Raw genomic sequence first — 111,002 nt, forward strand, 5'->3', positions numbered from 1 at the left:
CGCGGGCAACGACTTCGTCGTGCTCGACGGCTATTCGCGCGCGTTGCCGCCGCTCACCGAAGCGCAGGTGCGTGCGCTCGCCAACCGCCACTTCGGCATCGGCGCCGACCAGCTGCTGCTCGTCGAAAAACCGACCGTCGACGGCGTGGATTTCAAGTACCGGATCTTCAATTGCGACGGCGGCGAGGTCGAACACTGCGGCAACGGCGCGCGCTGCTTCGTGAAATTCGTCAGCGACCGCGGCCTGACCGACAAGCGCAGCGTGCGCGTGCAGGTGATGAAGGGCCTGATCACGCTGACGATGCAGGACAACGGCGAAGTCGTCGTCGACATGGGCGCGCCCGTGTTCGTGCCGGCGCAGGTGCCGTTCGACGCAGCGGGCCTCGACGGCCGCACCGAGGGCCGCGACACGCTGTGGCCGCTCGACGTCGGCGGTGCGACGCGCTGGATCTCGACGGTGACGATGGGCAACCCGCACGCGGTGCAGGTCGTCGACGACGCCGAAGCGTATCCCGTGCTCGAAGAAGGCCCGCTGATCGAGCGCCACGCGCGCTTCCCGGAGCGCGTGAACGCCGGCTTCATGCAGATCGTGTCGCGCAGCGAAGTGAAGCTGCGCGTGTACGAACGCGCGGCGGGCGAGACGCTCGCGTGCGGCACCGGCGCATGCGCGGCGGTCGCGGCCGGGATCCGGCGCGGCCTGCTCGATTCGCCCGTGACCGTGCACACGCACGGCGGCACGCTGACGATCAGCTGGGACGGCGCGCGCGACGAAACCGCCGCGCTGATGATGGCCGGGCCCGCCACGACCGTGTTCGAAGGCGAGATCGACCTGCCAGCCTGACCCTGCAACGTCCTTGATAACTGAACGCGCCAGCCACATGAACGATCGCGAAGTCGCCGACTACCTGCTCGCCAATCCCGAATTCTTCGCGCAGCACGCCGAACTGCTCGCGACGATCCGCCTCGCGAACCCGCACGGCAAGGCCGCGATCTCGCTGCAGGAGCGGCAGATGGAGATGCTGCGCGACAAGAACAAGCATCTCGAGCGGCGGCTCGCCGAACTCGTGCGCTATGGCCACGAGAACGACAGCCTGTCCGCGAAGTTCAGCCGCTGGACCGCGCGCGTGATCGCGGAACGCGATCCGTACGCGCTGCCGCGCACGATCGCCGACGGCATCGCCGAAGTATTCGACGTGCCGCAGACGGCGCTGCGCGTATGGGACGTCGCCGACACCTACTCGCAGGCCGATTTCGCGCGCCAGGTCGGCGAGGAAGTGCGCCTGTTCACGAGCGGGCTGTCGACGCCGTACTGCGGTGCGAACACGGGGTTCGAAGCCGCGCAGTGGCTGGCGCCCGCGGTCGCCGCCGCGGCCGCGAATGCGGCGGAAGGCACGGAAGCCGCACCGCCGGCCGGCGACGGTTCGGCCGCTTCGATCGCGCTGCTCGCACTGCGCGCGCCGCTCGCCGGCGCCGATGCGCCCGCGTTCGGCCTGCTCGTACTCGGCTCGCCCGACCCGCGCCGCTTCCACGACGGGATGGCCACCGACTTCCTCGCGCAGATCGCGACGCTCGCGAGCGCCGCGCTCACGCGCCTGCTGCCGCACTGATCCTTCCGCACGCGATGACAGACGATCCGATCGCCGCCTACCTGTCGAACCTGAAGCACGTCAGGCAGTTGTCGGAACACACGCTGCGCGCATACACGCACGAACTCGACGAGCTGAAGAAGCTCGCGAACGGCCGGCCGCTCGAAGCGCTGACGGCCGCCGACATGCGCGGCGCGGTTGCGCGCGCGCATGCGGGCGGGCTGTCCGCGCGGTCGATCTCGCACCGGCTGTCCGCATGGCGCGCGTTCTACCGCTGGCTCGCGCAGCGCATCGAGATGCCCGCGAACCCGGTCGCCGCGGTGCGCGCGCCGAAACGCGCGAAGACCTTGCCGAAAGCGCTGTCGGTCGACGATGCATCGGCGCTGATGGATGCGCCGCTCGCCAACACGACCGAAGGCATCCGCGATCACGCGATCCTCGAGCTGTTCTATTCGTCGGGGCTGCGCCTCGCCGAGCTGATCGGGCTCGACGTGATGTACACGCAGGCCGACGGCTACCGCTCGGCCGGCTGGCTCGACCTCGCGGAAGCCGAAGTCACCGTGCGCGGCAAGGGCAACAAGGAGCGCAAGGTGCCGGTCGGCCGCAAGGCGATCGATGCGCTGAACGCGTGGCTCGCGGTGCGCGGCGAATTCGTGAAGCACGATCCGCATCCGCTGTTCCTGTCCGTGCGCGGCAACCGGATGTCGCCGGGCGTCGTGCGCGAGCGCGTGAAGCGCGCGGCGCTCACCGCGGGCATCCCCGCCAACGTCCATCCGCACGTGCTGCGCCACTCGTTCGCGACGCACGTGCTGCAGTCGAGCGGCGACCTGCGCGCCGTGCAGGAACTGCTTGGCCACGCGAGCGTCTCCGCGACGCAGGTCTATACGTCGCTCGACTTCCAGCATCTCGCGAAGATTTACGACAGCGCGCATCCGCGCGCGAAGAAGCGCGACTGACGCACTTCCCGTGTTACCCGCCGCGCGCGGCGACCGGCCACGGCCGGCTTCGCGCACGGCCCATTTCGATCTCATCATGCAAACCGTCACCCTCAAGCCGTCCAAGGAAAAATCGCTGTTGCGCCGCCATCCGTGGATCTACGCCACTGCGATCGACCGCGTCGACGGCAAGCCCGCGCCCGGCGCGACCGTCATCGTGCGCGCACACGACGGCCGCTTCCTCGCGCGCGGCGCGTACAGCCCGCAATCGCAGATCCGCGTGCGCGTGTGGAGCTTCGACGAGAACGAGCCGATCGACCACGCGTTCTTCAAGCGCCGCGTGCAGCGCGCGGTCGCGCACCGCACGACGATGGTGTCGGGCACGGGCGCGGTGCGGCTCGTGTTCGGCGAAGCCGACGGGCTGCCGGGGCTGATCGTCGACTACTACGTCGCGGACACCGCCGAAGCCGGTGCCGCACCGCGCGGCCAGCTCGTCTGCCAGTTCATGGCCGCGGGCGTCGACGCATGGAAGGACGCGATCGTGAAGGCGCTCGTCGGCGCCACGGGCTGCCCGAACGTCTACGAGCGCTCGGACGTCTCGATCCGCGACAAGGAAGGGCTCGAACAGACGACCGGCGTGCTGGCCGGCGACGCGCCGCCCGCGACGCTGATCGCGAACGAAAACGGCGTGCGCTATCACGTCGACGTGCCGAACGGCCACAAGACGGGCTTCTACGTCGACCAGCGCGACAACCGCGCGCTGGTTGCGCAGTACGCGACCGATCGCGACGTGCTGAACTGCTTCTGCTACACGGGCGGCTTCTCGCTCGCGGCGCTCAAGGGCGGCGCGAAACGCGTCGTGTCGATCGACTCGTCGGGAGACGCGCTCGCGCTCGCGCAGCAGAACGTCGTCGCCAACGGCTTCGACGCCGAACGCGCGACCTGGCTCGACGCCGACGCATTCAAGACGCTGCGCCGCCTCGTCGACGAAGGCGAGCGATTCGACCTGATCGTGCTCGATCCGCCGAAGTTCGCGCCGACGCGCGACAGCGTCGATCGCGCGGCGCGCGCGTACAAGGACATCAACCTGAGCGGCTTCAAGCTGCTGCGTCCGGGCGGCTTGCTGTTCACGTACTCGTGCTCGGGCGCGATCGACATGGACCTGTTCCAGAAGATCGTCGCGGGTGCGGCCGCCGACGCGAAGGTCGACGCGCGCATCCTGAAGCGCCTCGGCGCGGGTGTCGATCACCCGCTGCTCGCGGCCTTCCCGGAAGGCGAATATCTGAAGGGCCTGCTGTTGCAAATCGTCTGATCGCCCCGATCTACGCGCGCAACCGTCCGTCGGCCGCGGCCCCGCGCCCGGCGGATCCGCGCTCCCGCCTGTCGTTCGGACGACGGGCGAGGGCTTGACAGGTATGTTTCAATGGATGGTTGTGCGCCCCGGCTGGCAACGCCCCGGGGCGCGACGCACATCCAGGTTTTGACCCCGATTCACGAACCACAGGCGATTGACATGGCCACTCCCGTCACCATCCTCACCGGCTTCCTCGGCAGCGGCAAGACGACGCTGCTCAAGCGCATCCTGAACGAACAGCACGGCATGAAGATCGCCGTGATCGAGAACGAGTTCGGCGAAGAGAACATCGACAACGAAATCCTGGTGCAGGATTCGAACGAGCAGATCATCCAGATGAGCAACGGCTGCATCTGCTGCACGATCCGCGGCGACCTCGCACGCGCGCTCGGCGATCTCGCCGCGAAGAAGCGCGAAGGCAAGCTCGACTTCGACCGCATCGTGATCGAAACGACCGGCCTCGCGAACCCGGGCCCGGTCGCGCAAACCTTCTTCATCGACAGCGAAATCGCCGACGACTTCCTGCTCGACGCAGTCATCACGCTGGTCGACGCGAAGCACGCGAACGCGCAACTCGACGAGCACGAAGTCGTGCAGCGCCAGGTCGGCTTCGCCGATCGCCTGTTCATCACGAAGTCGGACCTGGTCGACGACCAGACGGTGGCCGGCCTCAAGCATCGCCTGATGCACATGAACCCGAAGGCCGCGATCAAGGTCGTGAACTTCGGCGAAGCGGACATCAAGGAAATCTTCGACCTGCGCGGCTTCAACCTGAACGCGAAGCTCGAGATCGACCCCGACTTCCTCGCCGAGGACGATCACGCGCACCACCACCACGATCACGGCCATGATCACGATCACGCCAATTGCGACCACGATCACGGTCAATGCGCGCACGATCACGACCACGGCCACCACCACCATCACCATGCGCACCACGACGACAAGATCAAGTCGTTCGTGTACCGCAACGACCGCCCGTTCGACCCGAACAAGCTGGAAGACTTCCTCGGCGGCATCCTGCAGATCTACGGCGAGCGGATGCTGCGCTACAAGGGCGTGCTGTACATGAAGGGCGTCGACCGCAAGGTCGTGTTCCAGGGCGTGCACCAGATGATGGGCAGCGACCTCGCCGCGAAGTGGCTGCCGGTCGAGAAGAAGACCAACAAAATGGTGTTCATCGGCGTCGATCTGCCGCAGGACCTGATCACCGACGGCCTCGACGCCTGCCTCGCCTGACGCGCGCGGGCAACCGCCGCACACGCCGCCGCGCGACCGCCTCGCAGGCGGCTGCGGCGGCAGCGGAGCGCCCTTTTCGGGCAGGGTTTCGCCGTCATCGCTTTTTCGCGATTTGCGCGTTATATTTTCTAGATATTGGCGCAGCCGACGGGGATCGACCCGATACGGCGCCCGCTTGCGATTCAGTTACAATACGTGCCCGCTGGAGTACGGCAACAAACAGGCCCGGTTCTTGCTGAACCAGTTTTCCGGGCATCGCAACCGCGCCGGATCGCCAATCCGCCTCCCGGCCGCGGCCGATGCGATGTGCCGCGCAGCACACCGGTTCGCAGCGCGCACAACTCCGCGCCAGGCCTATCCTGGTATTTGAGAACCGGTTTTCCAGAGGCTTTCGGCCCCGCGGCGGCAAATCGCAAATGAATGCAAACGCGGTTGCGGGTAATCCCAAAGTGCAGGCAATATCTCTTGATTTGCCGCACATTGAAGAAGCAAGCAGATGACGAAGAAACTCTTGACCGAAGCCGAAATCCTGAAGATGAGCGACAAGGATTACATGAATGAGGATCAGCTCGCCTTCTTCAAAAATCGGCTCGAACAGTTGCAGGCGGACATCCTCAAGAATGCAGGCCAGACGACCGAGAACCTGCGCGAGACGGTGATCGTGCCCGACCCCGCCGATCGCGCGACGATCGAGGAAGAGCACGCGCTCGAGCTGCGCACGCGCGATCGCGAACGCAAGCTCCTCAAGAAGGTTCAACAGTCGCTCGCCCGCATCGATTCCGGCGATTACGGCTGGTGCGAGGAAACCGGCGAGCCGATCGGCATTCCGCGCCTGCTCGCGCGTCCGACCGCCACGCTGTCGCTCGAGGCGCAAGAGCGCCGCGAGCTGCGCCAGAAGCTGTTCGGCGACTGATCGAGCGGGCGTTCCGCTCAGACACGCTGCTTCCCGAAAGCGCGCGGCCTGCCGCGCGCTTTTTGTTTTTCCGGCACCGGTTCCCGGCCCGCCGATTTGCCCCCCGCCTCTTGATATACCGGCGCCCGCCCTAAAATGAACCGGACGCGCGCCGGGCCGCTTCCCGGCGCACTGCGAGTTACGCAGCGGCGCCTCGCGCCGCCTGACTCTTCCCCGTTTTTCTCAAGGAACGCAGATGGAGCAATTTCACGGCACGACCATCGTTTCGGTCCGGCGCGGCGACAAGGTCGCGCTCGGCGGCGACGGCCAGGTAACCCTCGGCAACATCGTCATGAAGGGTGGCGCGCGGAAAGTGCGGCGGATCTACAACAACCAGGTGCTGGTCGGATTCGCGGGCGGCACCGCCGATGCGTTCTCGCTGCTCGACCGCTTCGAGGCGAAGCTCGAGAAGCACCAGGGCAACCTGACCCGCGCGGCCGTCGAGCTCGCGAAGGACTGGCGCACCGACCGGATGCTGCGCCGCCTCGAGGCGATGCTGATTACGGCCGATGCCACCACCACGCTCGTGATCACCGGCAACGGCGACGTGCTCGACCCCGAGGGCGGCATCTGCGCGATCGGCTCGGGCGGCGCCTATGCGCAGGCCGCGGCCCGCGCACTCGCGGAGAACACCGAGCTGTCGCCGCGCGAGATCGTCGAGAAGTCGCTCGAGATTGCCGGCGACATGTGCATCTATACGAACCACAACCGCATCATCGAAACGATCGAGTAAGGACCGCACCATGAGCACCATGACCCCTGCCGAGATCGTCTCGGAACTCGACAAGCACATCATCGGCCAGGCGAAGGCGAAGAAAGCCGTCGCGGTGGCGCTGCGCAACCGCTGGCGCCGCCAGCAGGTCGCCGACCCGCTGCGCCAGGAAATCACGCCGAAGAACATCCTGATGATCGGGCCGACGGGTGTCGGCAAGACCGAAATCGCGCGCCGCCTCGCGAAGCTCGCCGACGCGCCGTTCATCAAGATCGAAGCGACCAAGTTCACCGAAGTCGGCTACGTCGGCCGCGACGTCGACAGCATCGTGCGCGACCTGATCGAGATCTCGGTCAAGCAGACGCGCGAATCCGAGATGCGCAAGGTGCGCAGCAAGGCGACCGACCAGGCGGAAGACCGCATCCTCGACATCCTGCTGCCGCAGCCGCGCGCGGTGGGCTTCGGCGGCAACGCCGAACACGCGAACGACGACAACAACGCGACGCGCCAGACGTTCCGCAAGCGCCTGCGCGAAGGCCAGCTCGACGACAAGGAAGTGGAACTCGACCTCGAGCAGCCGTCGGCCGGCATGGACATCATGGCGCCGCCGGGCATGGAAGAGATGACCGAGCAGATCCGCTCGATGTTCTCGAACCTCGGCAGCGGCAAGAAGCAGCGCCGCAAGGTGAAGATCAAGGAAGCGCTGAAGCTGCTGACCGACGAGGAAGCGGCGAAAATGCTCAACGACGAGGAAGTGAAGACGAAGGCCGTGCAGAACGTCGAGCAGAACGGCATCGTGTTCCTCGACGAGATCGACAAGATCACGTCGCGCAACAACGAAGGCAGCGGCGGCGAAGTGTCGCGCCAGGGCGTGCAGCGCGACCTGCTGCCGCTCGTCGAAGGCACGACGGTCAACACGAAGTACGGGATGGTGAAGACCGATCACATCCTGTTCATCGCAAGCGGCGCGTTCCACCTCGCGAAGCCGAGCGACCTGATTCCCGAACTGCAGGGGCGCTTTCCGATCCGCGTCGAGCTCGACTCGCTGTCGGTGGAAGACTTCGAGGCGATCCTCGACGCGACCGACGCAAGCCTCGTCAAGCAGTACCAGGCGCTGCTCGCGACCGAGGACGTACAGCTCGAATTCGCCCAGGACGGCATCCGCCGTCTCGCGGAGATCGCGTATGCGGTCAACGAGAAGACCGAGAACATCGGTGCACGCCGGTTGTACACGGTGATCGAGAAACTGCTCGAGGAAGTGTCGTTCTCGGCCGGCAATCACGCCGGCGAGCGCGTGACGATCGACGCGAAGTATGTCGACCGGGCGCTCGGCGAAGTGTCGCAAGACGAAGACCTGTCGCGCTACGTGCTGTAACGCGCGCGGCGGCGAATGCGAAACGGGCGACCCGGCGGGTCGCCCGTTTTCGTTGGTGCGGCCGGCGGACAGCCGGGCACGGCCTGCCCGCATACCGATCCCCCTCGCCACCCGCAACGCCCGTCGTGCCGCATCGACACCCGCCGCGACGGTCGCGGCGCGCCGCTTACTGCCGCACCGGCTTCTTCGCGAGCTTGCGCTGCAGCGTGCGGCGGTGCATGTTCAGCGCGCGCGCCGTCGCCGAAATGTTGTTGTTGTTCTCGGCCAGCACGCGCTGGATGTGCTCCCATTCGAGCCGGTCGACCGACAGCACGACCGGATTCTCCAGCGCTTCGTCGGCCTGCACTTCGGTCGCGTTGGTCTGCAGCGCGGCCAGGATCGACTCGACGTTCGCGGGCTTCGCGAGATAGTTGTCGGCGCCTTCCTTCACCGCCTGCACGGCCGTCGCGATGCTCGCGTAGCCGGTCAGCACCAGGATCCGCGCGTCGGGCTGCAGGTCGCACAGCGGCGCGATCAGGCTCAGGCCCGAGTCCTCGCCGAGATGCAGGTCGACGGTGATGAACTGGAACTTGCCGCCTGCGGCGAGCCGGAGCGCCGCCTCCTTGTCGTGCGCCTGCTGGACCGCATAACCGCGGCGCTCGAGGCCGCGCGCGAGCGTGCCCGCGAACACCTCGTTGTCGTCGATCACCAGGAAATTGTTCTCGCTCATGTGGTTTCTCCGTCTACGTGTTGATTGAGGCGGCCGACGCCGCGACGCGCACGGCCGGCAGCCGCAGCACGGCCCGCGTGCCGCGCGCGGCGGTCGTGCCGGCCGGGCGGCTGTCCGGCGCGCCGGTTGTCCGTTCGGCCAGGCGCTGGCCCGCGCGCTGCGCCGATCCTGCCGCGGCGTGGCCATTCGCCGCACCGCCGGCCCGCCCGTTGCCGCCCGCCGCGCGCGGCACGACATCGGACAGCTCGATCTCGCCGCCGAGCCGCGCGGCCGCGCTGAACGCGAGATACAGGCCGACCCCGTGCCCGCCCTGCGTGCTGTCGACCGGCATCGCGCCGAGCGATTCACGCAACGAGGCCGGAATGCCGGGCCCGTCGTCGCATACCTCGAATTCGATCTCGTCGGCCGCGCCGGCGTGCGCGACCTTCGCGGCCAGTGTCACGCGCTGCGGGCTCGCGCGCGCGGCGTTGTCGAGCAGGATCGTCAGGATCTGGCCGGCCGCGACCGTGTCGTCGAGCGCGACGCCGGCCGGGCGCGCGCCGAGCAGCTCGAACTGCACGTGCGGATGCCGCAGGCGCCAGTGCTCGACGAACGTGTCGAGCCAGTCGTCCACCGGCTGGCGGCTCGCGGGCGCGCTCGCACGGCTGCGCAGGCGCGCGAGCGCCGATGTGCAGAGCGTCATCTGTTCCTCGAGCACCTTCAGGTCGGCTTCATAGCGGGCCAGCCCCGGGTCGGCGCGTGCAGCGTCGCGCAGCTCCTCGGCGAGCATCGCGATCGTCGACAGCGGCGTGCCCATCTCGTGCGCGACGGTGGCGGCCTGCACGCCGAGCGCGACCGCCCGCTCGTCGCGCAGCAGGTGCTGCTGCGCTTCGCCGAGCGCCGCATCGCGCTGGCGCAGCGCATTCGACATGCGCGCGACGAACCACGCGATCAGCCCGACGCTGACCATGAAGTTCGCCCACATCCCGGTACGGTAGTAGTCGAACAGGTTCGCGGGATTGTCCATATTGAGCGGCACCGAGTCGAAACCGAGCGCCGCGTAGCACGCGACCGCGAACGCCGCGAGCCAGACCATCAGGTGCCACGGCAGCACGGCCGCCGCGATCGCGAGCGAAGGCAGGTACAGCGACACGAACGGATTGGTCGTGCCGCCCGACAGGAACAGCAGCGCGGACAGCGCACCGAGGTCGACCCACAGCTGGCCGAGCAGCTCGAAATTGGTCTCGGGCCGCGCACGCAGCACGCGCACCCAGGTCAACGCGTTGAAAACGATTTCGAGCGCGATAACCATCAGCATCGCCGGCAACGGCAGATGCACGCCGAAATAAGTCTGCACGACGCCGATCGTCACCAGCTGGCCGATGATCGCGAGATTGCGGAGCCAGAACAGGTGACTGAGGTTGACGCGCCCGGTGGTGGTGATTCGTTGCATCCAAGCAGTTTACCCGTTTAGCGGGCGGCGCCTCTAGCGGGGCCGGATCGGCGTGCGGCGAACGGGACGCCCCGCGTGTACGGCCGATGCCGTCAGCCGGCCGCGCCGGCCATCCGCTGCGCGATTTCGTCGGCCAGGCACTCGGGGCACCGGCAACGCGCACCGACGGCGGGCGGTGTGCCGCCGGGCAAGACCGGCATCGACGCGCACCAGCATTCGAACGGCTGCGTGCGGGCGCCGCAGTCGAAGCTGCGCCCGCAGTGCGGGCACCGCGCGCGGCGCGGGGCGGAACAGGCGTCGGCGGCAGAATCGGTCATGGCGAAAGCGCTCGAGCGGGCGGGAAGCCGCCCTACGCGACTAGCATAGCGCGGCAAACGGATTTTGCACGCCGGCCGTTCGGCCGATGGCCATCGCGAATGTTCGCGAACCACCCCGCCGCCACTGCCGTCGCACCGCTGCCAGCACCGCTGCCCGTACCGCGGCGCACATCGCGCCGCGCCATAGCCGGCGGGCCGCCGCGTGCGGCGCCCGGGCCGCGCCGCCAGTGTTCCGGCCCGCCCAAAAACCCGATGCTGCGCTGCGCCACTCCTGTACAATTCGCCGTGTTTCAACCGTTCCCAGCCTGAGCCGCCGCCATGTCCGAGCCCATCGACCTCTCGCAGATCGCCCCCACGCTGAAAGCAGAAATCCTCGCCGAGGCGCTGCCGTACATCCGCCGTTACCACGGCAAGACCGTGGTCATCAAATACGGCGGCAACGCGATGACGGAAGAGCGGCTCAAGCAAGGCTTCGCGCGCGACGTGATCCTGCTGAAACTGGTCGGCATCAACCCGGTGATCGTCCACGGCGGTGGTCCGCAGATCGATCAGGCGCTGAAGAAGATCGGCAAGGCCGGCACCTTCATCCAGGGCATGCGCGTCACCGACGAAGAGACGATGGAAGTCGTCGAATGGGTGCTGGGCGGGGAAGTGCAGCAGGACATCGTGACGCTGATCAACCACTTCGGCGGCCACGCGGTGGGCCTGACGGGCAAGGACGGCGGCCTGATCCACGCACGCAAGCTGCTGATGCCGGACCGCGACAACCCGGGCCAGACCATCGACATCGGCCAGGTCGGCGAAGTCGAGGCGATCAACCCGGCGGTCGTGAAGGCGCTGCAGGACGATGCGTTCATCCCGGTGATCTCGCCGATCGGCTTCGGCGAAGACGGCCTGTCGTACAACATCAACGCCGACCTCGTCGCGGGCAAGCTCGCCACCGTGCTGAACGCCGAGAAGCTGCTGATGATGACCAACATCCCGGGCGTGATGGACAAGGACGGCAACCTGCTGACCGATTTGTCCGCGCGCGAGATCGACGCGCTGTTCGAGGACGGCACGATCTCCGGCGGCATGCTGCCGAAGATCTCGTCGGCGCTCGACGCGGCGAAGAGCGGCGTGAAGTCGGTGCACATCGTCGACGGCCGGATCGAGCACTCGGTGCTGCTGGAAATCCTGACCGAGCAGCCGTTCGGCACGATGATCCGCTCGCATTGAGCGCGCGCCGCAAGACCGCCAGCCCCGACCTGCCGGCCCCGCTGCGGCGCCGGCGCATCTCGCGCAGCCGGCCGCGAGCCGGCGCGCCCGTCTGGCTGTTCGATCTCGACAACACGCTCCACCACGCGTCGCACGCGATCTTTCCCGAGATCAACCGTGCGATGACGCAGTACATCATCGATGCGCTCAAGGTCGAGCGCGCCGAAGCCGACCGCCTGCGCAACGGCTATACCGAGCGCTACGGCGCCGCGCTCCTCGGCCTCACGCGCCATCATCCGATCGACCCGCACGACTTCCTGCGCGCGGTCCATACGTTCGCCGATCTCCCCGCGATGGTACGCGCCGAGCGCGGCCTCGCGCACATCATCGCCGCGCTGCCGGGCCGCAAGTTCGTGCTGACCAACGCGCCGGAGAACTATGCGCGCGCGGTGCTGCGCGAGTTGCGCATCGAGCGGCTGTTCGAGCGCGTGATCGCGATCGAGCACATGCGCGACCGCCGCACGTGGCGCGCGAAACCTGACCACATGATGCTGCGCCGAACGCTGCGCGCCGTACATGCGCGGATGACCGACGCGATCCTCGTCGAGGACACGCGCGGCCACCTGAAGCGCTACAAGCGCCTCGGCATCGGCACGGTCTGGATTACCGGCCATCTTCCCGGCCACCTGCCGGGTACCGGCCGCCCGCATTATGTCGACCAGCGGATTCGTTCGTTAAAATCGCTGCGACTGGGCACTCGATCGGGGCGACAGAAATGCAGCCGACTCACCCGCAGGACCACGCCGTAACGGAAGACCAGGCCACGCCGTCCCGCCCGCGCCCGAAGCCGGGCGAGCGCCGCGTGATGATCCTGCAGACGCTCGCATCGATGCTCGAGGCGCCGAAGCGCGAGAAGATCACGACGGCCGCGCTCGCGGCCCGGCTCGACGTGTCGGAAGCGGCGCTGTACCGCCATTTCCCGAGCAAGGCGAAGATGTACGAAGGGCTGATCGAGTTCATCGAGCAGTCGCTGTTCGGGCTCGTCAACCAGATCGTCGAGAAGGAGCCGAACGGCGTGCTGCAAGCACGCACGATCGCGCTGACGATGCTCAATTTCGCCGCGAAGAACCCGGGAATGACGCGCGTGCTGACCGGCGAGGCGCTGGTCGGCGAGGACGAACGGCTCACCGAGCGCGTGAACCAGTTGCTCGATCGCATCGAGGCAACGGTCAAGCAATGCCTGCGGGTCGCGCGCACGGAGGCGAACGCGCCTGACGGCGCAGCGCCGCTCGCACTACCGGCCGATTACGATCCGGCCGCCCGCGCGAGCCTGCTCGTCAGCTACGTGATCGGCCGATGGCACCGCTTCGCAAAGGGCGGGTTCCAGAAATCGCCCGGCGAGCAGGCCGACGCGCATTTGCGGCTGATCCTGCAGTAGCGCCGCGCCGGCCGCATCCGGCCACGCCTGCCGGTCGCGCGCATTCGACGACGGATGGTGCGGTCGCCCCGTCAAGGGGCGGCGTCGATTCGCACCTTGCCGCCCCCTTCTGCCGGCGCTCAATACCTCGCGCCAATTCGAACTCGTCCAATTTCATGCCGCCGCCTCACACGTTAAATTTGTCTCGTTATAGACAAATTCAGGTGAGATGGTGAAACGCAGATTCCGACCTTCCCGGATGAGGGCAGCCCGACGCCTCGCCCATTCGGCATTGCTGGCGGGGGCGGCAGTGCCCTGGCCGTCGGCCGCGCAGGTGACCAACGGCGAGCCGCAACAGGCGGACGGTGTCGTGCTTGAAATCGCACCGGGCGAATATTCGACGACGCGATTGGGCGAGGCCGTGCTTTCCGCCGTCAATGGCGGCACGCTGGTGACGACCGGCAAGACACGCGTGTTCACCACCGCCCCTCTCGCGGCGGGCGCGACTGCGCTAGGCGCGGGCTCGAGCGTCAGGCTGAGCGATACGGAAATCCGCACGCGCGGCGGCTCCAGTGCCGGCATCGACCTCCGATACGGCGGCAGTGCGACCGCGGAACGCATCTCGATCGATACCGACGGCGACTACGCACACGGCGCGGCCGTCGACAGCGCCGGCGGCCGGCTCCGCATCGCCGACAGCGTCATCGTCACGCGCGGCAAGGAAGCGTATGGCATTTCGGTGAACTACGTGCCGGGCGGCGTCATCGACGTCACCGACACGCTGATTCGCACCAGCGGCCTGTTTGCCTATGGCATGGCCATCAGCTACGAGGGCGTCCGTGCGACGTTGAACCGCTCGGATATCCGGACGGACGGCGGCTACGCATCGGCGCTGTACCTGCCCGGCGCATCGGCTGTCTCGTTCGCCGACAGCCGCCTCGAAACCAGCGGCGATTACGCGCTCGGCGTGGACACCCGCGAAGGGCGCGTCGAGCTCGCGCGCACGCAAGTCGCCACGCACGGCCGCAGCGCACACGGGCTGTATGCGTCGAAGGAATACACCGACACACCGACCATCGACGCGATCGATACTGAAGTGACCACCACCGGCGCTCGTTCGATCGGCGTACTGTCCCGGCTCGGCGGCCGGGTCACGATGACACGCGGCGGCATCGTGACGACCGGCGAGCGCGCGCGCGGTGCGATGTCCGCCGGTGCGGGGTCGGTTGCGTCGCTCGTCGACGCAACCGTCGAGACGCGCGGCAACGAGGCCGCAGCGCTGTATGCAAGCGCCGGCGGCAGCATCGACCTGCTGCGCACCGATGCCCGCGCGACCGGTGACGCCGCGTCTGCGGCGAGCGTCCACGGCGGCAAGCTGACGGCCGACGGCGGCTCGCTCTTCAGCGAACGGCATGCGGCCATCGACGCGTCCGACGCCGACATCACGCTGCAGAACGGCGCCCGCGCCGCCAGCGGCACCGGCACGCTGCTGTCGGTCCTCGCCCAGTCGGGCGCGCCCGTGCGCCTGACGCTCGACACCGGCGCTCAAGCGGCAGGCGATATCGTGAACCAGCCGGCCGACGACGGCAGCCCGACTTCCGCCGTGACCGACGTCGCCCTGTCCAACGCGTCGACATGGCGCGGAGCAACGGACGCTGTCCGCACGCTGTCGCTCGATACCGACAGCCGCTGGATCGTCACCGCCGATTCGTCGGTCGGATCCGTCGCGCTGAACGACTCGACGATCGCATTCGCCGCGCCGGAGGCCGGCGCGCCGCCCACGCCACGCACGCTGGTCGTCAACGGCGACTACGCGGCCCGCAACGGCAGGCTGGTCGTCCATACCGCGCTGCGCGACGACGCGTCGCCCACCGACCGGCTCGTGATCGACAGCGGCCACGCATCCGGCCATACCGGGATCGTCGTGAAACGCACGAGCGGCGAAGGCGCGCAAACGACGGTCGGCATCCCGATCGTCGAAACCCGCAACGGCGGCACCACGGATGCCGCGGCCTTCGCGCTCGACGCCGCATCGGATGGCTACCGGCAAGGCTTCGGCACGCTGTCGGCGGGCGGCTACGACTACATGCTCAAGCGCGGCGGCCAAGGCGGCCAGAAGGACGACTGGTATCTCGTTTCCGCGGCAAAACCCGTTCCGCCGCAACCACCCGGCCCGGTGGACCCGGATCCGCCGATCGAACCCGAAACCAAGCCGCCTGCGCGCACTGCTGCCCCGGAGCCCGACGCATATCTGGCGAACGCCGATGCAGCGTCGACGATGGCGATCCACACGCTGCATCAGCGCGATGATCGCTCGCTTCGCACCGAAGCAAGCGGTCCGCTCGACGGTGCGGTCTGGCTGCGCGCGGAGGGCCAGATGACGTTGATGTCGGGCGGCAACCGCAGCGTATCGGGCAACGGCCGCCTGATTCACGCGGGCGCCGACCTGTTCCGCTTCGGCGACGGTCGCGGCGGCAGCGTACGGGTCGGCGCGATGGGCATGTACGGCAGCCAGACGAACTGGTCGACCCGGCCGCTGTGGAACGCGACCGAACAGCGCATCGCGAACGCCACCGCGCGCGGCAGCGTGTCGGGCTACAACGTCGGGGTTTACGGCACGTGGTACGGCAGCCGCGACATCCTGTCCGGCCCGTACGTCGATGCATGGTTCATGTATGGCGCTTATGCGAACAGCGTCGGCGGCAGTCTGGTTGCTGATTCGTACCGGTCGCGCACCCTCACGGGCTCGATCGAAACGGGCTATTCATTGCCGTTCTACGAGCGAGGCGACTCGCGCTTCTTCGTCGAACCCGAAGTGCAACTCGTCGTATCGGACTACCGCGCAAACGCGCACGCCGCGCCGGGCGGCCGGATCGACGGTCAAGGCGCGACCGACGTGCTGACCCGCGTCGGCGTGCGTGTGCACGGGGTCACCGCGATGCCGCGTGGACGCGAACTTCGACCGTTCATCGAAGCGAACTGGTGGCATGGCCCGGGTTCGCGCGCGCTAACGCTCGACGGCAACGCGTTCTCGTTCAGCCTGCCGCGCGACCGGGCTGCCGTCCGGATCGGCGCAACCGGCCAGTTGAGCCGTCGCTTCTCGGTATCGGCGAACGTCGGCGTGGAAGGCAATCTGTCCGACTACTCGGTAGTCCGGGGGCAGCTCTCGGCAAAATACCGCTGGTAAGCCAAGCAGACCGACGGCGGGTCGCGAAATCCGCGCCCGCCGAATTCCGCTATACTTTGCCGACTTGCCGTCTCGTTGGCGGCAGGTCGGAAGCGCGCCGATTTGCTGACTCGATTGCGGGCGCGCGAACCGGCCGGGGTGTGGAGGTTGTGTCCTTGTCCCGGCGGTTCACTACAAATGCGGCTAAAGAGGTCGTCAGCCGCGCATCTCCGACTCCGCGCCTCGCCGACACCATTTAGCTGCCCAGTCATAAGGCGGAACGAATGGAATCGATCGGCATCGTCGCTCCACAGACCATGCACTTCGCCGAACCGCTGCGCTTGCAAAGCGGCAGCGCGCTCGGCAACTATCAGCTCGTCGTCGAGACGTACGGCGAACTCAACGCCGCGCGCTCGAACGCGGTGCTCGTCTGCCACGCGCTCAACGCGTCGCATCACGTCGCCGGCGTCTACGCGGACGATCCGCGCAGCACCGGCTGGTGGGACAACATGGTCGGGCCGGGCAAGCCGCTCGACACCAACCGCTTCTTCGTGATCGGCGTGAACAACCTCGGCTCATGCTTCGGCTCGACCGGCCCGATGAGCATCGACCCGTCGACCGGCAAGCCGTACGGCGCGAGCTTCCCGGTCGTCACCGTCGAGGACTGGGTGCACGCGCAGGCGCGCGTCGCCGACGCATTCGGCATCGAACGCTTCGCCGCGGTGATGGGCGGCAGCCTCGGCGGGATGCAGGCGCTCGCGTGGAGCCTCATGTATCCGGAGCGCGTCGCGCACTGCATCGACATCGCGTCGACCCCGAAGCTGTCCGCACAGAACATCGCGTTCAACGAGGTCGCGCGCTCGGCGATCCTGTCCGATCCCGATTTCCACGGCGGCGACTACTACGCGCACGGCGTGAAGCCGAAGCGCGGCTTGCGCGTCGCGCGGATGATCGGCCACATCACGTACCTGTCCGACGACGACATGGCCGAGAAATTCGGCCGTGCGCTGCGCCGCGCCGACGGCGCGCTCGACGCGTACAACTTCAGCTTCGACGTCGAATTCGAGGTCGAGTCGTACCTGCGCTACCAGGGCGACAAGTTCGCCGACTACTTCGACGCGAACACCTATCTGCTGATCACGCGCGCGCTCGACTACTTCGACCCGGCGAAGGCGTTCGACGGCAACCTGACGGCCGCGCTCGCGCACACGCAGGCGAAATACCTGATCGCGAGCTTCTCGACCGACTGGCGTTTCGCGCCGGCCCGCTCGCGCGAGATCGTGAAGGCGCTGCTCGACAACAAGCGCACGGTCAGCTACGCGGAAATCGATGCGCCGCACGGTCACGACGCGTTCCTGCTCGACGACGCGCGCTATCACAACCTGATCCGCGCGTATTACGAACGAATCGCCAACGAGGTGGGTGCATGAACCAGCAAGCGCTGAATTCCCTGTCCGCACGCGCGGACTTCCGCACGATCGCGCGCTGGGTCGAGCCGCGCTCGACGGTGCTCGACCTCGGCTGCGGCGACGGCTCGCTGCTCGCGCTGCTGATGGAAGAACTGGACGTCACCGGCTACGGGATCGAGCTGAACGACGCGGGCGTGCTCGCGAGCGCGAAGAACGGCATCAACGTGATCCAGCAGAACCTGGAGGACGGCCTGCGCCTGTTCGAGGACCACAGCTTCGACATCGCGATCCTGTCGCAGACTTTGCAGACGATCCACCAGACGGCCGCGATCCTGCGCGAAACCGCGCGGGTCGGGCGCGAATGCATCGTGTCGTTCCCGAATTTCGGCTACTGGCCGCACCGGCTGTCGGTGCTGAACGGCCGGATGCCGGTGTCGAAGTCGCTGCCTTACCAGTGGCACAACACGCCGAACGTCCGGGTGCTGACGATCGAGGATTTCGAGGCGCTCGCGCCCGAAGTCGGCGTGACGATCCTCGACCGCGTGGTGCTGCACGAAGGCCAGCCGATTCGATGGGGTGCGAACTGGCGTGGTAGTCTTGCTGTCTACCGCGTCAAGCGCAGCTGAGCCGGGAAGCCGTTGACGAACGCCGACGGCCCGCACGCATGTGCGGCCGCACCGCTGCGCTACCCGCGCCGCCGCCTGCGCTGTCGCCGCAATCAGTCAACGCTATCCAGTTCCAGTCCATGTCGAAAACGCCACACGAGGCGCCCGCACTCACCGCTCACGAGGATCACCCCGGCTGGCGAGCCTACCTGAACACGCACATGCTGATCTGCGTGTTCCTGGGCTTCACGTCGGGTCTGCCCCTCTTCACGCTCGTCTACCTCGTGCAGGCATGGCTGCGCTCCGAAGGCGTGAACCTGAAGGAAATCGGCCTGTTTGCGCTGATCCAGTTCCCGTATACGTGGAAGTTCCTGTGGGCGCCGCTGATGGACCGCTACATCCCGCGCCTGCCGGGCTGGCGGCCGGGGCGCCGACGCGGCTGGCTGCTGCTCACGCAGGTGCTGGTCGCGGGTGCGATCGCCGCGCTCGGCTTCGTGTCGCCGCGCGACTCGATCTGGACGGTCGCCGCGCTCACCACGCTCGTCGCGTTCTTCGGCGCGAGCGCCGACATCGTGATCGACGCTTACCGGCGCGAGCTGCTGCGCGACACCGAGCAGGGCCTCGGCAACGCCATCCACGTGAACGCGTACAAGCTCGCCGCGCTGATCCCCGGCTCGCTGGCACTGATCCTGTCCGACCACCTGCCGTGGGACGTCGTGTTCGCGATCACCGGCGCGTTCATGCTGCCGGGCATCCTGATGACGCTCGTGGTGCGCGAGCCCGAAGTGGTCGGCGCGCCGCCGCGCAACCTGCGCGACGCGATCGTGCTGCCGTTCCGCGAATTCATCCAGCGCGACGGCTGGGCCGGCGCGCTGCTCGTCATCGCGTTCATCTTCCTGTTCAAGATCGGCGACACGATGGCCACCACGCTGTCGACGTCGTTCTTCCTCGACATCGGCTTCTCGCGCACCGAGATCGGCATCGTCGCGAAAACCACCGCGCTCGTCGCGAGCGTCGCCGGCGGCATCATCGGCGGCGTCTGGCTCGTGAAGATCGGCATCGGCCGCGGGCTGTGGATCTTCGGCGCGCTGCAGATGGTGTCGACGCTCGGCTTCGCGTGGCTCGCGCAGCTCGGCCCCGGTTCGCCCGTGCTCGCGATGCTCTACGACTTCACCGTGTCGACGAGCCATGCGATCGCCGCGGCGCTGTCGGTGTTCGGCATTGCGGTCGCACCGCAATTCAGCCCGATGACCGTCGCGCTCGCAATCGTCTACGGCGCCGAAACGTTCACCACCGGCCTGACGATGGCCGCGTTCGTCGCGTATATCGCCAGCACGACCGACCCGCGCTATACGGCTACGCAGTTCGCGCTGTTCACGAGCCTCGCGTCGGTGCCGCGCACGCTCGCGTCGGCCGCGAGCGGTTTCATCGTCGCGAAGATCGGCTGGTTCGACTACTTCATCGTGTGCACCGCGCTCGCGATTCCCGGCATGCTGCTGCTGTTCAAGATCGCGCCGTGGAACGGCACCGCACGCAACGGCGAGGCCAGCCGTGCGCAGTAACGGCCTGCACCGCCTCGCGCGCGTTGCGGCTTCGTTGAGCGTCGGCGCCGCGGCGCTCGCCGCGGGGTTCGCCCATGCGGCCGACGCCGGCGCGCCCGCTGCCACCGCCGCCGGTTCCGCGCCGGCCGCTGCGCCGGCCTCGCCGCCGGCGACTTCGGCTCCCGCCGCCCCCGCCCAGCCGGCAGCCGCCGCCGAACCCGCGCAACCGACCGGCGCCGCCGCGTCGACGAAGGCTTATGCGCAGACGCCGCAGCAGGTCCGTTACGGCGACGCCATTGCCTTCCGCACGCTGATTCCGTCGCCGCTGCTCGAGCAGCTCACCGCGAACGAATACGCGCAGATCGTACAGGCGGCCGCCGACAGCAACCGCCTGCTGCCGGCGAACCAGCCGCGCGTGAAGCGCCTGCGCGCGATCGTCGCGAAGCTCGCGCCGTATTCGGTGAAATGGAACGACCGCGTGAAGAGTTGGGCGTGGGACGTCAACGCGATCCGCTCGCGCGACATTCGCCTGACCTGCCTGCCGGGCGGCAAGGTGCTCGTGTACGGCGGCCTGCTCGATCGCGTCCGCCTGAACGACGACGAACTCGGCGTGCTGCTCGCCCACTGCATCGCGCATGCGCTGCGCGAACACGCGCGCAGCAACTTCAGCGCGACCTCGCAAACGTCGCTGCGCGCGGCCGCGCTGCCGCCGCTGTTCGGCGTCGGTGACCCGCTGCCGCAGGCACTGAACCTCGGCGAACGCCTGCAGGCGCTCCACTACAACGCGACCGACGAGACCGAAGCCGACGTGATCGGCGGCGACATCGCCGCACGCGCGGGCTTCGATCCGCGCGCGGCGATCACGCTGTGGGACAAGCTCGCGGTCGCGACACGCGGGAACAAGGCAACCGGCTTCATCTATACGCACCCGTACAGCAACGCCCGCCGCCAGGATCTGCTGAACCGCCTGCCGGATCTCATGCCGCTGTACGCGAAGGCAGTGGGCAAGCGCGTCGACACGCTGCCCGACTACGCGGGCATCAGCGCGCAGCGTCGCAAGGTCGTGCGGCGCTGAGCACTCAGACAGTACCGGTCATATAAAGCCTGCCATTCGTATAGCAATGCATACGTCGCGCGTGGGGGAGTTTACGCTCCTCAAATTGTCTTCCACCGAGCCATTGACTACACGGCTGGGACTGCAACGTCGCGCGTCCGGGCAGAGCCAGTTATCATTTCGCTTGGATTAGCGGCGATACAGGAACATGGACGATTATCGGAGCGCAGCGTTGCGCCACCTGAAGGATGCTGAGAGCTTGCGTACTGTAGACAGACTGGATAACGCAGGCCATCTTGTCGGATTTGCTGCCGAATGCGCGATAAAGTATCGAATCACTACCTTACAGGTGACGTCCGATCCTCACGGACACTTCCCTGAGTTCCTGACGATCGCCCGCAAGCACCTTGGGCAACGTAGCAACTACACGTCCATGTACGAAATTATCAGAAATCCAGTGTTTCAATCATGGACCGTTCATCGTCGCTACTGGAAAACCGGCGGCACAACACTGAATGAGATCGACCAGTGGTTTGCCCAGACAGAGGTGGCCTCACTCGTTCGGACAGTTTTCTGAGATTTTTAAGTGGAGCGGCCGAGGCAATCATGCTGCCGATTTGATCGCAGGCAGCGTCGCGAAGTATGCCTCATCCGGCGTCTGATCCGCCAGGCTCGAATGGGGCCTTTTCCGGTTGTACAGCTCGATGTAGTCGCCGATGGAGCGCCGGGCATGGCTGACCGACTCGTAGGCCCGCAGGTAAATCTCTTCGTACTTGATGCTGCGCCATACGCGCTCGACGAACACGTTGTCACGCCAAGCCCCTTTGCCGTCCATCGACAGCCGCACGCCTCGACACAGTACGGCCTCGGTGAACGCGCCCGCCGTGAACTGGCTGCCTTGATCGGTGTTCACGATGTCGGGCAGCCCGTAGCGGGCGAACGCTTCTTCCAGTGCCTCGACGGCATGCGTGGCTTCCAGCGTGATGGCAACCCGGTGCGCGAGAATCTTGCGGCTCGCCCAGTCCACCACGGCCGTCAGGTACACGAAGCCTCGCGCCATCGGAATGTAGGTCGTGTCGAGGGCGAACACCTGGTTGGCCCGCGCGATCTTCATGCCGCGCAGCAAGTACGGCCATATCTTGTGCTGCGCGTTGCGGCGGCTTGTGTTCGGCTTGCAGTACAGCGCCTCCACGCCCATGCGCTTCATCAACGTGCGTACGCGACGGCGGCCGACTTCATGGCCCTCCCGACGCAACAGGCGCGCCAGCATCCGTGCCCCGGCAAACGGGAACTCCATGTGCAGTTCGTCGATTCGCCGCATCAACAACAAATCGGTTTCGCTGACCGGCTGCGGCCGGTAATACGCACTCGATCTCGCGATGCCAACCAGTCGCGTCTGTTGCGAAACCGGCAGCGCATGCGTACGGTCGATCATCGTTTTGCGCTCAGCAATCCCGCCTTGGTGAGCGCACCTTCTAAAAAATCATTCTCCAGTGTCAGCTGGCCGATCTTGGCGTGCAACGCCTTCAGGTCCACCGGCGGCTCGCTCGACGGCATGCCTGCCGCGCCAAACACGTCCGCCGCACGCTCCTGCAATTGCCGCTTCCATTCGGTAATCTGGTTCGGGTGCACATCAAACTGCTGCGCCAGCTCGACCAGCGTGCGCTCGCCCTTGACCGCTGCGAGCGCCACCTTCGCTTTGAACGCCGCTGAGTGCGTGCGTCGGGTTTTCTTCGTCATTTCCTCGGTTCCTTTGCCGGCATTATCGCTGGCTCAGGCCCCGGCCGTTCCACTTATCTGGCTGTCCGATTTTGCGAGGCCACCTCTGACGAAGCGCCTTATGGCAGCGGCGCAAATTCGTGGCGAGGAGTAAAAAGCATGATGACCTTTGACCTTGCACTGCCGACCTTCGCGCAACTTGTTGTTGACACGCTGGGCGGACAGGCGCTCTTAGACTACTTTTTCCTTCGCGACGTTTCGGGAAGGCTTACTCTAATCGTCCCGAATGGCGCGCTTGACCCTGCAGCAAAGGACGCACTGGCACGTCGCGCCTATGAGCTTGTTCACCCCTATGTAGATGGCGATGGTCTCGCGGTAGCAACGCCGTCGGAACTGTTTGACGATCGCCTGCTTGCGCCCGACAACGTAGTGTCCGTTCGTGTAGTTGTGAATGAACGCCCTCTGCGAGTACGAGTTGTTGATCGCCGAATGGTGGGCAGTGATTGGCTGCGCGACCCGACCGCCTCTAAGCCCGACCGTAATCGCCTTGCGTTCGTAAGCCTTAAGGGAGGAGTCGGGCGTACAACCGCCTTATGCGTGTTGGCTGCCGACCTAGTTGCACAAGGAAGACGCATCCTTGTGGTAGATCTAGATCTGGAAGCGCCGGGTCTAGGTAACATGTTACTTCGACCCGATACGCTCCCGCGTTTCGGAATGCTGGACTACCTCGTTGAGCACGGGTTGGCCCCAGTCGACGATCAGTTTGTTAGCGACATGATTGGCGCGTCGTGGTTAGGTGCCGGAAGAGGGCGACTAGACGTTATTCCTGCTATCGGACAACTCGCGAATGAAAACCCAGAAAACGTACTCGGAAAGATTGCGCGAGCATACCTTGCCAATACGGACGAAAATGGCAACGCGACGACTTTTGCTGACCATATTGCGTTCGCGCTGGATCGAGTTTCGAGAGGTCGGGCATATGACGCAATTCTAATTGATGCCCGAGCAGGCTTGCATGAAACCACGGCAGCATCGATTGTTGGACTCGGAGCAAATATCCTTCTCTTTGGAGTAGACCAGCCACAAACGTATGCTGATTACCGCCTTCTGTTCGCACACCTTGAAACTCTTGGCCATAGCACCTCAGCACAAAGCAATTTGACTACGCCACTGGACACTGACGCTCCGACTCATGTTGCAGCAGATAACTCCGCTGAATTGACATCGCATCCAAGCGGAGGCAATGGTTCGCCATTCAATTGGCAGGATACCTTGCTACTGGTGCACGCAAAGGCTTCTACTGACGCCCAATCCCAAGACCAGTTCATAGATCGGATGACCGAGCTTGTTCGCCAAACCTTGATAAAGGTCTCGGATCCGCTCGCAAAGCAGGTCGACGTCGGACCACTGGCTAACGAATTCGATGTTGAATGGGATGATACTGATATCGATCAAGTACCGGTGCCTGCAGAAAACGGATTGAACACTTGTCGTATCCTTAACGACGACCACTATGCATCGTTCGATCCTCTGGGGCGCCCCGACTTGCTAGATGCACTAGTGTATAAAACCACTTATCAGCCCTTTATTGATGCATGTCGGAGCATGCTTGGACTTGAAAATGCGGAAAGCTGAATGAACAACATTGACTACATCGGCATCCAAGCCGCAATGGCTCGGCTCCCCTCCGATCACGATGCGTCCGGCGCCCATCGGCCTACTGTTAGCGAAATCTTTACGCCGCGTCAGCATGCATTCGCGCTAGATCCTGATACTCCGGTTGTCGTGGGGGCGAGAGGCTCGGGCAAAAGCTTTTGGGCAGGCGTACTCCAGCATGACGACACAAGAAATTTTGCTGCGCTGGCTTATCCACAAGTTGACCTGGAGTCGGTAGTCGTTGAGGCTGGCTATACCGGCATCGCATCTGAAGGCGGGGTCACATCGCGCAACATTGATGCTCGTGTTCCGACTGGTCAAGAGGCGCAGCAAGGCTTTGAATTCTGGCAAGCCGTCATTATGCGAGCAGCAAAGCGAGCGACTGCCCCCGATACAGAGCAGCCGACTATACGTGACCTCATGGCTCAATACGCCGACCCGGAGGACGCTGATCGCGAACTCTCGCGTTTGGATCGCTATTTTGCGTCGTCGCGAAAGACATTGATTGTCACTTTTGACGCACTCGACACTATCTCAACTGAATGGAAGCGCAGTCGAAAGCTACTTGACGCACTGTTCGAGGTTATCTGGTCATTGCGTGCGCGACGGGCAATTCGAGGGAAGGTGTTTATTCGTCCGGAGCAATTCAACGACGAAACACTCCGCTTTGTTGAATTACCCAAGCTTCGCAGTATGCGCATCGAACTCGTTTGGTCAAAGGAAGACTTGTACGGGATGATGTTTTCCTGTTGATGTCCGCACAGAACTGACCCACTAGAGCTGAAAATTTTCATCGAATTTTGACCCACGTGATTGAATGCCCTGCTCAATCTTTGAGCAGGGGATACAAAGGTGATCACGGTGGGCATATTGGCCAAGATCAGGCGGATGTATTTCCGCGAGAAGGTCCCACTGCGCGAGATTGCGCGGCGTACGGGCCTGTCCCGAAACACGGTGCGCCGCTGGCTGCGGCAGACTGATGCTGTCGAGCCGAAGTATCCGAAGCGCGTCAGCCCGAGCGTCATCGACGACTGGGCCGCACAGCTGACAGGTTGGCTGCGTGCCGACAGTCATCGCCCGAAGCGTGACCGGCGCACCGCCCGGTTCATGTTCGAGGCGATCCGCGCCGAGGGTTACGCCGGCAGCTACGGCCGCGTAAGCGCGTTCGTGAGGCGTTGGCACGAGGAGCAGGCTGAGGCGCCTCGCAGGAAGGCCTTCGTGCCGCTCGCCTTCGAACCCGGCGAAGCCTTCCAGTTTGACTGGAGCTGCGAATACGCGTTTGTTGGCGGGCTACGGCGACGCCTGGAGGTCGCCCACGTCAAACTTAACTCCAGCCGCGCGTTCTGGCTCGTCGCCTATCCCACACAGAGTCACGAGATGCTGTTCGATGCGCACGCCCGCGCATTCGCCGCGTTCGGCGGCGTGCCGCGGCGCGGCATCTACGACAACATGAAGACCGCCGTGGACAAGGTTGGCCGCGGCAAGGAGCGTGCGGTCAACGCGCGCTTCGAAGCGATGTGCAGTCACTACCTGTTCGAGCCGGAGTTCTGCAACCGGGCTGCAGGCTGGGAGAAAGGCATCGTCGAGAAGAACGTTCAGGACCGGCGACGTCAGATCTGGCACGAAGCAGCGCTACGGCGCTGGGAAACGCTGGAGATCCTGAACGAATGGGTCGCTGGTCAGTGTCGTGAGGCGTGGCACATGCGGCACCCGCAGTGGCCTGAGCTGACAGTCGAGGATGTGCTGCAGGACGAGCGTACCCGGCTGATGCCCAATCCACGGCCGTTCGACGGCTACATCGAGCAGACCCTGCGAGTCTCGTCGACCAGCCTGATTCACTTCCAACGCAACCGCTACAGCGTGCCCACCGAGTACACGAACCAGTTGGTGAGCGTGCGCTGCTATCCGGCATATCTCAGCGTCGTCGCCAACGCCCAGGAGATCGCACGCCACGAACGCAGCTTCGAGCGGCACATGACCTTCTACGATTGGCGCCACTACGTCACGCTGGTCGAGCGCAAACCCGGCGCACTGCGCAACGGCGCACCGTTCATCACGATGCCGCAGCCGCTGCAACTGCTGCAGCGGCATCTGCTGAAACACCCGGGCGGCGATCGCGTCATGACGCAGGTGCTCGCTGCGGTGCGCGAACACGGGCTCGATGCGGTGCTGCTCGCCGTACAGGCTGCGCTGGATTCAGGACGCCCCAGCGCAGAGCACGTCCTGAACGTGCTGAGCCGGCTGAAGGCGCCCGTCACGAATGGCAGCCTCGCCACGACGAAACTCCAGCTCAAGGAAGAGCCCGCGGCCGACGTGAACCGTTACGAGACGCTGCGTGCCAACCCACCGGAGGATCGTCATGTCTAACGATATCGCGGCCCAGCTCAAGGGTCTTAAACTGCACGGCATGGCGAGCACGTGGCCGGAGCTGCTCGCGCAGTCGCGCCACACTGACTTCGAGCCGGAGCGCTTCATGAAGCAGCTGTTGATGGCTGAAACCGCCGAACGGCAGGTGCGCTCGATCGCCTATCAAATGACCGCTGCGCGCTTCCCGGCCCACCGCGACCTGAAGGGCTTCGACTTCGCGCAGGCACACGTCGACGAAGCGCTGGTGCGCGAACTGAGCGAGCTGTCGTTCCTCGAAAGCGCGCACAACGTCGTGTTCATCGGTGGTCCGGGCACTGGCAAGACGCACCTCGCCTCAGCGATCGGAATCGAAGCCGTACAGCGCCACGGCAAGCGTGTGCGCTACTTCTCGACCGTCGAGCTGACCAACGCCCTGGAGCAGGAGAAGTCCATCGGCAAACAAGGCCAGATCGCCCACAAGCTGATGTACGTCGATCTGGTGATTCTCGATGAGCTGGGCTATCTGCCGTTCAGCCAGACCGGCGGTGCATTGCTGTTCCATCTGCTCTCAAAGCTTTACGAGCACACGAGCGTCGCGATCACGACCAATCTCAGCTTCGGCGAGTGGGCGAGCGTGTTCGGGGATGCAAAGATGACGACAGCGCTGCTGGACCGCGTCACCCATCACTGCCACATCGTCGAAACGGGCAATGAATCGTGGCGCTTCAGGACCAGTTCTGCCAAGGCAAAGACAACAAGAAAAAGAGCAGCAAAACCAGCGGGTAACGAAGAGTTATCCACACCGGAATAGATGTACTACGCTGTCTCAGGGTGGGTCAGATTTAGATGAAATCGGTGGGTTAAGACTCGGTGGAAATCAACAGTTTTCCCAGCTTTTGCAACTCGCAGAGCTGAAAGCACGTCGATCGCTTATTGCCCTAGCATCGGAAGCCGACGCCGACTATCCCGCTGATATGCGGACTTGGTTTCGAAAGCGCAGTCTTTACGCGGACGGTGCTGCCCAGCAACGCATGATGGTATGCCTCGCTGGCCTATATATGGGGCGAGGGGCAAAAAAAGGGGGGACGTACGACTGGCCCTACAATCATCTTGGCGATGCTCACGGTCGCGTTACCCCGCGCAGCTTCATGAAGTTGTTTTCCGAGGCCGGAAAGTACCCGCACACCTTGTCGTTACAGGCGATTTCAGCCGATGGAATTCGACATGGATTGCGCGAAGCTTCTAGAGTCCGCGTAGATCAGCTTGTGCTCGAGTACCCATGGATTAAGCGAGCCATTGCTCCGCTCGCGGGGGTTACAGTGCCATGCGATCCGACGCGTATCTATGAGTTGTGGGAAGAGACAAAGACTGTTGATACGATTCTAAAAGCGGCGAAGAGTCAGACGACAGGCTTCCTGCCACCGTTTGAATTTGCCAAGGCCTCGAATCCCGTTGAAGCTCTCGCGCTCGCTATGGAAAATATTGGCGTCCTGTCGTTTAGAAGTGATGGTCGAATTGATATGCCGGATCTCTTCCGGGTTGCTGCGCTGATGCTCAAACGAGGCGCAACTCCACCGCTCAAGAACCTCTCTCGATAAGTTGTCGCGTAGTCGAAAGTGATGGACCCAACCCATGCACACTCGGCGCCACGGCATACTTAGTGGAAGTACCGAGTGTGAGTTGGCTGACGCTCAGCCCCCCCCTGTGATGAGACCAACGATGCTCGTCGCAACTGATGCTTACGATTTACAGAGAGTCGAACCTAAGCATCTTCCGCGGACATTAATCCCCCTCGACGACCATAAACGTCGTACTCGCGCATCCAGCGCACCTCGTCACCCGGGCTGCGGCCGAACAGCCGCTTGAACTCGCGGCTGAACTGCGACGCGCTCGCATAGCCGACGCGCGCGGCCGCCGCACCGGCGCCGACCCCGTCCTGCACCATCATCAGCCGCGCCTGGTGCAGCCGCGCGGCCTTCACGTACTGCATCGGCGACGTCGCCGTCACGTGCTTGAACTGCGCATGGAACACAGCCAGGCTCATCCCGGCCTCGCGCGCGAGCGTCTCGACGTCGAGATCGGCCTTCAGGTCCGCATGGATGCGCCGCAGCGCCTTCGCGATGCGGCCGAAGTGATGTCGCTGCACGAGCGCCGCGCGGATCGCGTCGCCCCGCTCGCCCGTCAGTACCCGATACGCGATCTCGCGCATGATCGCGGGGCCCAGCACGCGCGTGTCGTGTGGCGACGCGAGCGCTTCGAGCAGCCGCACGACCGCGTCGGCCAGCGGCGCGTCGAGCGGCGTCGAATCCACGCCGACCGGTTCGCTGACGGCCGCGCCGAGCGTCTCGTCGAGCAGGATCGCGAGCTCGGCGATCACGGCGAGATCGACGCGGATCGAGATCGCGAGAAACGGTTCGTCCCGGCTCGCGAAGGTCTCGCATTCGAACGGCAGCGGCACCGACAGCACGAGATACTGCCGCGCGTCGTACACGAACGAGCGCTCGCCGAGATAGCCGAGCTTGCGCCCCTGGCACACGACGACGATGCTCGGTTCGTACAGCACCGGCATGCGCGGCCCCGGGCGGCTCACGCGGATGAAGCGCACGCCGTCGAGCGCCGCGAACGTTTCGCCCTCGTTCGGCGCGAGGCGCGCATGCAACTCGACCATGCGGCGCTGCACGCGGTCGCCCATGTCGGCGAAAAGGGGCTCGAAGCTCATCGGCGTGGTCCTGTCCGGCAAGAGAATCCGGCTCGCAATGTAGCACCTTGCAGCCGTTTTGACGGCTGTTGGCACGCAGTTAGAGAGGAATAGGCAAATCTTCCAGACCTTCGTGTATTTCGCCGCGGCGCCGCGCTCCTTACGATGACGTCCTGCCTCGCCGCATCGCCACATGATGCGACGGCAGTTCGTTTCGCCGGATGTTATTCCCGGACAAGGAGCCCCCTGCATGAGCACCACCTACGCTTACGCGGCAACCGATTCGCAGTCGCCGCTCGCCCCGTTCGAATTCCAGCGTCGCGCGCTGCGCGACCTCGACGTCCAGATCGACGTCCTCTACTGCGGCGTCTGCCACTCGGACCTGCACCAGGCGCGCAACGAATGGCGCAACACGATCTATCCGGTCGTGCCGGGCCATGAAATCGTCGGCCGCGTGACCGCGACCGGCCCGCAGGTCTCGCGCTTCAAGGTCGGCGAACTGGTCGGCGTCGGCTGTCTCGTCGATTCGTGCCGTACCTGCCCGAGCTGCGCCGACGGCCTCGAGCAATACTGCGAGAACGGCTTCGTCGGCACCTACAACGGCCAGGATCGCGTGACGGGCGACATCACGTTCGGCGGCTATTCGACGCAGCTCGTCGTCGACGAGGCGTTCGTGCTGCGCGTGCCCGAGACGCTCGACCCGGCCGGCGCCGCGCCGCTGCTGTGCGCGGGAATCACGACCTACTCGCCGCTGCGGCAGTGGAACGTCGGCCCCGGCAAGAAGGTCGGCATCGTCGGGCTCGGCGGCCTCGGCCACATGGGCGTGAAGCTGGCGCGCGCGATGGGGGCGCACGTCGTGCTGTTCACCACGTCGCCGTCGAAGATCGAGGACGGCAAGCGTGTCGGCGCGCACGAAGTCGTGATCTCGAAGGACGAAGCGCAGATGAACGCGCACCTGAACAGCTTCGACTTCATCCTGAACACGGTCGCCGCGCAGCACGACCTGAACCCGTTCCTGAACCTGCTGAAGCGCGACGGCACGATGACGCTGGTCGGCGCGCCGGAGCACGACCATCCGTCGCCGCAGGTGTTCAACCTGATCTTCAAGCGCCGCCGCCTCGCGGGCTCGCTGATCGGCGGGATCGCGGAAACGCAGGAAATGCTCGACTTCTGCGCGGAGCACGGCATCACGTCGGATATCGAAACGATTCCGATGCAGCAGATCAACGCGGCCTACGAGCGGATGCTGAAGAGCGACGTGAAGTACCGGTTCGTGATCGACATGGCGTCGATCAAGCATTGAGCGCGGCCGGGCGGCACGCCCGATCGCCGCCCCAAACGAAACGGGCCGCATGCTCGACATGCGGCCCGTTTCTGCATCCGGCGGCCGGATGACCCGACGGCTACACGCGCGGCGCAGCGCGGGACGTCACTTGTAGTCGTAGTCCACCGTCAGCGGCGCATGGTCGCTGAACTTGATGTCCTTGAAGATCGACGTGCTTTTCGCGGTGCCGGCCACGCCCGGCGTCGCGATCTGGTAATCGATCCGCCACCCGACGTTCTTCGCATACGCCTGGCCGCGGTTGCTCCACCACGTGTACTGCTCGGCGCGCGGGTCGAGCGTGCGGAACACGTCGACATAGCCGACATCGTCGAACAGCTTCGTGAGCCACTCGCGTTCTTCCGGCAGGCAGCCCGAGTTCTTCTGGTTGCTCTTCCAGTTCTTGATGTCGATTTCCTTGTGGACGATGTTCACGTCGCCGCACAGGATCACTTCGCGCTTCTTCTTCAGCGCGGCGAGGTGCGGCATGAACTCGTCCATGAAGCGGTACTTCGCCTGCTGGCGTTCTTCACCGCTCGAGCCGGACGGCACGTACACCGACACGACCGACAGCTTGCCGTAGCGCGCCTCGACGTAGCGACCTTCGGCATCGAATTCGCTGCTGCCGAAGCCGATGATCACGTCGTCGGGCTCGCGGCGGCTGTACACGCCCGCGCCGCTGTAGCCCTTCTTCTCGGCGTGGTGGAAATAACTCTTGAAGCCGTGCGGCTCGACGAATTCTGCCGGCAGGTCGTCGGCCGAGACCTTGATTTCCTGCACGCACACGCAATCGGCGTTCTGTTCGCCGAGCCATTCGAAGAAGCCCTTCTTCGCGGCGGAGCGGATGCCGTTCAGGTTGGCGGTAATCACTCGCATCATGTCGGATTCCGTTCAGTTCGATGTTTTTCAGGGGGCAGCTTAGCGGATCTTCACGCCTTCGAGCTCGGGCTTCGGCGGCGGGAATTCCAGCTTCATGTCGGTCATCGTGCGCAGCAGCAGCTCGGCGATCATCACGTTGCGGTGCGTCTTCGAGTTCGCCGGGATCACGTACCACGGCGCATGCTCGGCGGATGTCGCGGCGAGCGCGTCGCGGTAGGCGCTCTGGTACGCATCCCAGTGCTTGCGCGCGTCGAGATCGGAGATGTCGAACTTCCAGTGCTTGGTCGGATCGTCGATGCGCGCCTGCAGCCGCTCGCGCTGCTCGTCCTTCGAGATGTGCAGGAAGCACTTGACGATCGTCGTGCCGTTCTCGACCAGCATCGTCTCGAAATCGCGGATCTGCCGGTAGCGGCGCTCGCACTCCTTCGCGTCGATCAGGTCGAGCACGCGCGGCACCAGCACGTCTTCATAGTGGCTGCGGTTGAAGATCGCGAGCTCGCCCGCGGCCGGCACCTGCGCATGCACGCGCCACAGGAAGTCGTGCGCGGCCTCGATCGGCGTGGGCGCCTTGAACGACACGACGCGCAGGCCGAGCGGATCGACCTCGCGGAACACCGCGCGCACGGTGCCGTCCTTGCCGCTGGTGTCCATCCCCTGCAGCACCAGCAGCACGCGCTTCTTCTGCTGCGTGTGCAGGCGCTCCTGCTGTACGTCGAGCTCGGTCGACACGGCCGACAGCCGTGCGCGGTCGTCGTCCTTCGAACCGGACGAGAACGGCTTCGCGGCCGGGTCGAACGCATCGAGCTTGAATGCTGCGGCTTCCTTCTCGCGCGTGCTGTACGGCACGCGGAAATCGTCGAGCGACGGTTGTTTCGCCATTCGTTCCTCCGTTGGACGCTAGGGTGCATACGATAACGCATCCACCAAACGCAACGGGCCGCCCCGAACTGGTTCGGAGCGGCCCGTCGTCAAGCGCGGTTCAGGCGCGCGGTCATGCTCAGCCGAGCTTCTTCTTCAGCAGTTCGTTGACCTGCTGCGGATTGGCCTTGCCCTTGGTCGCCTTCATCGCCTGGCCGATCAGCGCGTTGAACGCCTTCTCCTTGCCCGCGCGGAATTCCTCGACCGACTTCGCGTTCGCCGCGAGCACCTCGTCGATGATCGCTTCCAGCGCGCCGGTGTCGGAGATCTGCTTCAGCCCCTTCGCGTCGATGATGCGGTCGGCCGCGCCTTCGTCGGTCGCCTTCTCGTCCCAGATCGTCGCGAAGATTTCCTTCGCGATCTTGTTCGAGATCGTGCCGTCGGCGATGCGCTGCAGCACGAGCGCGAGCTGCGCGGCCGAAACCGGAATCGCGTCGATCTCGATGCCGTCGCGGTTCAGCTGCGACGACACGTCGCCCATCAGCCAGTTCGCGGCGATCTTCGCATTCGCGGCGCCCGCCTTCGCGACCACGGCTTCGAAATACGCGGCCATCGCCTTGCTCGACGTCAGCACGCCCGCGTCGTACGCGGACACGCCGTACTGCTCGACGAAGCGCTGCTGCATCGCGGCCGGCAGTTCGGGCATCCCGGACTGCACGCGCTCGATCCAGTCCTGGCCGATCACGAGCGGCATCAGGTCCGGGTCGGGGAAGTAGCGGTAGTCGTGCGCGTCTTCCTTGCTGCGCATCGACTCAGTCTTGCGCTTGTCCGGATCGTAAAGACGCGTTTCCTGCACGACTTCGCCGCCATCCTCGATCAGTTCGATCTGACGCTGCACTTCGTAGTTGATCGCCTCTTCGAGGAACCGGAACGAGTTCAGGTTCTTGATTTCCGCGCGCGTGCCGAACTTCTCCTGGCCGACCGGGCGCACCGACACGTTCGCGTCGCAGCGGAACGAGCCTTCCTGCATGTTGCCGTCACAGATGCCGAGCCACACGACGAGTGCGTGCAACGCTTTCGCATAGGCCACGGCCTCCGCCGCGCTGCGCATTTCCGGCTCGGTGACGATCTCGAGCAGCGGCGTGCCAGCGCGGTTCAAGTCGATTCCCGTCATCCCAGCATAGTCCTCGTGCAGCGACTTGCCGGCATCCTCCTCGAGGTGCGCGCGGGTCAGGTTGATCGTCTTCTCGTACGCGGCCTTGCCAGCTTTCTCGTTAGCCGGGACCTGGATCGTGAGCGTGCCGCCCTGCACGACCGGAATCTCGTACTGGCTGATCTGATAGCCCTTCGGCAGATCGGGGTAGAAATAATTCTTGCGCGCGAAGATGCTGCGCGGCGCGATGGTCGAGCCGATCGCGAGGCCGAAGCGGATCGCGCGTTCGACCGCGCCGCGGTTCAGCACCGGCAGCACGCCCGGCAGCGCCAGGTCGACCGGGCAGGCCTGCGTGTTCGGCTCGGCGCCGAACTGCGTCGACGCGCCCGAGAAAATCTTCGAGACGGTCGACAGCTGCGCGTGCGTCTCCAGACCGATAACGACTTCCCATTGAGTAGTCATGTGCTTAGACCCCTGCCGGAACTTGCTTGTGCCAGTCGGTCGCGCGCTGGAACGCGTCGGCGACCTGCAGCATCCGGGCTTCGTTGAAATAGTTGCCGATGATCTGCAGGCCGACCGGGCGCTTTGCATTCGCGCCCGCGCCGAAGCCGCACGGCACGCTCATGCCGGGCAGGCCGGCGAGGCTCACCGACAGCGTGTAGATATCCGCGAGATACATCTGCACCGGATCGTCGCCCTTCGAGCCGAGATCCCATGCGACCGTCGGCGAAGCCGGGCCCATGATCACGTCGCAGGACTTGAACGCTTCCTGGAAATCGTTCGCGATGATGCGGCGGATCTTCTGCGCCTGCAGGTAGTACGCGTCGTAGTAGCCGTGCGACAACACGTACGCGCCGACCAGAATCCGGCGCTTCACCTCGGGGCCGAAGCCTTCCGCGCGCGACTTCTTGTACATGTCGAGCAGGTCGCCGTACTGCGCGGCGCGGTGGCCGAAGCGCACGCCGTCGAAACGCGACAGGTTCGACGACGCCTCGGCCGGCGCGATCACGTAGTACACGGGGATCGACAGTTCCGTCTTCGGCAGCGACACGGGCACGAGCGTCGCGCCGAGCGCTTCGTATGCCTTGAGCGCCGCGTCGATCGCCGCGCGCACGTCGTCGGCGAGGCCGTCGCCGAAATACTCGTTCGGCAGGCCGATGCGCAGGCCCGCAAGCGGCTTGCCCGCATCGTTGCCGGCCGCCCACGGCTGGCCGAGGTGGCGCGTGAAGTCTTCATCGTCGCGCTCGAGGCTCGTCGAGTCGCGCTCGTCGAAGCCGGCCATCGCGTTCAGCAGCAGCGCGCAGTCGGACGCGCTCTGCGCCATCGGGCCGCCCTGGTCGAGCGACGACGCGAACGCGATCATCCCGTAGCGCGACACGCGGCCGTAGGTCGGCTTGATGCCCGTCACGCCCGCGAACGACGCGGGCTGGCGGATCGAGCCGCCGGTGTCGGTGCCGGTCGCGGCCGGCGCGAGGCGTGCGGCGACCGCGGCCGAGCTGCCGCCCGAGCTGCCGCCCGGCACCGCGTTCGTGTCCCACGGGTTCTTCACCGCGCCGAACGCCGAATTCTCGTTCGACGAGCCCATCGCGAACTCGTCCATGTTGGTCTTGCCGAGCGTGACCATGCCGGCCGCCTGCAGGCGGGCGACGACGGTCGCGTCGAACGGGCTTTCATAATTCGCGAGCATCTTCGAGCCGGCGGTCGAGCGCCAGCCGCGCGTGACGAAGACATCCTTGTGTGCGATCGGCAGGCCGGTGAGCGCGCCGCCCGCGCCGCGCGCGAGTTCCGCGTCGGCGGCTTTGGCCTGCGCGAGGGTCAGATCGGCGTCGACGTGGACGAACGCGTTCAGGTCGCGCGCGGCGTCGATCCGTTTCAGGTAGAGCTGCGCGAGCTCGACGGCCGAGCATTCCTTGGCGGCGAGCGCGGCGCGCAGTTCGGTCAGGCTTTTTGCGTGCATTGAGTGGTTTTCCTGGGAATTCTGGGTCGCGCGCGGCGCAAGGCGGCCGGCGCGCTTGTCATCGAATGCTTACTCGATCACCTTCGGCACGAGATAGAGGCCGTCCTGGACGGCCGGCGCCGGACGCTGGTTGTCGTCGCGATTGACAACTTCCGTCACGGCGTCGTCGCGCAGGCGCTGCGCGACTTCCTGGATCTGTTCGATCGGGTGGGCGAGCGGCGCGATGCCGGCGGTGTCGACCGCCTGCATCTGCTCGACGAGGCCGAAGAATTCATTGAGCTGGCCGAGCATGTGCTCGGCGTCGGCGTCGGCCATTTCGAGTCGCGCCAGGTGCGCGATGCGTTTCACATCGGTCAGGGTCAGGGCCATGCGATCACCGGAAAAACAAGGCTGCGCAGCGCATCGAAAGCAGCACTGCGGCGGGGGGTTGGAGGGTGCGATCCCACCCTCAAAAATCGGGACTGAAGCGGCAAAAATACCGCCCGTTTCGATTCAAATACCGTGAAATTATAAGGTATCATTACGCGTTCGACCCAAACCCGGCAGCCTTTTCCCGCACCGTTTCGCCCCGCCTCGGCAAGCCGTGCGTGCTTCGTGCGATCCCCGGTAGACATCACTCGCAGCTTCGTGCGCCGCGGCGGCCGCTTCCGCCACGCTTCCCGAGGCTGTTATTTTTTCCGCTGCCGCCCTCAGCGTTGCACGCCACGCAGGGCCGGCTCAGAGCGAAACAGGATTCTGAATGTTCGGTTTTTTGCGCAGCTACTTCTCCAACGATCTCGCGATCGACCTCGGCACCGCAAACACCCTGATCTACATGCGCGGCAAGGGCATCGTCCTCGATGAGCCGTCCGTCGTGTCGATTCGCCAGGAAGGCGGCCCCAACGGCAAGAAGACGATCCAGGCGGTCGGCAAGGAAGCCAAGCAGATGCTCGGCAAGGTGCCGGGCAACATCGAGGCGATCCGCCCGATGAAGGACGGCGTGATCGCCGACTTCACCGTCACCGAGCAGATGATCAAGCAGTTCATCAAGACGGCCCACGAGTCGCGCATGTTCTCGCCGTCGCCGCGCATCATCATCTGCGTGCCGTGCGGCTCGACCCAGGTCGAGCGCCGCGCGATCAAGGAAGCCGCGCACGGCGCCGGCGCATCGCAGGTCTACCTGATCGAAGAACCGATGGCAGCCGCGATCGGCGCAGGCCTGCCGGTGTCGGAAGCCACCGGCTCGATGGTCGTCGACATCGGCGGCGGCACGACGGAAGTCGGCGTGATCTCGCTCGGCGGTATCGTGTACAAGGGTTCGGTGCGCGTCGGCGGCGACAAGTTCGACGAGGCGATCGTCAACTACATCCGCCGCAACTACGGGATGCTGATCGGCGAACAGACCGCCGAAGCGATCAAGAAGGAAATCGGCTCCGCGTTCCCGGGCTCCGAAGTCAAGGAAATGGAAGTGAAGGGCCGCAACCTGTCGGAAGGCATTCCGCGCAGCTTCACGATCTCCAGCAACGAAATCCTCGAAGCGCTGACCGATCCACTGAACCAGATCGTGTCGTCGGTGAAGATCGCGCTCGAACAGACGCCGCCGGAACTCGGCGCCGACATCGCCGAACGCGGGATGATGCTGACGGGCGGCGGCGCACTGCTGCGCGACCTCGATCGCCTGCTGGCGGAAGAAACCGGCCTGCCGGTGCTCGTCGCGGAAGATCCGCTCACCTGCGTCGTGCGCGGTTCGGGCATGGCGCTCGAGCGCATGGACAAGCTGGGCAGCATCTTCTCGTACGAGTGATCGTCCAGGCAGTCTTCCTGACATGACGCAACCGCGGCGTGGCCGGCTCGCTCGTTTAGAACGAACCGCCGCGCCGTTTGCGCGTCTGAGCATCATTTAACCGATCGTTCGCGCCCGGCGCCGACCATGGAATACAGTCCGCCGCCCCTCTTCAAGCAAGGTCCGCCCGCGCTCGCGCGGCTCATCTTCTTCGTTGCCCTCGCCATCGCGCTCCTCGTATCGGACGCGCGCTTCAGCACGCTCGAAATCGTCCGCGGCGCGCTCGGCACCGTGCTCTATCCGCTGCAGCGCGTCGCGCTCGTGCCGCGCGACCTGTTCATGGGCGCGGCCGACATCGCCGTCACCGGCGCGTCGCTGCGCCACGAGAACGACGACCTCCGCAAGCGCAACCTGCAGCTGTCCACGCAGGCCAACCAGGCCGCCGTGCTCGCGCAGGAGAACGCGCACCTGCGCGCGGTGCTCGAGCTGCGCCAGCACATCGCGACGCAATCGACGCCGGCCGAGATCCAGTACGACACGAGCGATCCGTTCACGCAGAAAATCGTGATCGGCCAGGGGTCGCAGCAGGGCATCCAGAACGGCGCGCCCGTCGTCAGCGAGAACGGCGTGGTCGGCCAGGTCACGCGGGTGTTCCCGCTGCAATCCGAAGTCACGCTGGTCACCGACCGCGATCTCGCGATTCCCGTGCAGGTGCTGCGCACCGGCCTGCGCAGCGTGATCTACGGCACGCCGAAGGGCGATTCGCTCGACCTGCGCTTCGTGCCGACGAGCGCGGATCTCGTCGTCGGCGACGAACTCGTCACGAGCGGCCTCGACGGCGTCTACCCGCCCGGCCTGCCGGTCGCGAAGGTCGCGCGCGTCGACAAGCTCGCCGATACGGCGTTCGCGCGCGTGACCTGCGCGCCGATCGCCGCCGTGCGCGGCGCGCGCCAGATGCTCGTGCTGCATTACCAGAACGACATCCCGCCGCGTCCGGCCGAGCCCGATCCGGCCGCCGACAAGAACGCGAAGGGCAAGAAGGGCGCGAAAGCCGCCGCCAAGGGCGAGAAGGCCGACAAGGCTGACGCGAATGCGAAGCCGGCCGCCGCGGCCCAGCCCGGCGCGAAGCCTGCGGCACCGGCCGCTCCGGCCAAGCCCGCCGCCCCGCCCGCGAAGCCCGCGGCGGGGCAGTCAGGAGCCCAGCGATGAATCGCCCGCAATACATCCTGCAGCCGGTCAATCCGTACTTCATCGTCTTCAGCCTCGCCGCCGCGTTCCTGCTGAACCTGATGCCGTGGGGCCGCCTGCCCGGCGTGCCTGACTTCGTCGCGCTCGTGCTGCTGTTCTGGAACATCCACCAGCCGCGCAAGGTCGGGATGGGCGTCGCATTCGCACTCGGCATCCTGATGGACGTGCATGACGCAGGGCTGCTCGGCGAGCACGCGCTCGCCTATACGCTGCTGTCGTACGGCGCGATCACGATCCACCGCCGCGTGCTGTGGATGCCGATCGGCGTGCAGGTGCTGTACGTCACGCCGCTGCTGGTCGTCGCGCAGCTCGTGCCGTTCGTGATCCGCCTCGTGATGGGCGCCGCGTTCCCGGGCTGGCGCTACCTGGTCGACGGCTTCGTCGAGGCCGCGCTGTGGCCGATCGCGAGCCACCTGCTGCTGATGCCGCAACGCCGCCCGGTCGATCCGGACGATACGCGCCCCATCTGAGCCGGACCGACCTTTGAATACCCGCCGCCCCCAAACCCGCCGCGCGCCGCGCTCCGGGGCGGCACCTCGCCCGCCCGCGCGCGGGTCAGACCGATCCTAGCCGCATGACCGAATTCAACGACACCCAACAGCAGCTCTCGAAGTTCCGCCTGCGCGTCGCGGCGGCGGGCGTGTTCGTGTTCGTCTGCTTCGGGCTGCTCGCGAGCCGCTTCTTCTACCTGCAGTTGATGCAGCACGGCAAATACGCGCTGCAGGCCGAGGAAAACCGCATCTCCGTCGCGCCGATCGTGCCGAACCGCGGGATCATCACCGACCGCAACGGCGTGATCCTCGCGAAGAACTATTCGGCCTATACGCTCGAGATCACACCGTCGAAGCTCGACGACACGCTCGAGAACACGATCGACAAGCTGTCCGAGATCATCCCGATCGACGCGCGCGATCGCCGCCGCTTCAAGAAGCTGCAGGAAGACTCGAAGAACTTCGAGAGCCTGCCGATCCGCACCCGGCTCACCGACGAGGAAGTCGCGCGCTTCACCGCGCAGCGCTTCCGCTTCCCCGGCGTCGACGTGCGCGCGCGGCTGTTCCGGCAATATCCGCTCGGCACGACGGCCGCGCACGTGATCGGCTATATCGGCCGGATCTCGAAGCGCGACCAGGATCGCATCGACGCGATGAGCGACGACAACGACAGCGATCAGGAAAACTACGATCCGCGCCGTGACGCGAACAACTACAAGGGCACCGACTACATCGGCAAGATCGGCGTCGAGCAGAGCTACGAGACCGAGCTGCACGGGCTGACGGGCTTCGAGGAAGTCGAGGTGACGGCCGGCGGCCGGCCGGTGCGCACGCTGTCGCGCACGCAGGCGACGCCCGGCAACAACCTCGTGCTGTCGCTCGACATCGGGCTGCAGCAGGTCGCCGAGCAGGCGTTCGCCGGCAAGCGCGGCGCGCTGGTCGCGATCGAGCCGAAGACGGGCGACGTGCTCGCGTTCGTGTCGTCGCCGAGCTTCGACCCGAACTCGTTCGTCGACGGCATCGACCAGCAGACCTGGGACGAGCTGAACAACTCGACCGACAAGCCGCTGCTGAACCGCCCGCTGCACGGCACCTACCCGCCCGGCTCGACGTACAAGCCGTTCATGGCGCTCGCCGGCCTGACGCTCGGCAAGCGCACGCCGGGCTGGGGCTTCCAGGATCCCGGCTACTTCACGTTCGGCGGCCACACGTTCCGCAACGACGTGCGCTCGGGCCAGGGCTGGGTCGACATGAACAAGGCGATCATGGTGTCGAACGACACCTACTTCTACATGCTCGCGCGCGATCTCGGCGTGAATGCGATCGCGAACTTCATGAAGCCGTTCGGCTTCGGCCAGATCACCGGGATCGACATCCAGGGCGAGGCGCGCGGGATCCTGCCGTCGACCGACTGGAAGAAGAAGGCGTTCAAGAAGGCCGCGCAGCAGAAGTGGTTCGACGGCGAGACGATCAGCCTCGGGATCGGCCAGGGCTACAACTCGTTCACGATCCTGCAGCTCGCACACGCGACCGCGACGCTCGCGAACAACGGCGTCGTGATGAAACCCCACCTCGTGAAGGAAATCGAGGATCCGATCACGCGCGGGCGCCGCCTGACCGTGCCGAAGGAAAGCGAAGTGATCCCGCTCAAGCAGGCCGACATCGACGTCGTGAAGCGCGGGATGGAAAACGTGATCGAAAATCCGTCCGGCACCGCGTACAAGGTGTTCCGCGGCGCGCCGTACCTCGCGGCCGGCAAGACCGGTACCGCGCAGGTGTTCTCGCTGCAAGGCTCCAACTACAAGGGCCACCTGCTCGCCGAGCACCTGCGCGACCACGCGCTGTTCATCGCGTACGCGCCGGTCGACCATCCGCAGATCGCCGTCGCGCTGGTCGTCGAGAACGGCGGCTGGGGGGCGCAGGCCGCCGGCCCGATCGCGCGCCGCGTGCTCGACTTCTACCTCGTCGATCGCCAGAACCCGAAGAACGAAGCCGCGGCCGTGGCTGCCGCGGCGTCGGCGACCGAACCCGTCAACGCGCCGGTGATCGGTGACGCGAACAAGCCCGCCGCCGTCGCGGCCGGCTTCACCGCGCTGCCGCAGCCGGTCGTGCCGACCGCGGCCAGCGCGGCGGAAGCGGCATCGGTGGCAGCCGCCTCCGAAGCGTCGGCTGCCGCCGGCGCGAGCGCCGCCCCACCGGCCAGTGCCGCTGCGCCGATGGCCGCGAGCCTGCCGCCGATCCGGCGCCCGCACCGGCCACGCCGGCCCGCCAGCGACGCGCAGCCGCTCGTCGCCACGCCGCGCGACGACAATCACCGTGCAACGGCCCCCGCGAAGGCGGCGGACGCCGGCACCGCTCATTAACGGAGAAAGGCATGCAATTCGACAAGCGCGCCTGGCTCGACAAGATCAAGCAGATGTTCGCGGGCTTCGACCGCCCGCTCGCCCTCATCGTGTTCCTGCTGCTGTGCGTCGGCATCGTCACGCTGTATAGCGCGGCGATCGACATGCCGGGCCGTGTCGAGGACCAGTTGCGCAACATCCTGCTGACGTTCGTGCTGATGTGGGTGATCGCCAACATCCCGCCAACGACGCTGATGCGCTTCGCGGTCCCGCTCTATACGTTCGGGGTCGCGCTATTGGTTGCGGTCGCGCTGTTCGGGATGACCAAGAAGGGTGCGAAGCGCTGGCTGAACGTCGGCGTCGTGATCCAGCCGTCGGAAATCCTCAAGATCGCGACACCGCTGATGCTCGCGTGGTACTACCAGCGCCGTGAAGGCGGGCTGCGCTGGTACGACTTCGTCGCCGCGTTCGGGATCCTGCTGGTGCCGGTCGGGCTGATCGCGAAACAGCCCGACCTCGGCACGGGCCTGCTCGTGTTCGCGGCCGGCTTCTTCGTGATCTACCTCGCCGGCCTGTCGTTCAAGCTGATCGTGCCGGTGCTCGTCGCGGGCGTGATCGCGGTCGGCTCGATCGCCGTGTTCGAAGAGCGCATCTGCCAGCCCGAAGTGCAGTGGCCGCTGATGCACGATTACCAGAAGCACCGCGTGTGTACGCTGCTCGACCCGACTTCCGACCCGCTCGGCAAAGGCTTCCACACGATCCAGGCCGTGATCGCGATCGGCTCGGGCGGCGTGCTCGGCAAGGGTTACCTGAAAGGCACGCAGGCGCACCTCGAATTCATTCCCGAAAAGCACACCGACTTCATCTTCGCGGTGTTCTCGGAGGAGTGGGGGCTCGTCGGCGGGCTCGTGCTGCTGACGCTGTACATGGCGCTGATCGCGCGCGGGCTCTATATCGCCGCGCAGGGCGCGACACTGTTCGGTCGCTTGCTCGCGGGCTCGCTCACGCTCGCGTTCTTCGTCTATGCGTTCGTCAACATCGGGATGGTGAGCGGCGTGCTGCCGGTCGTCGGCGTGCCGCTGCCGTTCATGAGTTACGGCGGCACCGCGCTCACGACGCTCGGCATCGCGATCGGGATGATCATGAGCGTCGGGCGGCAGCGGCGGTTGATGAAGAGTTGACCGCGCGACACGCACCGCACAAAGCAAAACGGCGCCTCGGCGCCGTTTTTTTCGACCGTGCAGAGCGAACGCGGCCGCAGTTCGCCGCGCCGCCCCCGCTCACGGCGACGGTGCGTGCGCCCCGCCCGGCCCCGCGCCGGCACCCGATGCCGGCCCCTGCGCCTTCAGCCGCGCACTCAGCTCCTTGAATTTCAGCCCGGCCGTCTCGTCGCCCTGCGCGGCAGCCGCCGCGTAATACGCCCGCGCGATGTTGAGGTTCTGCTCGACGCCGTCGCCGCCGCGCTCGTAGAACGACGCGGTCACATACTGCGCGGTCGGCTCGCCGGCGTCGGCGGCCTGCTTGTACCACGTGAACGCCTGCCGGTTGTCGCGCGGCGTGCCGCGCCCGTCGAGGAACTGGTTCGCGAGCGACAGCTCGGCCTGCACATGCCCCTGCTTCGCCGCCCGCAGAAACCAGCGGTGCGCTTCGGCCGGATCGCGCGTAACGAACTCGCCGTCGTCGAACATCCGGCCGTACACGTACTGCGCATGCGACATGTTCGCGTCGGCCGCGCGCTTCAGCCAGCGCAGCCCTTCGTCGACGTTCACGGTCACGCCTTCGCCCGTCAGCAGCATCATCGCGTAGTTGAATTGGGCGAGACGGTCGCCGCGCTCGGCCGCGTCGTGGAACTGCACCAGCGCCGCACGATAGTCGCCGGCGTTGTAGTCGGCGACCGCCGATTGCGTCTCGCGCGACGGATCAGGCTTCGCTTGCGGCGCGCCCTGTGCGGCGGCCGCGATACACACGACCCACAGTCCGAGCAGCGCGCCGACCTGCCCGCGCCTCCCGATCACACCCTGCGCGCGCCCGCGGCACGCGCCCTCGCCATCGTTCATGACCGTACCTCCTGCAGCGCCTGCCGCGTTGCGCGCAACAGCCAGCTTACGTCGGCCGACAGCGTGATCATCCGGTAGCCGGCCTCGCGATACTGGCGCGCGACCGTCGTATCGCCCGCGAAGATGCCGACCGCGACGCCAGCCTGACGGCCGGCCGCGAGCACGCGCGCCATCGCGGTTTCGACGTCCGGGTGACGGATGTCGCCAAGGTGCCCGAGGCTCGCCGCGAGGTCAGCCGGACCGACGAACAGGCAATCGACGCCGGGCAGCGCCGCAATCCGCTCGACTTCATCGACGCCGCGCGCCGATTCGATCTGCACGATCACCGCGACCTGCGCGTTCGCCGTCTGCACGTAATCGCGGCGCATGCCGAACGCCGCCGCGCGCACCATGCCCGCGACGCCGCGCAGCCCGTCCGGCGAATCGCGCGACGGATAGCGCGTCAGCCGCACCGCATGCGCGGCATCGTCCGGCGTCTCGATACCTGGAAACATCAGCGTGCGTGCGCCCGCATCGAGCGCACGCTTCACGAGCCACGGCTCGCGCGCCGGCACACGCACGACGGGCTCGCTCGGCAGATGGGCGGCGGCGATCGCGCGCAGTTGCGATGCAACATCGCGGCTGTCGTTCGGCGCGTGCTCCATGTCGATGCAGAGCCAGTCGTAGCCGGCATGCGCGAGCGCTTCCGCGGCCGAGTCGCTGCCGAGCGACAGCCACAGGCCGTACAGCGGCTCGTCGCCGTCGCGCAGGCGTTGTTTGAGGGAATTGGTGAGCGTGCTCATCGATACGGCCTCCAGGACGGAACGGCAATCGAACGGGACAAGCAACGGGCAAAGCGGAGCGCCGCACGCCGGGCAGCGATGCACGGCGGCGCCAGGACCGGGCCCTGGAACGTTGGTCGGCCGTAGGCGGCCGATCTGACAGCGCCGGCCGCACGATCGCGCACGGCAGCGTTTTCGGCGCCACGCAACGATCATAGCGCGGCGTTACGCGGAATGTAGGAACGGTCGGCGAGCGAGGCGGGACAAGGCCGCGGGTGCGGCGTCAGGCAGCCCGCGCCGGCTGGCGGGGCGGCCGGGAAGGCAGGATCAGCGGCCGGACTGGCGCTCGACGTCGGCCCAGCAGTTCGGCGTTTCGTACAGGCGCACGCGCTCGAGCCGCAGGTTCACGCCGTAGTGCGCGTCGTAGACGTTCGCGAGGATGTCGAACGCGATCGCCGCGAGATTCTCGACGGTCGGGATCCGGTCGATCACGACGGTCTTGTGGTCGGCCATCTGCTCGAGGAACGAGCGCACGACCTCATCGCGCGCGTAGACCAGGAACGCGTGGTCCCACTTGCCGACCAGGTGCTCCATCGCGAGCGCCTTCACGTCGGCGAAATCCATCACCATGCCGCGGTCGGGCGCCCCCTCGGTATCGACGAGATCGCCGCGCAGCGTGACTTCGAGCACGTAGCGATGACCATGCAGGTTCCGGCACTGGCTGCGGTGATCGGGAATGCGGTGGCCCGCGTCGAATTCGAGTTTTCGGGTAATCAGCACGATGTCAAAAGCCGGAGCTCAGGGAATGTTCAGATATTTGTGGGTCTGCATCGACAACCGCCACTGCGGATGACGCTTGCACCAGTCGATCGCGAGCTTCGTATTGAGGTCGCGCGACGGGCCGTCCATCGGCTGGACGAGGAAATACGCGAAGTCGAGCTTCGCGTAGTCGGCCAGCCGCTGGTTGTCCTGCGGGATCACGACCTTCAGCTCGTCGCCCTTCGTGACGACGAGCGGCGCGTCGGCCTTCGGGCTCACGCAGATCCAGTCGATCGATTCGAGCACCGGCAGCGAGCCGTTGGTCTCGATCGCGATCTCGAAGCCGGCCGCGTGCAGCGCATCGACGAGCGCCTGGTCGAGCTGCAGCATCGGCTCGCCGCCCGTGCAGACGACGAAGCGGTGCGCCTCGCCCTCCGGCCACAGGCCGGCGATCGTCGCGACGAGCGCTTCGGCGTCCTTGAACTTGCCGCCGTTCTCGCCGTCGGTGCCGACGAAGTCGGTATCGCAGAAGCGGCACACGGCCTCCGCACGATCCTCTTCGCGGCCCGACCACAGGTTGCAGCCGGCGAACCGGCAGAACACGGCCGGCCGGCCCGCGTTCGCGCCCTCGCCCTGCAACGTGTAGAAAATTTCCTTGACCGCGTAAGTCATCGTCCTTGGTCCGGCTCGCGCCGCTCGTTGTCGATCAGAATCCGTTATCCATCCAGCGCTGCCGGCGCACCCGCGTCACAGCGGCGCTTCGGTCACCCGCTCGCCCTTCAGGTAGGCCTCGTAGCCGCGCTTGCGCAGCTTGCAGGCCGGGCATTCGCCGCAGCCGAAGCCCCAGTCGTGCAGTTCCGCACGCTCGCCCACGTAGCACGTGTGCGTCTCGACGCGGATCAGTTCGACGAGCGCTTCGCCGCCGAGCTGTTCGGCGAGCTGCCACGTTTGCGCCTTGTCGAGCCACATCAGCGGCGTCTCGAGCACGACGCGCGTATCCATCCCGAGGTTCAGCGCGACCTGCAGCGCCTTCATCGTGTCGTCGCGGCAGTCGGGATAGCCCGAGAAATCCGTCTCGCACATCCCGCCGACCAGCACCCGCAGCCCGCGGCGATAGGCGATCGCCGCGGCGATCGTCATGAACATCAGGTTGCGGCCCGGCACGAACGTGTTCGGCAGGCCGTTCGCCGCCGTCTCGATCTCGATCGTGCGCGTCATCGCGGTATCGCTGATCGCGCCGAGCACCGACAGGTCGATCATGTGATCGTCGCCGAGCCGGTCCGACCATGCGGGAAACTTGCGCTTCAGCGCTTCGCGCACGCCTTCGCGACATTCGAGCTCGACGCGGTGGCGCTGGCCGTAATCGAAGCCGAGCGTCTCGACCGTCTGGTAGCGTTCGAGAGCCCATGCCACGCACGTGGCCGAGTCCTGGCCGCCGGAAAACAACACGAGCGCGCCGTCTTTAGCGTCTGTCCGAATCACCGTGATACTCCGTGAATGTGTAGGCTCGCGTCGCGCTGCGCCCCGGGGCCGGCTGCCGCCGGGCGGCCCGACGCGTGCCGGCCTGAGCCGGCTCGACCAGTATAGGCAGCGCAATCGGCCGCGAACGCGGCGGAGCGCTTATACCGCCCATCGCGCGGCATCGTTGCCGCGCGCCACGGCGGCGCCACGCCGGCAGCCTGCCGTGCGCATGAAGCGATGCGCTAAGTTATTGAGCGGACACGGATTTTATCATGCCCTCACGAATACTGCCGGGCACGCCACGCCACCGCTCTCATCACGCAAACCCCACCACAAACGAAAAACCCCAAGAATCTTCCGATTCTTGGGGTTTTAATTCTGGTGGCCTGGGACGGAATCGAACCATCGACACGCGGATTTTCAATCCGCTGCTCTACCAACTGAGCTACCGGGCCAACGAAGAAGAGAAAGTATATCGGCCCTTCTTCACTTGAGCAAGTACTTTCGCAAAATATTTTATGCGGCGCCTTCGGACGGCTTCTTGCCGAGCTCGACGCCGAGCTGCTTGAGCTTGCGATACAGGTGCGTGCGCTCGAGGCCCGTCTTCTCCGCGACGCGCGTCATGCTGCCGTTTTCGCGCGCGAGGTGATATTCGAAGTACGCGCGCTCGAACGCATCGCGCGCTTCGCGCAACGGGATGTCGAACGGAATCGCGGCCGTCTGGCCTGCGAGGCCGAGTGCCGAGGCCATGTCGTCGCCGAGCGTCGGCAGCGCAGCCGCGGACGCAACCGCCGCGGGCCCCGCTGCCTGCCCCGCACCGGCCCTCGCTGCCGCGTTCGCGGACACCGGCGCCGCACCGCGTGCGAGGCCGTGCTCGACGGACTTCAGCAGCTTCTGCAGCGCGATGGGTTTCTCGAGGAAATCGAGCGCGCCGATCTTCGTCGCCTCGACGGCCGTATCGATCGTCGCGTGCCCGGACATCATGATCACGGGCATCGTCAGCAGCCCCTGCGCTGCCCACTCCTTGAGCAACGTCACACCGTCGGTATCGGGCATCCAGATATCGAGCAGCACGAGATCGGGCGCCTGATTCAACCGGTATTCCCGCGCGGCCTGCGCGTTCTCCGCCGCCTCGACGACGTGTCCTTCGTCGCTGAGGATCTCCGAGAGCAATTCCCGGATGCCCATTTCATCATCTACCACCAGGATGGTTGCCATTTACGCTGCCTTTGTCTGCTCACTTGCTTTTGTCTTGGCGGGTGTCGTCCCGTCCTGCGCGCCTGGTTCGGCGCCTGGCGCATCGCTCGCCATCTGCAGGAACAGGATCGACACCTGCGCACCCTCGACGGTCTCGCCGTGCATGCGATTGCGCAGATCGATCCGCGCACCGTGCTCATCGACGATTTTCTTGACCATGGCCAACCCCAGACCCGTGCCCTTCGCCTTCGTCGTCACATAAGGCTCGAACGCGCGGGTCAGGATGCGCGCCGGAAAACCGGGCCCGTTGTCGGACACGGTAAGACGTACCGCGACGCGCGTTTTGCCCTCGGCGTCGGGATCGCCATATTCTACTGTCTTGGTTTCAATCAACACACGCGGATGCGCCGATTCCGCGACCGAATCCTGCGCATTCTGCAGCAGGTTGTGAATCACCTGGCGCAGTTGCGTCGCGTCACCGCGTATCACCGGCAGCGACGGCGCGAGCTCGGCGACGATCGCGCTCTTGCCTTCGCCCACACCGTACAGCCCGAGCACCTCGCTCGCCAGTTCGTTCAACTGCAGATTCGCGAGCACCGCCGGCGGCGTCCGTGCGTATTCGCGGAAATCGTCGACCATCCGCTTCATCGCGGCCACCTGGTTGACGATCATCGTCGCGCCGCGCTTGAGCACATCGGCGTCGGACGGCGCGAGCTTGTCCGACAGCTTCATCTGCAGCCGCTCCGCCGACAGCTGAATCGGCGTCAGCGGATTCTTGATCTCGTGCGCGAGCCGGCGTGCGACCTCGCCCCACGCGACCGAACGCTGCGCGGAAATCACGTCGGAGATGTCGTCGAACACGACCACGTAACCGGACGTCTGCGGATCGTCGGCCTGCCCCTCGACCGTCGACACGAGGCGCGTGCCGCGCACGAGCAGCGTCAGCGGATCGGCTTCGCCGGGCAGCTCGATCGCGAACTGCTGCTGCCAGTGACCGCCGTCGCCGCTCGCGCCGTCGGACGCCGCCTCGCGATCGGCGAACGCCTTGCGCACCATCGCGCCGAACCCGGCGGCCACGCCGATCCGGTCGAGCGTCGTGCCGATCAGCGCGTTGAACGGCTGCCGGAAGATCCGCTCGGCCCCGCGATTGGCCGTCGTCAGCCGGAACTGGCGGTCGAGCACGAACACGCCGGCCGTCAGGTTCGCGAGAATGCTCTCGAGATACGTCTTCGAATGCTCGAGCGCGACCCGGTTCTTCTCGACCGCGAGCCGCGCCTCGGACAACTGGCGCGTCATCGCGTTGAACGACTGCGTGAGGAAGCCGAGCTCGTCGCGCGTCTTGATCTCGCGCTTCGGCGTGTAGTCGCCTTCCGTGATCTCCTTGGTGCCCTGCGCGAGCAGGAACAGCGGCCGCGCGAGCTGCTGGCCGAGCGCGAGCGCGAGCATCATCGCAATGAAGGTCGCGAGGAACAGCGCAAGCGTCAGCGTGCCGATGTACATCTTGCGCAGCCCCGTGCGGCCGAGCGACTTTTCCTGGTACTCGCGATACGCGCGCTGCACGGCATCCGCGTTGTGGGCAAGCGTGGGCGGCACCGGCTGCGTGAGCTGCAGGAAGCGCTCGGCCGGCTGCAGCAGCGACGTCGATGCATCGGGAATCGGCCGCACGACGCGCAACCGCAGCGCCCCCTTCGCACCGTGTGCGCGCGGGTCGCCGTCGACTTCACCCTCGATCGCCGCGTACGCGCCGTGTTCGCGCGCCTGGTTCAGCATCAGCGGCGTCGGCAGGTCGTCCGGAATCAGCGCGGCGAAATTGCCCGACGCCTGCGCAACGATGTGCAGGTCGGGGGCCGCGCCCGAGCCGCCGCGGCTCGGCTCGACGATCGTCGCGTCCTGCACGCCGAACTGGTCGCGCATCCGCAGCAGCGTGAGCGTCGTGCCGTTCGTGTTCGCATCGACGCTCGCGAGCTGGTCGGACATCAGCCGCGCCTTCGTCTGCAAATCGGACAGCGAAGCATCGAGCATCCCGCGGCCGAGGTTCAGGCCGGCCGTCAGCGCCGTCTCGACGTTCACGTCGAACCACGACTCGATGCTGCGCGACACGAACTGGTACGACACGATGTAGATGATCCCGCCGGGCACCACGCCGACGAGCGCGAAGAACACCGCGAGCTTCGCGAGCAGCCGCGTGCCGAACTTGCCCTTCCTCAGGCGCACGACGATCATCCCGATCAGCCCGAGCACCACGAGCAGGAACACGAGCGCGACGACGATGTTCGTCGCGTACAGCCACGAGTAGTAGCGATCGAAGAATTCGGTATTCGCGCTCGCGGCCGCGAGCAGCACGAGCAGCAACAGCGCGGTGAGCGCGACGGTCGAGACGATCACGCGAACGAGGAAGCTCTTCCCGCTGGCCGCGCGGCGCACTTTATTTAGCACGTTCGGTCACCGTGAAGTTGAAGCGCTTCCAGTCCGACCCGAGCGTCCAGTCGCGGTTGTTCACGGCATCGACCTGGAACGGCTTCGGCATCAGCGCCGTATCGAGCTGCATCCGCACCGATGCCGTGTAGGTTTCACCGGCGCGCACCTGGTTGCGGTCGATCACGTGCCAGGACGTGATGTGCCTGACGACCGCGAGCGCGTCCTTCAGCGACGGGAAACCGAGCTGCAGGCCGCCCGTCGACACGCGATACTCGCGCGTGAGCGGCTGGAACGACAGGCGGATCGTCTGCGTCACCGCCACCGGCTGCTCGTCGAACCAGTACCAGCGCGCACGGCTCAACTCGAAGTCGGTCGTGAAATAAAGCGGAATGCCTTTGTTGACGGCATCCTCGAGGCTCGGGTTCAGTTCGAAATCGAAGCGGGCGTCGAGGGCCCAGCCGCTTCCATCGGACTGGAGCGACGCGCGCTGCACGGCGATCGACTCGGCCTGCGCCGGCCGGACGACGGCCAGGCACAGCGTCAACGCGACCATCAGGGCGGCCGCGAGCCGAAGTGGAAAAAGGTGTTTGATCGTCACCGTTTCTGAAACCGCGCGTAGAAAAATCCGTCGTGATCGGTGTTCTGGTCGAGCGCGCCGGCGGCCGCCCCTCCCTGCACTCCGCCCGGCAGCATCTGGCCGGGGGCGTCCAATCGTACCGCATCTTCACAGACCGCTTCAAACCAGCGGGCCTGCAATTCGCCTTCTTCGGGGAAGACTGAACAGGTCACGTAAAGCAGTTCGCCGCCCGGCTTCACGAGCGGCCACAACGCCGACAGGATGCGGCGCTGTTCCGCGACGAGCGCCGGGATGTCAGCCTCGCGGCGCAGCCAGCGAATGTCGGGGTGCCGACGCACGATGCCGGACGCCGAGCATGGCACATCGGCGAGGATGCGGTCGAACGGGCGCCCGTCGTACCACGCGTCGGGTGCGCCCGCATCGCCGACACGCACGTCCGCTTCGAGCGACAGCCGCATGAGGTTCTCGCCGATCCGTGCCGCGCGCGCGGCATCGCTTTCCAGCGCGACGACTTCCGCATCGGCCAGTTCGAGAATATGGCCGGTCTTGCCGCCGGGCGCCGCGCATGCATCGAGCACACGCATGCCGTCGCGCGCACCGAGCCATTCGGCTGCGAACTGCGCGCCGGCGTCCTGCACGGACACGACGCCGTCGGCAAACCCCGGAATGCGATCGACCGGTCGCGCCGACGCGAGCCGCACCGCATGCCGGCCGATCGCGGTCGCTTCGATCCCATTGGCGCGCAACGTATCGAGATACGCGTCGACGCTCGCGCGACGCGCGTTCACGCGCAGCGTCAGCGGCCCCTGCTGCTCGCCGGCCGCGAGGATCGCCTGCCATGCATCGGGCCAAGCGCGCTTCACCGAATCGACCCACCACGCGCGGTAGTTCCAGCGTGCGACGACATCGTCCTGCAGCGCTGCGACGAGCGTGTCGCGCTCGCGCAGGAAACGGCGCAGCACCGCGTTGACCATCCCCTTCGCGAACGCGCATTCGCGGCGCGCACCGATCACGGTCACGGCCTGGTCGACCACCGTGAACGCCGGATACGCGGCCTCGTCCGCCGGGTCGAGCAGCAGCGCCAACGCGCCGGCGAGCACCGCCTGTACATGTGCGGGCGGCGCCTTGCTGATGAGCCGGCCGATCAGCCAGTCCACACTGCCGAGGCGGCGCATCGTCCGGTATGCGACGTCCTGCGTCGCCCCGCGCGCGAATGCCTGCGCATCGGACGGCATCTGCGCAAATACCGCCGAGAGCGCCGCCGGCAGCGCGGTGCCGCGCCGCACCGCATCGACCGCCTGCGCGGCCGCATCGAGGGCGAAGCCGAGCGAATCAGGCGCGAGATGCAGCGCGGACAGGCGCGCCGGGCGGCCGGAAGAAGACGGAGCGGTAGAACGGGTTCGTGTCATCAGAGCAAATTCGGCAAACAAGCGCGGCAAACGGGCACAGCAAACCAATGCGGCAAACGGCGGGATCGCGAGCCCTGCGATCCCAAACCGGGCATTGTAGCGTGCGACGCTGCAGGCCCTTTGGCCCCTTTACCGCACGCACAAATGAAACACCCCGCAGCGCGAAGCGTGCGGGGTGGTGTGGCGGCCCCCGCGCGGCAACTGCCGCACGGTGTGCCGTGGCTTAGTCGAAGCGGCCGGTACGCGCCATCTCCATCAGGCGCGCGATGCGCTCCTCGGTGGCCGGGTGCGTAGAGAACAGATTCTGCAGGCCGCCGCCGTGCAGCGGGTTCATGATCATCATCTGCGCGGTGGCCGGATGCTGCTCGGCGGCCTGGAACGGGATGCCCGCCGCATAGCGATGGATCTTGTCGAGCGCAGTCGCGAGCGACTGCGGATCACCGGAAATCTGCGCGCCGCCGCGATCGGCCTCAAACTCGCGTGCCCGCGAAATCGCCATCTGGATCAGCGCGCCGGCGATCGGCGCGAGCAATGCAACCGCGATACCCGCGATCGGGTTGGCCGGCCGGCCATTCTCGTCGCGCCCGCCGAAAAACATCGCGAAATTTGCGATTGCCGAGATCGCGCCCGCCATCGTCGCGGTAATCGTCGAGATCAGGATGTCGCGGTGCTTCACGTGTGCGAGCTCGTGCGCCATCACCCCGCGCATCTCGCGCTCCGACAGGACGCGCAGGATGCCCGTCGTCGCGGCGACTGCCGCGTGCTCGGGGTTGCGGCCCGTCGCGAACGCGTTCGGCGCGTCCTCGTTGATCAGGTAGACGCGCGGCATCGGCAGGTTCGCGCGCGTGGCCAGCTCGCGCACCATCCGGTAGAACTGCGGCGCCGTGTTCTCGTCGACTTCCTGCGCGTTGTACATGCGCAGCACCATCTTGTCCGAGAACCAGTAAGAGAAGAAATTCATGCCGAGCGCGAAAAGCAGCGCGATCGTCATGCCCCGCGAGCCGCCGATCATCCCGCCGATCACGATGAACAGGGCCGTGATCGCGGCCATCAGCATCGCCGTTTTGACCCAATTGAACATACCCACTCCTTATCCGTCAGGGGACCCGCCGCGCATCAAAGGGCGCGACGGAAAATTGTAAGCGATTTGTTAGATAAGGTCTTGCCGGAAAAATTCAATCTCAGCGTTGCGATGTTGCAAGACGAAGGCCGAGGCCGACGAAAGCGCTGCCGACCGTGCGGTCGAGCCACTTCTTGACGCCCGGCTTGCCGGAGAAGCGCTCCGTGACACTGCCCGCGACCCACGCGACGAGACTGGTCCACACCGTGCTCATCGCGACGAACACGCCGCCGAGGGTCAGGAACGCCCATGCTTTGTGCGGGCTGTCGGCCGACACGAACTGCGGAAAGAACGACACGAAGAACAGCACGACCTTCGGGTTCAGCACGTTGGTCCAGAAGCCCTGCATGAACAGCTGGCGAAGCGGCTTCGCGGCCTGTGCGGCCGCGTTGCCCGACGGCTCGGCCGCCTGCTTCGCGACGAACATTCTCACGCCGAGGTAGATCAGGTAGGCGGCGCCGACCAGCTTGATTACCGTGAATGCGGCAGCCGACGCCGCGAGCAGCGCGGTCAGGCCGAATGCGCAGGCGAGCGCGTGAACGCAGCAGCCGGCCGAAATGCCGAACGCCGACATCAGCCCCGCGCCGCGGCCCTGCGCGACGCTGCGGCCGACGATATAGGCCGTATCGGGGCCGGGCGTGACGTTCAGCAGGAAGACTGCCAGCACGAAGAAGCCGAAATGGGTGATGCCGAACATGAAAACCTCGAAACCGGAGAGCGCAAGGAAATTCTACGCGCGCCTGCCGCGCCGCGCGACTCGGCCATCCGGCCGATTGCGCACGCGCGGCAGGCCGTGTCGAATGGCGGTCAGGCCGCTTCAGGCAACGTCGGTCAGCGTGAAACGCTGGCCTGCGGCGAGCGGCGAGCCGGCCAGGAATTCGCGCGCGGGCAGCCGCTTGCCGCCCGGCTTCTGCAACTGCGTGACGCGCAGCGCCCCGCTGCCGCACGCGATGACCACGCCTTCCGGCGCGACTTCGACGATCGTGCCGGGCGCCGCATCGCCGCGCGCCGCCACGGGCTCGGCCGCCCACAGCTTGATCGCCGCGCCGTCGAGCGTCGCGACGCCGCCCGGGAACGGATCGAACGCACGCACCTGGCGCGCGAGCACGTCGGCCGGCTTGCGCCAATCGAGCGCCGCTTCGTGCTTGCCGATCTTCTCCGCATAGGTCACGCCGTCGGCCGGTTGCGGCGTCGCCGGCAGCACGCCGTCGCGCTCGAGCTGCACGAGCGCGTCGACGATCAGTCGCGCGCCTTCGGCGGCGAGCCGGTCGTGCAGCGTCGCGGTCGTCTCGTCGGGGGCGATCGCGATGCGCGCTTCCTCGATCATCGCGCCGGTGTCGAGGCCGATGTCCATCTGCATCAGCGTGACGCCCGTCTCGGCGTCGCCGGCCTCGATCGCGCGGTGGATCGGCGCGGCACCGCGCCAGCGCGGCAGCAGCGACGCATGAATGTTGATGCAGCCGTGGCGCGGAATGTCGAGCACTTCCTGCGGCAGCAGCAGGCCGTATGCGGCGACCACCATCACGTCGTGCGGGGTCGAGCGCAGCAGCTCGATCGCGTCGGCCGCCTCGGCCGGGTACTTGCCCGCGCGGCGCAGCGACGGCGGTTGCGCGACGGGCATCCCGTGCTCGACGGCGTAGCGCTTCACCGCGCTCGCCTGCAGTTTCATCCCGCGCCCGGCAGGGCGATCGGGCTGGGTGAGCACGAGCGGCACCGGAAAACCGGCCTCGTGGATCGCGGCAAGGGCAGCCGCGGCGAATTCCGGCGTGCCGGCAAAAACTACGCGCAACGTATGGGTCATGACAGCGTTCGGGTTCGAGCTGGGCGAACGCGCGTTACATCGCGCGTTCGAGTTTCTTCATCTTCGTCTTGATGCGCGTCTGCTTGAGCGGCGACAGGTATTCGACGAACACGCGCCCCATCAGGTGATCCATCTCGTGCTGGACGCACACGGCCAGCAGGCCCTCACAGTCGAGTTCGAAGGTCTCGCCCTGCTCGTTGAGCGCGCGCACGCGCACGTGATCGGGACGCTCGACTTCGTCGTAGATGCCGGGCACCGACAGGCAGCCCTCTTCATAGATCTGCTTCGCGTCGCTCGACCACACGATCTCGGGATTGATGAACGCGCGCAGCTCGTTCTTCTCCTCGGAGATGTCGATCACGATCACGCGCTCGTGCACGTCGACCTGCGTGGCCGCAAGGCCGATGCCCGGCGCCGCATACATGGTCTCGGCCATGTCGGCGACGAGCTTGCGGATCCGGTCGTCGACCTTGTCGACGGGCTTCGCGACCTTGTGCAGCCGCTTGTCGGGGTAATGAAGAATATTGAGTAAAGCCATGGCGTTCGGTATTCGGTGGGGCGGCGTGCCGCATCGGCCATCCGGCCGGCTGGCGCTGCCGCCGGGATGCAATGAAGATGAGGCGGACGCGCGGCGAATCAATGCCGCGGATCATGCCTCCTGCAATTGGCCGGGCGCCTGCGCGCGCGGCCCTGTCGAGTATTTCGGATGATGAAAATTTTATCATGGCGCCACGCGGTTCGCTGGCCGCCGCATTCGAGGGGCGCCTCATGTCGCCGCAAGCGCTGACCACCTCCGCCGTGCGCGCGTGGCTGCAGCTCGCGCATGCGCCCGGCCTCGCCCCCGCCGTGCTGCAGGCACTGCTCGATGCGTTCGGCGCGCCGGACGCGCTGCTGCGTGCGTCCGACCACGCCATCGCCGCGGTAACCAGCGCCGCCGCCGCCCTGGCCGTACGCGCGAGCGAGCGCGACGATCTCGACGCGCGCACCGACGCCGCGCTCGCGTGGCTCGATGCGCCGGGCAATGCGCTCGTCACGCTGAACGATCCGGCCTACCCGCCGCGGCTGCGCGACCTGCACGATCCGCCGCTGCTGCTATATGTAAAGGGCCGGCTCGACCTGCTGCACGCGCGCAGTCTCGCCGTGGTCGGCAGCCGTCACGCAACGCCGCAAGGTCTCGCCGACGCGACGCGCTTCGCACGCGAACTGTCCGACGCCGGGCTTCCGATCGTGTCGGGCCTCGCGCTCGGGATCGACGGCGCCGCGCATCGTGGCGGGCTCGACGGCCGGTCGGGCACGGTCGCGGTGATCGCGACCGGCGCCGATCTCGTCTATCCGGCGCGGCACCGCGCGCTCGCCCACGAGATCGCCGCACACGGCGCGATCGTGTCGGAATGGCCGCTCGGCACGCCTGCCCGCGCCGCACATTTCCCGCAGCGCAACCGGCTGATCGCCGCGCTCGCGATCGGCGCACTCGTCGTCGAGGCCGCGCCGCGCTCGGGCTCGCTGATCACCGCACGGCTCGCGAATGAACTGGGGCGCGACGTGTTCGCGATGCCGGGCTCGATCCATGCGCCGCTCGCGCAAGGCTGTCACGCACTGATCCGCGACGGTGCGAAGCTGACGGCTGCGCCGCTCGACGTGCTCGAGGAATACGGGCTGGGCGAATCGAAAGCCGGCGCGGCGGGCGGTGCGGCGTGTTCCGGGCACTCCTGCGCGGACACCGGCGACCTCCGCGAAACCGAAGCCGCCCCTCGGCGTGCCGCTGCCGGGCTTATGCAAATTGGCGACCCCGTTCCGGCCGCCACGCCCGCCCGGGATGAGGCCCCGCCGCCGGCGCCACCGCTTCCCGGCACCCCATCCGAACAGGCCGTGCTTGCCGCATTGGGATACGGCCCCGTTACCTACGAATGGCTCGCCGAGCATAGCGGCCTGTCCGACGACGTGCTGCACCGCGCGCTGCTTGCGCTGGAACTGGCCGGGCGCGTCGCCAGCCTGCCCGGCGGACGCTTCGCACGGCTTGACGCGGCGCGCACTTCGCCCGTGCATGGCGTGCTACATTCCCCCGCATAGGGGCGGCCAGGCCGCCAACGATATCCAAGGAAACCCATGCCCGCGCTGAATCTCGACACCGATGCGGATCGGATCGCCGAGCGCCTCGCCGATCCCGGCACGTTGCTCGTCGCCTGCCTGTGCGCCGAGTGGTGCGGCACGTGCCGCGACTACCGGACGGCCTTCGACCAGCTCGCCGACGCGCATCCGGACGCCTGCTTCGCCTGGATCGACATCGAAACGCATGCCGACCAGCTCGACGATCTCGACGTCGAGAACTTCCCGACGATCCTGATCGAAGACACCCACACCGCCCGCTTCTTCGGCACGGTGCTGCCGCATGCGGCGATCGTCGAGCGGATGCTGTCCGACCTGAGCGCGGTACCCGGCGCGCCGCACGCGCCGAAATTGCGCAACGTCCTGGCCGTCGAAGCCTGAATTCGCGAGCCGGCCCGGTGGTTTCACGCGTATTTGCGCACCCCGCCGCGCCGGGCGCTTGCCGCCGTTGCGCCCCCCCTCTATGATGAGCCGCTTTTTGCACGCCGAGCCGCCATCGCTGCGGCGTGTGCTATAAAGCGGTCGTAAAAGGGACCCACAACCGGCGAACCCGGTCTACCAACACACACCTGTCATGTCCAAAGCACTGATCATTGCGGAAAAGCCTTCTGTCGCGAACGACATCGCACGCGCTTTGGGCGGCTTTACCAAGCATGACGAGTATTACGAGAGCGACGATTTCGTCCTTTCGTCCGCTGTCGGCCACCTGCTGGAAATCGCCGCCCCGGAAGAGTACGAGGTCAAGCGCGGGAAATGGAGCTTCGCGCATCTGCCCGTCATCCCCCCGCATTTTGACCTGAACCCGATCGCAAAAAGCGAGTCGCGCCTCAAGGTGCTCACCAAGCTGTTGAAGCGCAAGGATGTCGACCGCCTGATCAACGCATGCGACGCGGGGCGCGAGGGCGAGCTGATTTTCCGCCTGATCGCGCAGCACGCGAAGGCGAAACAGCCGGTCCAGCGCCTGTGGCTGCAGTCGATGACCCCGCAAGCGATCCGCGACGGCTTCGCGAACCTGCGCAGCGACGCGGACATGCTGCCGCTCGCCGACGCCGCGCGCTGCCGCTCGGAAGCCGACTGGCTCGTCGGGATCAACGGCACCCGCGCGATGACCGCGTTCAACAGCAAGGGCGGCGGCTTCTTCCTGACGACAGTTGGCCGCGTTCAGACGCCAACGTTGTCGATCGTCGTCGAACGCGAAGAGAAAATCCGCCGCTTCATCCCGCGCGACTACTGGGAAGTGAAGGCCGAATTCGCATGCGCGGGCGGCTTCTACGAGGGAAAGTGGTTCGACCCGAAATTCAAGCGAGACGAATTCGATCCGGAAAAGCGCGACTCCCGCCTGTGGAGCCTGCCGGCTGCCGAAACGATCGTCGCCGCGTGTCGCGACCAGGTCGGCACGGTCTCCGAGGAATCGAAGCCGTCGACGCAACTGTCGCCGCTGCTGTTCGACCTGACGAGCTTGCAGCGCGAAGCGAACAGCCGGTTCGGCTTCTCCGCGAAGAACACGCTCGGCCTCGCGCAGGCACTGTATGAAAAGCACAAGGTGCTGACCTACCCGCGTACCGACGCGCGCGCACTGCCGGAAGACTATCTTTCGACCGTCCAGTCCACGCTCGAGATGCTCAAGGAGAGCAACAACTACCTGCCGCATGCGAAGCAGGTGCTCGACAAGGGCTGGGTGAAGCCGAACAAGCGGATCTTCGACAATTCGAAGATCAGCGACCACTTTGCAATCATCCCGACACTGCAGGCGCCGAAGTCGCTGTCCGAGCCGGAGCAGAAGCTGTACGACATGGTCGTGAAGCGCTTCCTCGCGGTGTTCTTCCCGGCCGCCGAATTCCGCGTCACGACGCGGATCACCGAAGTCGCGGGCCATCACTTCAAGACCGAAGGCAAGGTGCTCGTCGAGCCGGGCTGGCTGCAGGTATACGGCCGCGATGCCGAAGGCGCGGATGCGAACCTGGTGCCGGTGCAGAAGGACGAGAAGGTGAAGACGGACGAAATCGCCGCCGTCGCGCTCGTCACGAAGCCGCCCGCACGCTACTCGGAAGCGACGCTGCTGTCCGCGATGGAAGGTGCGGGCAAGCTCGTCGAGGACGACGAACTGCGCGAGGCGATGGCCGCGAAGGGGCTCGGCACGCCGGCCACGCGCGCGGCGATCATCGAAGGCCTGCTCGGCGAGAAATACCTCGTGCGCGAAGGACGCGAACTGATCCCGACCGCGAAGGCATTCCAGTTGATGACGCTGCTGCGCGGGCTCGGTGTGAAGGAACTCACCGCGCCCGAACTCACCGGCGAATGGGAATACAAGCTGTCGCAGATGGAGCGCGGCAACCTCGGGCGCGAAGCGTTCATGCAGGAAATCGCCCGCATGACGCAGCAGATCGTCAAGCGCGCGAAGGAATACGATTCCGACACGATCCCCGGCGATTACGCGACGCTCGAGACACCGTGCCCGAACTGCGGCGGCCAGGTAAAGGAGAACTACCGCCGTTTCGCGTGCACGAAGTGCGAGTTCTCGATCTCGAAGATCCCGGGCAGCCGGCAGTTCGAGATCGCGGAAGTCGAGGAACTGCTGCGCGAGAAGACGATCGGCCCGCTGTCCGGCTTCCGCAGCAAGATGGGCCGCCCGTTCTCGGCGATCCTCAAGCTGTCCTTCGACGACGAGACGAAGAACTACAAGCTCGAGTTCGACTTCGGCCAGGACACCGGCGGTGAGGAAGGCGAGGCGCCCGACTTCTCCGGGCAGGAGCCGGTCGGCGCGTGCCCGAAATGCAAGGGCCGCGTGTTCGAGCACGGGATGAGCTACGTGTGCGAGCACTCGGTGGCCAACCCGAAGACCTGCGACTTCCGCTCGGGCAAGGTGATCCTGCAGCAGGAAATCGCGCGCGAGCAGATGGGCAAGCTGCTTGCCGACGGCCGCACGGATCTGCTGCCGAACTTCAAGTCATCACGCACGGGCCGCAACTTCAAGGCATTCCTCGTGAAGCAGCCCGACGGCAAGATCGGCTTCGAGTTCGAGAAGAAGGAACCGAAAGCCGCTGCCGCGAAGAAGACGGCAAAATCGGCGACGAAAGATGCCGAAACCGTGACGGAAGGCGCCGAAGAGAAACCGGCACCGGCTCGCAAGACCGCCGCCCGCAAGACGACGGCGCGCAAGACGGGCTCGTAACGGCCTGACGGCCGGGGTTCTCCCGGCCATGCCGAACTTCGGCAGGCAGCCATAAAAAACGCGGATCGATTGCTCGATCCGCGTTTTTCTTTTTTCCGGCGGCAACCGCCGCCCGGCCGTCGCGCCGTTACAGCGGCGACGGCACCGCGACGCGCGTACGCGGCGAACGCGGCAGGCGCGGCGACAGGTTCGGGTCGGCCGATTCCGGCTGCTCCGCACGCGTCTCGACCCCGATCGGCGCGAGCACCGAACCCTGCGCGGCCCATTGCTCGCCCATCGTTGCGTCGGTCGAGTGGCTGAAATGCTCGACGAGGTGGTCGATGAACGTGCGCACCTTCGCCGGCAGATGGCGCCGGCTCGGGTAAGCGATGTTGATCTCGACCTGCGGCAGCCGGAAATCCGGCAGCAGCCGCACGAGCGCGCCACGCGCGATGTCGCCGCCAATCAGGTAGCTCGGCAGGATCGCGACACCCATCCCGAGCAGCGCGAACTGGCGCAGCATCGCGGTGTTGTTCGCGACGATCACGTTGGTCGGGCGCACGCGCACTTCGCCGTCCGGCCCCGTGAACACACGCTCGTCGCCCCAGTATTCGGTCGGCAGGCTCAGGCTCGGGTGCTCGGCGAGATGCTCCGGATGGGTCGGCACGCCGTGCTTCTCCAGATAGCTCGGCGTCGCGCACACGGTCATGCAACCCGTGGTCAGGCGCCGCGTGACGATGCTCGCGCTGCGCATCTGGCGCGTGACGACGATGCCGACGTCGAAGCCTTCCTCGACGAGATCGACCTGCCGGTCGACCAGCGTGAGATCCGGCACCACTTTCGGGAAATTCTCCGTGTACGACTGCAACACGGGCGCGAGGTTATGCAGGCCGAACACGACCGGCGCGACGATGCGCAGCGTGCCGACCGGCTCGTGATTGCGCGCGACGACCATCTGCTCGACGTCCTCGAGCTCATCGAGGATCTGGCGGGCACGCTCCAGATAGACCTGGCCCGACTCCGTCAGGGAGAGACTGCGCGTGGTGCGGTTCAGCAAGCGCGTGCCGAGCCGACCTTCGAGGTCGGCGACGTGACGCGTCGCGACCGCGTTGGAGATATCCATTGCGCTCGCGGCCCGCGCGAAACTGCCGAGATCTGCAACCTTGACGAACACGCGCATCGACTGCAAGTGATCCATAAACGACTCCTGCCGCTAGTACAACTTCAAAAAGATGAAGCAAATGCGTAATTCTCCTACGACAGCGGAAATGATGCAGAGTTGCTCAACAAGGCCCCTGTTGACGATAAAAATAGTCAAAAATCCTCGCCTTCTGCGGATAGTTGATCCAATTATTCTGATTGGAGCAACAATTGGGTGAACCTCGTCGAGTAAGCGGCCGAATCAGGAAGGACGTGTTTGATGCGACACAACAGCGCACCCTTCCACCCGTCGCGCGAGCGGCTCCGGGTCAGGCTGCCGCCGATTGCGGCGGAGCGTAACAACCTGTTAAAAAGACACCATGAAGGCAGCCGACGTAGCATCATGTCGGCCCGGCCGGGCGGGACGGGTGCGCGACGTGCGCCGCCGCCACCGCCGCTTTCAACGCGCGACACCCGCTCACCATGAAAATTGCCATCCTCGACGACTACCAGGACGCCGTCCGCAAGCTGAACTGCTTCGAGCTGCTTGCCGACCACGACGTGAAGGTCTTCAACAACACGGTGCGCGGATTGGGACAACTCGCGAGCCGCCTGGCGGAAGTCGAGGCGCTCGTGCTGATTCGCGAACGGACCCCGATTTCCTCGCAACTGCTCGCCAAGCTGCCGAACCTGCGCATGATCAGCCAGACCGGCCGCATTTCGAGCCACATCGATCTCGAAGCCTGTACCGACCGCGGCATCGCGGTGCTCGAAGGCACGGGTTCGCCGATCGCACCCGCCGAGCTCACCTGGGCGCTCGTGATGGCCGCCCAGCGCCGCATTCCGCAGTACGTCGCGAACCTGAAGCAGGGCGCCTGGCAGCAGTCGGGCCTGAAGACGTCGGCCATGCCGCCGAACTTCGGCCTCGGTCAGGTGCTGCGCGGCCAGACGCTCGGCATCTGGGGCTACGGCAAGATTGGCCGGCTCGTCGCCGGCTACGGCAAGGCATTCGGGATGAACGTGCTGATCTGGGGCCGCGAGCATTCGCTCGAGGCCGCGCGGGCCGACGGCTATACGGCTGCCGAAAGCCGTGAAGCGCTGTTCGAGCAGAGCGACGTGCTGTCGCTGCACCTGCGCATGCATGACGACACGCGCGGGATCGTGAAGCAGGAAGACCTGATGCGGATGAAGCCGACGTCGCTGCTCGTCAACACGAGCCGCGCCGAACTGCTCGAGGAAAATGCACTGGTCAACGCGCTGTCGCACAACCGTCCGGGAATGGTCGCGATCGACGTGTTCGAAAGCGAGCCGATCCTGCAAGGCTACAGCCTGCTGCGGATGGAAAACGTGATCTGCACGCCGCACATCGGCTATGTCGAGCGCGAAAGCTACGAGCTCTACTTCAGCGCGGCGTTCAGGAACATCCTGGCGTTCGACCAGGGCGACATGTCGAGCGTCGTCAACCCGGAAGCACTGACGCCACGCCGCGTGCGCTGAGCGCGGCCGCGCTTCCTGCTTCCCGTCTTCAGGCGGCCGCGCGGCCGCCCGTCATCGCGCCGCCGCGCGTGAGGAAATGCTCGCCGTCGCGCCGCCCGAGGTCGTACGCATGCCGCATCTGCGACGGGCTCGTGTAATCCCAACTCGAAATCGGCACCTTGCTCGACGGCTGGACATACAGCCGCCGCTGCTCGCCGTGCGCGACCGTGAACATCTGCGGGCGCGGGTACAGCCGCGTGACGAGCACCAGCACATCGCCCGGCGTCGGGTCGAGCGCGTCGACCGGCACGTTGTCGACCATCCCGCCGTCGAGCACGGGCCGGCCATCGCGACGCAGCACCGGCGTGAACGGCGGCGTACAGGATGACTGCAGGATCAGGTCGGCGAGTTCGTCGACTCGCGTGCAGGCCTGCGCGCGCACGAATTCGGGCCGAAAGCCGAGCGTGCGCCCGAGCGTCGGGTGCAGCGTCTTGCGCACGTACTTCTCGATGTTGTACGCGACGAGGCCGGCGGCCACTGCGCTGCGCGCGCCGAGCCAGCGCGGCACATGCGACACCCCGATGCGGATCTCCGGCGCCGCGGCAAGCTTCGCGAACGGCTCGCCGTAGATGTCGAGCAGCGCCTGACGGTAAATCCGGTAATGCGGAAACACGGGCTCGCGCCCGAACAGGTTGCCCCAGTACGCGTTCTTCCGGTTGTGGCGCAGCGCCTCTTCGTAATAGCGCATCACCCATGCGGCGTCGCGCGTATACAGCATGCACGCGGTCGCCGCGCCGGCCGAGATGCCGGTGATCACGCGCGGGCGCAGGCCGAGCGCCGGCTGGGCGACGTCCCAGAAGCCGGCCTGCCACCAGCAGCGATTGCCGCCGCCCGCAAAGACGATCTGGTCGAACATCGCGCCGCTCAGCTGACGAGCGCGTAAGTCGACGTCGCGTGGACGGCCATCTTGCCGTCTTCGTCGAACAGCTCGACTTCGCCGAATACGAGGTTGCGGCCCATCCGCAGCACGCGCGCGGTGACGAGCACGTCGCCCTTGCGCACGGGCCGCATGAAGTTCGTGTTCAACGACACGGTCGTCATCGGCCGGAACTCGCCGAGCGCGGCCGAGATCGCGACCACCATCGCGGTGTCGGCGGCCGCCGTGAACACCTGGCCGCAGATCACGCCGCCTGAATGACGGAATTCGCCGGAAAACGGCAGGCGCAGCGTGACGCTGTCGTCGCCGATCGACACGGGGACCAGACCGAGCGAGCGGACCCAGGGGGCCAGCAGGCGATCCAGCAATTCGCGGACTGCGTTTTCGTCCATCTTCGAAAGCCCAGAAAGCGTTGCGCGACCGCCGCGCAACACGTGTGGCGTCATCATACCGGGAGCGCGGAATCTCCGATCGCTCGTTATCGGACCGACAGCCGCGGTTGTCGTGACGAAATATTTTCAGGAAATTTGCAGAAAGGACTTGCAAGGTCCGAAATACCCAGGCATAATCTTTCTTCTGTTGGGGGCGTTAGCTCAGTTGGTAGAGCAGCGGACTCTTAATCCGTAGGTCGAGTGTTCGAGTCACTCACGCCCCACCAGGAATTCCGAAGCCCGGTTAGCGAAAGCTGACCGGGCTTTTTCCTTTTCCGCCCGCCGCACTCGTCGCGCGCCCTGTCGCAGTACGCCACCGCCCGCCTGTTCCGCATCGTTTCCGCTAGAATCGTCCGACAAATATCACACGACCGGCGCAGGCATTGCCGTTTGCCCGCCGGCACTGAGAGAACATGGGACGTCAGACATGGAAGCATGGAACCGAGACGCGACCATTCAGAGAGCCTGGTTGCGCCGATATCGGCGAGTCCGTCGGGACACGCCACCGCCACGATCACGCCGGCATCCGCAGTGCGACGCACGAACCGGATCCGGTCATGGCGGGTAAGGACGCGCTCGTCGCCATGGCGCTCGGCGTCGTGCTGCTCGTGCTGGCCGGCATGCTTGCCGTCACGGCGGGCCAAGCGACCGGCCAGCTGGTCCGTACGCCGGGCACGGTCGTGCGCATCGTCCAGGACAGCGACGCGATGCGCGCGTACCGGCCGATCGTCGCGTACCTCGCGAACGACGGCCAGCGTCGCGAAATCGCCGGCAATACCGCCTCGACCGTCCCCGCCTACGACATCGGCGAGAACGTCGAGGTATGGCTCGACCCCAGCCATCCCGAACGCCCCGCACTGATCGACGATTTCGCGCAACGCTGGTTTCCGGCCGCCGTGGCGGCGCTGCTCGCCGTCGCATCGTTCGCGATCGGCGGCCTCCTGATCGTCGGCGGGCGCCGCCGCCGGTCATCCGAACCACCACCGGCCCGCGCCGCCCGCAAGCACGCGCGAAGACGCTGGGATATCGCAATCGCGCTGATTCCGATCGCGATCGGCACGGGCTTCGTCGCCGGCGCCGGTGCGGCCGGCCTGCGTCAGTGGCAGATCGCCCATCACTACGCGCGTTCGACCGGCCATGTCGTCGAGATCGCGGAAAACGCGCGCGCGTCCCGATCGCGCACGTCGCTGTATTCGGCGATCGTCGCGTTCACGACCGACAGTGGACGCCAGATCACGTTCGCCCAGGGTTCGGCGTCATCGCATCCGGGCCTGCGCGAAGGCGAAGCGGTCAACGTGCTGTACGACCCAGTCACACCGGAGCGCGCGGTCGTCGACCGCTTCTGGGATCGCTGGGGCGTCGCGGCCATCCTGTTCGCGATCGGCGCACCATTCCTCGCGGCCGGCCTGTTCATCGCCGTGACGCTGTGGCCGGAACACCCCGCGCACGAAGCCGCCCCATGACGCTCGCGCGCCGGCCGCGCATCGTGTGGCGCGACCACCGTCACGACGCGCGCGTCACCGCTCCCTGAATGCCTCCACCTTCGCGCGGTTCCCGCACGTGCGCATGTCGCACCAGCGGCGCCCGACTCCGCGGCCGCGATCGACGAAGAACCACGTGCACCGGCCGCACTGCCGCACGCGCGCGAAGTCGTCGCTGCGCAGCAGTTGCTCGAAGCCGAGTGCTGCCGCATCGACCCAGCGTGACGTCGCGCGCGCGTCGGGCCGCCACGCGAACCGGCCGTCGACCGCCTCGAACGCGCTACGCCCGATCGCGTCGCGAATCGCGACAGCGAGCCGGTCCGCCGCGCGCGCGCCGGCCATGCCGCCGCCTCCGGCCGTCAGGTGCGCGATCGCGGTGTAAGCGTCATCGCGAAAGCGATGCAGCGCCGCCAGCGTATCGGCGTCGTCCCGCCTCGCATGACGCAGAAGCCGCGACAGATCGGCTGGCGCCACCAGCCCCGATCGTTGCGCCCACGCATGCACGGCCGGCCAGTCGACGAGCTTGTCCGCGTCGCGCGTCTTGCCCGTGTCGGCCACCGTGTTGAGGAAGTCGAGCGCCGGATGGCCACCGACGAAATCGGCTGCGCCCCATTCGTGCGCGGGTCGCGCGGGTTCGTTTCGAGTAACCATTTATTTGCACCTGTCGGTTTCACGCCCGGGCAATCCAGAGTAACCTGTTAACAACCAAAACAGGTTAGCACGGAGAGGCCGATGCTCGAACTCGCCAATCGCTTCATTTTCGAAGGACACCGGATTGCCTGGGGAACGCTCGGCGAAGGCCCGCCGCTGGTGCTCGTGCATGGCACGCCGTTTTCGTCGCAGGTGTGGCGCCGGATCGCGCCGTGGCTCGCGCGACGTCATCGCGTGTTCTTCTACGACCTGCTCGGCTACGGTCAATCCGACATGCCGGACGCGGACGTGTCGCTCGGCCGCCAGAACGGGCTGTTCGCCTCGATGCTCGACGCGTGGAAGATCTCACGCCCGCGCGTGCTCGCGCACGACTATGGCGGCGCAACCGTGCTGCGTGCGCACTTCCTCAACGGCGTCGCGTATGCGGACCTCACGCTCGTGAATCCGGTCGCGATCGCGCCGCAGGGTTCGCCGTTCGTGCGCCACGTCGCGCAGCACGAAGCCGCCTTCACCGGATTGCCTGCGTATGCGCATCACGCGCTCGTGTCGGCCTATCTCCGCAATGCGGTCGCCCGGCCGCTGAGCGACGAAGCGCTGTCGATCTACCGTGCGCCTTGGCTCACGCCTACCGGTCAGGCCGCGTTCTATCGCCAGATCGCGCAGATGCGCCAGTGCTACATCGAGGAAGCCGAGGCTCGTTACGCGCCGCCGGACTTTCCGGTGCGCATCGTGTGGGGCGAGGACGACGCGTGGATTCCGCTTGAACAGGGGCAGGCGCTGGCCGATCGCATCGCAAGCGGCACGCTGATCCGGGTGCCCCGCGCAGGCCACCTGGTGCAGGAAGATGCGCCGGAGGCAATCGTCGCGGCGGTGCTCGACGGGCCAGGGCAAGGTTGACGCCCGCTGTACCGCATGCCGCTTTTCGCCTGTCGCGTCAGAACACCGGCACGCCCTGCGCAAGCGTCGAGATGAACTTCGCGGTGCGCGGATCGCGCGGGTCGCCGAACAGGTCGCGCGATGCACCGGCTTCGACGACGCGGCCGTCCGCGAGAAACACCGCGTCGTGCGCGATCGACGCCGCCAGGCGCAGGTCGTGGGTGGCCATCAGCATCGTCGTGCCTTCGCGTGCGAGCTGGCGCAGCACCTCGACCACTTCGACGGACAGTTCCGGATCGAGTGCCGACGTCGGCTCGTCGCACAACAGCACCTGCGGCGACGGCGCGAGCGCACGTGCGATCGCAACGCGCTGCTGCTGGCCGCCCGATAGCGTGCCGGGCCACGCGTCGGCCTTGTCCGCGATGCCGACCTTCTCGAGCAGCGCGAGCGCGCGTTCGCGGGCCCGTTCACGCGGCCAGCGCTGCACGGTGACGAGCCCTTCCATCACGTTCTGCACGACACTCAGGTGCGGAAACAGCTGGAAGTTCTGAAACACCATGCCGGTCTGGCGGCGCACGGCGAACACGGCGTCGCGCGCCGGCCGGTACGCCGGCGAGAAGTCGATGCGCGCGTCGCCGACCATCAGCGTGCCAGCCTCGGGCACTTCGAGCAGGTTCACGCAACGCAGCAGCGTGCTCTTGCCGCTACCGGATGGCCCGATCAGCGCCGTCACGCTGCCGGGCTGCAACGCGAGGTCGATCCCGTGCAACACACGATGCGCGCCAAACGACTTGTCGATGCGTTCGAGCCGGATCATCGCCACTCCGCCTGGAACAACGCGTGACGACCGAAGCGAATTTCGAGGCGACGCTGCAGCGTCGACAGCACCGAGCTGAGCAGCAGATAGATCAGCGCGGCTTCCGTATAGAGAATCATCGGCTCGTAGGTCACGGCCGCGATCCGCTGCGCGGCCTGGAAGATCTCCGGCACGGTCAGCACGGCCGCGAGCGATGTGTCCTTCACGAGCGAAATGAACGAATTCGACAGTGCCGGCAGCGCGACGCGCGCCGCCTGCGGCAGGATCGCGCGGCGCAGCGCCTGCGGCCGCGTCATCGCCATCGAGTACGCGGCTTCCCACTGCCCCTTCGGAATCGATTCGATCACGCCGCGGATCACCTCGGCGTTGTACGCGCCGACGTTCAGCGAGAAGCCGATCACGGCGGCCGTCAGCGGATCGAGCACGATACCGACGCTCGGCAAGCCGTAGAAGATCACGAACAGCTGCACGAGCAGCGGCGAACCGCGAAACAGCCAGATGTAGAAACGCACGGCGGCTTGCGCCCAGCGCGGCCCGAACAGCCGCGTGAGCGCCGCGCCGAATGCGAGCAGCAGGCCGATCGCGAACGACGCGAGCGTGAGCGGCACCGTGAACACGAGCCCCGCGACGAGCAGGGGCCGCAGCGATTCCGCCATCAGGTGAAGCCAGGCCTGCATCATTCAGCCTCGCGTCACGGCTGCGACACGTCGCGGCCGAAATACTTCTGCGAGATCTTCGCGTAGGTGCCGTCGGCCTTGATGTCCGCGAGCGCCTTGTCGATCGCGGCCACCAGCGCCGGGCTGCCCTTGCGCAGCAGCACGCCCGATGCGTCGCTCGCGCCCCCCGTGTCGGTCGCCGCGATCTTCAGTTTCGCGTCGGGCTTGTGCTTGCGGAAATCGAGGTACGACAGCGAATCGTTGATCGTCGCGTCGACGCGCCCCGAGCTGAGCAGGTCGATCGATTCGTTGAAGCCCTGCACGGGCACGACGTCCGCGCCATGCGCGGCCGCGAGCTTGCCGAAATTGCTGGTCAGCGTGTTCGCGGATTTCTTGCCCTTGAGATCGTCGAACGAGCGGATCGTCGTGTTGTCCGCGCGCACGATCAGCACCGCGCGCGACGTGATGTACGGCGTCGAGAAATCGTATTTCGCCTTGCGCGCGTCGGTGATCGACACTTCATTGACGACCGCGTCGTAGCGGTTCACGTCGAGGCCCGCGATCAGCCCGTCCCACTTTCCTTCGACGAACTGCGGCTTCACGCCGAGGCGCTGCGCGATCGCGGTCGCGATGTCGACGTCGAAGCCCGTCAGCTTGCCGGTTTCGTCGTGGTACGTGAACGGCGCGTACGTGCCTTCGGTACCGACCCGGAACACGCCGGACGACTTGATTTGCGACAGGTCGTCGGCAGCCAGTGCGCCCGTGACCGAAACGGCCTGCAGCATGGCAACGACCAGGATGGAGCGAAGGAATTTCATGGTGCGGACCCCGAATGATTGGACGGAATTTTCGCGCGGCACATGCATGCCGTTCGAGAGGTCCGCGAATTCTACCGACGCGCCGGGGCCCGGCAAAAACGCAAATCGGCTATCGATATGAGCCGATCGAATAACGCGCGCACCGGCTGCGAAACCGGTGCGCGCGGCTGACACGCCACTTACCACGGCAGCGAATACGTCTTCGTGTTCGTGAAGCTCTTCATCGCTTCCTGCACGCCCTCCTTGTAGCCGAGCCCCGAATCCTTCACGCCGCCGAACGGCGTCAGTTCGAGCCGGTAACCCGGCACTTCGCGCACGTTCACGCTGCCGACTTCCAGCTCGGTGATGAAGCGCGTGATGGTGTCGAAGCGGTTCGTGCAGACCGACGACGACAGCGCATAGTCGGTGCTGTTCGACATCCGGATCGCTTCGTCGATGTTGCTGAAGCGCATGATCGGCGACACCGGGCCGAAGGTTTCGTGTTTCACGAGCGGCATGTCGGGCGTCACGCGGTCGATCACCGTCGGCGAATACAGCGCGCCGTCGCGCACGTTGCCGACCAGGAGCCGTGCGCCGCGCGCGATCGCATCGTTTACCTGCTGCTCGCAGAACTTCGCGGCCGCCTCGTCGATCACCGTGCCCATGTCGACCGACGGATCGGCGGGATTGCCGTACGACCACGCACGCGTCTTCTCGACCACGAGCGCCGTGAAGCGATCGGCCACCGACTCGTGCACGAGCATCCGCTTGATCGCCGTGCAGCGCTGGCCCGAGTTTTTATACGAGCCCGACACCGCGAGCGTGCTCGCTTCGTCGAGATCGGCGTCTTCCATCACGATGATCGGATCGTTGCCGCCGAGTTCGAGCACCGCCCGCCGGTAGCCCATCCGCGACGCAATCGACTTGCCGATCGATACGCCGCCCGTGAACGTGATCAGGTCGATCGCCGGGTTCGTGATCAGCTCGTCGGCAATCTCCTGCGGGTCGCCGGTGACGACCTGCAGCATCTGCGGCGGCAGGCCGGCTTCATACAGGATGTCCGCGAACAGGTAGCACGACAGCGGCACCTTTTCCGACGGCTTCACGACGATCCGGTTGTTGGTCGCGACCGACGGCACGATCTTGTGCGCGACCTGGTTCATCGGGTGGTTGAACGGCGTGATCGCCGAAATCACGCCGAGCAGCGGGTCGCGCTGCGTGTACACGCGGCGCTTCTTGCCGTGCGGGGTCAGGTCGCACGAGAAGATCTGCCCGTCGTCCTTCAGCACTTCACCGGCGCCGAACGTCAGCACGTCGGCCACGCGGCCGGCTTCGTACGTCGTGTCCTTGACGCACAGCCCGGATTCGGCCGTGATCAGCGCCGCAATTTCGGCGGTGCGCGAACGCACGATGTCGGCCGCGCGACGCAGGATCGCGGCCCGATCGTGACGCGTGAGCGTCGGCCGGTATGCACGCGCGGCCGCGAAGGCACGCCGCACGTCGTCCAGTGTCGCCTTCGGCACGGTGCCGACCAGCGAGCCGTCGTACGGGTTGCGCACGTCGATGACCGCATCCCGATGAATCCGTTCGCCGTCGATTCGCAGTGCTTCGCGACGAATCTCGCGGACGTCCGTCGATGCCGCAATGGCGTTCATGAGTGTGTCCCCTTGCGGATGCGTGCGCATCACTGCAGATGGTTGAGCGCGATGTCGATGATGTCGAAGTTGCGCAGCCGCGCGCGGCCCGAGACGTCGCCGGTGACCGGCTTGCTGAAGATCAGCGGCACGATCTGCTCGGAGATCCCGCCGTGCGAGCGCAGCGGCACGTCGAGCCCCGACAGGTCGTGCCTGACGCGGCGCGTGCCGAGCACGACGTCCTGCTTCGAGATCACGATCAGGTCGCCCATCCGCGCCGGCGGCAGCTCGAAGCGCGCGCAACCCTCGGCGCCCGTCAGCACGACCTCGATGCCGTCGACCGCGGCGAGCCGTGCGCGCAGCGCGTCGGCATCGGCCGTCGCCGGCACGTAGACGGTCGCAAACGAACCGAGCGCGCCGTGATGCACGACGTACGGATCGGTGATCGGCAGGATCACGCGCGCCGCCTCCTCGCCGAGCCACTCGTCGAACAGCTCCTGCAGGTAGATCACGTTCGGCTCGCCGGTTATATCGTCGTGCTTCGCGTTCATCCCGTGGTCGGCCGTGATCGCGACGATTGCACCGAGTGCGTCGAGGCGCTGCAGGTACGTGTCCATCATCGCGTAGAACGCGTTCGCGCCTTCCGTGCCGGGCGCGCACTTGTGCTGCACGTAGTCGGTCGTCGACAGGTACATCAGGTCGATCGGGCGCGTCTCGAGCAGGCGCACGCCGGCCGCGAACACGAATTCCGACAGATCCGCGCTGTACACGCTCGGCACCGGCTTGCCGACCAGTTCGAGCACGTTGTCGATGCCGTTTTCCTCGACGCTCGCCTCGTCGGCCTTTTCCGACGAGAAGCAGATGCCCTTCAGCCCCTTGCCGAGCAGGCGGCGCAGCTTGTCCTTCGCGGTGACGACCGCGACACGCGCGCCTTGCTCCGCGAAGGTCGCGAGCACGGTGGGCGCGACCAGGTACTTCGGATCGTTCATCAGCACCTCGGCACCGGTGTCGCGATCGTAGAAGTAGTTGCCGCTTATCCCATGCACCGCCGGCGGCACGCCCGTCACGATCGACAGGTTGTTCGGGTTCGTGAAGCTCGGCACCACGCACTCGCCCTTGAGCGCCGTGCCCGGCTTCAGCAGCGTGCGCAGGAACGGCGCGACGCCGGCCTGCGCCGCTTCTTCCAGATATTCGTATGCGCAGCCATCGACGCAGACCACCACCACGGGCCGGCTCATCCAGTTGTAGCGGCGGCCGTTCACTTCCACGGATACAGGCGTTTCATTCATGACGTTCATTCCTTTCGGTTCGAAGGGTAGAGCCGCCGGCGCCCGCGTCGCGCCGAAGGGAGGTGCTTTCCATGCTCGACATTAAAATTGATGATTTGTAGATTGTCAACAACATGCAGAGAACAGAAAGCAAAGTAACGTAGCATCAAGAGGGCTGGTCTCCACTCATCCGCCGTGTGCCGCGCCGTCACGGATAAGGGGGCGAAGATGATTCGAACGACGACTTCAAGCGGTTTTATCGGGAGGTCGGAAAGCGCGGCTACATTCCGTATCCCGGCAAGCACACCGAAACCGGGACGTTGCGCGCCGGGTGCATCGGCCATGTCGGCGACGCCGGCATCCCGTGCGCCATCGCGGCAATCGCCGACACGTTGCAGGCGATGGGCGTACGTCGCGTGGTGTTGGCCGAAGCGTCAGCCCGATCGTGCGCGGCCCGCTCGGGGCTTTCCCGCCGGAGCCGATCCGCTATGTCGGCGCGCACGTCGAGCGCGATGCGATCCGCCGCAAGGAACGCGCGGAGGACGGGAACCGGCGGCCGTCGCCGGTCGATACGTGGCTCGCGAAATTCGCGAGCGCGGCCGGGAAGGCCGACAAAGCGTGACGATGCAATAACAAAGGGACGCTGAAAAGCGTCCCTTTGCTTTGTGCCGCGCGCGGCGACCCGCGCGGCTATTGCCGGACGCTTACGCGCGCACGGTTTTCTCCCGCGCCGCCTTGCCTGCTGCCGGCAACCCCTGTTCATGCGTACGGCGCATCCGCGCGAGTCCGTGCGCAACGTGCTCGCGCACCAGCGCGACGGCCTGCTCCTCGTCGCCACCCGCGAGCGCCCGCACGATCCTGTCGTGCTCGGCCGCGGACACGGCGATCGCATCCTCCTCGGCCTCGATCGCCGCCTGGCGCAGCAGGCCGAGCTGGCGCACGAGCCGGCGATAGGTATCGGTGAGGTGCGTATTGCCGACGCCAACCACCATCGCGTCGTGGAACTGCACGTTCAACTCGGTGTAGCGCGTGACGTTGTGCGTCTTCGCGGCGTCCTTCATCGACTGGACGATGCCCTTCAGCACCTTCAGCGTGTCGGGCGAGATGCGCTTTGCGAGTGCCCGCGCGACCGACTCGTCGAGCATCGCGCGCACTTCGTAGATCTCCTCGGCCTCGCGCAGCGGCACGATGCGCACGGTCACGCCGCGGTTCTTCTCGTTGTGCAGCAGGCCGGCCTGCTCGAGCGCGCGGAATGCCTCGCGCACGGGGCCGCGCGACACGTTCAGCTTGGTCGCGATCTCGACTTCGTTGAGCTTCTCGCCGGGGGCGTATTCGCCGGAGACGATCGCGCGCTCGAGCATGTCCTGGACGATCATCGCGAGCGACTGGCTTTGCAGGAGTTCGATGGCGCTGAGCGCGTTCGGGGCTGTCATGGTCGGGCAGGCAGCAAGGCTGCGGTAGAGAACGAGGGCGCCATGTCGGCGAATGATCCCTCTATACCCTCGGCCCAGCACATTGTCAACAGTTTTCAGTTTCCAAAAGCCAATTCCGCCTGCCGGAATGCACCTGAACGCAGCCGGCCCGCAGCGGGCCACCCTCGCCCGCCTCGCGCAACGCGTGCCGGCCTTCAGGCCGTCACGTGCTTCACCGGCCCCGGATCGCTGTGGCTCGGCCGGCCCGTCTCGACGTGGCCCGCGAAGCGGCGCACGACCTTGTCGTCGCCGCCGCGCAGCGTCGTCGCGGTGATCGTCAGATCGTACCAGCCGTGGCTCGACGACAGCTCGAAGTGATCCTCGACGCGCTCGCCCGGCTCCAGCGTGTAGGTCCGCGCATGCTTGTGGCTGTATGCGTTGTCGACCGTCACGCGGCACGTCGCGCGCCCGCTGTTGCGCAGTTGCAGGTACACGTGGCGGTTGCGCACGTCGTAGCCGATCCGCGCTTCGGGATTCGCGTGACGGCCGTCCGCCGCGAGCCGCGTGTTGCCCTGGAACTCGCACAGATAGCCGTTCGGGCCATATGCCGCGAGATGGTAGTCGCCGCGCGCGGCCGACGTGTTCCACGTGTCGACGAAGCGGTCGTGCGCGGACACCGCATAGCGGCGCGGCGGGGTCGTCGGGTTGCGGCGGTCGTACACGTAGAACGCGGCGCCTGCGTCACCGGTGTTCGCAAAGTCGAGCGACACGGTGTCGTCGTGCCCGCTCACGCGGCTGTGCACGAACAGCTCGTACGGCAGCGCGCGTGCCGGACGCGTGCCGGGCTCCTGCGCCGGCATCGACTGCTGCGCGGGCACCTGGTACGCCTGGCCGGCCGTCGCGATGTGCTGCGGCACCGTGAAGCTCACCGTGCGCGTGTCGGGGCGTGCGGAGAAGTCGAACGCCGACGTGAGGTCGCCGCAGATCGAGCGGCGCCATGCGCTGATGTTCGGCTCCTTCACGCCGAAACGCGCTTCGAGGAAACGCAGCACCGACGTATGGTCGAACGTCTCCGAGCACACCCAGCCGCCCTTCGTCCACGGCGAGATGATGATCAGCGGCACGCGCGGCCCGAGGCCGATCGGCTGGATGCCGCCCGGGTCCGCGCCCGGCACGAGCGGGCTCATTTCGCCCGGGTACTTGTTCAGGTCGAGCAGTTCATCACCGAGGTTCGACAGCAGGTTCGACGACACGATGCCCTGGCCGCCCACGCCGCTGGTCACCGGCGGCACCGGCGGCACGACGTGGTCGAACAGCCCGTCGTTCTCGTCGTAGTTGAGGATGAACACCGTCTTCGCCCACACTTCGGGGTTCGACGTCAGCGCCTCGAGCACCATGTTGATGTAGAACGCGCCGTCGGTCGGCGATGCCTGCGGGTGCTCGCTGTACTTGTACGGCGCGACGATCCACGACACCTGCGGCAGCCGGTTCGCCTGCACGTCGGCCTTCAGCTCGGCGAGCGTGTGGTCCGATGCGCCCTTGTCGACCAGCGGGCCGCTCGCGCCTTCCTTCACCTGGAAGCGCTTGAAGAACATCAGCGAGTTGTCGGTGTAGTTGTCGGTCGGGTCGCCCGGGATGCCGGTGCCGCCCTGGTACACCTTCCAGCTGATCTTCGCGTTCTCGAGGCGTTCCGCGTAGGTCGTCCACGTGTAGCCGTTCACGTCGTCGCGCTCGCCAATGCCCGGGCCGTTCGGCGGGTTGCCGTAGATGTTGCGCGAGTCGACCGTGCCGGTCCACAGGTAGATGCGGTTCGGCGCGGTGTCGGCGTGTGCGGAGCAGAAGTACGAATCGCAGATCGTGAACGCGTCGGCCAATGCGTAGTGATACGCAAGATCCTGGCGCTTCAGGTAGCCCATCGTCAGCACGTCCTGCTTCTGGTTCACCCACTGGTCCCACTGACCGTTGTTCCAGGACAGGTGGCCGCTGCTCCAGCCGTGGTTGGTGCCGGGCTGGAATTCGGTCGTCTGCTTCGGATCGAGGTAGAACGGCAGCACGTACGGCGCCGACGGATCGAGGCCGCGCGAATGATAGTTCTTCGTGAACACCGACGCCGGCGGCTGCTGCCACACCGGTGCGCCGCTCGGCAGCAGGTGCGGGCGCGGGTCGTTGAAGCCGCGCACGCCGCGCAGCCCGCCGAAGTAATGGTCGAACGAACGGTTTTCCTGCATGAAGATCACGACGTGTTCGACGTCGCGGATCGTGCCCGTGCGATAGGCGGCCGGCATCGCCAGCGCATTGCGGATCGCGGGCGGGAAGCCCGCGTAGGCGGCCATCGCGCCGGCCGACTGAGCGGCGAGGCGCAGGAAATCGCGTCGATTGTTCGAGGACATGAAGGGAACCCTGTTGTCGGTAGGAGTGGGGCGCCGGTCGAGCGGGGCCGGCGCTGGTGCGATGCCGTTATTACCCCGCACCGGCGTGTCCCGGACGTGACCGGTTACCGCAGGTTTCTTTGGGTGACCCACAAGTTTTTTTCGATGCGGCGCACGAGACGCCTTTCATCCGGCCGACATACGCATGCGCTACGCTGACGCGCGATACCGAGGGGAGAAGCCGAGTCGTGTTCGATCAGCTGAAGGCGTTCCACGCGACCGTCCGGCAGGGCAGCATCACGCGCGCCGCGCGCCACCTGGGCGTGAGCCAGCCGACGATTGCCGCGCAGATCCGGCAGGTCGAGCAGGTATACGGCGTCGAGCTGTTCTACCGCAGCGGGCGCAAGCTCGAAGTCACCGAGACGGGCATCGAGCTGCTGCCGCTCGTCGAGCAGATGATCGCGCTCGAGGCGCAGGCCGACATCATGCTGCGCAACGTCGGCGGCCTGTTCGAAGGCCATTTGCGGATCGGTGCGACGGGGCCGTACTACATCATGGACGCAGTCGGCCGCTTCTCGAACGCGCATCCGTCGATCGCGCTCACGTGCCGGATCGGCAACTCCGAGGAAATCCTGCAGGCGCTGCAGGAATTCCGCATCGACCTCGCCGTCTCGTCGCAGCGCAACGATGCCGACGGCCTCGAACGCCAGGTGATCTCGACCGACCCGCTCGTGCTCGTCGTGCATCGCACGCATTCGCTCGCGCGTTGCGACGCGATCGATCCGGCGCAGCTTGCCGACGTGCGGCTGCTGATACGCGAAGCAGGATCCGTCACGCGCCGCTGCACGGAGACGATCCTCGAAACGGCAGGTGTCGCGGCCGTCTCGGTTGCCGAGATCGGCAGCCGCGAAGCAATTCGCGAGGCGATCCTGCATGGCGTGGGCGGCAGCCTGTTTCCGCTCGGCGAGGCCGAACGTCATCCGGATTTGCGCGTGATCGCGCTGCGCGGCGTCGACACGACGATCGACGAATACGTGTACTACCTGAAGGCGCGCCGCCAGAGCCCGGCGATCGACGCATTCCTCGCGTGCATCCTGCCGGCCGGCAGCCACGCGGCCGGGACGGATGAAGCAGGACGCGCGGCGCGGCGGGCGAACGCGCGCTGAACTGCCGCGCGTTCGCCGGTTCCGCACTTTAGCGGCGCTTTTCCCGCGCCTTCCCTCGTTTTTCCTCGTGCCTTCCTTCTGTCGTTGCGCTCACATCACTTCGGCAGTGCCGGAATCATCCATGTCAGCACGTGCTGCTGCAGGAACACCAGCACACCGAGCAGTAGCGTGAGGATCACGCTGTGCCAGAACGTGCGCGCGAACACGACACCTTCCTGCCCTTTCAGATCCGTCGTCGACACGCCCGTCGCGATGTTCTGCGGCGAGATCATCTTGCCCATCACGCCGCCCGACGAGTTGGTCGCGGCCATCAGCACCGGATCGAAGCCGAGCTGCCTGGCGGCGACCACCTGCAGGTTGCCGAACAGCGCGTTGCCCGACGTGTCGCTGCCGGACAGGAACACCGCGATCCAGCCGAGCGACGCGGACACCAGCGGGAACAACGCACCCGTCGACGCGACGCCGGTGCCGAGCGTGTAGCTGATTCCCGAGTAGTTCAGCAGGTACGCGAGCCCGACGATCATCATCACCGTGACGATCGCGATCCACGTCTGCCGCCAGGTCTTGACCGCGCATTCGAGGAATGCGCCGACGCCGGTGCGCGTCAACGCGGCCGTGATGATCGCGGAGACCAGGATCGCGGTGCCCGTGCCGAGCGGCTGGAAATCCCAGATCGCCGCATAGGGCTTGTGGTACAGCGACACGAACACGGCGTTGTGCAGGCCCGGCCACTTGATCTTCACGTCGCCGATCGCCGCGATGTTCGCGTGCACCCACACGATCACGACCACCGACACGACGAGCCACGGCAGCCAGCCGCCGAAGCCCGCACGCGCCGCGCCGGCCGTTGCCGGCACGCTGCGCGCGAGCGCGTATTGCGGATCGGGCTGCGGCTTCCACACCTGCAGGAAGCCGATCGTGACGATCAGCGACGTGAGCGACGACAGCACGTCGGTGAGCTGGTAGCCGAGGAAGTTCGACGTGACGAACTGCGCGATCGCGAAGCTGCCGCCCGACACGAGCAGCGCGGGCCACAGCTTCGAGATCGAGCGCAGCCCGCCATACGCGCCGACCACGTAGAACGGCAGCAGCAGCGCGAAGAACGGCAGCTGGCGGCCGACCATCTGCGCGAGGGTCGCGGGCGGCAGCGACGTCACCGCGCCGAGCACGGTGATCGGCACGCCGAGCGCGCCGAACGCGACCGGCGCCGTGTTGAACAGCAGCGTATAGGTGAGCGCTTCGAGCGCGGGGAAGCCGAGCGCGATCAGCAGCGCGCTCGTGATCGCGACCGGCGTGCCGAATCCCGAGATCCCTTCGAGCAGGCAGCCGAACGAGAAAGCGACGACAAGCAGCACGAGGCGGCGATCGTCGGGCAGGTTGTCGAGCATCCATTGCCGGAACTGGTCGAAGCGGCCCGACTTCACCGCGATGTTGTACAGCAGCAGCGCGTTGAAGACGATCCACATCACCGGCACGACCGCGAGCGCCATGCCCGCGCCGACCGCATTGAACGCGAGCCCGGCCGGCATGCCCCACGCGCCGATCGCGACCGCGAGGCCAGCGACGAGCCCGGCGAGCGAGGCCTGCCATGCGGGGCGGCGCAACACGCCGAGTGCGATCAGCGCGACCGCGATCGGGATCGCGGCGACGAGGAAGGACAGCAGCAGCGAGTGGGCGACTGGCGTCAACGGCTGTGCAAAGACGATGCCGGGCGGTAGGGCGTCGGTGGGATTCATCGTGTCTCCAGAGTCGACCCGAGCTGGCATCGGGATGCCCCGGGTTCGGTACAAGGCGATGTCCTGCGGTCATGACCGCGATCAGGCGCTTGCGCACGCAACGACGTCGCACGCCCAACCGATCGGTTGCTTAAAAGAGGTTAGGAGGCGCACGCCGCTTGTACAAGGGGGACAAGCCCGATGCGTGCCGACCCGATACGAACCAGCCGCCACCCGCTGACCGGCGGCGGGCGGCCCGCTGTCGCGTTCGACAGCAAGCCCGCCACGAGCGGCGCGGCGCCGCTACCCGCGCAATGTTGTTGCACATGCGGCAAAGGTGCCTGACGGCAGGCGGGATGTTTCGTTTGGCATCCGAAGCCTAGACTGGCCGCATCGGTTCCGCCCGCGCCGGTCACGGCACGGCACCGGAACCTCACGGAGTAAACACGATGAAGACGATGAAACAGGCGACATGCGCATGCGTGCTGATCGGCGCGGCCTTCGCCGCTCACGCGCAGGCCGCGTCGACGCTGACGCGCGCCGAGGTCCGTCAGGAACTCGTGGAGCTGCAGGCCGCCGGCTACCGGACGAGCCTCGCCAGCAGTCCCGACTTTCCGGGCAACATGCAGGCGATCATGCACCGTGCCGCACAGGCACGCGGCGGCGACGCCGGCTACGGCAGCGAGGGCGGGGCAAACGTGGAATCGGGCAAGCCGGCGCTGCCGCACGCAATCGATCGCGGCACATACGCACACCATTGACGGCTGATCGAACCGGATCGAGCGCACCACGGCGCGCCCCGACCGGCGACGGAGATACGCATCGCGCACCGCGCCGGCCGACGCGGCGCACGTGCGCCAGCATCACACGCTGAAGCGGTTCAGCGTATAGGCGCGATAGGCCGCGACGAACGCGTCGAACGATCCGGCCTCCTTCGCTTCGAGCTCGGCCTGCTCGGCCAGCGATTTCGCAGCAAGGGCCTGCTCGGCGCGCAGCGTATCCGCCGACGGCGGACGCGCGCGGAAATGCGCGGCATGCGCTTCGCTCTGCGCCAGCGCGAACCCGAGGAACGACTGACCGCGTTCGCGCATCGTGCGCAGCACGCGCGCGGACGGCGTGCGCCCCGGATCGGCGAGCTTCTCGCGTTGCGCGGCGATCGCGCGCACGTGCTCGTCGCCGCCGCGGATCTCGTCGAGACGGCGGCCGACGGTTTCGATATCGGCCATCAGCGCGTCCGCCCACGCCTGCAGCGTGACCGGCTGGCCGTCGCGTTGCAGGGTGAGCCCCGGCTTGCGCCCTTCCATCGTCACGCTGCCGAAGTTCGCGTTCGCTTCCTGGTACGCGGGGCAGTCGAGCGCCGGGCTCTCGTCGAGCGCGCACGCGAGCAGGAACGCGTCGATGAAGCGCGCCGTTTCCAGTGCGATGCCGGTCGGCTCGAACGGATCGATGTCGAGACAGCGCACCTCGATGTACTGCACGCCGCGCGACGCGAGCGCATGCAGCGGCCGCTCGCCCGAATACGTGACGCGCTTCGGCCGGATCGTCGAGTAGAACTCGTTCTCGATCTGCAGCACGTTCGTGTTGATCTGGATCCACTCGCCGTCGCGATGCGTGCCGATCGCCTCGTAGGCCGGATACGGCTCGCTCACGGCCTTCGACAGCGCGTCGAGATAGCCGGGCAGCGTGTTGTAGTCGACGTGCAGCGCAGCCTGCGCGGTCGTGTTCGAGTAGCCGAGATCGCTCATCCGCAGGCTCGTCGCATGCGGCAGGTACAGCGTATCGGCGTCGAACGTGTCGAGCTTGTGCGGCTTGCCGCGCAGGAACTTCGTATCGAGCGCGGGCGACGCGCCGAACAGGTACATCAGCAGCCAGCTGCGGCGGCGGAAGTTGCGGATCTGCGCAAGATAGCGCTCCGACTGGTAATCGACGAGCGTGGCCGTCGAGCCTTCTTCCGCGTGCAGGCGCCGCCACACTTCCTCGTGCAGCGAATAGTTGTAGTGGATGCCGGCGATGCACTGCATCGTGCGGCCGTAGCGATACGCGAGGCCGCGCCGGTACACCGTCTTCAGGCGGCCGATGTTCGACATGCCGTAGTTCGCGATCGGAATCTGGTCGTCAGCCGGCAGCAGGCCAGGCATCGAGTCGTTCCACAGCATCTCGTCGCCGAGCGATGCATACACGTAGCGATGCAGATCGTCGAGACGTTCGAGCGTGATCGCAGCGTCGCTTTCCGCCGGCGTGATCAGCTCGATCAGCGCTTCGGAATAGTCGGTCGTCAGCGACGGATGCGTGAGCGCCGAACCGAGCGCGCGCGGATGCGGCGTGAACGCGATCATCCCGTCGCGCGTCACGCGCAGGCTTTCCTTTTCGATGCCGCGCAGGCCGTCGGGCAGATGCTGCCGCGTCGGGCCCGAGCTCAGCGCTTCGAGGCGATTCAGCAGCAGTTCGGACTGGCGGTGAGTCATGGTGTTCGACATGGAGACGCAAGTGCGTGACGGCCGCGCGCAGAACGCCGCGCGCGGCCGGCTGGATTGTTGGTCGCTTCGTTGGTAGCGGGCACTTTAACATCTCGCCGAAACACGCGCTTGAGGTGGCTCCGGGCACGGTGCGCGGGCCGGAGCGGGCCGCCGGGCGGGCCGGTCGCGGCGGTCGCCGCCTCTGCGACCGGTTCCAGGCGGCGGCAACGCGCGCGCCGGTTACGCGAATTCGTCCGACGGAACCTGACACGCGAATGGGTGGCGGCAGGTGCAACCCTGCCGCCGAACCGACTGCGGAAAGCGGGACAAGCATGCGTCGCGCAGCCGGCATCTGGCGGGCGACGGATTGACGGAATGGCCGTGATGGCCGCCCTCCGGCAGGCAACCGATGAGCGTCAGCACGATCGGCGCAACGGGTTGCATCGCGGCCTCGTCAAATCGCACGCGCCCGCGGGCCGCCGCCCTCACCCGCCGCGCGCGCCGCCCGCCCGGTCGGCCACTTCGTTCCACAAATGCAGCGCCGCGTACGCGCGCCACGGCCGCCAGCCTTCGGTGCGGTGCTTCTGGGTCGTGAGCCGGTCGAGCGCCGGATCGCGTGCGGCGATCGACTGCATCAGCACGAGATCGGAGGCCGGCCATGCGTCCGGATCGCGCCACGCGCGCATCGCGATGTATTCGACGGTCCACGGGCCGATGCCGGGCAGATCGAGCCACGCACTGCGCAGCGTCGCGAGATCGGCGTGCTCGCGATCGACCGGCACGTCGCCGGCCGCCACCGCGCGTGCCACGCCTGTCAGTGCCGCCACCCGCTTGCCGGGCATCCCGATCTTGTCGAGATCGCAGGCGGCCAGCGCATCGGGCGTCGGGAAACGCCATGCGGGCGCGCCGTCGTCTTCGTCAACCACACGCTCTCCGGCCCGCTCGACGAGCCGGCCGACGATCGTCGTCGCAGCCTTCACGCTCACCTGCTGGCCGACGATCGCGCGCACGGCCAGCTCGAACCCCGACCATGCGCCCGGCACGCGCAGCCCCGGCGCGGCCTCGACGAGCGGCGCGAACCACGGATCGCGCGCCAGCCCGCTGCCGATTGCGGCCGGATCCGCGCCGAGGTCGAACATCGTCGCGACGCGCGTGGCGAACGCGTCATCGACATGACGCACGACCGCGCCTTCGACCGTCGCGACCAGGCAATGCTTGCGCGGATGTTTCGCGACCGTGAGCCGGCCGGCGTCGCCGTGCAGGTCGACGATGCGGCGATACACACCGTCCGCCACCTGCTCGACGCCCGGAATCGCGCGTCCGCTGAAGAAGCGCAGTACGCGCGCCCAGTCGTAAGGCGCATTGAAGCGCAGTTCCATTTGCGCGGACGGCGGCACATGGCCGCCGTTCACGATGGATGTGATCGTTGTTTTTGCGATGCTCAAACTGCGCTGCCCTCCGCAACGGATTCGGTTTGATCGTCGTGCACATGACGCGCTTCAGACGCGAGCAGCGTCGCCTTGCGGCGCACACCCCAACGATACCCGGAAAGCGCGCCACCCTTTTGCACGACACGGTGGCACGGGATCGCGAGCGCGACCGGGTTCGATGCACACGCGGATGCGACGGCCCGCACCGCGCGCGGCGAACCCAGCGCCTCGGCGATCTCCGAGTAGCTGCGCGTTTCGCCGTACGGAATATGCGTCAGCGCCTCCCACACGCGCTGCTGGAATGCGGTCGGCGCGATGTCCAGCGGCAGGTCGAACGCGTGCCGTGTGCCGTCCAGGTACGCGCGAATCTGCGCGACGAACGGCGCGAGTCGTCCCGGCGCTTCGGCCAGCTCGGCGCGCGCGAACGCGTCCTTCAGCTCGCCGACGAGCGCGGCCGGTTCGTCACCGAACGCGATCCGGCAGATGCCCTGCCCGGTTGCCGCGACGAGCACCGTGCCGAGCGACGTCGATGCGGTCGCATAGTCGATCCGCAGACCGGCACCCTGGCGGCGAAACGCCGACGGCGCCATCCCGAGCTCGCGCGGCACCGACGCATAGAGCCGCGACGGCGAGTTGAAGCCCGCGTCGACGGCCGCCTGCGTGACCGGCTGCCCGCTTTGCAGCGCCTGGCGCAGCGCGGCGCCGCGCTGCGCGGCCTGGTACTGCCGCGGTGACACGCCGACCACGCGCTTGAAGAGCCGCTGAAGATGAAACGGGCTGACGTGCACGGCATCGCTCAGTTGCTGCAGCGTGAGCCGCTCGGCATGCGCATCGAGCACCGCACACGCGCGATTGACGATCTCGAGTTCGCGCGGCAGCCCCTCCGGCTGACAGCGCTTGCAGGGCCGGAAGCCGGCCGCACGCGCGGCGGCCGGATCGGCGAAGAAGGACACATTTTCGCGACGCGGCAGCCGCGACGCGCAGGTCGGGCGGCAGAACACGCCGGTCGTGCTCACGGCGTAGAAGAACGCGCCGTCCGCATGCGGATCGCGCGCGGTGACGGCGCCCCAGCGGGCATCATCGGTCGGATAGGCGGTTTTCATCTGAACCTCGCACTCTCTAGTGTAGATGGTGCCTACTCTAGACATCGGCACGTGCCGTCGCGCCCTGAATCTTGCTCTGTGATTCGCCCCGGATAATCGGGGGCGCATCGACTGAAAATAGATTCGGCAAACCGCGCGCCGGCTGTTCCAGCGCGGTTTTCGTCATCGCCCTGTCACCATTTTGCTGCACTGCGGATGCGACAAATCGCCGTCCTGACGTTTTTTTGCATTCGGAATATTGCGTCGCACCATCGCCGTGTGTATAGTTGGAACTGTCTCCTCCATGTCTCCTCCTGATATGGATTAAGCCCGTTCCGCTCTGCGTGAACGGGCTTTTTTTCGTCCGTCGATTGTGCCGCGTTCCAGCCGGCGGCGCAGGCGCGATGCGTCTACACTCGATGCTCGTGGACCGCGAAGGAGTGCCTGCCCATGAAACCGATCATCCGCGCGATCGATCACGTGGTACTGCGCGTGACGGACATGGCCGCGATGACGCGCTTTTACTGCGACGTCGTCGGCTGCCATGTGGAAAAGGAACAGCCCGATCTGGGCCTCGTGCAGCTGCGCGCCGGCGACGCGCTGATCGACCTGCTGTCGGTCGGCGGCCCGATCGACCGTCCCGACAGCGGCCCGCCCGGCACCGGACGCAATCTCGATCACCTGTGCCTGCGCGTCGAGCCGTTCGATCCCGACGCTTTGACCGCCCATTTCTCCGCACATGGCGCACGGCCGGGCGCGCCCGCGGAGCGCTACGGCGCCGGCGGCTACGGGCCGTCGATCTACCTGTTCGACCCGGAAGGCAACATGCTCGAATTCAAGGGGCCACCGGCCGCGATCGGCTGAACGCAGCCGGCGCGCAGGCCGTCACGCGTCCGCGCGCGCCTTCAGCACCGTCCATTCGACCGCCACCGGATCGTGGTCGGTGCTCGAAATCCACGCGGCGCCGTCCTGCACCGTGCATTGCAGGCGCATCGTGCGCTCCGCGAGTTTCCCGAGCGCGGCCGCGACACCGTCGTTCAGCGACAGCACCTGCACGTTGCGCAGCCGTTCGACCTTGCTGCGCACACCCTGCCACCAGATATCCGACGTCTTGCCGCCGTATGCGATCACCGTGACCTGCCCGGCGCGGCCGGCCGCCTTCGAAATGCGCCGCTCATCAGGCTGGCCGGCTTCGATCCAGACGTCGATCGCACCGGTCAGGTCCTTCTGCCACAGATCGGGTTCGTCGACGTCCGACAACCCCTTGCAGAATTCGAGCCGCTCGTGCGCGAACAGCGCGAACGCGACGATGCGCACCATCATCCGGTCGTCGGTTTCCGACGGATGGCGCGCCACCGTCAGCGCGTGATCGGCGTAGTAATGCCGATCCATGTCGGCGATTTGCAGTTCGGCTTTGTAGATCGTGGATTTCAGCGCCATGCGGATACGGCCCGGGCGGGCATTCGGTTCGGTCGGGCCGTGATGATACCGAATGCGCGCCGTCCGGCGCGCGTCATGCGCCACCCACAGCGCAACGGCCCGGCATGTGCCGGGCCGTGTTCGGTTCCCGCCGCCGGCTCATCGGGCCGGCGCGCTCGCGCGTCGTGTGACAGCGCGGTGAATGTGAACGGTTACTGCTTGACGAAGCGCGAATCGGTCCAGAGACCCTGCTGGTCGCTGTTGTCGGCACTGACGAACTGCACGTCGCCCTGGTCGACCGACACCACGCGGAAGCGCTGGCCTTCCGGCACCGACAGGCAACGATAGTCGTCGAAGTATTGCTGCTTCGCCTGCGACTTGCCGTCACGCTCGTGACTCAGTACGGAGTCCAGATTGTCTTTCGACAGGCAACCCCATGCGTTCTTCGTCAACTGGATTTCCTGCTTCGGCTTGACGGCCGAATCGCCGCCGGCTTGGGCAATCGACACCGCGCAACATGCGCCGACGAGGGCAAAGAGGATACCGGTACGCTTCATCATGTTCTGTCTCCAGGCTTGCGGGCACCAGGCTTGGGTTAGCTATGTGTTTAAAGGTGATCGTGAACCCGCGTTTTTCACTTTAGAAGACCGGCAAGCGATATCAAGCACATTTGTTGTGCGACCGCAATAGCGGCGGATTGTCGCACCCCGTGCGCAGCCCGTTTTTCGCGCCATGCGCAGCCACGACGACGCGCCCCACCCTGCGAACAGGCCCGCGCCGCAGGGCGGAAAGCGTTATGCAGCAAGACTTTCATCAAAGTTACAAGGCGGCGATTGAACGGTTTGGATAATCCATTTCGCTATCCGGATCATTTTGATGCGCCGCACATAAAGTCATCCGAAACGATTCGACTTTACCGCAACGCGGAATCGCATTTACCTGATACAAGAAAAATGCCAGGTATAAGCAAATCCGTATTTATCCGTACTTCTCCGCATGCATTCAGCACCCGCGGAAGCCTCGCCGCAAGCGCCTTTCACCAGCGTGTTTACCCTGCTTTATTCAGGATGGATTGCTGGCGCTCGAAATAATCGCGCTGAAAAATGCACATGCGATAAGCGTTGTGATACGCGCCGTTTCCGAAAAATTCTTCCTTCAATTCGGCCTCGTGCTGGAATCCGCATTTTTCGTATACATGAATCGCAGCCGCATTCGACGTATCGACGATCAGGTACAGCTTGCGCATGTTCAGCACCTTGAACGCGTACTCGATCGCGAGGCGCGTCGCCTGCCCCGCATAGCCGCGCCCCTGGCATTGCGGCGCGATGATGATCTGGAACTCGCCGCGGCGATGGATGTAGTCGAGCTCGATCAGCTCGACGAGGCCGACCAGTTCGCCTTGCGCATCGACCGCGACGAAACGGCGCTCGCGCTGGTCGTGCACGTGGCGGTCGTACAGTTGCGACAGTTCCGAGAAGGTTTCGTACGGCTCCTCGAACCAGTAGCGCATGATCTTTGCGTCGTTGTTCAGTTCGTGGACGAAGCGCAGGTCCTGGCGCTCCAGCGGCCGTAGCGCGAGCGTGTTGGTATCGTTCTGGAGTTGCATGTTCATGTCCTTTTTGATGCCGACGCACGTGCGGCAAGGCCACATCCGGGCCTGTCCCGCACTGTAAGAAATTGAACGCGGGCGAAGTTCAGAGCCTAGAATGGGAGCAAGGGTTCCTGCCACCGCAAGGAGGCTATCGTGTTCGAGCAAGTCATACTCGGAATTTTCCTCGTGCTGCCGCTCGTCATCGTGGCGGCGCTGTTTTCCGACGAACTTTGGCAGGAACATCGGCGCCAGCATCCGCGCGACGAAAACGCACCGCACATCGACTGGAAGCATCCGTGGCGCCGCGTGCGACGCGAGCATTGAGTCGATCGCCGTTCATCCGCGGGGCGCGCCGACCCGGCCGCCCCGGCATGCGGACGCGTCACGCGCCCTACGACGTGCCCCGTCAAGCACCCGAATTCCGCCTCGATCCGAATACCGCTCAAGCCGCCCAACCCGCTCACTCCGCGAGACGCCGCCGTGAACGACCAGCCCGCCCAGCCTCCGCACGACATTCCCAACGAAACGATCGACCTGCAGATCGCCGACGTGCTGGCGGCCGTCCGCTACCCGGCCAACAAGGACGCGATCGTCGATGCCGCGCGCGACGCCGGCGCCAGCAACGAGGTGCTGTCGATGCTCGACGGCCTTCCCGAACAAGACTACGCGGACATCAACGCCGTCACGCAGTGGGTCGCCGGCAACTTCGGTCCGGGCCTCGGGATTTGAGCGCGCATCCATAACGCGATAGCATCAGGCCGCACCGGTCGCGTAGCGGCTGGCTGCCTGTCGTCCGGCGCAAGACCGGGCGTTTCCGCCTACGTGCCCGGGGAACTCCATGGAAGGCATCCTGATCCAGCACACGACACGCCGTCAGCTCTGGTTCGGCGCACTGACGGCGCTCGTCATCGTGCTCGCGCTCGGGATCGCCGCACCGCACGCGAACGTCGCGCTGCCGGGCGTCGAGCCGTTCATGCCGATGTGTGCGCTCACCGTGTTCACCACCGCGAGCATCGCGGCGTTCTTTCTTGGCGCGCAGTTCACCGTGACGCGCCAGCCGGTGCTCGGTGCGCTCGGCGGCGCCTACGCGTTCACCGCACTCGCCGTCGCATTGCAGCTGCTCACCTTTCCCGGCGTGTTCGCGCCACACGGGCTGTTCGGTGCGCAACCGCAAAGCGCCGCGTGGATGTGGATCTTCTGGCATGCCGGCTTCCCGGGTTTCGTGATGGTTGCGCTGCTCGCGCGCGAGCGGCTGGCGCGCGCACCGATCGGCGCGCAGCAGACACGCTGGTGGACGCTCGTGCTGATCGGCGGGCCGGCTGTCGTCGCCGGACTGCTCTGTCTGTTCGCGCTGAACGTGTCGCTGCCGCCCGCGTTTCATCCGCCGGGCGACGCGGCCGTGCTGCCCGTCAACGCGGTCGCGCTGGTCGTGTGGCTGCTCAACGCGCTGGCGCTCGTTACCGTGCTGGCCACCGGCCGGCTGCGCACGACGCTCGACCTGTGGCTTGCGATCGCGGTGCTCGCGTGCCTCACCGACACGACGCTGAACCTGATGAGCACCCATCGCTTCACGGTCGGCTGGTATCTCGCGCGCGTGTTCAGCATGTTCACGCCGGGCGTGCTCGTGTGCGTGCTCGCGTGGGAAGTGACGATGCTGTACCAGCGGCTGTTCGAGGCGCACGCGACGCTGATCCGTTCGTCCGCGCGTGACGGCCTGACGGGCGCGTTCAACCGCAGCCACTTCAACGATCATTTCCACACGCTGTTCCTGCAGGCGCGGCGCCAAGGCGAACCGCTGTCGCTGCTGATGGTCGACGTCGACCACTTCAAGGCATACAACGACGCGTTCGGTCACGTGAAGGGCGATGCATGCCTGATCGCGGTCGCGAATGCGCTGGCCGGCGCGGTACGGCGGCCGGCGGACATCGTCGCGCGCTATGGCGGTGAGGAGTTCGCGATCGTGCTGCCGAACACGGGCGCGCGCGGCGCGCGGGTGGTCGCCGAGGAAGCGCGCGAAGCGGTGCTGAGGCTCGATCTCGCGATGCCGGCGTCACCTGCCGGGCGCGTGAGCGTGAGCGTCGGCTGCGCGACCGTGTCGGCCGACGATCTGTCGACACCCGATGCGTTGATCGAAGCCGCCGATGCCGCGCTGTATCGCGCGAAGGATACGGGGCGAAACAGGGTCGTCGCCGCCTGAAACGTCTGCTGTTTGGCTATTTGTTACGGTCATTGTGACCGGAATAATCCGCCGTTACGGATTGCGGAGCAGGGAAACGATCGCTTACAGCCGGTGTTGCGGGCGCTCGCTATGCTAGGTTTCACATTGAACCCGAGCAGGTGGACGCGATGAAGAAAACCCTTTTGCTGATTGCCAGCGTCGCCGTGCTATTGAGCGGCTGTATCGTGGTGCCGGACGGCGGGTACTACGGTGGTGGCGGGTATTACCATCACCATCATTGGGATTGAGGTGGGGGTCCGGATGGGTTGATCGGCATGCTCGCCCATGCTGGATCGATGATCCGGACCGCAACTCAATCAGGCCAGCGTAGTCACTCTGCACGCCAGCAGCTACATTCGCATGGCACGCTGTCGATCGTATTTGCATCGACCGTCGCCCAATCGGCGTCCCCTCCCTTGAGCGCGATGTGCTTGCGAAGCATGGGCGTCGAACGTGATCTGCTAGGGAAGCCGCGCCATCATCCGGTCAAGAAGAGTCGGTGGCAAACTGATTTCGCCAAATGTTTCGCCGAACTCGGGCCCTTGGGGGTACATCAATGCCTCCTTCGCCCAATGAAGCTCAACGGGTATGCGAGACCCGTCCCGATACGTTCGCTCGGCAACGAGACGCTCGCCCTCCCTGTCGTAAAGCCTGAGAACGATCGTATCTCCAAAATAGCAGTATCGTGCCCAATAGCCTCCGTGCGGGGAGCGTTCGATTTTTTGCGTGCGTGAATCGCAAATCGCGCGCAGCTGTACGTCTTTCCAGTAGCTCCAGCCAAACCCGAGGACAGAAGCGAGCACGATAACGGGCAATACTATCGCCAGGAGAGCGAGCGCCAACCATATGCCCGACTCATTAATATTCACATTCATGCGAATCGAAGCCTAATGAGTTCTCGCAACGTTATATAGCGGTGATCTGAAAAAAATAATGAAATCGCCACCTCGACGATGACGTTGCTGCCACTCGCGAAATGAATTATTCCGAACCGGGTAATAGACATTCCCCACGACTCGCACATCAACCACCGCAACGGGATATTCTACCCGTGGAATATCCGCTGCACCGGCCACCGTTGGCATCGGGACAATGATAGCTAACGCCCGACCTGCCACCGTGGCGAGAAAAATAAAAAGTCACAACTCCTTTGAGTATCTGCACACCTATCGACGACCTCAAGATCCCGGTGCGCTTAGACGACTAATAAAACCCCAGGAATATTTGACCCAAAACTCAGTCACATTAGCAACGATTTCGAACTGGTCCGATTGATTTTACGGGTGCGATCACGCTAGCGTAACAGGCATCGCGCATACCACCCAACATCACCGGATCCCAAATAGAAATGGCATCGAACAATGAAAAAATCCCCTATTTCACGATAAATAAAATTTTCTGGAAGTGGAAACTTCACGATGGCGCCGATGGATGCAAGATTGTTCCAAACATCTCGTTATCCATGGATAAACCTGCGCCGCCGCTTCCGATACAACAAAAATCGAACGCAACCGAACTCAAACATTCCTCCGCCACGCCCAAGCGCGACTCGCTTGACAAAATGGTTGATGACTTGGAAAAGGCCGGCAAGGCGCTGGCACGCTTTCAAGTTTGGCTAAATGCCTCCGCCCCTCCCAAACCCGCCATCGTGAAACTAAAAAATAGCGATTCTGTACCAGCGTTCGATATTCAAGAGATTCCCGCAGCAATGCGTAAAATGTACCTCCCGACATCTGCCAAACTTATGGAGCGATGGTTCTCTGGAAAGTTAAATTATTCACGGACTTCATCGGATGAATCGCTAGAAATCAATCAAGATGGAAAACCATATCCATCCGACATGCATGACATGTCCACCATTAAATTGGATTGGATTATGCGCTTCCCCCGAGCGAAGCGGCAATTCGACTATCTTATTAATAAAATGATTCACTCACCCAAATCCAGAGTCGAGCTTTACAAACTGTTGATCCCGCACAAAGACTGCGCAGCGCGACTCTACACCGACGACATATGTGGCAATGATCTTCGCGATTTGCACCGAAGATTCCAATTTCAATACTCAAAAGTAGACAGCACGTTTGGGCAAAAAATTGAAACTCAATTAGATGCACAACTTCGCAACAATGGTGTGCCTGACGACCTATCCGGAGCACTCGGATCCTTCAATATCTATGCGGCGCTCGGAAGCGCGCGCTTCTCGTGGGACGTGGATTCACACAGAACAATAGCTGAAGTGACCGGAGTGTGGGTATATGTGAAAGACAACTATACATTCACCGACAAATCTAATGAGCGATCCCAATACTTAGGGCATTGGAGTAGCGACGGCGTCATCATTGTTCCATATAGTGGAATCGCTGCATTCTCGAACTCCGAGCATATCCCATATGTCAAATATGCCGTCGCCAGAGGTGATTCACTCGTCAAGGGGAACGTCCACTATCCGGTAGAAAATATCGATTTTAGAAAATGGTCCAAGATACATGGCAGAGGCGGAGACTTTATCATCTACTCTGACAAAAAATTCATCCCAATCTCCCCTCCCATAGAAATTTCACTATGATCAAATTCAACAATAAATCATGACAATTTCTTTGAAAATTACTTATACACTGCTCGTCACGGCACTGATTGGTACCTTTGCCTTTGACAGAACGCCTCGAGGGGAAGAGTGCAGAACGTCGATATCTCCGGATGGAATGTATCTTGCCGACCTGTGCCTTTTAGATTGGGTTCCGGGTGGAGATTCACGGTATGTTGGCCGCGTATACATCGCACAAACTGGGAGGTTAATAGCCCAGCACACATTCAGCACACCGACTCCCGCAATTTCCTGGAATAGTTATAGCGAGGCCTACGTCTCATTTTCAAAAGGTGACGGCGGAGATGATTCTGTATATGTATCGCTGCCGCCATCGTTTATCGATCGGGTGCTAGCGGCCCGTCCGCATCTGTAAAACCACAGTGTCAATCTGACTGGCAGTCGTCACGCGGATGCAGGCACGTTCTATTGCCGGGCGATGGCTGTGCCATTCCCGCCCCGCAATCCTTTTCGCTTCTCGATACAAAACCTAGAAACTTTCCCCAACTCCTTACGTGGAAAGGAATTTCCGACGCAAGGTGCGTTTTGTGTACCATAGTGTGTACCCAAAACTGAACCCCATCCTGCTTCCTTGCCAGCCCGTCTTTCCCAGCGAGTTGATCAACGGCATAATTTGCCCCCATCGACCATGAATGCCAGCCTGAGTCGCTACCGGTAGCCGGCAACTCCCTTCCTTCATGCAAACAACTCTAGACGGATTCGACTGTACTGCGGCAGTCGTCGTAACGGTAACGCCGCCCCTCGTCGCGAAGTTGCTGTCGGGCGACAAACTCGTCGAGTTTCGCAAGGTCTGGCCCAAAGCAAGCGTTCGAACTATCTGGTTTTGCGAGAAGGGAAGCCAAGGCCGCATCGCATTGCGCGCCACCATCAAAGAAGTCGTAACTATCCAAGCGAAGGAAGCCTGGGACCAGTTCAGAGATGTCTCGGGAGTCACCGAATCAGATTTTTTCAAGTACATCGATCCCAAACGGGACATTCATTGCCTAGTGCTGCAGGCGATTGAGATAGTTCGTGATACATTTGTGCAAGATTTGGGGGTCATGCGTCCCCCACAAAACTATACATATGTAGACCAATGAACTATCCATTTTCGGGGATCGTCGTCAGGTACCTTCGGGACCAGGCGACCGAACAGTCGGACAAAGATGTTCAGGATCAGTTGCACGTAAATCTCTGGGATATCGCCGACAAATCCTATCTCGATATCGGATTGATGGTCAGCAATCCCAGCGGCATAAATGCCATCTGGATTGATCTGCCTTGGCACGCCCGTCGGTCGCATCTGGTTGACCTTGGCCCAGGCCTAGACGGTGACAAGCTGCTGACGGCGATCTTTAATGAAGTCGCAACTTACGAGGGAGCTTCCGATGCACACTATGCCGTGGTTACCCTCAATAGCCCTTCCCACCCAAGCCACAAGGGCGACTCGTTTCTCGTTGTTCGTTTAGACTCTCGCAAAATTGAACATTCCCATTTGACAATAGATGGACAAAGCGAAGTTACGAGATTTTGTATTGAATGGCCCGAGCTTAACTATTCAAAAGATGAGCACAAAGGCTTTTGGAGATACATTCGCCTGAGGATTACGAATGTACCCAGAGACGTGTTTTTCGCGACGTTTCGTCCCAAGGACCGCACGCTGCTGAGCTCTAGCGTGGTCACTCGTTTACTAGATTTCCGCGTTAACGTCCGACGCGGGGTACCAGATCAAGTTTTACTTGGCGAGGCGAGGTTGGAATTTCCTCGCTTAAAGAAAATCCACGTCTTCGCAATTGTTCCTCGAGAAACCGAGCTTCCGTTTCATAGTGAGGGTTACAAGGGATGCCGCTCGTTAGAAGATGAGGAGATTTGGAATGGCTACATCAATCTCCCCTATCGCAGCCATGGCCAGAATGGCGAAACAGTTAAAAATTACCTTGGCTATCAGTGGACCGCAGCGTCAAAACAACCGGACACTCCTGTAAAGGACCTGGTCGCACTGGGCCGATTTGTACACGTTACGTCAACGCGATCAACAAACACCCGTTTTGTAATTGTGGTTGCGTTGCTAGGAACTCTCGGAAGTGCAATTTGGGATGTCGTGAAGGGGTATTTCATTACGCGCGCAGGCACTCATTCGAACACTGATCCAACATGGCAACAGCTATTTTTGTGGTTGCTATTGCCCGCCGCAGTTCTTGTGCTCTTAATGCTAATTGATCGCGCAACGCTGAACGATCTTGCCAGTCGATTTAAGCGAGCATGGATAAAGACTCGCGATACAGTTAGCGAATGGTGGGCCTCCCGGTAAAAAGCGGAGACCCACGTAATTACGCAGCGAGGACAGCGGAGAGCCGCTGCCTTTGATTTGCATTCGACACGGCGTGCCGAGGAAGCATTAGCGCACCATTGAATGCAAACTCCATACGACCTTCGCGATAGAGACCATGATGAGTCCCGGCGAGCTCAAAGCCGAAATGGTCGAAGAGACGCTTGAACACGGGCAAACGCTCCTCAGCAACACTCAACAAAGGCGAACGCGTTTCGAGTTGGTCAAATGCTTTCTCGAACATACGATAGCCGAGGCCCGTGTCCTGGAACCCAGGGAGCACACGAAGGCAGCACAGCTTTTTCTCTTCGTCAGCGTCTTTCAGAATCGCCAATGCCGCAAGTTGTCCTTGACGGTATTCCATCAAAATCGAACGCTCGCCAGTCTTGAGACCTGGTACAACCCGTTCTGCCAACCATTTGTCGAACTCGGGATAAAAATCGCGCAGATCTCGCACGCGAGCGCATACCTCGGAGAGCATCCCCGAAGTATGTTCCGGTTCGCGGGCCAAGCTGACCGCGTCGATAACTTTGCTCACGTTCATCATCATCCCCTCAGGAGGCGAAAGGCAAATGTAATTATTCTAGTGTTCGACATCACTGATCGTCAGGCGTTCCCTGCCCGACGCACCCGCCCTATTTCTTTTTGCAGCGCGTCGCGGACCGGCTTCATATCCAGTACGAACGCGAATGCCCGCTGCCCGGACGACAAGTCTTCTAAGCGACCGCCGTCCTGAAAATAAACATTATATCCGTCGGTCACAAAGTAGCGACACGACTCGATACCAGTCGCAGCCGTCCCACGCTCTCGGTACGCCAGTAGGCTCCTGCGCAGCCCCAGCACCGAAACGCCCTGCATCAACAACTGCGAAAGCACACGAAGCAACAGCACATCGCGATACGTGAACGCTCGCCGTTTCCCGCGGCCTCGTTCACTGCTAGCGCTTGGGACAACAACGTCATAGCGACATAGATAGTTGACCATATTGAGGGTCAACCCTGACAGTCGCGCGGCTTGCGCAACCGAGAAGGAGTCAACGAGCGGACGTTGTGCGTTCTTTCGCATAGTTGAGAGTCTAGCTCTAAACTGCTAATTTCAAAAGGAAAATAGCGATACCAGCAACACGCCCAGTTGGCCCCAATCAGGACGAAGACGGCCAACAGCCTACTGACGCTGGGCCAGCAGCCATTCGGGCGACGCTCGGCGAAACCCAAGTGGAACGCAACTTAGTCATTGGCCAGGGCGAAACTGCAACGGGTCCCGAAGGTACGCATGGATCTCGCTGTTCTTCCAGACCGTGCACCGCGGAGATAGTTGAATCGGCTGAGGCGCCCGTCCGGCCAAGTAGAGCTTTCGCCATGTCTCCCTGCACACGCCCACGAACGGCGCGATTTGCCTCCAGCGCGAGTGGCCAACCTCTGGGAGCGTGTCGACGTGCTTATGCATGCTTCACCTCCGCATCGGCCAACGCCTCGCGCCCATAGACCCGCTCCACCCACGTGCCGCGGCCGTCCCCGTGGCCGAGCCACGTTGACACACCAGCGGCCGCTTCTCGGCGTGATACGCCGGCAGCCTTCTGCCGCTCAAGGTGTTCGGTCGCATACGCGTACCGAAGGCTATGCGGCGCGCGCTCGTCGGTCATGCCAGCCTTGCGCACGACGTAGTGATAGCGCTCCATCGCTCGCTTCAAATCCGGCTTGCGGACCAGCTTCCCGCCGTACTCGTTCGACAGTCCAATCGCCCGCTCTACCAGCTCAGCGGCGCGCTGCCGATCCAGCGGTGGGCTTCGACGCGTCTTACCTCCCTTCGTCCCGTGAATGATGGTCACGAAGCCATCCCCGATCGAGCTCGAAAGCGCGCGCCGCCATTCGGCCAGCGACTTGATGCATTGAACCGCCTCCCTGCCCCGCAACCCAAATTCGAGCTGCAGCTCGAGCACAATCGCGATACCGGGATCGATCGCAGCAACAGCAGCACGATACGGTTCCAGCTCGTCGCGCATCATCGGCCGCTTCGTTCCGGCCCGGCTCGCGCCCGACAGACCGAGCGCCGCATTGCTCATCTTGTCAGCGAACGGCCGACGACCGATCCCTTCGAGCGCCGTTCGGATGTGCGTCATGTTGTTGACGGCCGTCCGCTTCGAACGCCCTCGGCCGGTCATGTCGTTCGACCACGCGATCAGATGCTTCTCCTTGAGCTGACCGGTCGTGTGAACCTGAAAGCCCGTGTCCCACAGAAACCGCGCGAAACGCGCGAGCGACTTCTCCCGACCGTTGGAGGTCGAGTTTGCCTGTTTGCCACGCGCCCCGCGCGCAGCACGGCACAGGTCGGCCGTGAGAGATTTGTGCGACATGCGTACCCCGCATCCATGACGTGAGGCTCGACCCCCAGTTGCCTCCCTATCCGCTGGACGGAGCCGCTCAAACGCAGCTGGGAGACAACAAACGGGGGCACGAGCCTCGGCCTGGTGAGATTGGGAGCGTTCTACGCCAGCAAGCTAGCGCAGCCCGGCGCGCATCAACCCGATGAGGGTCGGCACGCGGCGGGAGGACGCTTCCCCCGTTTGATCCGTGTTTTGGCTTTGCGACCGATCGGGGGCGCCAATGCCCCGACCGCGCGAATTGATGCGTGCCGAGCGAGTCGGCACGAGATTCCAGACGCCGAGGTCGAGCGCGCCGCCAGTCGTCGCGAGGACGATTGAGACGGACGCAGCAAGACACGGCGTTAGCGCTGGGGAGCGCACGTCACGGATTGATTGCCGCGAGAGCGGCATACGGGGATTGCACATCGCGCCTTCCGCAGAAAGCAAAAGGCGATGGAGGGCTTCACCTACCGGCGAAGCAGTCACGAGCCCATCAGGAAACAATGGACGGATTTTGGGCGTAGGCCCTACTCAGTTCATTCGGTGATCAAGTCACCGCGCTCGCAGAGCGAGCTTTCAAAACAATTGCCGATTAGTCTCGGCGCACTTCGGTCGATGCCCTTAACCCGGGCTAGGTATGAAGGAAGATTAGCGGGGCTCGTACGGCTTGGCAACAATTTTTCGGCGGCCCCTGTCCTGCGCTGAAGAGTGGCAGCCACGTCTACAGAGTGACGCACGCATACTGTCGCGACGGCATTCGGTCTACGTGAGATATCGCAAAGTGATGCGCCGCTAGGACAGGAAAAAACGTGTTGTTGTCTTGCCGCGACAACCGAAACTAGACGTCAGAAGTGGGCATCGTTCTCGGCGGCGCGCGATACATACTTGCGCAGTTGCCAGTCCCGAATCTGTAGCAGCGCGTTTGCCCACTGCCCCGGCGTCAGCGACCTCCACGACGCCTCCGGTCTCGGCCACACACGTCGAACGCGGAAACCGTCGATGTCATGCCACGCGGGACTGGTGGGATTCGCCTGCTGCGCGGGCGTGTAGAGCGCAACGAATGCCGGCAGGTTCGCCATCTTTGCCAGCTCCCGAATAACGCCAGTGGGCTTCTCTTGCCCGATGTCCTGAGCGACCTCGACAAGAGCCAACGGAAGCTTGTTCCCGTACCCGTATTCGACGAACAACACGCTATCAAGATCGGCCATCGTAAGTGCCTTGGCCTCACGTTTCCCGATGTAGCGACTAATAGATCGCGACCGATGCCAGACACCATAGGACCGGTCGCGAATCAGGAATTGTTCTTCTTGCATCTTCGTTGCCCCTGCGCTCTTGAAGCCCGATCGGACAGGCAGTCAGAACGCATCACCTCGAATTTGGATCACATCGATTGCGCCAACAGATCGTCCGCCGTCTCGCCAGCCTCAACTCCTTGCGCATGCAAATAGCTGATCGCTGCCGCCACAAGCGCCAGAACGTGGTCGTTATCGTCCGGCTCTGTCTGAATGAAGTCCCGCACAAATATCAGCAGCTGCTCAGCGTGCAAAAGCGCGTTGCTCGCGGCATGCAACGCATCAGGACATCGCAGAAGGGATGTGTTTTCATTCATGATCCGCCTCCCGACCGTCGGCCTCGATAGCTGAGACAGCAGAATCGAGTAGTCCCTTGGCCATCGCTGCAACTGCGATAGCGGCATACATTTGGCTCGAACATTCAGTGCTATTGGATGCAGCGTCTCGAAGCACGTCCAGCACGACGCTGAGATGGCATGACGAAGCCTCCAGGGCTTCAAGAACCGGCATACCAGCCGTGACCGAAAAATATCCAGTCATCGCATTCCTATCGAGAGGCTCTTCAGCGAGAGTCTTAAGCGTGCGAATGTCAGACATGGTTCACCTCCGTGTCCTTCGCCAAGCCGTACTTGACGAGTGCTGCATCGGCAAGACCTTTGCTGATTCCGATCAACGTGAGGGCGCCATAAAGTGTCGATTGCGCCTCCGGAATCGCCTCCATGCCGTTAGCGACAGCAGTAATGATGGTGAGGGCTGCCTCCAAGGTGTTCGACGCTTCCTGCAAGGAATCGGCTATCGGTGCATCAGCCTCTACAAGCAGGAGCCCGTCAGACCCGGCAATCGATATCGGAAACGATGTCTTAGCCATGATGCGCCCCCACCTCGTCAAGCGCCTCGAACAGTTCGGCGCATTTGGCGACTAACTCGGCACAGGAAAGCACATGATTCGACAGGGACAGGATTGTCAGCTTAAGCTCGCGTCGGGCGGCCTCTCCCGATAGAGTGTGAGCGGCCGGCGGTGGACTCCTCTGGAAATCCACCAAGTGAACGATTTGAGATCCGCAGCCCAATTGAGATGTGATCTTGCGGTTATCCACGGCACACCTCTTCTCTGGGGCTGCCGGATGCGCCAACCACCACTCCCTTGGCGGCCAATACTTGTTCGAAACAACCGGTTGGCCCCACGCCGAGCGCGGAAATAGCGCTATCAAGCCGGCCACCAATCAACGGCAGCAGCTCGATTGCCATAGCGCACACCGCACCCTCCCTGTCACTGCCGAGCGAACCGTCGAGAATTTTCCAGAGATCGCTCAAGGCCTGGACGGCCCCGGAAATGCCTCGTGCAGCAGATTCTCGATTGTCGATTTCAGCCATTGCCCACCTCCACCTCAAGTTGGCAGAACGCGGTGCTCACGCTCTTAACCTTACGGCACGCCTGCAACAAAACACATTTGAGAGGCAGCTCGTCGATGGCGTCATCAGGTGTGACCGCATACAGAATGTCGAGCAGCCCATCAAGCTCACCCAAATCGAATAGGGCTTCGTTGAATCTCTCTTTCAGGTTTTTCTTATCCACGCTGCACCTCCGTACGGGTAATTTCGACGATACGACACAGTGCGTCGCCAGCGATATCCAACGCATCTGCATCGGTGGACGCAATCGAGGCGTTACGCAAAGCGTCTTGGACGATTCGTTCGACGAGGCGGGACGAATCCTCGCGATCAGTTGATTCATTTTTAATCATCATGTTGTCCTAATCATTAGGCACTAAAAATGCCGTCGACTGGGGGTCACTCCGTCAACCATCCTGCTCTTCAGTCAGTGACAACTCCATGTCATCCGTCTCGAGCGAAAACAACTGACTGTCCTTCACCAAGGCAAGATTCGTGAGCGCCGGCAGGTTGGTACGCGCATCGACGCACCAGAGTGGACTGCCCAGTATTTCGACTTTCCAGTCGAGGCAGATGTCCGCAGCGCGCGATAGGACACGGATGATTCGCGTCTCGTAGTGAGTCGACAGAATCGCAAGGGCCCCCGGACGGCAGCGCAACTCGGATTCCCCGCGGGAAAAGCATCCAATCCCCTTGGGGAGAATGCGGCCAGGAGTGGCAGTGTTTCGTTCGGTGGCAAGAGTGGCATCCATCGCGATCTCCTCGAACCAAAGTTGAGTGACGTTGAATGGAATGTAGCAAACTGCTACGTTGATAGCAAGCACTTTGCTACATATAATAATTCCATGACTAGTGACGACCTCCAGACCAACCTGCGCCTTCCGGCCGATCTCAAAGCCAAGCTGAAGCAGATTGCAGACGCGAACAATCGGTCAATGAACGCCGAGGTGGTGGCTCGCCTCGAAGAAAGCTTTACTGTGGAAAGCAGCGGGCAACCGATGGACGACCGAACGATGGACCTTTTCGCCGACACCGTGGCCGGCAAGGTCGTTCAGGCGCTCGATGAGCGGGAAAAGCAACATAGGAAGGGCTGACCGCAACAGGTCGGCGACCGTGAAGGCCACTCAAACTGCCAATTCGCCCGTCCCGATCGGGTAAAGTTAAGACTGCATGTGCCGATAACTCAGAGAACTGACACCTCTGCCGAAAACACACCACCCGGGGATATCGTGGCGAATTACGTACAAAAAAATCTCATGTCTGAAGAGCAGGTCGTCTATCAGGGGCAGCTGAGCCTTTGGCACCTTGCTCCCAAAATCATTCTCGGCCTGCTACTCCTCCCGTTGTTCGGTATCGGCCTGCTCCTGTGGCTGGACGTATTCATCCGGTACAAATCCACGGAACTGGCAGTCACGAACAAGCGAATTGTCGCGAAGTTCGGGTTCATCCGACGCAGCACTGTTGAAATCGGCATCCGCAAAGTCGAAAGCATCCAGATCCACCAGGGTATTCTGGGGCGAATCTTCGACTTCGGATCGATCGTGATGGCCGGGGCCGGTAACCCTCAGGCACCGATCCCGGGCATCTCGCGCCCGATGGAATTCCGCAAGCGCTTTCTGGAACAACAAGAACAAGCCGTATAGTTCACGTCTAGCAAGACCGTACAAGGTGTGAGATTAGTCCAGCCCGCTTCGTGCGGGCTTTTTGCTATTTGGCGCCGTGATGGCATTGGGATCGTGACGCCGACCGGCCGGATGATGGTGGTCCGATCACCCGCAGTGGCGGCTCGAATCAGCCGATTTACTGACTCAAAACCCATAAAACCCTTTATTGGCAAGGCTTTGGCGGGGGGCCCGGTTTCTCCTGTCGGACACGGCGCTTTTTGCCACCCTGCTCGCGCGCGTACTGGTCGCACTATTTAGGAGGCGCGGCGTTATTGGCAGCAGCAATCCGATCTGGTGTTTCGCCTGTACGCGGCCCCCGTCTGATTTCCTTTGATTGTTTTCAAACGGTGGCTACCGGATCGGCACCAACTTGGCAGTGCGCAAGGGCGATCTGCATCCGGAGGGCCACCAGCAGATGCGACCACCGCGCGCGCGGTTCAGAGGGCCAACACAGACCCACTGAACGACGTCTCCCACTGCCCGTTAGGCGTCTCGCTCTCAAGGTCATGGGCAATGTCGAATAGGACAAATTTGCCGTTGGCGAAAGGCAAACTACTCTCCACCTGTACAGCAGCACCGTAGTGTAAGTGTGGGTTGAATAGCGTACGAACCAATACTCCTCCAGCGGGAGTCCCTGCCGGATAGCCGATCATTCCCGTCTCTGGCGATATTGTCTGCACGACACCACCGCGACTACCGCCTTTCGGCCAGATTGCCAGCGTGCCGTTATCGAGCGACCAGTTGATGTTGGCGGCATTCGCACATGCTTCCATTTGCCGTTTGGGCGATCCTGGGAAGTAGGGCGTCGACAGCATCACCGAGACACCGTTATTTTCAAACGTGTAGCCGTTCTCCGTGGCAAGGTTTTGCATGATGACTGCAGCATCGGCGGAGCCCGGAAAACTCAACGCGGGCGTCATCTTGACCGCCTCAAGCAGGCCGCCGTGCGCCGTGACAACCAGACTCACATCGGGTGCGCGCCCGAAATCGGGAACAGCCTGCGAGATCTGCCCCTGGAAAATCCTGCTCATGCCAGCAATATCATCCCCGGCTTCGATGGTGAGCTGGTTGAACTGAATCGATAGTCGACCATCAGCCGCCCGGTTGACGTTGGAAAGCTGGTTTCTCAGGGACGGCGAGAGCCCATGCACGATCACCGAGGCCTCGCCCATTGATGCTCCCCCTGCATTGGCAATAGTCGCCTGAATGCGCAGGCCGGTAACGGTCACCGTGTCATATTTGCCATCGAATGTGTATTGCACGCCATTCGTGTCCTGTCCCAGCTTGAAGGTTAGATTGATTTTCTTGCGCGTGAAGCTCATAGGATTTCCGTTAGGTTTGGTTCAGTTGCTTCCTGCAGGCGTGCAACAAGGTCGTTAGCGAGCCCGCTACGGGCTCGCCACCCCACACCACCACGTTGATGACGTTTCCGTTTTCAATGATGGCGTAGTTGCTCATAGCATCACCATTCGATAAGAACGAATCCCGGAGCACCCGCAGCACCGCTTCCACCGGGCACCGCGGAAGCGGAACCATAGCCGCCACCGCCGCCGCCGCCGCCCGAACCAAATCCATAAGCTGCAGCCGCTCCGTTTGCAGTGGTACCAGCTCGGCCATTCGGACCACCTCCGCCAAAGGGACACGACGCGCCAACGCCGCCGTTCCCTGCATAGTTGCCATCGGAGCCGTTGCCGCCTATCGGATAACCTGCGCCACCTGCTCCACCCGCACCACCGCCGCCGGGGCTGTTCGATTGAACAGAGTTGCCGCCAATACCAGAGGCGCCGCCAGTCAACGTAATAAGCGAGCCTACGATGGTATTGCCACCGGCCGTACCAGCGCTCCCAGCGCCGTTCGATGGCGACGGACCTCCTGTGCCAGCTGCGCCGATCGTGATCGGGATGTTTGCCCCAGGTGTAACGGTATAAGGTTGGCGAATAATGCTTTGACCAGCTCCACCGCCGCCGCCGCCCCCGCCACCAACAAGACTCGACTGACCTCCGTTGTTGCTCGCGCCACTGCCGCCACCACCACCGCCAGCACATGCGCTGATATAAATCGTGGTCACAAGAGCAGGCACCGTAAATGTGCTGCTTGATGTGAAACGAGAAATACCCTTCAAACCACCAAAGAGTTGGTTGGCTTGTACGGCGTGTTGGTTCTGAGTCGCAGATCCAACTTGCCAGGCATCGACGTTGGTATTCGCACCATCACCACGAATCTCAATGGCGCCCGGGACAATGACTAAGGGTGTGCCACCGTTTTCAAGTACAGAAAGGGTGTACGAACCAGGCACGGTCTGATTGACCACGTACCAAGTTTGCGTGGTGTTCGGGAATGTGACTTGAACGTTGCCGGTAAGTGTTCCGGTGATAAAAATAATGCGTTTTGAATATTGAGCCGCCGTCAAAGTGATGTTGGCATTCGTTACCGGAATCGTCGTCGAACCATAGAACGAACCCGGCAACCAATTAGAACCGCCAGCGGCAGTAATTGTGGTGCTTGAAGCTGTCTGCGAACTGTTAACCGTGTACGTTCCAGTGCCACCAGTCCCGGTTCCGAGCGCAAGAATTTGCGTTCCCGTCGTAATGCCCGTGCCAGATAGAATCTGTCCTACTTGCATGGTGCCAGACGACACCGCCGTCACAGTAAGTGTGGTGCCAGAAATCGAACCAGTGAACGAAGCAGGGCCTGCGTCCGGATCACTTTTGTTATTGTCGACAGTGTTACGCCAAAATCCCGAACCGTCACCACTTTGAAGTACAGCACCGTTCGGATATCCACCAATCGCGTTCGCAAAGGTCGCGTTATAAACCGGCTGACCGCCGACTTGTTCCCACTGGACGCCGGCAGTGATCTGATTGAGCAAGCCATTCATATCCTGCCCAAAGGGCGGGACACCCCCGGCATTGACAGCCAGGAACGTAAGGGGAGGGAATCCATCCGCCAAACTTGCGGCACCGTTCTGAATGCCAATTTGGCTGGCAACGGGGATCGGACGGATGTAGCCGGCCTCCGCAGAATTGGCAAAAGGGATTGGGAAACTAGTGGGTACTTGACTGGCTTGCATGTTTTAGAAGTTCCAAAAAAGTAACGTCCGCACAAAGCGTGCTGGAGTTGGTGTCTTCCCCGAGATTGAAGGTCGGGCTGATTTTCCAGTGTGTAAGGCACACGGTCGCCCTCTTAGAGTTGTTTTGTGCACGCCCTGAAGGCGCGCAGCAGGTCGTTAATACGCTTCCGGTAGGCGAGCCAGTCACGGGCGCGCAAGCCATGTACGAGCGCGTTTTGTGATGCCGCGGCTTTACCCTCATCAGTCACCGGGCCCGTGGATTGCTCCCACGGTTTCCATCTGCGGATCTTTTCCGCCTGTGCAGCCCGCTGCTCAGGCGTCCAGCGTCGCGGCATGGTTGCTCCCTCGTTCGTCTCTTAATAGTTCGTTTGATCGTTCCGGCGATTCTTCGCTCGTGCGCGCGGACGTGCCTTGCGTCACCGGTCCGTTGTTGACCTGCTGGTTGCCCGCCGCATTGTTCTGCTGCTTGATGAACGCGACCGACTTGGGCGCCTTCAACTCGCCCAGAACTCGCAGTGTTTGCGTACATTGAGCCTGGGCTTTCAGAGCCATACGCATGAGGACTTCGGCCTGCGGGAGGCGCTTGGCGATATTCGCGCCCGCGAGCTGCGCGCACTCGTTGTAGATCGAATTGAGCGACATGGCCTGCGCGATAAGCAGCGCCTCGGGCGTCGTCATATCGCCCTCGCAAACGCCTTTCACACGCCTGTGAAACTCCTCGTACATGCTGATAACGTTGGCCGGGCCGTACGCCTTCATCGAGTCCGGAATAAAGCTCATTGCCGTGTGAGCCGCCATGAATGACGGTCGCGCCATCAAATCGGCGGTGGTTTCGGCGGCGGTCGTTCCGCGCTTTTCCGCACGCTCTTTGTCCGCATGCGTAGCGGAGGCGGCGGGCTGGCCGCCGGTCTCGATCGCCGCGACGGAACTGGATGCAATCGCCGGCTCAGCCGCTTCCATCTGTTCAGAACGAGCCGTCGTCATTGATCCCCTCCCGGTAGTCGATCTGGTCGAAGTTGTTCCTGCGCATCGGTTTTCGATTTCGATTCACATATGCAACAGGGTCGAACTTGCCACGTTGCTGCGGCACTGCCTTGCCATGCACACGCGCCGCCTGTTCACCCTGGGCTGTCAGTACGCAATCACCGTCGGCGTAGCGCCACAAACGGTACCAGTTGTCCCGGACCGCATTCCGGAAGGCCGCCCGCCAGTCCCGGTATTTCTTTGCCGTGTTGTCGAGATGGCGCTCACGAAACTCCAGCCAGGCGATCTCAAGGAAATCATCGGGAATGCCGGCGCGCTCGGCGTAGCGATAGGCCGGATCATCGGCAGGGATGGCCTTTTCGCCAGCGGCCTTGCACGCATCAAGGAACTCGGCCATCGTGACCTCTTCCTGCCGCCGCTTCTGTTTCAGTAACGTTTCGGTATCGGGCAGCATCGATTGCTGGTTCATCGCTGCACCTCCTTCTGGGAAATTGCCTGTGTAGATGGCTTCTCTAGAGGGTCACCGTCTGGCGGTGTAGAGAGAGTGGCAAAAACGGCCTCTATTGCACCGTCTGGCGGTGTAGGAGAGACGGTCTCTACACCGTCTCCCGGTGCAATAGGAGTGCTCCCTACACCGTCTCCCGGTGTAAGGGCATCGTTTTGAGATAGGCACTTCGAACGAAGCCCGCTTCCGCTCCCTCGTCGTACCCATCCAGTCGATCCAATGTCTGCCACGTCAGTGCGTACCAGCTCGCTCGATTCGGTCGCCGTCCCTTTACCGTCTCGTAGATCAATCCAGCTTCCAGTAACTCCTGCTTGGCTCGCTGAATCGTGTCGTACGAAGTCCAGCCCCGAGGCCCGAGATACGCTAGGGTTACGATCAAGCGCCCGTTGTCGTCCCCGTGGTACTGCCTCGCCATTTCGAGCAAGAGTGACTTGGCAGGGTGCGAAAGACCCAGATACGCCCGACTGTCGAGCACGCTCCACGGAATCGCGAGAAAGCCACCAGCATCGCGGCTGGTCTTGCTGTGTCGCCGCTTGTTCGCCATACATCACGCGGCCTCCTCTTGAATGTGGCTTCGTACCTCTTTAACGAGCGTATAGAGCGCGACTTTTCGATGGGCGAAGCCGTCCGAATCGATAGCAGTTACTGGGGATGACGAGATAACGTGCCCGGCCAAGATCAATTCCCGAACACGCTGAGCGGGATGAGAGATTCCGTGGCGGCGAAGCGAATAAGTTGTTTGAGAGCCCGCGCGCAAATGTTCGAGCACCCGCGCCCGTTGCGCGGCGGTCGACATATCCCTATGATTGACCTTGCTGGTCATCTGGGTCGCGCCCTGGCAGGGGTTGCGGCCCTTGTCTTTTTTGCTGGTCATAGCGCCCCTCCTTACGCGGCAACCGTGCCGCGCGATTCAGCAATGCGCTTTTGGAGGTACGCGTCGAGTTCGCTCTCGACGAAGATGGTGGTGCGGCTGCTCAGCTTTACCGGCTTCGGAAAATCAGCGTCGTGTTTCGCACGCAGCCAAAGCGTGCTCACACCGATACCGAGTTTCTCGGCGGCTTGGTTGGGGCGAAGGCCCCGAGTGTTCACGGACATCGACTCTCTCCTTAGAGTTTGTCTCGACACATGCACGGTTGTGCCTGTCGATGTCCGTAATTAGATTTTCACAACCATCCGCCGCCGCAAGCGTCCCACCGTCCCCCAGTTTGGGGGATGGTTCAATCCGCCTCGTTGATGTCACCGTTTTCCCGCAGGCGCTCCCACGCCTTATCGTGGATAGATCTCGTCCATTTGGGGCCAGTAAGCTTGTCTCTAACCTCGGCGGCGACCCATTTCTTCCCATTGACCCGTTTGGGCAATGCAAGCGGGTTATAACCGAGCTCACGAAGCACGCGCAGAATCTCTTGCTCCTGATGCCGCTGGACGGGGAGGGGCTTGCCGGGGGTTTCCGAAGATTCATAAGCCCGCTGTATGTCCGAAGCAGTTCTGTGCGCGTCCCCGAGCGACGGCCAACACTTGTCCGCGATTGCAGCCGCCCGAACGTCCGCGACGACCAGATATTGGTACTCGCGCACGTCCATACCGGCTACAGAAACGCCTTTCGGCTGGCTGGCTGGCAGACTGTCACTGGTGCGATACTGCAAGCCTAGTGACTCCAGCCACTTGGTCACACCGAGAATCTGCCGATAGCAGGTCTCATTCTGAACGGAGGCATCGGAAGCGAGAGTGACCATCGCCCATGCGATACGGTCGAGTCGTTCGAGCCTCCGCCCGAGAATCGCTCGTGCCTCTTCGTGGTCGCGAATCGATACTTCTCCGATGTGCATCCCGAGGATCGCAGATAGTTCATCGCGCACGAATCCAATCTGGTGCTCGCGCATCCAATATTTGCCGTAGTCCCATTGACCCGCGTTAGGGTCGCGAGACGCTGGCCCGACGACAGCAGGATCGAAACCGGCCTTCACGCAATCAAGCGTATGCCGCATACGTGCCGTTGTCTCTCGTTCGTACCATCCTGCCGCATGCAACAGAATTGCCATGCCTTCATTGGCGACAGTATCGCTCGCCAGTGGCATGCCGATGGTCGGATGCACCTCCATCCATCGTGGTCCGGTTCCCGTGGCGTCGTGCAAGCACTGGTACAGCTTCTTGGCCGCCTCCGATGCGCGCCACATCGGCTCGTCGTCTGCAGAGGTGCGTCCCTTGGGAACATCGATGATGAGCGCGATGAAATTCATCGCTTCGCTCAAGGAGACAATGTCCAGGCCCTGATGGTGTTGTGAAGCTTCCGCCGCTTCGTCGACAACCCATACCTCGCCACCACTCCCGATACTGTTCCGGGTTTCTTCTTCTGGCAGCACAGCGAGTATCGATTGAGCCGCCGAGGCTATCGTTCCGTGCTCCGAATGGTCCTCCTGCAGTTGCTCATACCGCCCCCAGTCCTCACGGCGAACGGTCACCAGGTCGAGCTTTCGCCATTCGGTATCGACGCGGGCGCGGGCAGCTGCGGGCATGAAGCCCTTGACGAAATCGAAGCCGACATCAGGGTGAAATTCCACCCAGAGTTTCCCGTCGAATACCGCCTGCGCGAGTTCGGCCAGCTTGTGGCGTGTCTCGTTTGTAGGTTTGTCGTCGGTCGCATTCTGCTCGGTGTACAGGCAGCCGATGTCCCAAAGCGATAGCTTCGGCAGATTGGGGAAGCTGAACGTCATCTGCGCCCTTCACGCGCAAGCCTTCAATTGGGTGCTCCTGCCAGGCCGGTGAAGGTTTCCGGCTTTTTGCTCCGTCGAGCTAGACAGGGGCAAAGCTGTTTAGGCCGTCTGTCAAATAGTGTTGCGCCGGATCTCGTGCAGTGCCCATTGGCGAGCCGCGAGATCCTTCGGCTCATCCCAATGGAAAAAGAACGTTCCGCGCACTCGGTAAGCACGCGGATGCTTGCCTTTGATCTCAGCATAGGCTTTTCGACAGGCTTGCTTTGTCGCAAGCATCGACGATAACGGAACGCCGAGATATCGGCGCCCATCTGGCAGGCGCCTATCCTCCACAACTTGCCAGTAGGTCACATTGAAAGCGGTCTGCGCTCGGTCCTGCCTGTCCCATCGACGAAGCTGCTTTGTCGTTGGATGAAAGTCAGGCAGCCCGGCAAGCTCGGCAGAATTCGCGTTACCCATGACAACCTCCACTAAGGGTTTCGTGGGTGCTAGTCGGTGTTCCCGCACCCACCAGCACCGCGTACGCCTGATCCCATCAGGCAACGGTCGAACGCCTTCACGCGCCGCCATCTGGACGTCGCCCCTCGAGCAGTTCCTTCACTTCCTCAAGCATCTGCACTGCCGGCGGCAAATGTTGGTCGCGCACATGGCGACGGCGTGCCTGATAGAGGTGGAACAGAGCCACGTCCAGCTTGCCTTGCACGATTTCGACTTCGTATTCGTTCATCATAGTCACTCGATATCGATCAGGCTGCTGACGGGCCGAAATTGCCGATCACGACCTTCCTCCCTTCACTGACCTGAGCCTCGACAAACTCGGCCCATAGCTGGAGGATCTTTCGCCGCTCTTCGGCGTATTCGGCTCGGTTGTACACGCCCTTGATGCCCTTGATCGAATGCGCCAGCGCCTTTTCGATCGCGTCCGACGACCTGCCCATCTCATGCAGGTGCGTCGATGCAGTACGGCGGAAGTCGTGCAGGACGAAGTGTTGAACATCGAGACTGAGCGAGCGCACCGCCTGATTCAGCGTGCTCTTGGCGATCGGTTGGTCACCGCGGCCGCGCGTCGACGGAAATACGTGCTCGTGGTTGCCGGTCTGCTCGAACAGCTCGCGGAGCATCGCAACGGCCTGCGAAGACAAGTAGACCCAATGCTCCTTGTCCTTCTTCATCCGGTCGGCAGGAATGCGCCAGATGCCGGCGTCAAGGTCGAACTCCGACCACCGCGCCTCGATCAGCTCGGACTTCCGAACCATCGTCAGGATCAGGAGGTGAATCGCCAGCTTGAGCGCGCGGCGGATGTCTGAGGCGTAGACGGCACGCAACACCATGCCAATCTCGTCAGGGGAGAGGACTCGCGTGCGGCTGTCCTGGGTGGCGACAAAGCGAGCGACGACGGCATGGGCCGGATTCGTCTGAGCAAGCTGGCGCGCGATCGCGTATTCGAACAGTCGTTTGATGACGTTCCGGGTCGAGAGCGCCATCTTGGGCGCACCGCGGGCTTTGATCCGGTCACAGATCGCCAGCACGTCACCAGGCGTCACTTCAGGCAGCGGCTTGTTGCCGATCGCGGGATAGATGTCCTTCTCGAGCGCGCGCTTGATCGTCCGAGCGTACTCGGGCGACATTCCCGCGATCTGGGTTGTGTACCAATCGTCAGCGAACTCGCGAATCGTATCGAAGCGCTTCACGGCGCCGCGATCCTTCTTGGCATCAGCGATAGGGGAAACGCCTTTGGCGACGATCTCGGCGTATCGGCGAGCCTTCTCGCGCGCCTCCTGCAACGTGACCGCGGGGTAGTCCCCGATCGTCACCATCGGCTGTCGTTCGCCGTGCAGTGTGTACCGGTAGCGCCAGACCTTCGAACCCGACGTCATGACCTCCAGCACGAGGCCGCCACCGTCCGAGATGCGGTAGCGCGCCGCCCTCGGCTTCAGCGCCTTGATGCGGGTGTCATTCAGCGGGACGACGGTTTTCGGCATGGTTGGTACACATCGATTGGGACACAACGTCCTTGTGTACCTAAATGTGTACCATCAAAGGGTGGATGTCAATAGACAACCTTGGGCAACGCTAGGCGACCAATCCTAGTACTCACAAGGGTTTCAGCGGGGAGGATAGACGACCTTGGACAACCTTGGGCGACTGGTTATTTTCCGATACAAAACCTGCTGAAAATCACCCCCAGCAGATCATCCGAAGTGAACTCCCCGGTAATCGCATTGAGCTGCTCCTGCGCAAGCCGAAGCTCCTCGGCAAACAGATCCAACGACTGCGCCCTTTGCTCCGCATGATCCGCGGCCTGCGCCAGATGCTCCTGCGCGGCCCGCAACGCGATCAGATGCCGCTCGCGCGCGAGATACACGCCTTCGGCCCCCGCTTGCCACCCCGCGATCCGCAGCAACTCCGCACGCAGCATGTCGATCCCGTCGCCGCGCTTCGCCGACAGATGCACCTCCGTCAGATCGCCTTCCGCGGCCGGATGTTCGACGCACGCCGCCACACCGGTCAGATCCGTCTTGTTCAGCACGCGCACCACCGGCACGCCGCCCGGAAACCGCGCCGCGATCGTCTCGTCGTCCGCCGTCATCCCCGTGCGCGAGTCCAGCAAATGCAGCACGACATCCGCACGCTCGATCTCGCTCCACGTCCGCGCGATGCCGATCCGCTCGACCTCGTCCTCCGTCTCGCGCAACCCGGCCGTATCGATGATGTGCAGCGGAATCCCTTCGACCTGGATCGTCTGCGCCACCTTGTCGCGCGTCGTGCCCGCGATCGGCGTGACGATCGCCAGTTCAGCACCGGCCAGCGCATTCAGCAGCGATGACTTGCCGACGTTC

110 protein-coding genes, 2 tRNA genes and 2 pseudogenes (2 of these 114 running past the window's edge) are annotated in these 111,002 nt (G+C 64.5%); 48 read left to right on the top strand and 66 right to left on the bottom strand.

What is annotated here, in order from left to right; genetic code table 11:
- The 8 genes from dapF to hslU form a co-directional block, all read left to right on the top strand.
- Positions 1-841 carry the 3' portion of a diaminopimelate epimerase gene (gene dapF, locus ACPTTC_RS17735; RefSeq protein ID WP_423393233.1) on the top strand. Its footprint begins 29 nt before the window's first position, so 841 of the gene's 870 nt are visible here — the last part of the coding sequence; the start codon falls outside the window, past its left edge; it ends in the stop codon at positions 839-841.
- Positions 842-878: 37 nt separating this feature from the next.
- Positions 879-1,607 (top strand): DUF484 family protein, encoded by a 729-nt coding sequence (locus ACPTTC_RS17740; protein WP_423393234.1) that lies wholly within the window; start codon positions 879-881, stop codon positions 1,605-1,607.
- A 14-nt stretch (positions 1,608-1,621) separates the two neighbouring features.
- Positions 1,622-2,542 (top strand): tyrosine recombinase XerC, encoded by a 921-nt coding sequence (gene xerC, locus ACPTTC_RS17745; RefSeq protein WP_175971053.1) that lies wholly within the window; start codon positions 1,622-1,624, stop codon positions 2,540-2,542.
- A 76-nt stretch (positions 2,543-2,618) separates the two neighbouring features.
- The gene (locus ACPTTC_RS17750) at positions 2,619-3,833 is read left to right on the top strand and encodes a class I SAM-dependent rRNA methyltransferase (protein WP_423393235.1); all 1,215 of its coding nucleotides are present in this window, start codon (positions 2,619-2,621) and stop codon (positions 3,831-3,833) included.
- A 201-nt stretch (positions 3,834-4,034) separates the two neighbouring features.
- Positions 4,035-5,114: a CobW family GTP-binding protein gene (locus ACPTTC_RS17755; protein WP_175951255.1), complete on the top strand. Its 1,080-nt coding sequence runs from the start codon at positions 4,035-4,037 to the stop codon at positions 5,112-5,114.
- A gap of 496 nt (positions 5,115-5,610) precedes the next feature.
- Positions 5,611-6,027 carry an RNA polymerase-binding protein DksA gene (gene dksA, locus ACPTTC_RS17760; protein ID WP_006477498.1) on the top strand — a complete coding sequence of 139 codons (417 nt, stop codon included), beginning with the start codon at positions 5,611-5,613 and terminating at the stop codon, positions 6,025-6,027.
- A 235-nt stretch (positions 6,028-6,262) separates the two neighbouring features.
- Positions 6,263-6,799, top strand: a complete 537-nt coding sequence (gene hslV / locus ACPTTC_RS17765; protein WP_006760749.1) for an ATP-dependent protease subunit HslV — start codon at positions 6,263-6,265, stop codon at positions 6,797-6,799.
- 10 nt (positions 6,800-6,809) lie between these two features.
- Positions 6,810-8,153, top strand: a complete 1,344-nt coding sequence (hslU, locus tag ACPTTC_RS17770) for an ATP-dependent protease ATPase subunit HslU (RefSeq protein ID WP_175951254.1) — start codon at positions 6,810-6,812, stop codon at positions 8,151-8,153.
- Positions 8,154-8,319: 166 nt separating this feature from the next.
- Here the strand turns inward: hslU and ACPTTC_RS17775 are convergent, their stop codons facing one another.
- The 3 genes from ACPTTC_RS17775 to ACPTTC_RS17785 all read right to left on the bottom strand — a co-directional run bounded on the left by ACPTTC_RS17775 (position 8,320) and on the right by ACPTTC_RS17785 (position 10,611).
- Positions 8,320-8,862: a response regulator transcription factor gene (locus tag ACPTTC_RS17775; RefSeq protein WP_021156278.1), complete on the bottom strand. Its 543-nt coding sequence runs from the start codon at positions 8,860-8,862 to the stop codon at positions 8,320-8,322.
- A 13-nt stretch (positions 8,863-8,875) separates the two neighbouring features.
- A complete protein-coding gene (locus ACPTTC_RS17780) occupies positions 8,876-10,294 on the bottom strand; it encodes an ATP-binding protein (protein WP_423393236.1) in 1,419 nt (472 codons plus the stop codon).
- A 92-nt stretch (positions 10,295-10,386) separates the two neighbouring features.
- A complete protein-coding gene (locus ACPTTC_RS17785) occupies positions 10,387-10,611 on the bottom strand; it encodes a cysteine-rich CWC family protein (RefSeq protein ID WP_423393237.1) in 225 nt (74 codons plus the stop codon).
- A gap of 318 nt (positions 10,612-10,929) precedes the next feature.
- On the opposite strand from ACPTTC_RS17785, the gene argB reads away from it, so the two are divergent.
- The 9 genes from argB (at position 10,930) to ACPTTC_RS17830 (ending at position 21,577) form a co-directional block, all read left to right on the top strand.
- Positions 10,930-11,829, top strand: coding sequence for an acetylglutamate kinase (argB, locus tag ACPTTC_RS17790; RefSeq protein WP_069257839.1), 900 nt, complete (start codon positions 10,930-10,932; stop codon positions 11,827-11,829).
- Positions 11,826-12,617, top strand: coding sequence for a pyrimidine 5'-nucleotidase (locus ACPTTC_RS17795; protein WP_069257840.1), 792 nt, complete (start codon positions 11,826-11,828; stop codon positions 12,615-12,617). The genes argB and ACPTTC_RS17795 overlap by 4 nt, the downstream gene beginning before the upstream one ends.
- Entirely contained in the window at positions 12,584-13,246 is a 663-nt protein-coding gene (gene slmA / locus ACPTTC_RS17800) for a nucleoid occlusion factor SlmA (protein ID WP_069257841.1), read from the top strand. The genes ACPTTC_RS17795 and slmA overlap by 34 nt, the downstream gene beginning before the upstream one ends.
- 238 nt (positions 13,247-13,484) lie before the next feature.
- Positions 13,485-16,412 (top strand): autotransporter outer membrane beta-barrel domain-containing protein, encoded by a 2,928-nt coding sequence (locus ACPTTC_RS17805; protein ID WP_423393238.1) that lies wholly within the window; start codon positions 13,485-13,487, stop codon positions 16,410-16,412.
- Positions 16,413-16,675: 263 nt separating this feature from the next.
- The gene (metX, locus tag ACPTTC_RS17810; RefSeq protein ID WP_175951244.1) at positions 16,676-17,821 is read left to right on the top strand and encodes a homoserine O-succinyltransferase MetX; all 1,146 of its coding nucleotides are present in this window, start codon (positions 16,676-16,678) and stop codon (positions 17,819-17,821) included.
- Complete coding sequence (gene metW, locus ACPTTC_RS17815) at positions 17,818-18,426, top strand: methionine biosynthesis protein MetW (protein ID WP_006755281.1); 609 nt, start codon at positions 17,818-17,820, stop codon at positions 18,424-18,426. The genes metX and metW overlap by 4 nt, the downstream gene beginning before the upstream one ends.
- A gap of 119 nt (positions 18,427-18,545) precedes the next feature.
- On the top strand, positions 18,546-19,967 hold the full coding sequence (locus ACPTTC_RS17820; protein ID WP_226198640.1) for an AmpG family muropeptide MFS transporter: 1,422 nt from the start codon (positions 18,546-18,548) through the stop codon (positions 19,965-19,967).
- The gene (locus ACPTTC_RS17825; RefSeq protein WP_423393239.1) at positions 19,957-21,021 is read left to right on the top strand and encodes a M48 family metallopeptidase; all 1,065 of its coding nucleotides are present in this window, start codon (positions 19,957-19,959) and stop codon (positions 21,019-21,021) included. The genes ACPTTC_RS17820 and ACPTTC_RS17825 overlap by 11 nt, the downstream gene beginning before the upstream one ends.
- Before the next feature lie 187 nt (positions 21,022-21,208).
- Positions 21,209-21,577: a hypothetical protein gene (locus ACPTTC_RS17830; RefSeq protein WP_423393240.1), complete on the top strand. Its 369-nt coding sequence runs from the start codon at positions 21,209-21,211 to the stop codon at positions 21,575-21,577.
- Positions 21,578-21,604: 27 nt separating this feature from the next.
- Here ACPTTC_RS17830 and ACPTTC_RS17835 read toward each other — a convergent pair.
- Positions 21,605-22,740 (bottom strand): IS3 family transposase gene (locus tag ACPTTC_RS17835; protein WP_423393241.1). Its coding sequence is split into 2 segments (ribosomal slippage): positions 21,605-22,476 and positions 22,476-22,740, totalling 1,137 coding nucleotides; the frame shifts between segments, so codons are not numbered across the junction.
- A gap of 138 nt (positions 22,741-22,878) precedes the next feature.
- Here ACPTTC_RS17835 and ACPTTC_RS17840 point away from each other — a divergent pair.
- The 5 genes from ACPTTC_RS17840 (at position 22,879) to ACPTTC_RS17860 (ending at position 28,319) form a co-directional block, all read left to right on the top strand.
- On the top strand, positions 22,879-24,354 hold the full coding sequence (locus tag ACPTTC_RS17840; protein ID WP_423393242.1) for a KGGVGR-motif variant AAA ATPase: 1,476 nt from the start codon (positions 22,879-22,881) through the stop codon (positions 24,352-24,354).
- Complete coding sequence (locus ACPTTC_RS17845; protein WP_423393243.1) at positions 24,355-25,128, top strand: hypothetical protein; 774 nt, start codon at positions 24,355-24,357, stop codon at positions 25,126-25,128. It abuts the gene before it with no gap.
- Between the two features lie 135 nt (positions 25,129-25,263).
- The gene (istA, locus tag ACPTTC_RS17850; protein ID WP_224755808.1) at positions 25,264-26,742 is read left to right on the top strand and encodes an IS21 family transposase; all 1,479 of its coding nucleotides are present in this window, start codon (positions 25,264-25,266) and stop codon (positions 26,740-26,742) included.
- On the top strand, positions 26,735-27,532 hold the full coding sequence (gene istB, locus ACPTTC_RS17855; RefSeq protein ID WP_060091270.1) for an IS21-like element helper ATPase IstB: 798 nt from the start codon (positions 26,735-26,737) through the stop codon (positions 27,530-27,532). Before istA ends, istB begins: the two co-directional genes overlap by 8 nt.
- A complete protein-coding gene (locus ACPTTC_RS17860) occupies positions 27,432-28,319 on the top strand; it encodes a hypothetical protein (protein ID WP_423393244.1) in 888 nt (295 codons plus the stop codon). The genes istB and ACPTTC_RS17860 overlap by 101 nt, the downstream gene beginning before the upstream one ends.
- Positions 28,320-28,483: 164 nt before the next feature.
- Here the strand turns inward: ACPTTC_RS17860 and ACPTTC_RS17865 are convergent, their stop codons facing one another.
- Positions 28,484-29,440, bottom strand: a complete 957-nt coding sequence (locus tag ACPTTC_RS17865) for an AraC family transcriptional regulator N-terminal domain-containing protein (protein WP_423393245.1) — start codon at positions 29,438-29,440, stop codon at positions 28,484-28,486.
- A 229-nt stretch (positions 29,441-29,669) separates the two neighbouring features.
- Here ACPTTC_RS17865 and ACPTTC_RS17870 point away from each other — a divergent pair, with 229 nt between their 5' ends.
- Positions 29,670-30,722: an NAD(P)-dependent alcohol dehydrogenase gene (locus ACPTTC_RS17870; RefSeq protein WP_175971065.1), complete on the top strand. Its 1,053-nt coding sequence runs from the start codon at positions 29,670-29,672 to the stop codon at positions 30,720-30,722.
- A 126-nt stretch (positions 30,723-30,848) separates the two neighbouring features.
- On the opposite strand, the gene ACPTTC_RS17875 is transcribed toward ACPTTC_RS17870, so the two are convergent.
- The 5 genes from ACPTTC_RS17875 to gatC all read right to left on the bottom strand — a co-directional run bounded on the left by ACPTTC_RS17875 (position 30,849) and on the right by gatC (position 35,956).
- Positions 30,849-31,619, bottom strand: a complete 771-nt coding sequence (locus tag ACPTTC_RS17875; RefSeq protein ID WP_175951239.1) for an exodeoxyribonuclease III — start codon at positions 31,617-31,619, stop codon at positions 30,849-30,851.
- A 39-nt stretch (positions 31,620-31,658) separates the two neighbouring features.
- The gene (locus ACPTTC_RS17880) at positions 31,659-32,498 is read right to left on the bottom strand and encodes a polyphosphate kinase 2 family protein (protein WP_175951238.1); all 840 of its coding nucleotides are present in this window, start codon (positions 32,496-32,498) and stop codon (positions 31,659-31,661) included.
- A 118-nt stretch (positions 32,499-32,616) separates the two neighbouring features.
- Positions 32,617-34,092, bottom strand: coding sequence for an Asp-tRNA(Asn)/Glu-tRNA(Gln) amidotransferase subunit GatB (gene gatB / locus ACPTTC_RS17885; RefSeq protein ID WP_175951495.1), 1,476 nt, complete (start codon positions 34,090-34,092; stop codon positions 32,617-32,619).
- Between the two features lie 4 nt (positions 34,093-34,096).
- Positions 34,097-35,587 carry an Asp-tRNA(Asn)/Glu-tRNA(Gln) amidotransferase subunit GatA gene (gene gatA, locus ACPTTC_RS17890; protein WP_423393246.1) on the bottom strand — a complete coding sequence of 497 codons (1,491 nt, stop codon included), beginning with the start codon at positions 35,585-35,587 and terminating at the stop codon, positions 34,097-34,099.
- Between the two features lie 69 nt (positions 35,588-35,656).
- Positions 35,657-35,956: an Asp-tRNA(Asn)/Glu-tRNA(Gln) amidotransferase subunit GatC gene (gatC, locus tag ACPTTC_RS17895; protein ID WP_006477478.1), complete on the bottom strand. Its 300-nt coding sequence runs from the start codon at positions 35,954-35,956 to the stop codon at positions 35,657-35,659.
- Between the two features lie 370 nt (positions 35,957-36,326).
- Between gatC and ACPTTC_RS17900 the strand changes: the two genes are divergently transcribed.
- The 5 genes from ACPTTC_RS17900 (at position 36,327) to rodA (ending at position 42,611) form a co-directional block, all read left to right on the top strand.
- On the top strand, positions 36,327-37,370 hold the full coding sequence (locus tag ACPTTC_RS17900; protein ID WP_004189550.1) for a rod shape-determining protein: 1,044 nt from the start codon (positions 36,327-36,329) through the stop codon (positions 37,368-37,370).
- Positions 37,371-37,496: 126 nt separating this feature from the next.
- A complete protein-coding gene (gene mreC / locus ACPTTC_RS17905; protein WP_423393247.1) occupies positions 37,497-38,558 on the top strand; it encodes a rod shape-determining protein MreC in 1,062 nt (353 codons plus the stop codon).
- Positions 38,555-39,067, top strand: a complete 513-nt coding sequence (gene mreD, locus ACPTTC_RS17910; protein WP_009687274.1) for a rod shape-determining protein MreD — start codon at positions 38,555-38,557, stop codon at positions 39,065-39,067. The genes mreC and mreD overlap by 4 nt, the downstream gene beginning before the upstream one ends.
- A 104-nt stretch (positions 39,068-39,171) precedes the next feature.
- Positions 39,172-41,451 (top strand): penicillin-binding protein 2, encoded by a 2,280-nt coding sequence (mrdA, locus tag ACPTTC_RS17915; RefSeq protein WP_423393248.1) that lies wholly within the window; start codon positions 39,172-39,174, stop codon positions 41,449-41,451.
- 11 nt (positions 41,452-41,462) lie between these two features.
- Positions 41,463-42,611, top strand: coding sequence for a rod shape-determining protein RodA (rodA, locus tag ACPTTC_RS17920; protein WP_175951234.1), 1,149 nt, complete (start codon positions 41,463-41,465; stop codon positions 42,609-42,611).
- A gap of 99 nt (positions 42,612-42,710) precedes the next feature.
- On the opposite strand, the gene ACPTTC_RS17925 is transcribed toward rodA, so the two are convergent.
- The 14 genes from ACPTTC_RS17925 to def form a co-directional block, all read right to left on the bottom strand.
- A complete protein-coding gene (locus ACPTTC_RS17925) occupies positions 42,711-43,487 on the bottom strand; it encodes a tetratricopeptide repeat protein (protein WP_423393249.1) in 777 nt (258 codons plus the stop codon).
- A complete protein-coding gene (locus tag ACPTTC_RS17930; protein WP_423393250.1) occupies positions 43,484-44,269 on the bottom strand; it encodes an HpcH/HpaI aldolase family protein in 786 nt (261 codons plus the stop codon). Before ACPTTC_RS17930 ends, ACPTTC_RS17925 begins: the two co-directional genes overlap by 4 nt.
- A 306-nt stretch (positions 44,270-44,575) precedes the next feature.
- Complete coding sequence (queD, locus tag ACPTTC_RS17935) at positions 44,576-45,028, bottom strand: 6-carboxytetrahydropterin synthase QueD (protein WP_175951231.1); 453 nt, start codon at positions 45,026-45,028, stop codon at positions 44,576-44,578.
- 18 nt (positions 45,029-45,046) lie between these two features.
- Complete coding sequence (queE, locus tag ACPTTC_RS17940) at positions 45,047-45,679, bottom strand: 7-carboxy-7-deazaguanine synthase (protein ID WP_175951230.1); 633 nt, start codon at positions 45,677-45,679, stop codon at positions 45,047-45,049.
- Between the two features lie 75 nt (positions 45,680-45,754).
- A complete protein-coding gene (gene queC, locus ACPTTC_RS17945) occupies positions 45,755-46,489 on the bottom strand; it encodes a 7-cyano-7-deazaguanine synthase QueC (protein ID WP_174380692.1) in 735 nt (244 codons plus the stop codon).
- Between the two features lie 358 nt (positions 46,490-46,847).
- Positions 46,848-46,923, bottom strand: a tRNA-Phe gene (locus ACPTTC_RS17950).
- A gap of 61 nt (positions 46,924-46,984) precedes the next feature.
- A complete protein-coding gene (gene esaR, locus ACPTTC_RS17955) occupies positions 46,985-47,686 on the bottom strand; it encodes a response regulator transcription factor EsaR (RefSeq protein ID WP_423393251.1) in 702 nt (233 codons plus the stop codon).
- Positions 47,687-50,101, bottom strand: a complete 2,415-nt coding sequence (esaS, locus tag ACPTTC_RS17960) for a sensor histidine kinase EsaS (RefSeq protein WP_423393252.1) — start codon at positions 50,099-50,101, stop codon at positions 47,687-47,689.
- Positions 50,091-50,681, bottom strand: a complete 591-nt coding sequence (locus tag ACPTTC_RS17965; RefSeq protein WP_175971083.1) for a DUF4390 domain-containing protein — start codon at positions 50,679-50,681, stop codon at positions 50,091-50,093. The genes esaS and ACPTTC_RS17965 overlap by 11 nt, the downstream gene beginning before the upstream one ends.
- On the bottom strand, positions 50,678-52,069 hold the full coding sequence (gene rsmB / locus ACPTTC_RS17970; protein WP_423393253.1) for a 16S rRNA (cytosine(967)-C(5))-methyltransferase RsmB: 1,392 nt from the start codon (positions 52,067-52,069) through the stop codon (positions 50,678-50,680). Before rsmB ends, ACPTTC_RS17965 begins: the two co-directional genes overlap by 4 nt.
- Before the next feature lie 223 nt (positions 52,070-52,292).
- Complete coding sequence (gene htpX / locus ACPTTC_RS17975) at positions 52,293-53,150, bottom strand: zinc metalloprotease HtpX (protein ID WP_011353570.1); 858 nt, start codon at positions 53,148-53,150, stop codon at positions 52,293-52,295.
- A 100-nt stretch (positions 53,151-53,250) separates the two neighbouring features.
- Positions 53,251-53,886, bottom strand: coding sequence for a LysE family translocator (locus ACPTTC_RS17980; protein ID WP_423393254.1), 636 nt, complete (start codon positions 53,884-53,886; stop codon positions 53,251-53,253).
- 120 nt (positions 53,887-54,006) lie between these two features.
- Positions 54,007-54,990 (bottom strand): methionyl-tRNA formyltransferase, encoded by a 984-nt coding sequence (gene fmt / locus ACPTTC_RS17985; protein ID WP_423393255.1) that lies wholly within the window; start codon positions 54,988-54,990, stop codon positions 54,007-54,009.
- A gap of 34 nt (positions 54,991-55,024) precedes the next feature.
- The gene (def, locus tag ACPTTC_RS17990; RefSeq protein ID WP_174388625.1) at positions 55,025-55,528 is read right to left on the bottom strand and encodes a peptide deformylase; all 504 of its coding nucleotides are present in this window, start codon (positions 55,526-55,528) and stop codon (positions 55,025-55,027) included.
- Positions 55,529-55,713: 185 nt separating this feature from the next.
- Between def and dprA the strand changes: the two genes are divergently transcribed.
- The 3 genes from dprA to ACPTTC_RS18005 all read left to right on the top strand — a co-directional run bounded on the left by dprA (position 55,714) and on the right by ACPTTC_RS18005 (position 60,268).
- Positions 55,714-57,060 carry a DNA-processing protein DprA gene (dprA, locus tag ACPTTC_RS17995; protein ID WP_423393256.1) on the top strand — a complete coding sequence of 449 codons (1,347 nt, stop codon included), beginning with the start codon at positions 55,714-55,716 and terminating at the stop codon, positions 57,058-57,060.
- 36 nt (positions 57,061-57,096) lie between these two features.
- Complete coding sequence (locus tag ACPTTC_RS18000) at positions 57,097-57,477, top strand: thioredoxin family protein (protein ID WP_011353575.1); 381 nt, start codon at positions 57,097-57,099, stop codon at positions 57,475-57,477.
- 193 nt (positions 57,478-57,670) lie between these two features.
- Positions 57,671-60,268, top strand: a complete 2,598-nt coding sequence (locus ACPTTC_RS18005; RefSeq protein WP_423393257.1) for a DNA topoisomerase III — start codon at positions 57,671-57,673, stop codon at positions 60,266-60,268.
- 127 nt (positions 60,269-60,395) lie between these two features.
- On the opposite strand, the gene ACPTTC_RS18010 is transcribed toward ACPTTC_RS18005, so the two are convergent.
- Positions 60,396-61,445: a LysR family transcriptional regulator gene (locus ACPTTC_RS18010; RefSeq protein ID WP_226198655.1), complete on the bottom strand. Its 1,050-nt coding sequence runs from the start codon at positions 61,443-61,445 to the stop codon at positions 60,396-60,398.
- Between the two features lie 425 nt (positions 61,446-61,870).
- Between ACPTTC_RS18010 and ACPTTC_RS18015 the strand changes: the two genes are divergently transcribed.
- Complete coding sequence (locus ACPTTC_RS18015) at positions 61,871-62,884, top strand: D-2-hydroxyacid dehydrogenase family protein (RefSeq protein ID WP_175971090.1); 1,014 nt, start codon at positions 61,871-61,873, stop codon at positions 62,882-62,884.
- A gap of 28 nt (positions 62,885-62,912) precedes the next feature.
- Here the strand turns inward: ACPTTC_RS18015 and ACPTTC_RS18020 are convergent, their stop codons facing one another.
- A complete protein-coding gene (locus tag ACPTTC_RS18020; protein WP_423393258.1) occupies positions 62,913-63,779 on the bottom strand; it encodes a patatin-like phospholipase family protein in 867 nt (288 codons plus the stop codon).
- An 8-nt stretch (positions 63,780-63,787) separates the two neighbouring features.
- Positions 63,788-64,192, bottom strand: coding sequence for a PaaI family thioesterase (locus tag ACPTTC_RS18025; protein WP_027785770.1), 405 nt, complete (start codon positions 64,190-64,192; stop codon positions 63,788-63,790).
- A gap of 190 nt (positions 64,193-64,382) precedes the next feature.
- On the opposite strand from ACPTTC_RS18025, the gene ACPTTC_RS18030 reads away from it, so the two are divergent.
- Positions 64,383-64,458, top strand: a tRNA-Lys gene (locus ACPTTC_RS18030).
- A gap of 186 nt (positions 64,459-64,644) precedes the next feature.
- Positions 64,645-65,694: a DUF3592 domain-containing protein gene (locus tag ACPTTC_RS18035; RefSeq protein WP_423393259.1), complete on the top strand. Its 1,050-nt coding sequence runs from the start codon at positions 64,645-64,647 to the stop codon at positions 65,692-65,694.
- Between the two features lie 54 nt (positions 65,695-65,748).
- Here the strand turns inward: ACPTTC_RS18035 and ACPTTC_RS18040 are convergent, their stop codons facing one another.
- Positions 65,749-66,363, bottom strand: a complete 615-nt coding sequence (locus ACPTTC_RS18040; protein WP_423393260.1) for a CGNR zinc finger domain-containing protein — start codon at positions 66,361-66,363, stop codon at positions 65,749-65,751.
- A gap of 81 nt (positions 66,364-66,444) precedes the next feature.
- On the opposite strand from ACPTTC_RS18040, the gene ACPTTC_RS18045 reads away from it, so the two are divergent.
- On the top strand, positions 66,445-67,260 hold the full coding sequence (locus tag ACPTTC_RS18045; RefSeq protein WP_423393261.1) for an alpha/beta fold hydrolase: 816 nt from the start codon (positions 66,445-66,447) through the stop codon (positions 67,258-67,260).
- Between the two features lie 37 nt (positions 67,261-67,297).
- Here the strand turns inward: ACPTTC_RS18045 and ACPTTC_RS18050 are convergent, their stop codons facing one another.
- From ACPTTC_RS18050 to phnA, 5 genes are all read right to left on the bottom strand, one after another.
- Positions 67,298-68,056, bottom strand: a complete 759-nt coding sequence (locus ACPTTC_RS18050) for an amino acid ABC transporter ATP-binding protein (RefSeq protein WP_423393262.1) — start codon at positions 68,054-68,056, stop codon at positions 67,298-67,300.
- Positions 68,053-68,733: an amino acid ABC transporter permease gene (locus ACPTTC_RS18055; protein WP_423393376.1), complete on the bottom strand. Its 681-nt coding sequence runs from the start codon at positions 68,731-68,733 to the stop codon at positions 68,053-68,055. The genes ACPTTC_RS18050 and ACPTTC_RS18055 overlap by 4 nt, the downstream gene beginning before the upstream one ends.
- Positions 68,734-68,747: 14 nt before the next feature.
- Complete coding sequence (locus ACPTTC_RS18060; protein WP_175971099.1) at positions 68,748-69,530, bottom strand: amino acid ABC transporter substrate-binding protein; 783 nt, start codon at positions 69,528-69,530, stop codon at positions 68,748-68,750.
- Between the two features lie 179 nt (positions 69,531-69,709).
- The gene (gene phnY / locus ACPTTC_RS18065) at positions 69,710-71,164 is read right to left on the bottom strand and encodes a phosphonoacetaldehyde dehydrogenase (RefSeq protein WP_226198665.1); all 1,455 of its coding nucleotides are present in this window, start codon (positions 71,162-71,164) and stop codon (positions 69,710-69,712) included.
- Between the two features lie 29 nt (positions 71,165-71,193).
- The gene (gene phnA / locus ACPTTC_RS18070; protein ID WP_423393263.1) at positions 71,194-72,432 is read right to left on the bottom strand and encodes a phosphonoacetate hydrolase; all 1,239 of its coding nucleotides are present in this window, start codon (positions 72,430-72,432) and stop codon (positions 71,194-71,196) included.
- Between the two features lie 206 nt (positions 72,433-72,638).
- Here phnA and ACPTTC_RS18075 point away from each other — a divergent pair.
- Together ACPTTC_RS18075 and ACPTTC_RS18080 are read left to right on the top strand one after the other, a co-directional pair.
- Positions 72,639-72,851 (top strand): annotated as a pseudogene (locus ACPTTC_RS18075) (2-aminoethylphosphonate--pyruvate transaminase); the annotation flags it as partial.
- Positions 72,848-73,033 (top strand): annotated as a pseudogene (locus ACPTTC_RS18080) (FAD-dependent oxidoreductase); the annotation flags it as partial. The pseudogenes ACPTTC_RS18075 and ACPTTC_RS18080, both read left to right, overlap by 4 nt.
- An 82-nt stretch (positions 73,034-73,115) precedes the next feature.
- On the opposite strand, the gene ACPTTC_RS18085 reads toward ACPTTC_RS18080, so the two are convergent.
- Together ACPTTC_RS18085 and ACPTTC_RS18090 are read right to left on the bottom strand one after the other, a co-directional pair.
- Positions 73,116-73,844, bottom strand: coding sequence for a phosphonate utilization associated transcriptional regulator (locus ACPTTC_RS18085; RefSeq protein WP_423393264.1), 729 nt, complete (start codon positions 73,842-73,844; stop codon positions 73,116-73,118).
- 194 nt (positions 73,845-74,038) lie between these two features.
- Positions 74,039-76,213, bottom strand: coding sequence for a phosphocholine-specific phospholipase C (locus tag ACPTTC_RS18090; RefSeq protein ID WP_226198668.1), 2,175 nt, complete (start codon positions 76,211-76,213; stop codon positions 74,039-74,041).
- A gap of 227 nt (positions 76,214-76,440) precedes the next feature.
- Between ACPTTC_RS18090 and ACPTTC_RS18095 the strand changes: the two genes are divergently transcribed.
- Positions 76,441-77,358 (top strand): LysR family transcriptional regulator, encoded by a 918-nt coding sequence (locus ACPTTC_RS18095; protein ID WP_423393265.1) that lies wholly within the window; start codon positions 76,441-76,443, stop codon positions 77,356-77,358.
- A 95-nt stretch (positions 77,359-77,453) separates the two neighbouring features.
- Here the strand turns inward: ACPTTC_RS18095 and ACPTTC_RS18100 are convergent, their stop codons facing one another.
- Positions 77,454-79,094, bottom strand: coding sequence for an L-lactate permease (locus tag ACPTTC_RS18100; protein WP_423393266.1), 1,641 nt, complete (start codon positions 79,092-79,094; stop codon positions 77,454-77,456).
- Between the two features lie 428 nt (positions 79,095-79,522).
- Between ACPTTC_RS18100 and ACPTTC_RS18105 the strand changes: the two genes are divergently transcribed.
- Entirely contained in the window at positions 79,523-79,834 is a 312-nt protein-coding gene (locus tag ACPTTC_RS18105; RefSeq protein WP_423393267.1) for a DUF4148 domain-containing protein, read from the top strand.
- A 102-nt stretch (positions 79,835-79,936) separates the two neighbouring features.
- Here the strand turns inward: ACPTTC_RS18105 and gshA are convergent, their stop codons facing one another.
- The 3 genes from gshA to ada all read right to left on the bottom strand — a co-directional run bounded on the left by gshA (position 79,937) and on the right by ada (position 84,062).
- On the bottom strand, positions 79,937-81,550 hold the full coding sequence (gene gshA / locus ACPTTC_RS18110; RefSeq protein ID WP_423393268.1) for a glutamate--cysteine ligase: 1,614 nt from the start codon (positions 81,548-81,550) through the stop codon (positions 79,937-79,939).
- A gap of 464 nt (positions 81,551-82,014) precedes the next feature.
- Positions 82,015-82,974, bottom strand: a complete 960-nt coding sequence (locus ACPTTC_RS18115; RefSeq protein ID WP_423393269.1) for a DNA-3-methyladenine glycosylase family protein — start codon at positions 82,972-82,974, stop codon at positions 82,015-82,017.
- A complete protein-coding gene (gene ada, locus ACPTTC_RS18120) occupies positions 82,971-84,062 on the bottom strand; it encodes a bifunctional DNA-binding transcriptional regulator/O6-methylguanine-DNA methyltransferase Ada (protein WP_226198705.1) in 1,092 nt (363 codons plus the stop codon). Before ada ends, ACPTTC_RS18115 begins: the two co-directional genes overlap by 4 nt.
- A 429-nt stretch (positions 84,063-84,491) precedes the next feature.
- Between ada and ACPTTC_RS18125 the strand changes: the two genes are divergently transcribed.
- Entirely contained in the window at positions 84,492-84,905 is a 414-nt protein-coding gene (locus ACPTTC_RS18125; RefSeq protein WP_423393270.1) for a VOC family protein, read from the top strand.
- 21 nt (positions 84,906-84,926) lie between these two features.
- Here ACPTTC_RS18125 and ACPTTC_RS18130 read toward each other — a convergent pair whose 3' ends face one another.
- The 3 genes from ACPTTC_RS18130 to speG all read right to left on the bottom strand — a co-directional run bounded on the left by ACPTTC_RS18130 (position 84,927) and on the right by speG (position 87,066).
- Entirely contained in the window at positions 84,927-85,481 is a 555-nt protein-coding gene (locus ACPTTC_RS18130; RefSeq protein ID WP_423393271.1) for a YaeQ family protein, read from the bottom strand.
- A gap of 191 nt (positions 85,482-85,672) precedes the next feature.
- Positions 85,673-86,020 carry a surface attachment protein Sap1 gene (sap1, locus tag ACPTTC_RS18135; RefSeq protein ID WP_175951200.1) on the bottom strand — a complete coding sequence of 116 codons (348 nt, stop codon included), beginning with the start codon at positions 86,018-86,020 and terminating at the stop codon, positions 85,673-85,675.
- Between the two features lie 488 nt (positions 86,021-86,508).
- Positions 86,509-87,066 carry a spermidine N1-acetyltransferase gene (gene speG, locus ACPTTC_RS18140; RefSeq protein ID WP_423393272.1) on the bottom strand — a complete coding sequence of 186 codons (558 nt, stop codon included), beginning with the start codon at positions 87,064-87,066 and terminating at the stop codon, positions 86,509-86,511.
- A gap of 138 nt (positions 87,067-87,204) precedes the next feature.
- Between speG and ACPTTC_RS18145 the strand changes: the two genes are divergently transcribed.
- The 3 genes from ACPTTC_RS18145 (at position 87,205) to ACPTTC_RS18155 (ending at position 89,248) form a co-directional block, all read left to right on the top strand.
- The gene (locus tag ACPTTC_RS18145) at positions 87,205-87,375 is read left to right on the top strand and encodes a hypothetical protein (RefSeq protein ID WP_041492990.1); all 171 of its coding nucleotides are present in this window, start codon (positions 87,205-87,207) and stop codon (positions 87,373-87,375) included.
- Positions 87,376-87,531: 156 nt separating this feature from the next.
- Positions 87,532-87,780 carry a DUF2795 domain-containing protein gene (locus ACPTTC_RS18150; RefSeq protein WP_175951199.1) on the top strand — a complete coding sequence of 83 codons (249 nt, stop codon included), beginning with the start codon at positions 87,532-87,534 and terminating at the stop codon, positions 87,778-87,780.
- 109 nt (positions 87,781-87,889) lie between these two features.
- Positions 87,890-89,248 (top strand): diguanylate cyclase, encoded by a 1,359-nt coding sequence (locus ACPTTC_RS18155; RefSeq protein ID WP_423393273.1) that lies wholly within the window; start codon positions 87,890-87,892, stop codon positions 89,246-89,248.
- A 482-nt stretch (positions 89,249-89,730) separates the two neighbouring features.
- Here ACPTTC_RS18155 and ACPTTC_RS18160 read toward each other — a convergent pair whose 3' ends face one another.
- Positions 89,731-90,144 carry a hypothetical protein gene (locus ACPTTC_RS18160; protein ID WP_423393274.1) on the bottom strand — a complete coding sequence of 138 codons (414 nt, stop codon included), beginning with the start codon at positions 90,142-90,144 and terminating at the stop codon, positions 89,731-89,733.
- 12 nt (positions 90,145-90,156) lie between these two features.
- A complete protein-coding gene (locus ACPTTC_RS18165; protein ID WP_423393275.1) occupies positions 90,157-90,354 on the bottom strand; it encodes a DUF6402 family protein in 198 nt (65 codons plus the stop codon).
- A 263-nt stretch (positions 90,355-90,617) separates the two neighbouring features.
- Between ACPTTC_RS18165 and ACPTTC_RS18170 the strand changes: the two genes are divergently transcribed.
- From ACPTTC_RS18170 to ACPTTC_RS18180, 3 genes are all read left to right on the top strand, one after another.
- Positions 90,618-91,835 (top strand): DUF6402 family protein, encoded by a 1,218-nt coding sequence (locus ACPTTC_RS18170; RefSeq protein ID WP_423393276.1) that lies wholly within the window; start codon positions 90,618-90,620, stop codon positions 91,833-91,835.
- Between the two features lie 716 nt (positions 91,836-92,551).
- Positions 92,552-92,953, top strand: coding sequence for a hypothetical protein (locus ACPTTC_RS18175; protein WP_423393277.1), 402 nt, complete (start codon positions 92,552-92,554; stop codon positions 92,951-92,953).
- Positions 92,950-94,164 (top strand): hypothetical protein, encoded by a 1,215-nt coding sequence (locus ACPTTC_RS18180; protein ID WP_423393278.1) that lies wholly within the window; start codon positions 92,950-92,952, stop codon positions 94,162-94,164. The genes ACPTTC_RS18175 and ACPTTC_RS18180 overlap by 4 nt, the downstream gene beginning before the upstream one ends.
- Positions 94,165-94,183: 19 nt before the next feature.
- On the opposite strand, the gene ACPTTC_RS18185 is transcribed toward ACPTTC_RS18180, so the two are convergent.
- The 10 genes from ACPTTC_RS18185 to ACPTTC_RS18230 all read right to left on the bottom strand — a co-directional run bounded on the left by ACPTTC_RS18185 (position 94,184) and on the right by ACPTTC_RS18230 (position 99,980).
- Positions 94,184-94,720, bottom strand: coding sequence for a GNAT family N-acetyltransferase (locus ACPTTC_RS18185; RefSeq protein ID WP_423393279.1), 537 nt, complete (start codon positions 94,718-94,720; stop codon positions 94,184-94,186).
- 900 nt (positions 94,721-95,620) lie between these two features.
- Positions 95,621-96,535 carry an integrase domain-containing protein gene (locus ACPTTC_RS18190; RefSeq protein ID WP_423393280.1) on the bottom strand — a complete coding sequence of 305 codons (915 nt, stop codon included), beginning with the start codon at positions 96,533-96,535 and terminating at the stop codon, positions 95,621-95,623.
- An 854-nt stretch (positions 96,536-97,389) separates the two neighbouring features.
- Positions 97,390-97,857 carry a hypothetical protein gene (locus ACPTTC_RS18195; protein ID WP_423393281.1) on the bottom strand — a complete coding sequence of 156 codons (468 nt, stop codon included), beginning with the start codon at positions 97,855-97,857 and terminating at the stop codon, positions 97,390-97,392.
- Between the two features lie 68 nt (positions 97,858-97,925).
- The gene (locus tag ACPTTC_RS18200) at positions 97,926-98,153 is read right to left on the bottom strand and encodes a hypothetical protein (protein WP_423393282.1); all 228 of its coding nucleotides are present in this window, start codon (positions 98,151-98,153) and stop codon (positions 97,926-97,928) included.
- Complete coding sequence (locus ACPTTC_RS18205) at positions 98,146-98,433, bottom strand: DUF3077 domain-containing protein (RefSeq protein WP_423393283.1); 288 nt, start codon at positions 98,431-98,433, stop codon at positions 98,146-98,148. Before ACPTTC_RS18205 ends, ACPTTC_RS18200 begins: the two co-directional genes overlap by 8 nt.
- Complete coding sequence (locus tag ACPTTC_RS18210; protein WP_423393284.1) at positions 98,426-98,704, bottom strand: hypothetical protein; 279 nt, start codon at positions 98,702-98,704, stop codon at positions 98,426-98,428. Before ACPTTC_RS18210 ends, ACPTTC_RS18205 begins: the two co-directional genes overlap by 8 nt.
- Positions 98,705-98,925: 221 nt before the next feature.
- Positions 98,926-99,210 (bottom strand): hypothetical protein, encoded by a 285-nt coding sequence (locus ACPTTC_RS18215; protein WP_423393285.1) that lies wholly within the window; start codon positions 99,208-99,210, stop codon positions 98,926-98,928.
- The gene (locus tag ACPTTC_RS18220) at positions 99,203-99,412 is read right to left on the bottom strand and encodes a hypothetical protein (RefSeq protein ID WP_174916479.1); all 210 of its coding nucleotides are present in this window, start codon (positions 99,410-99,412) and stop codon (positions 99,203-99,205) included. The genes ACPTTC_RS18215 and ACPTTC_RS18220 overlap by 8 nt, the downstream gene beginning before the upstream one ends.
- Positions 99,405-99,584 carry a hypothetical protein gene (locus ACPTTC_RS18225; protein ID WP_423393286.1) on the bottom strand — a complete coding sequence of 60 codons (180 nt, stop codon included), beginning with the start codon at positions 99,582-99,584 and terminating at the stop codon, positions 99,405-99,407. The genes ACPTTC_RS18220 and ACPTTC_RS18225 overlap by 8 nt, the downstream gene beginning before the upstream one ends.
- 51 nt (positions 99,585-99,635) lie before the next feature.
- Positions 99,636-99,980, bottom strand: coding sequence for a hypothetical protein (locus tag ACPTTC_RS18230; protein ID WP_423393287.1), 345 nt, complete (start codon positions 99,978-99,980; stop codon positions 99,636-99,638).
- Positions 99,981-100,073: 93 nt separating this feature from the next.
- Here ACPTTC_RS18230 and ACPTTC_RS18235 point away from each other — a divergent pair, with 93 nt between their 5' ends.
- Positions 100,074-100,322, top strand: coding sequence for an Arc family DNA-binding protein (locus ACPTTC_RS18235; RefSeq protein ID WP_423393288.1), 249 nt, complete (start codon positions 100,074-100,076; stop codon positions 100,320-100,322).
- Positions 100,323-100,484: 162 nt separating this feature from the next.
- Positions 100,485-100,871, top strand: a complete 387-nt coding sequence (locus ACPTTC_RS18240; protein WP_423393289.1) for a PH domain-containing protein — start codon at positions 100,485-100,487, stop codon at positions 100,869-100,871.
- Positions 100,872-101,329: 458 nt separating this feature from the next.
- Here the strand turns inward: ACPTTC_RS18240 and ACPTTC_RS18245 are convergent, their stop codons facing one another.
- The 12 genes from ACPTTC_RS18245 to mnmE all read right to left on the bottom strand — a co-directional run.
- Positions 101,330-102,214 (bottom strand): baseplate hub protein, encoded by an 885-nt coding sequence (locus ACPTTC_RS18245; protein WP_423393290.1) that lies wholly within the window; start codon positions 102,212-102,214, stop codon positions 101,330-101,332.
- A 10-nt stretch (positions 102,215-102,224) separates the two neighbouring features.
- On the bottom strand, positions 102,225-102,350 hold the full coding sequence (locus tag ACPTTC_RS18250) for a hypothetical protein (protein WP_423392810.1): 126 nt from the start codon (positions 102,348-102,350) through the stop codon (positions 102,225-102,227).
- Positions 102,351-102,354: 4 nt separating this feature from the next.
- Entirely contained in the window at positions 102,355-103,962 is a 1,608-nt protein-coding gene (locus tag ACPTTC_RS18255) for a hypothetical protein (protein WP_423393291.1), read from the bottom strand.
- A gap of 312 nt (positions 103,963-104,274) precedes the next feature.
- The gene (locus tag ACPTTC_RS18260; protein WP_423392812.1) at positions 104,275-104,946 is read right to left on the bottom strand and encodes a hypothetical protein; all 672 of its coding nucleotides are present in this window, start codon (positions 104,944-104,946) and stop codon (positions 104,275-104,277) included.
- The gene (locus ACPTTC_RS18265) at positions 104,927-105,415 is read right to left on the bottom strand and encodes a hypothetical protein (RefSeq protein ID WP_423392813.1); all 489 of its coding nucleotides are present in this window, start codon (positions 105,413-105,415) and stop codon (positions 104,927-104,929) included. The genes ACPTTC_RS18260 and ACPTTC_RS18265 overlap by 20 nt, the downstream gene beginning before the upstream one ends.
- A 583-nt stretch (positions 105,416-105,998) precedes the next feature.
- A complete protein-coding gene (locus ACPTTC_RS18270; protein ID WP_226244362.1) occupies positions 105,999-106,325 on the bottom strand; it encodes a helix-turn-helix domain-containing protein in 327 nt (108 codons plus the stop codon).
- An 11-nt stretch (positions 106,326-106,336) separates the two neighbouring features.
- Positions 106,337-106,546: a helix-turn-helix transcriptional regulator gene (locus tag ACPTTC_RS18275; protein ID WP_423393292.1), complete on the bottom strand. Its 210-nt coding sequence runs from the start codon at positions 106,544-106,546 to the stop codon at positions 106,337-106,339.
- 122 nt (positions 106,547-106,668) lie between these two features.
- The gene (locus ACPTTC_RS18280; RefSeq protein ID WP_423393293.1) at positions 106,669-108,162 is read right to left on the bottom strand and encodes a hypothetical protein; all 1,494 of its coding nucleotides are present in this window, start codon (positions 108,160-108,162) and stop codon (positions 106,669-106,671) included.
- A 111-nt stretch (positions 108,163-108,273) separates the two neighbouring features.
- Positions 108,274-108,621, bottom strand: a complete 348-nt coding sequence (locus tag ACPTTC_RS18285) for a hypothetical protein (RefSeq protein ID WP_423393294.1) — start codon at positions 108,619-108,621, stop codon at positions 108,274-108,276.
- Between the two features lie 97 nt (positions 108,622-108,718).
- Entirely contained in the window at positions 108,719-108,889 is a 171-nt protein-coding gene (locus ACPTTC_RS18290; protein WP_174942462.1) for a hypothetical protein, read from the bottom strand.
- A gap of 19 nt (positions 108,890-108,908) precedes the next feature.
- On the bottom strand, positions 108,909-110,144 hold the full coding sequence (locus ACPTTC_RS18295; protein WP_423393295.1) for a tyrosine-type recombinase/integrase: 1,236 nt from the start codon (positions 110,142-110,144) through the stop codon (positions 108,909-108,911).
- Between the two features lie 167 nt (positions 110,145-110,311).
- Positions 110,312-111,002 carry the end of a tRNA uridine-5-carboxymethylaminomethyl(34) synthesis GTPase MnmE gene (gene mnmE, locus ACPTTC_RS18300; protein ID WP_069258102.1) on the bottom strand. The gene runs 704 nt beyond the window's last position, so the window shows 691 of its 1,395 coding nt (coding positions 705-1,395); the start codon falls outside the window, past its right edge; it ends in the stop codon at positions 110,312-110,314.

This window comes from Burkholderia mycopellens, assembly GCF_964265025.1.
Taxonomy (GTDB): Bacteria; Pseudomonadota; Gammaproteobacteria; order Burkholderiales; family Burkholderiaceae; genus Burkholderia.

Bases quoted from the DNA above. Each gene is read 5' to 3' on its own strand.
- ACPTTC_RS17740 (WP_423393234.1), top strand. From the start codon at position 879: ATGAACGATCGCGAAGTCGCCGACTACCTGCTCGCCAATCCCGAATTC.
- xerC (WP_175971053.1), top strand. From the start codon at position 1,622: ATGACAGACGATCCGATCGCCGCCTACCTGTCGAACCTGAAGCACGTC.
- ACPTTC_RS17750 (WP_423393235.1), top strand. From the start codon at position 2,619: ATGCAAACCGTCACCCTCAAGCCGTCCAAGGAAAAATCGCTGTTGCGC.
- ACPTTC_RS17755 (WP_175951255.1), top strand. From the start codon at position 4,035: ATGGCCACTCCCGTCACCATCCTCACCGGCTTCCTCGGCAGCGGCAAG.
- dksA (WP_006477498.1), top strand. From the start codon at position 5,611: ATGACGAAGAAACTCTTGACCGAAGCCGAAATCCTGAAGATGAGCGAC.
- hslV (WP_006760749.1), top strand. From the start codon at position 6,263: ATGGAGCAATTTCACGGCACGACCATCGTTTCGGTCCGGCGCGGCGAC.
- hslU (WP_175951254.1), top strand. From the start codon at position 6,810: ATGAGCACCATGACCCCTGCCGAGATCGTCTCGGAACTCGACAAGCAC.
- ACPTTC_RS17775 (WP_021156278.1), bottom strand. From the start codon at position 8,862: ATGAGCGAGAACAATTTCCTGGTGATCGACGACAACGAGGTGTTCGCG.
- ACPTTC_RS17780 (WP_423393236.1), bottom strand. From the start codon at position 10,294: ATGCAACGAATCACCACCACCGGGCGCGTCAACCTCAGTCACCTGTTC.
- ACPTTC_RS17785 (WP_423393237.1), bottom strand. From the start codon at position 10,611: ATGACCGATTCTGCCGCCGACGCCTGTTCCGCCCCGCGCCGCGCGCGG.
- argB (WP_069257839.1), top strand. From the start codon at position 10,930: ATGTCCGAGCCCATCGACCTCTCGCAGATCGCCCCCACGCTGAAAGCA.
- slmA (WP_069257841.1), top strand. From the start codon at position 12,584: ATGCAGCCGACTCACCCGCAGGACCACGCCGTAACGGAAGACCAGGCC.
- ACPTTC_RS17805 (WP_423393238.1), top strand. From the start codon at position 13,485: ATGAGGGCAGCCCGACGCCTCGCCCATTCGGCATTGCTGGCGGGGGCG.
- metX (WP_175951244.1), top strand. From the start codon at position 16,676: ATGGAATCGATCGGCATCGTCGCTCCACAGACCATGCACTTCGCCGAA.
- metW (WP_006755281.1), top strand. From the start codon at position 17,818: ATGAACCAGCAAGCGCTGAATTCCCTGTCCGCACGCGCGGACTTCCGC.
- ACPTTC_RS17820 (WP_226198640.1), top strand. From the start codon at position 18,546: ATGTCGAAAACGCCACACGAGGCGCCCGCACTCACCGCTCACGAGGAT.
- ACPTTC_RS17830 (WP_423393240.1), top strand. From the start codon at position 21,209: ATGGACGATTATCGGAGCGCAGCGTTGCGCCACCTGAAGGATGCTGAG.
- ACPTTC_RS17840 (WP_423393242.1), top strand. From the start codon at position 22,879: ATGATGACCTTTGACCTTGCACTGCCGACCTTCGCGCAACTTGTTGTT.
- ACPTTC_RS17845 (WP_423393243.1), top strand. From the start codon at position 24,355: ATGAACAACATTGACTACATCGGCATCCAAGCCGCAATGGCTCGGCTC.
- istA (WP_224755808.1), top strand. From the start codon at position 25,264: ATGTATTTCCGCGAGAAGGTCCCACTGCGCGAGATTGCGCGGCGTACG.
- istB (WP_060091270.1), top strand. From the start codon at position 26,735: ATGTCTAACGATATCGCGGCCCAGCTCAAGGGTCTTAAACTGCACGGC.
- ACPTTC_RS17860 (WP_423393244.1), top strand. From the start codon at position 27,432: ATGAATCGTGGCGCTTCAGGACCAGTTCTGCCAAGGCAAAGACAACAA.
- ACPTTC_RS17865 (WP_423393245.1), bottom strand. From the start codon at position 29,440: ATGAGCTTCGAGCCCCTTTTCGCCGACATGGGCGACCGCGTGCAGCGC.
- ACPTTC_RS17870 (WP_175971065.1), top strand. From the start codon at position 29,670: ATGAGCACCACCTACGCTTACGCGGCAACCGATTCGCAGTCGCCGCTC.
- ACPTTC_RS17875 (WP_175951239.1), bottom strand. From the start codon at position 31,619: ATGATGCGAGTGATTACCGCCAACCTGAACGGCATCCGCTCCGCCGCG.
- ACPTTC_RS17880 (WP_175951238.1), bottom strand. From the start codon at position 32,498: ATGGCGAAACAACCGTCGCTCGACGATTTCCGCGTGCCGTACAGCACG.
- gatB (WP_175951495.1), bottom strand. From the start codon at position 34,092: ATGACTACTCAATGGGAAGTCGTTATCGGTCTGGAGACGCACGCGCAG.
- gatA (WP_423393246.1), bottom strand. From the start codon at position 35,587: ATGCACGCAAAAAGCCTGACCGAACTGCGCGCCGCGCTCGCCGCCAAG.
- gatC (WP_006477478.1), bottom strand. From the start codon at position 35,956: ATGGCCCTGACCCTGACCGATGTGAAACGCATCGCGCACCTGGCGCGA.
- ACPTTC_RS17900 (WP_004189550.1), top strand. From the start codon at position 36,327: ATGTTCGGTTTTTTGCGCAGCTACTTCTCCAACGATCTCGCGATCGAC.
- mreC (WP_423393247.1), top strand. From the start codon at position 37,497: ATGGAATACAGTCCGCCGCCCCTCTTCAAGCAAGGTCCGCCCGCGCTC.
- mreD (WP_009687274.1), top strand. From the start codon at position 38,555: ATGAATCGCCCGCAATACATCCTGCAGCCGGTCAATCCGTACTTCATC.
- mrdA (WP_423393248.1), top strand. From the start codon at position 39,172: ATGACCGAATTCAACGACACCCAACAGCAGCTCTCGAAGTTCCGCCTG.
- rodA (WP_175951234.1), top strand. From the start codon at position 41,463: ATGCAATTCGACAAGCGCGCCTGGCTCGACAAGATCAAGCAGATGTTC.
- ACPTTC_RS17925 (WP_423393249.1), bottom strand. From the start codon at position 43,487: ATGAACGATGGCGAGGGCGCGTGCCGCGGGCGCGCGCAGGGTGTGATC.
- ACPTTC_RS17930 (WP_423393250.1), bottom strand. From the start codon at position 44,269: ATGAGCACGCTCACCAATTCCCTCAAACAACGCCTGCGCGACGGCGAC.
- queE (WP_175951230.1), bottom strand. From the start codon at position 45,679: ATGACTTACGCGGTCAAGGAAATTTTCTACACGTTGCAGGGCGAGGGC.
- esaR (WP_423393251.1), bottom strand. From the start codon at position 47,686: ATGGCAACCATCCTGGTGGTAGATGATGAAATGGGCATCCGGGAATTG.
- rsmB (WP_423393253.1), bottom strand. From the start codon at position 52,069: ATGACACGAACCCGTTCTACCGCTCCGTCTTCTTCCGGCCGCCCGGCG.
- htpX (WP_011353570.1), bottom strand. From the start codon at position 53,150: ATGTTCAATTGGGTCAAAACGGCGATGCTGATGGCCGCGATCACGGCC.
- ACPTTC_RS17980 (WP_423393254.1), bottom strand. From the start codon at position 53,886: ATGTTCGGCATCACCCATTTCGGCTTCTTCGTGCTGGCAGTCTTCCTG.
- fmt (WP_423393255.1), bottom strand. From the start codon at position 54,990: ATGACCCATACGTTGCGCGTAGTTTTTGCCGGCACGCCGGAATTCGCC.
- def (WP_174388625.1), bottom strand. From the start codon at position 55,528: ATGGCTTTACTCAATATTCTTCATTACCCCGACAAGCGGCTGCACAAG.
- dprA (WP_423393256.1), top strand. From the start codon at position 55,714: ATGGCGCCACGCGGTTCGCTGGCCGCCGCATTCGAGGGGCGCCTCATG.
- ACPTTC_RS18000 (WP_011353575.1), top strand. From the start codon at position 57,097: ATGCCCGCGCTGAATCTCGACACCGATGCGGATCGGATCGCCGAGCGC.
- ACPTTC_RS18005 (WP_423393257.1), top strand. From the start codon at position 57,671: ATGTCCAAAGCACTGATCATTGCGGAAAAGCCTTCTGTCGCGAACGAC.
- ACPTTC_RS18010 (WP_226198655.1), bottom strand. From the start codon at position 61,445: ATGGATCACTTGCAGTCGATGCGCGTGTTCGTCAAGGTTGCAGATCTC.
- ACPTTC_RS18015 (WP_175971090.1), top strand. From the start codon at position 61,871: ATGAAAATTGCCATCCTCGACGACTACCAGGACGCCGTCCGCAAGCTG.
- ACPTTC_RS18020 (WP_423393258.1), bottom strand. From the start codon at position 63,779: ATGTTCGACCAGATCGTCTTTGCGGGCGGCGGCAATCGCTGCTGGTGG.
- ACPTTC_RS18025 (WP_027785770.1), bottom strand. From the start codon at position 64,192: ATGGACGAAAACGCAGTCCGCGAATTGCTGGATCGCCTGCTGGCCCCC.
- ACPTTC_RS18035 (WP_423393259.1), top strand. From the start codon at position 64,645: ATGGGACGTCAGACATGGAAGCATGGAACCGAGACGCGACCATTCAGA.
- ACPTTC_RS18040 (WP_423393260.1), bottom strand. From the start codon at position 66,363: ATGGTTACTCGAAACGAACCCGCGCGACCCGCGCACGAATGGGGCGCA.
- ACPTTC_RS18045 (WP_423393261.1), top strand. From the start codon at position 66,445: ATGCTCGAACTCGCCAATCGCTTCATTTTCGAAGGACACCGGATTGCC.
- ACPTTC_RS18050 (WP_423393262.1), bottom strand. From the start codon at position 68,056: ATGATCCGGCTCGAACGCATCGACAAGTCGTTTGGCGCGCATCGTGTG.
- ACPTTC_RS18055 (WP_423393376.1), bottom strand. From the start codon at position 68,733: ATGCAGGCCTGGCTTCACCTGATGGCGGAATCGCTGCGGCCCCTGCTC.
- ACPTTC_RS18060 (WP_175971099.1), bottom strand. From the start codon at position 69,530: ATGAAATTCCTTCGCTCCATCCTGGTCGTTGCCATGCTGCAGGCCGTT.
- phnY (WP_226198665.1), bottom strand. From the start codon at position 71,164: ATGAACGCCATTGCGGCATCGACGGACGTCCGCGAGATTCGTCGCGAA.
- phnA (WP_423393263.1), bottom strand. From the start codon at position 72,432: ATGAATGAAACGCCTGTATCCGTGGAAGTGAACGGCCGCCGCTACAAC.
- ACPTTC_RS18085 (WP_423393264.1), bottom strand. From the start codon at position 73,844: ATGACAGCCCCGAACGCGCTCAGCGCCATCGAACTCCTGCAAAGCCAG.
- ACPTTC_RS18090 (WP_226198668.1), bottom strand. From the start codon at position 76,213: ATGTCCTCGAACAATCGACGCGATTTCCTGCGCCTCGCCGCTCAGTCG.
- ACPTTC_RS18100 (WP_423393266.1), bottom strand. From the start codon at position 79,094: ATGAATCCCACCGACGCCCTACCGCCCGGCATCGTCTTTGCACAGCCG.
- ACPTTC_RS18105 (WP_423393267.1), top strand. From the start codon at position 79,523: ATGAAGACGATGAAACAGGCGACATGCGCATGCGTGCTGATCGGCGCG.
- gshA (WP_423393268.1), bottom strand. From the start codon at position 81,550: ATGTCGAACACCATGACTCACCGCCAGTCCGAACTGCTGCTGAATCGC.
- ada (WP_226198705.1), bottom strand. From the start codon at position 84,062: ATGAAAACCGCCTATCCGACCGATGATGCCCGCTGGGGCGCCGTCACC.
- ACPTTC_RS18125 (WP_423393270.1), top strand. From the start codon at position 84,492: ATGAAACCGATCATCCGCGCGATCGATCACGTGGTACTGCGCGTGACG.
- ACPTTC_RS18130 (WP_423393271.1), bottom strand. From the start codon at position 85,481: ATGGCGCTGAAATCCACGATCTACAAAGCCGAACTGCAAATCGCCGAC.
- sap1 (WP_175951200.1), bottom strand. From the start codon at position 86,020: ATGATGAAGCGTACCGGTATCCTCTTTGCCCTCGTCGGCGCATGTTGC.
- speG (WP_423393272.1), bottom strand. From the start codon at position 87,066: ATGCAACTCCAGAACGATACCAACACGCTCGCGCTACGGCCGCTGGAG.
- ACPTTC_RS18155 (WP_423393273.1), top strand. From the start codon at position 87,890: ATGGAAGGCATCCTGATCCAGCACACGACACGCCGTCAGCTCTGGTTC.
- ACPTTC_RS18160 (WP_423393274.1), bottom strand. From the start codon at position 90,144: ATGAATGTGAATATTAATGAGTCGGGCATATGGTTGGCGCTCGCTCTC.
- ACPTTC_RS18165 (WP_423393275.1), bottom strand. From the start codon at position 90,354: ATGCCAACGGTGGCCGGTGCAGCGGATATTCCACGGGTAGAATATCCC.
- ACPTTC_RS18170 (WP_423393276.1), top strand. From the start codon at position 90,618: ATGGCATCGAACAATGAAAAAATCCCCTATTTCACGATAAATAAAATT.
- ACPTTC_RS18175 (WP_423393277.1), top strand. From the start codon at position 92,552: ATGCAAACAACTCTAGACGGATTCGACTGTACTGCGGCAGTCGTCGTA.
- ACPTTC_RS18180 (WP_423393278.1), top strand. From the start codon at position 92,950: ATGAACTATCCATTTTCGGGGATCGTCGTCAGGTACCTTCGGGACCAG.
- ACPTTC_RS18190 (WP_423393280.1), bottom strand. From the start codon at position 96,535: ATGTCGCACAAATCTCTCACGGCCGACCTGTGCCGTGCTGCGCGCGGG.
- ACPTTC_RS18195 (WP_423393281.1), bottom strand. From the start codon at position 97,857: ATGCAAGAAGAACAATTCCTGATTCGCGACCGGTCCTATGGTGTCTGG.
- ACPTTC_RS18200 (WP_423393282.1), bottom strand. From the start codon at position 98,153: ATGAATGAAAACACATCCCTTCTGCGATGTCCTGATGCGTTGCATGCC.
- ACPTTC_RS18205 (WP_423393283.1), bottom strand. From the start codon at position 98,433: ATGTCTGACATTCGCACGCTTAAGACTCTCGCTGAAGAGCCTCTCGAT.
- ACPTTC_RS18210 (WP_423393284.1), bottom strand. From the start codon at position 98,704: ATGGCTAAGACATCGTTTCCGATATCGATTGCCGGGTCTGACGGGCTC.
- ACPTTC_RS18215 (WP_423393285.1), bottom strand. From the start codon at position 99,210: ATGGCTGAAATCGACAATCGAGAATCTGCTGCACGAGGCATTTCCGGG.
- ACPTTC_RS18225 (WP_423393286.1), bottom strand. From the start codon at position 99,584: ATGATGATTAAAAATGAATCAACTGATCGCGAGGATTCGTCCCGCCTC.
- ACPTTC_RS18230 (WP_423393287.1), bottom strand. From the start codon at position 99,980: ATGGATGCCACTCTTGCCACCGAACGAAACACTGCCACTCCTGGCCGC.
- ACPTTC_RS18235 (WP_423393288.1), top strand. From the start codon at position 100,074: ATGACTAGTGACGACCTCCAGACCAACCTGCGCCTTCCGGCCGATCTC.
- ACPTTC_RS18240 (WP_423393289.1), top strand. From the start codon at position 100,485: ATGTCTGAAGAGCAGGTCGTCTATCAGGGGCAGCTGAGCCTTTGGCAC.
- ACPTTC_RS18245 (WP_423393290.1), bottom strand. From the start codon at position 102,214: ATGAGCTTCACGCGCAAGAAAATCAATCTAACCTTCAAGCTGGGACAG.
- ACPTTC_RS18250 (WP_423392810.1), bottom strand. From the start codon at position 102,350: ATGAGCAACTACGCCATCATTGAAAACGGAAACGTCATCAACGTGGTG.
- ACPTTC_RS18255 (WP_423393291.1), bottom strand. From the start codon at position 103,962: ATGCAAGCCAGTCAAGTACCCACTAGTTTCCCAATCCCTTTTGCCAAT.
- ACPTTC_RS18260 (WP_423392812.1), bottom strand. From the start codon at position 104,946: ATGACGACGGCTCGTTCTGAACAGATGGAAGCGGCTGAGCCGGCGATT.
- ACPTTC_RS18265 (WP_423392813.1), bottom strand. From the start codon at position 105,415: ATGAACCAGCAATCGATGCTGCCCGATACCGAAACGTTACTGAAACAG.
- ACPTTC_RS18270 (WP_226244362.1), bottom strand. From the start codon at position 106,325: ATGACCAGCAAAAAAGACAAGGGCCGCAACCCCTGCCAGGGCGCGACC.
- ACPTTC_RS18275 (WP_423393292.1), bottom strand. From the start codon at position 106,546: ATGTCCGTGAACACTCGGGGCCTTCGCCCCAACCAAGCCGCCGAGAAA.
- ACPTTC_RS18280 (WP_423393293.1), bottom strand. From the start codon at position 108,162: ATGACGTTCAGCTTCCCCAATCTGCCGAAGCTATCGCTTTGGGACATC.
- ACPTTC_RS18285 (WP_423393294.1), bottom strand. From the start codon at position 108,621: ATGGGTAACGCGAATTCTGCCGAGCTTGCCGGGCTGCCTGACTTTCAT.
- ACPTTC_RS18290 (WP_174942462.1), bottom strand. From the start codon at position 108,889: ATGAACGAATACGAAGTCGAAATCGTGCAAGGCAAGCTGGACGTGGCT.
- ACPTTC_RS18295 (WP_423393295.1), bottom strand. From the start codon at position 110,144: ATGCCGAAAACCGTCGTCCCGCTGAATGACACCCGCATCAAGGCGCTG.